The organism is Burkholderia sp. Bp8986, assembly GCF_003854225.1.
Taxonomy (GTDB): Bacteria; Pseudomonadota; Gammaproteobacteria; order Burkholderiales; family Burkholderiaceae; genus Burkholderia.
This window is the reverse complement of the sequence record NZ_QTQM01000019.1, coordinates 1-115,343: the sequence shown is the minus strand read 5'-3', so window position 1 is coordinate 115,343 and position 115,343 is coordinate 1. Positions and strand designations below refer to the sequence as shown.

The 115,343-nt window shown below is 67.0% G+C and carries 97 protein-coding genes, 4 tRNA genes and 1 pseudogene (1 of these 102 running past the window's edge); 71 read left to right on the top strand and 31 right to left on the bottom strand.

The genetic code is table 11. From position 1 onward, the window contains the following. On the bottom strand, positions 1-58 hold the beginning of the coding sequence (gene argA / locus DID99_RS18830; protein ID WP_044847668.1) for an amino-acid N-acetyltransferase. It extends 1,322 nt beyond the left edge of the window; the window shows 58 of its 1,380 coding nt (coding positions 1-58); the start codon lies at positions 56-58; the stop codon falls past the left edge of the window. Between the two features lie 23 nt (positions 59-81). Between argA and hrpA the strand changes: the two genes are divergently transcribed. The 5 genes from hrpA to DID99_RS18805 all read left to right on the top strand — a co-directional run bounded on the left by hrpA (position 82) and on the right by DID99_RS18805 (position 8,198). After that, positions 82-4,287 (top strand): ATP-dependent RNA helicase HrpA, encoded by a 4,206-nt coding sequence (gene hrpA, locus DID99_RS18825; RefSeq protein WP_124667276.1) that lies wholly within the window; start codon positions 82-84, stop codon positions 4,285-4,287. A 179-nt stretch (positions 4,288-4,466) separates the two neighbouring features. Beyond that, entirely contained in the window at positions 4,467-5,456 is a 990-nt protein-coding gene (locus DID99_RS18820; RefSeq protein ID WP_044847670.1) for a beta-propeller fold lactonase family protein, read from the top strand. 16 nt (positions 5,457-5,472) lie between these two features. Beyond that, on the top strand, positions 5,473-6,447 hold the full coding sequence (locus tag DID99_RS18815) for a sterol desaturase family protein (RefSeq protein ID WP_124667275.1): 975 nt from the start codon (positions 5,473-5,475) through the stop codon (positions 6,445-6,447). A 111-nt stretch (positions 6,448-6,558) separates the two neighbouring features. Next, a complete protein-coding gene (locus DID99_RS18810; RefSeq protein ID WP_044849102.1) occupies positions 6,559-7,386 on the top strand; it encodes an EI24 domain-containing protein in 828 nt (275 codons plus the stop codon). Next, positions 7,383-8,198 (top strand): molybdopterin-binding protein, encoded by an 816-nt coding sequence (locus DID99_RS18805; protein ID WP_044849103.1) that lies wholly within the window; start codon positions 7,383-7,385, stop codon positions 8,196-8,198. Before DID99_RS18810 ends, DID99_RS18805 begins: the two co-directional genes overlap by 4 nt. Positions 8,199-8,345: 147 nt before the next feature. On the opposite strand, the gene DID99_RS18800 is transcribed toward DID99_RS18805, so the two are convergent. Continuing rightward, positions 8,346-8,810: a rhodanese-like domain-containing protein gene (locus DID99_RS18800; protein ID WP_044849104.1), complete on the bottom strand. Its 465-nt coding sequence runs from the start codon at positions 8,808-8,810 to the stop codon at positions 8,346-8,348. A gap of 405 nt (positions 8,811-9,215) precedes the next feature. On the opposite strand from DID99_RS18800, the gene glnA reads away from it, so the two are divergent. From glnA to DID99_RS18780, 4 genes are all read left to right on the top strand, one after another. Further along, positions 9,216-10,631, top strand: coding sequence for a type I glutamate--ammonia ligase (gene glnA, locus DID99_RS18795; protein WP_044849105.1), 1,416 nt, complete (start codon positions 9,216-9,218; stop codon positions 10,629-10,631). Between the two features lie 161 nt (positions 10,632-10,792). Beyond that, the gene (gene glnL / locus DID99_RS18790; protein WP_044849106.1) at positions 10,793-11,935 is read left to right on the top strand and encodes a nitrogen regulation protein NR(II); all 1,143 of its coding nucleotides are present in this window, start codon (positions 10,793-10,795) and stop codon (positions 11,933-11,935) included. A 46-nt stretch (positions 11,936-11,981) separates the two neighbouring features. Next, positions 11,982-13,505 (top strand): nitrogen regulation protein NR(I), encoded by a 1,524-nt coding sequence (gene ntrC, locus DID99_RS18785; RefSeq protein WP_124570270.1) that lies wholly within the window; start codon positions 11,982-11,984, stop codon positions 13,503-13,505. Positions 13,506-13,586: 81 nt separating this feature from the next. Beyond that, the gene (locus DID99_RS18780) at positions 13,587-15,704 is read left to right on the top strand and encodes a prolyl oligopeptidase family protein (protein WP_124570269.1); all 2,118 of its coding nucleotides are present in this window, start codon (positions 13,587-13,589) and stop codon (positions 15,702-15,704) included. A gap of 25 nt (positions 15,705-15,729) precedes the next feature. On the opposite strand, the gene xth is transcribed toward DID99_RS18780, so the two are convergent. Beyond that, positions 15,730-16,506, bottom strand: a complete 777-nt coding sequence (xth, locus tag DID99_RS18775; protein WP_221622524.1) for an exodeoxyribonuclease III — start codon at positions 16,504-16,506, stop codon at positions 15,730-15,732. 181 nt (positions 16,507-16,687) lie between these two features. On the opposite strand from xth, the gene DID99_RS18770 reads away from it, so the two are divergent. Then, positions 16,688-16,764, top strand: a tRNA-Met gene (locus DID99_RS18770). Positions 16,765-16,846: 82 nt separating this feature from the next. Here the strand turns inward: DID99_RS18770 and DID99_RS18765 are convergent. Further along, positions 16,847-17,539: an aspartate/glutamate racemase family protein gene (locus DID99_RS18765; protein WP_124488321.1), complete on the bottom strand. Its 693-nt coding sequence runs from the start codon at positions 17,537-17,539 to the stop codon at positions 16,847-16,849. A 209-nt stretch (positions 17,540-17,748) separates the two neighbouring features. Here DID99_RS18765 and dinB point away from each other — a divergent pair, with 209 nt between their 5' ends. Further along, on the top strand, positions 17,749-19,128 hold the full coding sequence (dinB, locus tag DID99_RS18760) for a DNA polymerase IV (RefSeq protein WP_260444609.1): 1,380 nt from the start codon (positions 17,749-17,751) through the stop codon (positions 19,126-19,128). Between the two features lie 60 nt (positions 19,129-19,188). Here the strand turns inward: dinB and DID99_RS18750 are convergent, their stop codons facing one another. The 4 genes from DID99_RS18750 to fixL all read right to left on the bottom strand — a co-directional run bounded on the left by DID99_RS18750 (position 19,189) and on the right by fixL (position 25,806). Then, positions 19,189-21,276 carry a M3 family metallopeptidase gene (locus tag DID99_RS18750; RefSeq protein WP_124522159.1) on the bottom strand — a complete coding sequence of 696 codons (2,088 nt, stop codon included), beginning with the start codon at positions 21,274-21,276 and terminating at the stop codon, positions 19,189-19,191. 284 nt (positions 21,277-21,560) lie between these two features. Then, positions 21,561-22,418, bottom strand: coding sequence for a bifunctional methylenetetrahydrofolate dehydrogenase/methenyltetrahydrofolate cyclohydrolase FolD (gene folD, locus DID99_RS18745; protein WP_124522157.1), 858 nt, complete (start codon positions 22,416-22,418; stop codon positions 21,561-21,563). A gap of 236 nt (positions 22,419-22,654) precedes the next feature. Then, a complete protein-coding gene (gene fixJ, locus DID99_RS18740) occupies positions 22,655-23,293 on the bottom strand; it encodes an oxygen response regulator transcription factor FixJ (protein WP_006493245.1) in 639 nt (212 codons plus the stop codon). Then, a complete protein-coding gene (gene fixL, locus DID99_RS18735; protein ID WP_124488317.1) occupies positions 23,290-25,806 on the bottom strand; it encodes an oxygen sensor histidine kinase FixL in 2,517 nt (838 codons plus the stop codon). The genes fixJ and fixL overlap by 4 nt, the downstream gene beginning before the upstream one ends. A gap of 270 nt (positions 25,807-26,076) precedes the next feature. On the opposite strand from fixL, the gene aceE reads away from it, so the two are divergent. From aceE to lpdA, 3 genes are all read left to right on the top strand, one after another. Further along, on the top strand, positions 26,077-28,773 hold the full coding sequence (gene aceE / locus DID99_RS18730) for a pyruvate dehydrogenase (acetyl-transferring), homodimeric type (protein WP_044849249.1): 2,697 nt from the start codon (positions 26,077-26,079) through the stop codon (positions 28,771-28,773). Positions 28,774-28,843: 70 nt separating this feature from the next. After that, positions 28,844-30,496 (top strand): dihydrolipoyllysine-residue acetyltransferase, encoded by a 1,653-nt coding sequence (gene aceF, locus DID99_RS18725; RefSeq protein ID WP_124488316.1) that lies wholly within the window; start codon positions 28,844-28,846, stop codon positions 30,494-30,496. A gap of 300 nt (positions 30,497-30,796) precedes the next feature. Next, positions 30,797-32,566 (top strand): dihydrolipoyl dehydrogenase, encoded by a 1,770-nt coding sequence (gene lpdA, locus DID99_RS18720; RefSeq protein ID WP_124570266.1) that lies wholly within the window; start codon positions 30,797-30,799, stop codon positions 32,564-32,566. Positions 32,567-32,773: 207 nt separating this feature from the next. Here the strand turns inward: lpdA and DID99_RS18715 are convergent, their stop codons facing one another. After that, entirely contained in the window at positions 32,774-33,340 is a 567-nt protein-coding gene (locus DID99_RS18715; protein ID WP_044848197.1) for a phasin family protein, read from the bottom strand. A gap of 655 nt (positions 33,341-33,995) precedes the next feature. On the opposite strand from DID99_RS18715, the gene pbpG reads away from it, so the two are divergent. Then, a complete protein-coding gene (gene pbpG / locus DID99_RS18710) occupies positions 33,996-35,147 on the top strand; it encodes a D-alanyl-D-alanine endopeptidase (protein ID WP_044848196.1) in 1,152 nt (383 codons plus the stop codon). Positions 35,148-35,246: 99 nt separating this feature from the next. On the opposite strand, the gene DID99_RS18705 is transcribed toward pbpG, so the two are convergent. Continuing rightward, positions 35,247-36,056 carry an IclR family transcriptional regulator gene (locus DID99_RS18705; RefSeq protein ID WP_124488314.1) on the bottom strand — a complete coding sequence of 270 codons (810 nt, stop codon included), beginning with the start codon at positions 36,054-36,056 and terminating at the stop codon, positions 35,247-35,249. 182 nt (positions 36,057-36,238) lie between these two features. Between DID99_RS18705 and DID99_RS18700 the strand changes: the two genes are divergently transcribed. The 12 genes from DID99_RS18700 to iscX all read left to right on the top strand — a co-directional run bounded on the left by DID99_RS18700 (position 36,239) and on the right by iscX (position 45,386). Then, positions 36,239-36,961, top strand: coding sequence for a (Fe-S)-binding protein (locus DID99_RS18700; RefSeq protein WP_124570265.1), 723 nt, complete (start codon positions 36,239-36,241; stop codon positions 36,959-36,961). Between the two features lie 35 nt (positions 36,962-36,996). Continuing rightward, positions 36,997-38,409: a lactate utilization protein B gene (locus tag DID99_RS18695; protein WP_044848194.1), complete on the top strand. Its 1,413-nt coding sequence runs from the start codon at positions 36,997-36,999 to the stop codon at positions 38,407-38,409. Positions 38,410-38,536: 127 nt separating this feature from the next. Continuing rightward, positions 38,537-38,764: a hypothetical protein gene (locus tag DID99_RS18690; protein ID WP_124488312.1), complete on the top strand. Its 228-nt coding sequence runs from the start codon at positions 38,537-38,539 to the stop codon at positions 38,762-38,764. Between the two features lie 101 nt (positions 38,765-38,865). Further along, complete coding sequence (locus tag DID99_RS18685; protein ID WP_124488311.1) at positions 38,866-39,348, top strand: low molecular weight protein-tyrosine-phosphatase; 483 nt, start codon at positions 38,866-38,868, stop codon at positions 39,346-39,348. A 117-nt stretch (positions 39,349-39,465) separates the two neighbouring features. After that, entirely contained in the window at positions 39,466-40,005 is a 540-nt protein-coding gene (iscR, locus tag DID99_RS18680; protein WP_006760276.1) for a Fe-S cluster assembly transcriptional regulator IscR, read from the top strand. A 63-nt stretch (positions 40,006-40,068) separates the two neighbouring features. Continuing rightward, positions 40,069-41,292, top strand: a complete 1,224-nt coding sequence (locus DID99_RS18675; protein ID WP_044848191.1) for an IscS subfamily cysteine desulfurase — start codon at positions 40,069-40,071, stop codon at positions 41,290-41,292. A 68-nt stretch (positions 41,293-41,360) separates the two neighbouring features. Continuing rightward, entirely contained in the window at positions 41,361-41,768 is a 408-nt protein-coding gene (gene iscU / locus DID99_RS18670; protein WP_009691729.1) for a Fe-S cluster assembly scaffold IscU, read from the top strand. A 64-nt stretch (positions 41,769-41,832) separates the two neighbouring features. Further along, positions 41,833-42,156, top strand: a complete 324-nt coding sequence (gene iscA, locus DID99_RS18665; RefSeq protein ID WP_011885413.1) for an iron-sulfur cluster assembly protein IscA — start codon at positions 41,833-41,835, stop codon at positions 42,154-42,156. 95 nt (positions 42,157-42,251) lie between these two features. Beyond that, positions 42,252-42,779, top strand: coding sequence for a Fe-S protein assembly co-chaperone HscB (hscB, locus tag DID99_RS18660; protein WP_044848201.1), 528 nt, complete (start codon positions 42,252-42,254; stop codon positions 42,777-42,779). A gap of 54 nt (positions 42,780-42,833) precedes the next feature. Next, entirely contained in the window at positions 42,834-44,702 is a 1,869-nt protein-coding gene (gene hscA, locus DID99_RS18655; RefSeq protein ID WP_124667274.1) for a Fe-S protein assembly chaperone HscA, read from the top strand. An 88-nt stretch (positions 44,703-44,790) separates the two neighbouring features. Next, positions 44,791-45,132 carry an ISC system 2Fe-2S type ferredoxin gene (fdx, locus tag DID99_RS18650; protein ID WP_124667273.1) on the top strand — a complete coding sequence of 114 codons (342 nt, stop codon included), beginning with the start codon at positions 44,791-44,793 and terminating at the stop codon, positions 45,130-45,132. Positions 45,133-45,176: 44 nt separating this feature from the next. Beyond that, positions 45,177-45,386 (top strand): Fe-S cluster assembly protein IscX, encoded by a 210-nt coding sequence (gene iscX / locus DID99_RS18645; protein ID WP_040144569.1) that lies wholly within the window; start codon positions 45,177-45,179, stop codon positions 45,384-45,386. A gap of 126 nt (positions 45,387-45,512) precedes the next feature. Here the strand turns inward: iscX and DID99_RS18640 are convergent, their stop codons facing one another. The 5 genes from DID99_RS18640 to DID99_RS18620 all read right to left on the bottom strand — a co-directional run bounded on the left by DID99_RS18640 (position 45,513) and on the right by DID99_RS18620 (position 52,286). Next, positions 45,513-46,268 (bottom strand): glycine zipper 2TM domain-containing protein, encoded by a 756-nt coding sequence (locus tag DID99_RS18640; protein WP_124522148.1) that lies wholly within the window; start codon positions 46,266-46,268, stop codon positions 45,513-45,515. A gap of 345 nt (positions 46,269-46,613) precedes the next feature. Then, positions 46,614-48,140, bottom strand: coding sequence for a lysine--tRNA ligase (gene lysS / locus DID99_RS18635; protein WP_124488307.1), 1,527 nt, complete (start codon positions 48,138-48,140; stop codon positions 46,614-46,616). A 75-nt stretch (positions 48,141-48,215) separates the two neighbouring features. Further along, positions 48,216-49,320 (bottom strand): peptide chain release factor 2 gene (gene prfB / locus DID99_RS18630; protein WP_124488306.1). Its coding sequence is split into 2 segments (ribosomal slippage): positions 48,216-49,238 and positions 49,240-49,320, totalling 1,104 coding nucleotides; the frame shifts between segments, so codons are not numbered across the junction. A 181-nt stretch (positions 49,321-49,501) separates the two neighbouring features. Then, positions 49,502-51,199: a single-stranded-DNA-specific exonuclease RecJ gene (recJ, locus tag DID99_RS18625; protein WP_124667272.1), complete on the bottom strand. Its 1,698-nt coding sequence runs from the start codon at positions 51,197-51,199 to the stop codon at positions 49,502-49,504. Between the two features lie 10 nt (positions 51,200-51,209). After that, entirely contained in the window at positions 51,210-52,286 is a 1,077-nt protein-coding gene (locus DID99_RS18620; RefSeq protein ID WP_185733789.1) for a regulator, read from the bottom strand. 146 nt (positions 52,287-52,432) lie between these two features. Here DID99_RS18620 and DID99_RS18615 point away from each other — a divergent pair, with 146 nt between their 5' ends. The 9 genes from DID99_RS18615 (at position 52,433) to ftsB (ending at position 63,517) form a co-directional block, all read left to right on the top strand. Next, positions 52,433-53,686, top strand: a complete 1,254-nt coding sequence (locus tag DID99_RS18615) for a lipoprotein-releasing ABC transporter permease subunit (protein ID WP_044848183.1) — start codon at positions 52,433-52,435, stop codon at positions 53,684-53,686. Continuing rightward, positions 53,679-54,437, top strand: a complete 759-nt coding sequence (gene lolD, locus DID99_RS18610) for a lipoprotein-releasing ABC transporter ATP-binding protein LolD (protein ID WP_081051465.1) — start codon at positions 53,679-53,681, stop codon at positions 54,435-54,437. The genes DID99_RS18615 and lolD overlap by 8 nt, the downstream gene beginning before the upstream one ends. A gap of 64 nt (positions 54,438-54,501) precedes the next feature. Further along, positions 54,502-55,290 carry a TatD family hydrolase gene (locus DID99_RS18605; protein WP_044848181.1) on the top strand — a complete coding sequence of 263 codons (789 nt, stop codon included), beginning with the start codon at positions 54,502-54,504 and terminating at the stop codon, positions 55,288-55,290. A 57-nt stretch (positions 55,291-55,347) separates the two neighbouring features. Continuing rightward, on the top strand, positions 55,348-57,855 hold the full coding sequence (locus DID99_RS18600; protein WP_124667270.1) for a DNA internalization-related competence protein ComEC/Rec2: 2,508 nt from the start codon (positions 55,348-55,350) through the stop codon (positions 57,853-57,855). A 232-nt stretch (positions 57,856-58,087) separates the two neighbouring features. After that, entirely contained in the window at positions 58,088-58,933 is an 846-nt protein-coding gene (locus DID99_RS18595; RefSeq protein WP_044848179.1) for an alpha/beta fold hydrolase, read from the top strand. Between the two features lie 175 nt (positions 58,934-59,108). Next, positions 59,109-60,761 carry a CTP synthase gene (locus DID99_RS18590; RefSeq protein WP_124488302.1) on the top strand — a complete coding sequence of 551 codons (1,653 nt, stop codon included), beginning with the start codon at positions 59,109-59,111 and terminating at the stop codon, positions 60,759-60,761. A gap of 3 nt (positions 60,762-60,764) precedes the next feature. Further along, entirely contained in the window at positions 60,765-61,619 is an 855-nt protein-coding gene (gene kdsA, locus DID99_RS18585) for a 3-deoxy-8-phosphooctulonate synthase (RefSeq protein ID WP_124488301.1), read from the top strand. 106 nt (positions 61,620-61,725) lie between these two features. Continuing rightward, positions 61,726-63,009: a phosphopyruvate hydratase gene (gene eno, locus DID99_RS18580; protein ID WP_011885396.1), complete on the top strand. Its 1,284-nt coding sequence runs from the start codon at positions 61,726-61,728 to the stop codon at positions 63,007-63,009. Between the two features lie 82 nt (positions 63,010-63,091). Continuing rightward, positions 63,092-63,517 (top strand): cell division protein FtsB, encoded by a 426-nt coding sequence (ftsB, locus tag DID99_RS18575; protein WP_044848176.1) that lies wholly within the window; start codon positions 63,092-63,094, stop codon positions 63,515-63,517. Between the two features lie 94 nt (positions 63,518-63,611). Here the strand turns inward: ftsB and DID99_RS18570 are convergent, their stop codons facing one another. The 3 genes from DID99_RS18570 to DID99_RS18560 form a co-directional block, all read right to left on the bottom strand. Beyond that, positions 63,612-63,971 (bottom strand): hypothetical protein, encoded by a 360-nt coding sequence (locus DID99_RS18570; RefSeq protein ID WP_124667269.1) that lies wholly within the window; start codon positions 63,969-63,971, stop codon positions 63,612-63,614. A gap of 137 nt (positions 63,972-64,108) precedes the next feature. Further along, entirely contained in the window at positions 64,109-65,059 is a 951-nt protein-coding gene (gene hslO, locus DID99_RS18565) for an Hsp33 family molecular chaperone HslO (RefSeq protein ID WP_124488299.1), read from the bottom strand. A gap of 25 nt (positions 65,060-65,084) precedes the next feature. Continuing rightward, complete coding sequence (locus DID99_RS18560; protein ID WP_057925213.1) at positions 65,085-65,609, bottom strand: gamma carbonic anhydrase family protein; 525 nt, start codon at positions 65,607-65,609, stop codon at positions 65,085-65,087. Between the two features lie 144 nt (positions 65,610-65,753). Here DID99_RS18560 and DID99_RS18555 point away from each other — a divergent pair, with 144 nt between their 5' ends. The 11 genes from DID99_RS18555 (at position 65,754) to DID99_RS37315 (ending at position 75,160) form a co-directional block, all read left to right on the top strand. Next, a complete protein-coding gene (locus DID99_RS18555; RefSeq protein ID WP_124667268.1) occupies positions 65,754-66,611 on the top strand; it encodes a ferritin-like domain-containing protein in 858 nt (285 codons plus the stop codon). Between the two features lie 208 nt (positions 66,612-66,819). Next, on the top strand, positions 66,820-67,710 hold the full coding sequence (locus tag DID99_RS18550) for an alpha/beta fold hydrolase (protein ID WP_124488297.1): 891 nt from the start codon (positions 66,820-66,822) through the stop codon (positions 67,708-67,710). Between the two features lie 82 nt (positions 67,711-67,792). Further along, complete coding sequence (locus tag DID99_RS18545) at positions 67,793-68,623, top strand: 3',5'-nucleoside bisphosphate phosphatase (protein ID WP_124667267.1); 831 nt, start codon at positions 67,793-67,795, stop codon at positions 68,621-68,623. A 79-nt stretch (positions 68,624-68,702) separates the two neighbouring features. Beyond that, entirely contained in the window at positions 68,703-69,335 is a 633-nt protein-coding gene (locus DID99_RS18540) for an L-threonylcarbamoyladenylate synthase (protein WP_124522131.1), read from the top strand. 45 nt (positions 69,336-69,380) lie between these two features. Next, positions 69,381-70,043 carry a site-2 protease family protein gene (locus tag DID99_RS18535; protein WP_044847994.1) on the top strand — a complete coding sequence of 221 codons (663 nt, stop codon included), beginning with the start codon at positions 69,381-69,383 and terminating at the stop codon, positions 70,041-70,043. An 8-nt stretch (positions 70,044-70,051) separates the two neighbouring features. Next, positions 70,052-71,254 carry a tryptophan--tRNA ligase gene (locus DID99_RS18530; RefSeq protein ID WP_044847993.1) on the top strand — a complete coding sequence of 401 codons (1,203 nt, stop codon included), beginning with the start codon at positions 70,052-70,054 and terminating at the stop codon, positions 71,252-71,254. A gap of 9 nt (positions 71,255-71,263) precedes the next feature. Beyond that, positions 71,264-71,866 (top strand): bifunctional 2-polyprenyl-6-hydroxyphenol methylase/3-demethylubiquinol 3-O-methyltransferase UbiG, encoded by a 603-nt coding sequence (locus tag DID99_RS18525; RefSeq protein ID WP_124667266.1) that lies wholly within the window; start codon positions 71,264-71,266, stop codon positions 71,864-71,866. Between the two features lie 47 nt (positions 71,867-71,913). Beyond that, the gene (gene dapA / locus DID99_RS18520) at positions 71,914-72,819 is read left to right on the top strand and encodes a 4-hydroxy-tetrahydrodipicolinate synthase (RefSeq protein WP_044847991.1); all 906 of its coding nucleotides are present in this window, start codon (positions 71,914-71,916) and stop codon (positions 72,817-72,819) included. Positions 72,820-72,930: 111 nt separating this feature from the next. Then, positions 72,931-74,076, top strand: coding sequence for an outer membrane protein assembly factor BamC (bamC, locus tag DID99_RS18515; protein WP_044847990.1), 1,146 nt, complete (start codon positions 72,931-72,933; stop codon positions 74,074-74,076). 4 nt (positions 74,077-74,080) lie between these two features. After that, positions 74,081-74,857: an MBL fold metallo-hydrolase gene (locus tag DID99_RS18510; protein ID WP_124488293.1), complete on the top strand. Its 777-nt coding sequence runs from the start codon at positions 74,081-74,083 to the stop codon at positions 74,855-74,857. 120 nt (positions 74,858-74,977) lie between these two features. After that, positions 74,978-75,160 (top strand): hypothetical protein, encoded by a 183-nt coding sequence (locus DID99_RS37315; protein WP_185500420.1) that lies wholly within the window; start codon positions 74,978-74,980, stop codon positions 75,158-75,160. A 20-nt stretch (positions 75,161-75,180) separates the two neighbouring features. Here DID99_RS37315 and DID99_RS38485 read toward each other — a convergent pair whose 3' ends face one another. Next, positions 75,181-75,426: a hypothetical protein gene (locus tag DID99_RS38485; RefSeq protein ID WP_011657350.1), complete on the bottom strand. Its 246-nt coding sequence runs from the start codon at positions 75,424-75,426 to the stop codon at positions 75,181-75,183. A gap of 54 nt (positions 75,427-75,480) precedes the next feature. After that, a complete protein-coding gene (locus DID99_RS18495) occupies positions 75,481-76,701 on the bottom strand; it encodes a cupin domain-containing protein (RefSeq protein WP_124667265.1) in 1,221 nt (406 codons plus the stop codon). Between the two features lie 32 nt (positions 76,702-76,733). Here DID99_RS18495 and DID99_RS18490 point away from each other — a divergent pair, with 32 nt between their 5' ends. Beyond that, the gene (locus DID99_RS18490) at positions 76,734-77,276 is read left to right on the top strand and encodes a peptidylprolyl isomerase (protein WP_044847987.1); all 543 of its coding nucleotides are present in this window, start codon (positions 76,734-76,736) and stop codon (positions 77,274-77,276) included. Here DID99_RS18490 and DID99_RS18485 read toward each other — a convergent pair. The 5 genes from DID99_RS18485 to DID99_RS18465 form a co-directional block, all read right to left on the bottom strand. Beyond that, positions 77,256-78,530, bottom strand: coding sequence for a hypothetical protein (locus DID99_RS18485; protein WP_124667264.1), 1,275 nt, complete (start codon positions 78,528-78,530; stop codon positions 77,256-77,258). The two genes, DID99_RS18490 and DID99_RS18485, sit on opposite strands and share 21 nt — an antisense overlap. Continuing rightward, on the bottom strand, positions 78,511-81,168 hold the full coding sequence (gene mutS / locus DID99_RS18480) for a DNA mismatch repair protein MutS (RefSeq protein WP_124667263.1): 2,658 nt from the start codon (positions 81,166-81,168) through the stop codon (positions 78,511-78,513). The genes DID99_RS18485 and mutS overlap by 20 nt, the downstream gene beginning before the upstream one ends. Positions 81,169-81,502: 334 nt before the next feature. Further along, the gene (locus DID99_RS18475) at positions 81,503-82,408 is read right to left on the bottom strand and encodes an AraC family transcriptional regulator (RefSeq protein ID WP_124488286.1); all 906 of its coding nucleotides are present in this window, start codon (positions 82,406-82,408) and stop codon (positions 81,503-81,505) included. 211 nt (positions 82,409-82,619) lie between these two features. Further along, entirely contained in the window at positions 82,620-84,242 is a 1,623-nt protein-coding gene (locus DID99_RS18470) for an NAD(P)/FAD-dependent oxidoreductase (protein ID WP_124667262.1), read from the bottom strand. A 66-nt stretch (positions 84,243-84,308) separates the two neighbouring features. Then, positions 84,309-85,112, bottom strand: coding sequence for an inositol monophosphatase family protein (locus DID99_RS18465; RefSeq protein WP_044847980.1), 804 nt, complete (start codon positions 85,110-85,112; stop codon positions 84,309-84,311). Between the two features lie 280 nt (positions 85,113-85,392). Here DID99_RS18465 and DID99_RS18460 point away from each other — a divergent pair, with 280 nt between their 5' ends. Next, positions 85,393-86,217, top strand: coding sequence for an RNA methyltransferase (locus DID99_RS18460; protein WP_124667261.1), 825 nt, complete (start codon positions 85,393-85,395; stop codon positions 86,215-86,217). Positions 86,218-86,544: 327 nt separating this feature from the next. Further along, a complete protein-coding gene (gene cysE, locus DID99_RS18455; RefSeq protein ID WP_044847978.1) occupies positions 86,545-87,318 on the top strand; it encodes a serine O-acetyltransferase in 774 nt (257 codons plus the stop codon). Between the two features lie 48 nt (positions 87,319-87,366). Here the strand turns inward: cysE and DID99_RS18450 are convergent, their stop codons facing one another. From DID99_RS18450 to DID99_RS18435, 4 genes are all read right to left on the bottom strand, one after another. Further along, entirely contained in the window at positions 87,367-88,167 is an 801-nt protein-coding gene (locus tag DID99_RS18450) for a UDP-2,3-diacylglucosamine diphosphatase (protein ID WP_044847977.1), read from the bottom strand. A 26-nt stretch (positions 88,168-88,193) separates the two neighbouring features. Beyond that, entirely contained in the window at positions 88,194-88,685 is a 492-nt protein-coding gene (locus DID99_RS18445) for a peptidylprolyl isomerase (RefSeq protein ID WP_006483987.1), read from the bottom strand. Between the two features lie 88 nt (positions 88,686-88,773). Next, entirely contained in the window at positions 88,774-89,349 is a 576-nt protein-coding gene (locus DID99_RS18440) for a peptidylprolyl isomerase (protein ID WP_012364186.1), read from the bottom strand. Between the two features lie 39 nt (positions 89,350-89,388). Next, a complete protein-coding gene (locus tag DID99_RS18435) occupies positions 89,389-90,111 on the bottom strand; it encodes a tetratricopeptide repeat protein (protein ID WP_185640822.1) in 723 nt (240 codons plus the stop codon). Positions 90,112-90,345: 234 nt separating this feature from the next. Here DID99_RS18435 and cysS point away from each other — a divergent pair, with 234 nt between their 5' ends. From cysS to tilS, 4 genes are all read left to right on the top strand, one after another. Further along, complete coding sequence (gene cysS, locus DID99_RS18425; RefSeq protein ID WP_124570254.1) at positions 90,346-91,743, top strand: cysteine--tRNA ligase; 1,398 nt, start codon at positions 90,346-90,348, stop codon at positions 91,741-91,743. A gap of 43 nt (positions 91,744-91,786) precedes the next feature. Beyond that, positions 91,787-92,656: a DNA-3-methyladenine glycosylase gene (locus tag DID99_RS18420; RefSeq protein ID WP_124488283.1), complete on the top strand. Its 870-nt coding sequence runs from the start codon at positions 91,787-91,789 to the stop codon at positions 92,654-92,656. Between the two features lie 99 nt (positions 92,657-92,755). Beyond that, complete coding sequence (locus DID99_RS18415; RefSeq protein WP_006478433.1) at positions 92,756-93,727, top strand: acetyl-CoA carboxylase carboxyltransferase subunit alpha; 972 nt, start codon at positions 92,756-92,758, stop codon at positions 93,725-93,727. 43 nt (positions 93,728-93,770) lie between these two features. Further along, positions 93,771-95,177: a tRNA lysidine(34) synthetase TilS gene (tilS, locus tag DID99_RS18410; protein WP_124522113.1), complete on the top strand. Its 1,407-nt coding sequence runs from the start codon at positions 93,771-93,773 to the stop codon at positions 95,175-95,177. A gap of 122 nt (positions 95,178-95,299) precedes the next feature. On the opposite strand, the pseudogene DID99_RS38480 reads toward tilS, so the two are convergent. After that, positions 95,300-95,537 (bottom strand): annotated as a pseudogene (locus DID99_RS38480) (hypothetical protein); the annotation flags it as partial. Here DID99_RS38480 and DID99_RS18405 point away from each other — a divergent pair. From DID99_RS18405 to DID99_RS18340, 14 genes are all read left to right on the top strand, one after another. Further along, positions 95,520-96,773 (top strand): aspartate kinase, encoded by a 1,254-nt coding sequence (locus DID99_RS18405; RefSeq protein ID WP_040144529.1) that lies wholly within the window; start codon positions 95,520-95,522, stop codon positions 96,771-96,773. The pseudogene DID99_RS38480 and the gene DID99_RS18405 sit on opposite strands and share 18 nt — an antisense overlap. A 111-nt stretch (positions 96,774-96,884) precedes the next feature. Beyond that, a tRNA-Ser gene (locus DID99_RS18400) sits at positions 96,885-96,978 on the top strand. A 185-nt stretch (positions 96,979-97,163) separates the two neighbouring features. Beyond that, the gene (locus DID99_RS18395; RefSeq protein WP_124570252.1) at positions 97,164-98,537 is read left to right on the top strand and encodes a hypothetical protein; all 1,374 of its coding nucleotides are present in this window, start codon (positions 97,164-97,166) and stop codon (positions 98,535-98,537) included. Positions 98,538-98,988: 451 nt separating this feature from the next. Further along, positions 98,989-100,518 (top strand): NuoM family protein, encoded by a 1,530-nt coding sequence (locus DID99_RS18390; protein ID WP_124667260.1) that lies wholly within the window; start codon positions 98,989-98,991, stop codon positions 100,516-100,518. A 328-nt stretch (positions 100,519-100,846) separates the two neighbouring features. Next, positions 100,847-101,734 (top strand): ubiquinol oxidase subunit II, encoded by an 888-nt coding sequence (gene cyoA / locus DID99_RS18385; protein WP_044847970.1) that lies wholly within the window; start codon positions 100,847-100,849, stop codon positions 101,732-101,734. 3 nt (positions 101,735-101,737) lie between these two features. Next, complete coding sequence (gene cyoB, locus DID99_RS18380; RefSeq protein WP_044847969.1) at positions 101,738-103,744, top strand: cytochrome o ubiquinol oxidase subunit I; 2,007 nt, start codon at positions 101,738-101,740, stop codon at positions 103,742-103,744. Beyond that, positions 103,744-104,352, top strand: a complete 609-nt coding sequence (cyoC, locus tag DID99_RS18375) for a cytochrome o ubiquinol oxidase subunit III (protein ID WP_044847968.1) — start codon at positions 103,744-103,746, stop codon at positions 104,350-104,352. Before cyoB ends, cyoC begins: the two co-directional genes overlap by 1 nt. Beyond that, on the top strand, positions 104,353-104,685 hold the full coding sequence (cyoD, locus tag DID99_RS18370) for a cytochrome o ubiquinol oxidase subunit IV (protein WP_011352504.1): 333 nt from the start codon (positions 104,353-104,355) through the stop codon (positions 104,683-104,685). 321 nt (positions 104,686-105,006) lie between these two features. Beyond that, a complete protein-coding gene (locus tag DID99_RS18365; RefSeq protein WP_044848002.1) occupies positions 105,007-105,363 on the top strand; it encodes a hypothetical protein in 357 nt (118 codons plus the stop codon). A gap of 215 nt (positions 105,364-105,578) precedes the next feature. Beyond that, positions 105,579-107,462, top strand: a complete 1,884-nt coding sequence (locus DID99_RS18360; protein ID WP_124570250.1) for an extracellular solute-binding protein — start codon at positions 105,579-105,581, stop codon at positions 107,460-107,462. 52 nt (positions 107,463-107,514) lie between these two features. Then, positions 107,515-108,558, top strand: a complete 1,044-nt coding sequence (locus DID99_RS18355) for a microcin C ABC transporter permease YejB (protein WP_124488275.1) — start codon at positions 107,515-107,517, stop codon at positions 108,556-108,558. 75 nt (positions 108,559-108,633) lie between these two features. After that, complete coding sequence (locus DID99_RS18350) at positions 108,634-109,731, top strand: ABC transporter permease (RefSeq protein WP_124667259.1); 1,098 nt, start codon at positions 108,634-108,636, stop codon at positions 109,729-109,731. After that, positions 109,728-111,350, top strand: a complete 1,623-nt coding sequence (locus DID99_RS18345; protein WP_124488273.1) for an ABC transporter ATP-binding protein — start codon at positions 109,728-109,730, stop codon at positions 111,348-111,350. Before DID99_RS18350 ends, DID99_RS18345 begins: the two co-directional genes overlap by 4 nt. Before the next feature lie 128 nt (positions 111,351-111,478). After that, complete coding sequence (locus DID99_RS18340) at positions 111,479-112,153, top strand: C40 family peptidase (protein ID WP_044847963.1); 675 nt, start codon at positions 111,479-111,481, stop codon at positions 112,151-112,153. Between the two features lie 151 nt (positions 112,154-112,304). Here the strand turns inward: DID99_RS18340 and DID99_RS18335 are convergent, their stop codons facing one another. Further along, positions 112,305-113,231, bottom strand: coding sequence for a patatin-like phospholipase family protein (locus DID99_RS18335; RefSeq protein ID WP_044847962.1), 927 nt, complete (start codon positions 113,229-113,231; stop codon positions 112,305-112,307). A gap of 280 nt (positions 113,232-113,511) precedes the next feature. Here DID99_RS18335 and gltX point away from each other — a divergent pair, with 280 nt between their 5' ends. The 3 genes from gltX to DID99_RS18320 all read left to right on the top strand — a co-directional run bounded on the left by gltX (position 113,512) and on the right by DID99_RS18320 (position 115,342). Then, positions 113,512-114,921, top strand: a complete 1,410-nt coding sequence (gltX, locus tag DID99_RS18330) for a glutamate--tRNA ligase (RefSeq protein ID WP_124570249.1) — start codon at positions 113,512-113,514, stop codon at positions 114,919-114,921. Between the two features lie 128 nt (positions 114,922-115,049). Then, positions 115,050-115,125 (top strand) — tRNA-Ala (locus DID99_RS18325). Between the two features lie 141 nt (positions 115,126-115,266). After that, positions 115,267-115,342 (top strand) — tRNA-Glu (locus tag DID99_RS18320). Position 115,343: the final 1 nt, after the last annotated feature.

Below are 115,343 nucleotides of genomic sequence, written 5' to 3'. Positions count from 1 at the left end.
CGGCCGGCGGCGTCGCGGCGCCGGTCTGGGCGGGAGGGAGGTCGGTTTGGGAATTCATGGGCGGGATTATAATGCGCCCCCATGTCGAATGTACCTAAAAGTCCCGCGCCGACGCGGGCCAAAGCGCCGTCGGCGAAGCACCCGGATGGTGCGGCCGACGCGCGTCAGCAGCAGGGCCAGCCGCCGCGCCAGCAGCAGGAAAAGCCGGCGGGCAAGCCGGCCCACGCGCCGCGCGGCGACGAACGGCGTGGCGATGCGCGCCAGCCGTCCGCGAAGGGCGCACCGCAGGCCGCCGGCGAGCGCGCTCCGCGCCGCGAGCGTCCGCCGCGCGCCACCGTCGCGCCGAATCCCGTTCCGCCGATCACTTACCCCGAAAGCCTGCCGGTGTCGGGCAAGCGCGACGAAATCGCGCGCGCGATCGCCGGTCATCAGGTTGTCATCGTCTGCGGCGAGACGGGTTCGGGCAAGACCACGCAGTTGCCGAAGATCTGTCTCGATCTCGGCCGCGGCCTCGGCGCCGGCGGCACGGGCCTGATCGGCCATACGCAGCCGCGGCGCCTGGCCGCATCGTCGACCGGCCGCCGGATCGCCGAGGAACTCGGCACGCCGTTCGGCGAGGTGGTCGGCTACAAGGTGCGCTTCACCGACAATCTCGCGCCGGGCGCGTCCGTCAAGCTGATGACGGACGGCATCCTGCTCGCCGAGACGCAGACCGATCCGCTGCTGAAGGCGTACGACACGCTGATCATCGACGAGGCGCACGAGCGCAGCCTGAACATCGACTTCCTGCTCGGCTACCTGAAGGAGATCCTGCCGCGGCGGCCCGACCTGAAGCTGATCGTCACGTCCGCGACGATCGACGCCGATCGCTTCGCGCGCCATTTCGGCACCGACGAGCGCCCGGCACCCGTGATCGAGGTGAGCGGGCGGCTGTATCCGGTCGAGATGCGCTATCGCCCGGTGGCCGAGGATCGCCCGGCGGTGAAAAACGCCGAAGGCACGGGCGGCCGCGACCGCGTGAAGACCGCGCGCGAGGCCGAGCGCGACCTGATGGACGCGATCGTCGACGCGGTCGACGAACTGTGCCGCGAAGGCCCCGGCGACGTGCTGGTGTTCCTGCCCGGCGAGCGCGAGATCCGCGAGGCGGCCGAGGCGCTGCGCAAGCACCATCCGCCGCACACCGAGATCCTGCCGCTGTTCGCGCGGCTGTCGGCGGCCGACCAGGACAAGGTGTTCAAGGCGTCGAACGCGCGCCGCATCGTGCTCGCGACCAACGTGGCCGAAACCTCGCTGACGGTGCCGGGCATCCGCTACGTCGTGGACACCGGCCTCGCGCGCGTGAAGCGCTATTCGTACCGGAACAAGGTCGAGCAGCTGCAGGTCGAGTCGATCTCGCAGGCCGCCGCGAACCAGCGCGCGGGCCGCTGCGGCCGGGTGGCCGACGGCGTCTGCATCCGCTTGTACGAGGAAAGCGACTACCAGGCGCGCGCGCGCTTCACCGATCCGGAAATCCTGCGCTCGTCGCTCGCGTCGGTGATCCTGCGGATGAAATCGCTGCACCTGACGGCGATCGAATCGTTCCCGTTCCTCGAGCCGCCGCCCGGCCGCGCGATCGCGGATGGCTACCAGCTGCTCAACGAACTCGGCGCGGTCGACGACGACAACGCACTGACGCCGCTGGGCCGCGAACTCGCGCGGCTGCCGCTCGATCCGCGCGTCGGCCGGATGATTCTCGCCGCGCGCGACCAGCAGTCGCTGCGCGAGGTGCTGATCATCGCGAGCGCGCTGTCCGTGCAGGACCCGCGCGACCGGCCGATCGAAGCGCAGGAGCAGGCCGACCAGGCGCACCGCCGGTTCGCCGACGAGCGCTCCGAATTCCTGCAGTGGCTGAAGATCTGGGCGTGGTTCGAAGAGGCCGTCGCGCACAAGAAGTCGAACCGCCAGCTGATCGACGCGTGCCGGCAGAACTTCCTGTCGCACCTGCGGCTGCGCGAATGGCGCGACGTCCATTCGCAGCTGCTGACGGTCGTGCGCGAACACGGCTGGCGCCTCAACGAGGTCGAGGCGACCTACGAGCAGGTGCATCTGGCCCTGTTGACGGGCCTGCTCGGCAACCTCGGCATGAAGGCCGACGACGATCCGCACTACCTCGGCGCGCGCGGGATCAAGTTCTATCTGTGGCCGGGCTCCGCGCTCGCGAAGAAGGCCGGCCGCTGGGTGATGGCGGCCGAACTCGTCGAGACGAGCCGGCTGTACGCGCGCTGCCTCGCGAAGATCGAGCCGGAGTGGGTCGAGAAGATCGGCGCCCACCTGCTGAAGAAATCGCTGTCGGAGCCGCATTGGGAAAAGCGTCCCGCGCAGGTCAGCGCGTTCGAGCGCGCGACGCTGTACGGGCTGCCGATCTACCACCGCCGGCGCGTCGCGTTCGGCAAGCAGGACCCGGTGCGGGCGCGCGAGCTGTTCATCCGCGGCGCGCTGGTCGAAGGCGAATTCGACACGAAGCTGCCGTTTTTCGCGCACAACCGCAAGCTGCTCGCCGACATCGAGCAGCTCGAGCACAAGTCGCGCCGGCAGGACGTGCTGGTCGACGACGAGCTGATCTACGCGTACTACGACCAGGCGATTCCGGAAGGAATTCACACGGGCGTCGCGTTCGAGCGCTGGTATCGGGATGAAGTGAAGAAGGGCGGCCAGGCGGAGGACAAGCAGCGCCTGCTGTACCTGTCGCGCGACGACCTGATGCGCCACGAGGCGGCGGGCGTCACGACCGAGCTGTTTCCGAAGCGCGCGACGATGGCCGGCGTCGAGATGGCGCTGACCTACCACTTCGAACCCGGCACGCCGCGCGACGGCGTGACGCTCGCGGTGCCGCTGTACGCGCTGAACCAGGTCGACGCGCGCCGCTGCGAATGGCTCGTGCCGGGGATGCTGAAGGAAAAGGTGCAGCTGCTGCTGAAGTCGCTGCCGCAGAAGCTGCGCCGGCATTGCGTGCCGCTGCCCGAGTACGCGGCCGGCTTCGTCGAGCGCACGGGCCGCGAGCGCTTCGGCGCGGGCGGGCTTGTCGAGGCGCTGATCGCCGACGTGCGCGGTGAGACGCAGGTCGCGATGAAGACGGCCGACTTCAAGCTCGAGACGCTGCCCGCGCACCTGTTCATGAACTTCAAGGTGATCGACGAGCACGGCCGCCAGCTCGCGATGGGGCGCAATCTCGCGCAACTGCGCCAGGAACTCGGCGCGCAGGCGCAGCAGCAGTTCCAGAAGATCGCGGCGGCGTCGACGATCGCGCCCGGCGGCGAAGCCGGCGCGGACGACGCAGGCGCCACGCCGGCGCCGGCGGCCACGGCGGGTTCCGCGGCTTCGACGGCGAAGGGCGGCAAGCCGGGCAAGGGCGTCGCACCGCACACGGGCGCCCCGGCGGAAGCCGGCGCGACCGCGCTGTACGAGAACCTGACGACGTGGAACTTCGGCAAGCTCCCCGAGCTGCTGGAGATCCGCCGGCGCGGCCAGACGCTGTACGGCTATCCGGCGCTCGTCGATCGCGGCACGCATTGCGACGTCGAGGTGTTCGACTCGCCGGAGGAGGCCGCGCGGATCCACCGGGCCGGCTTGCGGCGGCTGTTCGCGCTGCAGTTGAAGGAGCCGATCAAGTTCCTCGAGAAGAACCTGCCGGGGCTGCGCGAGATGGCGATGCAGTACATGTCGCTCGGCACGCAGGACGAGCTGCGCGACCAGCTGATCGACACGGCGCTCGACCGCGCGTGCCTGCAGGATCCGCTGCCCGACGACGACGCGAGCTTCCACGCGCGTCGCGACGAAGGCCGCAGCCGCCTGAACCTGCTCGCGCAGGAGATCGCGCGGCTCGTCGGGCAGATCCTCGCCGAATACGCGGGGCTCGCGAAGAAGCTCGCGCAGGCCAAGCCGTTCGCGCAGGCCCACGCGGATCTGCAGCAGCAGCTCGCCGCGCTGGTCGGCAAGCGCTTCGTGATCGACACGCCTTACGTGCAGCTTGCACACTTCCCGCGCTACCTGAAAGGCATCGCGCTGCGGATCGACAAGCTGAAGGCCGACCCGGCGCGCGACGCGAAGCAGTCCGGCGAGCTGCTGCCGCTCGTCCAGCAGTACCAGCGCGCGGTGTCGCAGCGCGGCGGCGTCGCCGACCCGCGGCTCGCGGAATTCCGCTGGCTGCTGGAGGAACTGCGAATTTCGCTGTTCGCGCAGGAACTGCGCACGCCGATGCCTGTCTCTGTCAAGCGTCTGCACAAGGTCTGGGAGTCGATGCAGCGCTAGCGCAACGGCGGTTGTCCGGGCCCGCGCCGGCGGCCGGCCCGGCAGGCCGCGCGGCGCCTGCCGCGGCGGGCCGCACGGCGGCCGCGGCGTGCGTCGAAGTGGCGCAGGGCCGACTTCCGTCAACCGGCAGGGCCGGTCGAGCGTTTTACAATCACTGCTGTTCCACGACGTGAGTCTTCATGCGCACTTTCCTTTCCTTCGGCCGCACGCTTGCGCTGGCCGCCGCCGTGCTGGCGCCTGCCGCGCACGCGAATAACGTGATCATCCTCAATTCGGCCGAAGCGACGCTTTCCCTGATCGACCAGCAGACCCGCCAGGTCGTCGGCACGATGCCGACCGGCAAGGAGCCGCACCACCTGATGGCGACGCCGGACAATTCGTCGCTGATCGTCGCGAATTCGGTCTCGAACAGCCTGATGTTCGTCGATCCGAAGACGGGCAAGCTGCAGCGCACGGTCGAAGGCATCGAGGATCCGTACCAGCTCGGCTTCTCGCCCGACAACAAGTGGTTCGTGTCGACCGGGCTGCGCCTCGACCGGCTCGACATCTACAGCTACGACGGCCGCGACCTGCATCTCGTGAAGCGCTTGCCGCTCGCGGTGATGCCGAGTCACATCGCGTTCACGAAGGACAGCAAGACCGTGCTCGTGTCGCTGCAGGTGTCCGGCGAGATCGCGGCGGTCGACCTCGCGACGCAGACGGTCAAGTGGAAGATGCCGGTCGGCAACGTGCCGGCGGGCCTGTGGATGACGCCGGACGACAAGTACCTGCTGGTCGGCATGACGGGCGCCGATTACGTCGCGGTCGTCGACTGGCGCAATCAGAAGGTCGTGAAGACCATCCAGACCGGCAAGGGCGCGCACAACTTCCGCTCGCTCGCGGACGGCACGCACGTCGCGATCACGAACCGGGTCGCGAACACGATCAGCATCATCGACGAGAACACGCTCACCAAGGTCGGCGACATCACCGGCCTGCTGCCGGGCCCGGACGACATGGAGCTGTCCGCCGACAAGAAGACGCTGTGGGTGACGTTCCGCTTCGCGAAGAAGGTCGGGATCATCGACCTGGCCTCGCGCAAGCTGGTGCAGACGATCTCCGTCGGCCGTTCGCCGCACGGCATCTACTTCTACGACCGCGCGCCGTGGAAGGCTGCGAACGGCGCGTGACGGGCGGAGGCGGACGATGCTGCACCTGATCGATGCGTTCGTGTCGGACATCCAGACCTGGCTGTACGTCGACGTCGTGCAGCCGCTCCTCTTCAAGTTCAACCTGATGGACTATGACGAGGACACCTACGACGCGCTGTACTGGGTGATCATCGGCGCGCTCCAGATGGTGCTGATGTTCGCGCTGCTGCGCCCGCTCGAGGCGCTCGCGCCCGTCGAGCGCTGGAAGAGCCGCCGCGCGGTGCGGGTCGACGTGATCTATACCGCGATCTCGAAGCTCGGCATCTACACGCTGTTCTTCTTCTTCGCGCTGCAGCCGGTGTTCGACCGCCTCCAGGCGTGGCTGCGCCTGCACGGCGTTGCGAACGTCAACCTCGATTATCTGTGGCCGGGCGTGACCTCGCGGCCGATCGTCGCGTTCGCGATCTACCTCGTCGTGCTCGACTTCGCCGGCTACTGGTATCACCGCTGGCAGCACAAGTTCGGCATCTGGTGGGAGCTGCACGCGGTGCATCACAGCCAGCGGCAGATGTCGTTGTGGTGCGACGACCGCAACCACCTGCTCGACAACGTGCTGCAATCGTGTTTCTTCGCGGCGATCGCGCTCGTGATCGGCGTGACGCCGTCGCAGTTCGTCGTGCTGACCGCGGTCACGAACTTCGTGCAGAGCATCCAGCATACGAATGCGCGGCTGTCGTTCGGCTGGCTCGGCGAGCGCCTGCTCGTGAGCCCGACCTTCCACCGACGCCACCACGCGGTCGGCTACGGCCACGAAGGCACCAAGTACGGCTGCAACTTCGGCGTGCTGTTCCCGTGGTGGGACATGATGTTCGGCACCGCGTCGTGGAACCGCACGGTCGAGCCGACCGGCATCCGCGAGCAGGTCGAAGGCGTGTCCTACGGCGAAGGCTTCTGGGCGCAGCACGGCCTCGCGTTCGTGCGGATCTTCCGGCGCCTCTTTCCCGCGAAGCGCGGCGCGGCGTCGGCCTGAGCGCGTCACTTTCCCGTTGAACGGCTTTCCCGCACGGCCCGCATGCGCTTTGGCGCCTGCGGGCCGTGTGGTTTATCCTTTTCCCGTTTTTCATCGTCGATACAGGTTCGCATGAACGACTTGCTGCGCTCCTTCGTCCGGGCGTTCGCCAGCGCGCTGCACCCGCGCATGCTGTGGCTCACCCTGATGCCGTTCGTCGTCTCCGCGCTGCTGTGGGGCGTCGTGCTGTGGTTCTCGTGGCAGACGCTGATCGACGCCGCGCGCGGCGCGCTCGACGGCTTCGTGCTGACCGCGGCGCTGTACCGCGCGTTCGACGCGCTCGGGATGTCGCAGCTGCATGCGGTCGTCGCGCCGTTCGTCGTCGTGTCGCTCGCGATTCCGCTGATCGTGCTGACCGTGCTGCTGCTGATCGCGACGATCTCGATGCCGGTCGTGATCAGGCACCTGTCTAACCGGCAGTTCGCCGCGCTGGAGGCGAAGCGGGGCGGCACGTTCTTCGGCAGCGTGTTCAATTCGCTCGGCGCGGCGATCGTGGGCGTCGTGCTGCTCGTCGTCACGATTCCGCTGTGGCTGATCCCGCCGTTCTTCGCGCTGTTGCCGCCGGTGATCTGGGGCTGGCTCACGTACCGCGTGATGACCTACGACGCGCTCGCGCAGCACGCGAGCCGCGACGAACGCCGCGCGCTCGTGCGCCAGCATCGCTGGCCGCTGATCGGCATCGGCGTCGCGACCGGGCTGCTCGGCACCGTGCCGACCTTCGTGTGGGTGTCGTCGGTCTGGATGATGGTGCTGTTTCCGTTCGTGGCGGCGGCCATGATCTGGGTTTACGCTTTCATCCTCGTCTTCTCGGCGCTGTGGTTCGGGCACTATTGCCTGCGCGCGCTGGACGACCTGCGTGCGAGTTCGCGCGCCACCGCAATCGACATGGGGCAGGCATGAGCATCGGCATCATCATCATCGGCGACGAAATCCTTTCGGGCCGCCGGCAGGACAAGCATCTGGCGAAGGTCATCGAACTGCTCGGCGCGCGCGGCCTCGCGCTCGACTGGGCCGAATACGTCGGCGACGATCCGGCGCGGATCACCGCGACGCTCGCGCGCGCGATCGCGTCGGGCGACATCGTGTTCTCCACGGGCGGGATCGGCGCGACGCCGGACGACCACACGCGCCAGTGCGCGGCCGCCGCACTCGGCGTGCCGCTCGTGCTGCATCCGGAAGCGAAGGCGCTGATCTCGGAGCGCATTCGCGAGACGCACACCGATGCGGCCACGCCGGTCGACTTCGAATCGCCGGAAAACCAGCATCGCTTCAACATGGGCGTGTTCCCGGCGGGCGCGACGATCATCCCGAACGGCTATAACCGGATTCCCGGTTTCTCGGTCGGCGATCTCCATTTCGTGCCGGGCTTCCCGGTGATGGCGTGGCCGATGATCGAATGGGTGCTCGACACGAAGTACCGGCATCTCCATCACGCGACGCCGCACGCGGAGCGCTCGCTGTACGTGTTCGAACTGCCGGAGTCGACGCTCACGCCGCTGATGGAGAAGATCGAGCGCGATTTCCCGAGCGTGCGCGTGTTCAGCCTGCCGAGCGTCGGCGATGCCGAGCGCGGCGGGATCTATGCGCGCCGGCATATCGACCTCGGCGTGAAGGGCGAGCCGGAGGCGGTCGCGGCCGCGTTCGTGAAGCTGCGCGAAGGCGTGCACCTGCTCGGCGGCGACGTGGTCGAACCGGAGGCGCCGCGCGCCTGAAGGCCTGAAGGCCGCGCGCGGCGATCGCGCATGCGGGCCGTGGCACGGCCCCGCAAAAACCACGGGCCGCGCAACGCGGCCCGTCATCGGGATGTCATCGCCCGGCTCGACGATGTGGCAGTCGGGCGTGCCTGGGCGGATGCGCCGTCAGGCGCCGATCCACGGCAGTTTCCGGAAGCACCAGCCGTCGACCGTCTTGCGGTGGCCTTCGGCATCCTTGCCGCCCTCGAAGCCTTCGAGCAGGTCGAAGGCCTTCGTGAAGCCGGCCTGCGTCGACGCGACCGCGGCGAGCTTCGAACGCGCGGCGCTGCGGCACAGGAACAGGATCGGCGTATCGGCCGGGAGGGCCGCTTTCAGTTGATCGATGAATTCGGCGTTCGGCACGCCGCCCGGATAGCGCGTCCATTCGAGGTGCAGGTACTGGCCGTCGCCGACGAGCGGGCGGCCGATCCAGTCGAGCTCGGCGCGGGTGCGCACGTCGACGAGGCGTGCCGACGGGTCGAGCTGCAGCAGTTCGAATGCCTCGGCCGGCAGCAGGGCGCCGGCATAGTTGAGCGCGCCTTGGGCGCGGCGTTCTTCGGCCTTCGCGTAAAGCTGGTCGAGCGTACTCATGGCAGGAGGTCTCCGTATCGGTCAAACGAACATTCTAGCGCGGCGCCGCCGCGCGGATGTCCGCGTGCCCGGTGGCGCATGCACCGCCCACGCGCTCACCAAAAGAGTGCAGAATGGCACGAATGCACCAAAAAGATTCGTCGACGCCGTCGCCTCCCCGGGATTGCACCGTTGCGGTGCGGAGGCGCCGCCGCCGGTGCGGCGCCCGGCCCCGGAATCGCGCAGCCGGGCCCCGCTACGGCGCGGGTCGGCGTGATTCGCGTCGGTTTTGCGATGGTTGGCACGGAAGCTGCTATATAGAATTCGGTCGACCCGGGGCACGCTGCGCCAAAGCCAGACTCCGGGCAGCTCGATAAACGAGGCGGTTCCCAGTCCGCCGGAATTGTTCAATCAGGAGAAGAGGTTATGAGTAAAACCGTCGCCGACGTCATGCAGCTCGTGAAGGACGAGGACGTCAAGTTTGTCGATTTCCGCTTCACGGATACGCGCGGCAAGGAACAGCACGTGTCGGTGCCGGTTTCGGCGTTTGACGAAGACAAGTTCGAAAGCGGCCATGCATTCGACGGCTCGTCGATCGCCGGCTGGAAGGGCATCGAGGCGTCGGACATGCTGCTCATGCCGGATCCGAGCGCCGCATTCGTCGACCCGTTCTATGAAGAGTCGACCCTCGTGCTGACCTGCGACGTGGTCGAGCCGGCCGACGGCAAGGGCTACGAGCGCGACCCGCGTTCGCTCGCGAAGCGCGGCGAAGCGTACCTGAAGAGCACGGGCATCGGCGACACCGCCTACTTCGGTCCGGAACCGGAATTCTTCATTTTCGACTCGGTCCAGTGGAACACGGACATGTCGGGCTGCTTCGTGAAGATCAACTCGGAAGAAGCACCGTGGTCTTCGGCCAAGGAATTCGAAGGCGGCAACACGGGCCACCGTCCGGGCACGAAGGGCGGCTACTTCCCGGTCGCGCCGGTCGACACGTTCCAGGACATGCGTTCGGAAATGTGCCTGCTGCTCGAACAGCTCGGCATCCCGGTCGAAGTGCACCACCACGAAGTGGCGGGCCAGGGCCAGAACGAAATCGGCACGAAGTTCTCGACGCTGGTTCAGCGCGCCGACTGGACGCAATGGTCGAAGTACATCATCCACAACGTCGCGCACTCGTACGGCAAGACGGCGACGTTCATGCCGAAGCCGGTCGTCGGCGACAACGGTTCGGGCATGCACGTTCACCAGTCGATCTGGAAGGACGGCCAGAACCTGTTCGCGGGTAACGGCTACGCGGGCCTGTCGGAACTGGCGCTGTTCTACATCGGCGGCATCATCAAGCACGCCCGTGCGCTGAACGCGATCACGAACCCGACGACGAACTCGTACAAGCGTCTGGTCCCGCACTTCGAAGCACCGGTCAAGCTCGCGTACTCGGCGCGCAACCGTTCGGCATCGATCCGCATTCCGCACGTGTCGAACCCGAAGGGTCGCCGTATCGAAACGCGCTTCCCGGATCCGATGGCGAACCCGTACCTGTGCTTCACGGCGCTGATGATGGCCGGCCTCGACGGGATCCAGAACAAGATCCATCCGGGCGAAGCCGCGGACAAGAACCTGTACGACCTGCCGCCGGAAGAGGACGCAAAGATCCCGACCGTCTGCGCAGGCCTCGACCAGGCACTGGAAGCGCTCGACAAGGATCGCGAGTTCCTGACGCGCGGTGGCGTGTTCACCGACGGCATGATCGATGCGTACCTCGCGCTGAAGGAGCAGGAGCTGGCGAAGTTCCGCATGACGACGCATCCGATCGAGTTCGAGATGTACTACTCGCTGTAATCGGCGATGGCGCTTCGATTCAGCGCCGTCATGCCGGTTCGTTCCCGTCGCGTGGCCTGCGGCGGGAACCGCGGAGTCTGAAGGGGGACGGCGTCCAGCCGTCCCTTTTTTGTTCCGAAAATTTCCAATTTCCGACCCGGTAACGCGCGACGACACGCACGATGGCTCTGAAGAATCTCATCAAGGCGAAGACGGGGCAGCCCGAGCGACTGACGGAAGACGAGCGGCTCGCGCGCTCGGGCCTGCTTGCGGGGCTGGAAGCGCTGCCGACGGCCGTGATCGTGCTCGACCGCAAGACGCTGCGGGTCGCGTTCGCGAACCCGTCCGCGGAGGCGATGCTCGACATCTCGCGCCGGCAGCTCGCGCAGCGGCCGTGGGGCGAGATTTTCCCCAATGCGAACGAACTCGCGTCGACGATCACCGCGATCGGCCAGGAGCGCTTTCACGCGACGCATCTCGATACCGTGCTCGACCGGCCCGGCCGCGAGCCGCTGCACGTGCATGCGATCGTCGGCTTCCTCGAGACCGTGCCCGATTTCGTGCTCGTCGAGCTGTTCGAGAACGAACGGCAGTCGCGCACCGATCGCGAGGAGCGCATCCACGACCTGACCGCGGTCAACAAGCAACTGATCCGCAACCTCGCGCACGAGATCAAGAACCCGCTCGGCGGCATTCGCGGCGCAGCCCAGCTGCTCGAATTCGAACTGAGCGGGCGCGAGCGCGGCGAGTTGCGCGAATACACGCAGGTGATCATCAAGGAGTCCGACCGCCTGCAGACGCTCGTCGACCGGTTGCTGGAGCCGCACCGGCATCCGCACATCGTCGGCGACGTGAACATTCATGAAGTATGCGAACGCGTGCGCGCGGTGATGCTCGCGGAATTTCCGCGCGGGCTCACCATCGAGCGCGACTACGACGTGAGCGTGCCGGACCTGCGCGGCGACAAGGAGCAGCTGATCCAGGCGCTGCTGAACATCGTGCGCAACGCGGCGCAGGCGCTGCGCGAGCGGATCGCGCAGGGCGACGCGAAGATCGAGCTGCGCACGCGTATCGCACGCAAGGTGACGATCGCGAAGCGCCTGTACAGGCTGGCACTGGACTTGCACGTGGTCGACAACGGGCCCGGCATTCCGGAGGAGATCCGCGACCGGATCTTCTACCCGCTCGTGTCCGGGCGCGACGACGGCAGCGGCCTCGGCCTCACGCTCGCGCAGACGTTCGTGCAGCAGCACGACGGGATGATCGAGGTCGAGAGCCGGCCCGGTCGTACCGAATTTCAGATCCTGCTGCCGCTCGATCATTGAGCGGCAGCATGGCGATTCACCGGATTCACCCATACCTGACCGACCTATGAAGCCGATCTGGATAGTAGACGACGATCAATCGATCCGCTGGGTGCTCGAAAAGGCACTCGCCCGGGACAGCTTCGCGACGAAGAGCTTCGCGAACGTGCGCGACGCGCTGGCCGCGCTCGACCACGAGACGCCGCAGGTGCTCGTGTCCGACATCCGGATGCCGGGCGGCTCCGGCCTCGAGCTGTTGCAGGCGATGCACGAGCGCCTGCCGGGCCTGCCCGTCATCATCATGACGGCGTTCTCCGATCTCGACAGCGCCGTCGCGGCGTTTCAGGGCGGCGCGTTCGAATATCTCGCGAAGCCGTTCGACGTCGACAAGGCGGTCGAGCTGATCCGCCGCGCGGTCGAGGAGAGCCTGCGCGGCGGCGCGCCGCAGGACGAGCGTGTGGCCGAAGCGCCCGAGATGCTCGGCCAGGCGCCCGCGATGCAGGACATGTTCCGCGCGATCGGCCGCCTGTCGCACTCGGCCGCGACCGTGCTGATCACCGGCGAGTCTGGCACCGGCAAGGAGCTCGTCGCGCGGGCGCTGCACCGTCACAGCCCGCGGGCCAACGGGCCGTTCATCGCACTGAATACCGCGGCGATTCCGAAGGACCTGCTCGAATCCGAACTGTTCGGCCACGAGCGCGGCGCGTTCACCGGCGCGCAGACGACGCGCCAGGGCCGCTTCGAGCAGGCCGAGAACGGCACGCTGTTCCTCGACGAAATCGGCGACATGCCGTTCGACCTGCAGACGCGCCTGTTGCGCGTGCTGTCGGACGGCCAGTTCTATCGGGTCGGCGGCCACAACCCGCTGCGCGCGAACGTGCGCGTGATCGCCGCGACGCACCAGAATCTCGAGTCGCGCGTGCGGCAGGGGCTGTTCCGCGAGGACCTTTACCACCGGCTCAACGTGATCCGGCTGCGGCTGCCGCCGCTGCGCGAACGCAGCGAGGACATCGCGCTGCTCACGCGCCACTTCCTGCAGAAGAGCGCGCGCGATCTCGGCGTCGAGCCGAAGCGCGTGTCCGACGAAGCGCTCGCGTATCTGACGTCGCTCACGTTTCCGGGCAACGTGCGTCAGCTCGAGAATCTCGCGAACTGGCTGACCGTGATGGCGCCCGCGCAGACGGTCGAGATCAAGGACCTGCCGCCCGACCTCGTGCCGGCAGGCGCGCCGGTGACGGCGACGGCCGATGGCGCGGATGCGCACGCCGGCACCGGCATGGGAGGTGGCGACATCGCGCGCGTGCAGCCGGCGGCGGGTGCGCCGTTGACGGCAGCCCCCGTCGCGGCCGCGCCGAACGGCGCGCCGGCCGGCTATCCGATGTGGGAAAGCGGGCTGCGCACGGAAGTCGCGCGGCTGTTGCGCGAGAATTCGGCCGACGTGATGGACGAGCTCGCGCGCCGCTTCGAGGCGGCCGTGATCCGCGAGGCGCTCGATTTCACGCGCGGCCGCAAGGTCGAGGCGGCGGAGCGGCTCGGCATCGGCCGCAACACGATCACGCGCAAGATCCAGGAACTGCATCTGGAGCCGTAAAGCCTCTGTCGCGGCATGCGCGTGCGTCGCGCATGCCGCGATCGGACATAATCGCGGTTTGCCGTTACGTGCGCTCCCGTCATGTCCGATTCCTTCCGCTGGCCCGCCGGCGCCGATCCCTTCCGTTTTCTCGAAGCGCTCGACAGCAAGCGTGCCCGTGCGTGGGTCGACGAGCAGAACGCGCGCACACGGGTCGCGCTGCGCGACGACGATGCGTATCGCGCGCTGACCGCGCGGCTCGCGCAGGCGTATCTGCCGCGCGAACGCCCGGTGATTCCGACCCGCTGGCGCGATTGGGCGTACGACCTGTGGCAGGACGATCTCCATCCGAAGGGTCTGTGGCGCCGCGCGCGCTGGGACGACTGGCGCGCGGGCCGGCCCGAGTGGGAAACGCTGCTCGACGTCGACGCGCTCGGCGCGCAAGAGGGCGAGTCGTGGGTGTTCGAGCAGGACGCGATCCTGTACCCGGACGGCGACCGCGCGCTGCTGTCGTTGTCGCCGGGCGGCGCCGACGCGGTCGTCGTGCGCGAATTCGACCTCGTGCAGCGCCGTTTCGTCGACGGCGGCTTCACGATCGACGTGCCCGGGAATCACACGATAGGCTGGATCGACCGCGATACCGTCTACGTGAGCTGGGATCGCGGCGAGGCGCATGCGACCGCCGCCGGCTATCCGTACGAAGCGCGCCGCTGGGTACGCGGCACGCCGCTCGCCGATGCGCCGGTGGTGTTCCGCGGCGAACCCGACGACATCAGCGCGGGCGCGGGGTTCGATCCGATCGACGGCCGCCACGTCGCGTGGCGCAGCGTCGATTTCTTCGACGCGCATGCATACCGGCTGACCGACGCGGGCGAGTGGGCGCGCTACGACGTGCCGACGCACGTCGAGGTCGGTTTCTGGGAAGGTTGGCTGATGCTGGAGCCGCGGCTCGACTGGGACTGCGGCGGCGTGCGTCACGCGGGCGGCTCGCTGCTCGCGATCCGCGAGCAGGCGTTCCTCGCCGGGTCGCGCGAGCTCACGACGCTGTTCGAGCCGCGGCCGACGACGTCCGCATGCACGTGGACGCACACGCGCACGATGCTGATCGCGAGCTGGCTCGACGACGTGCACAACCGCACGATGCTGTGGCAGCCGCGCCAGGGTGAGGACGGCGCGTGGACGTGGCACGCGCGGCCGTTCGAATGGCCGGGCGACGCGCAGATCGACGTCGAGCCGGTCGAGTCGACGCTGAACGACGACGTGTACGTGGACGTCGACACCTATCTCGATCCGCCCGAATGCTGGCTCGCCGATCTGGCCGACCGCGCGGCCGATGCGCCGTCGCGTCGCGTGCTGCTCGACCGGCCGCCGGTGCGATTCGATGCGGCCGGGCTCGTCGTGCGTCGCGCGAATGCCCGCTCGCGCGACGGCACGGTCGTGCCGTACACGCTGATCGGGCCGCGTGATGCGCTCGATGGCCTGGCGCATCCCGACGGCAGCGCCCGCGTCGCGCGGCCGTGCCTGCTGTCAGGCTATGGCGGCTTCGCGATTCCGAACCTGCCGGGCTACAGCGATGCACTCGGCATCGCATGGCTCGAACGCGGCGGCGTCGCGGCGTTCGCGCACATCCGCGGCGGCGGCGAATTCGGACCGGGCTGGCACGTCGACGCGCAACGCGAGCATCGGCAGCGCTCGTTCGACGACTTCATCGCGGTGGCCGAGGACCTGATCCGCACCGGCGTGACGACGGCTGCGCAACTCGGCATCGAGGGCGGCAGCAACGGCGGGCTGCTGGTCGGCGCATGCATGGTGCAGCGCCCGGAACTGTTCGGCGCGGTGCTGTGCCGCGTACCGTTGCTCGACATGCGGCGCTATCCGAAGCTGCACGCGGGCGCCGCATGGCTCGACGAGTACGGCGATCCGGACGATGCGCGCGAGGGCGCGGCGCTCGCCGCCTACTCGCCGTATCACCGCGTGCGCGAAGGCGTTGCGTATCCGCCGCTGCTGCTGACGACGTCGACCCGCGACGACCGCGTGCATCCCGCGCATGCGCGCAAGATGGCCGCGCGCATGCATGCGCTCGGACACGAACGGGTGTGGTACTGGGAGAACACCGACGGCGGCCACGGCAGCGCCGACGATCTGGAGCGTGCCGAATCCGATGCGGCGGAATTCGGCTTCCTGTGGGCGCATCTCGGGCCCGCGCCCGCGCGCGCTTGAGCGCAGGCGCGAGCGGGCAGGGCGTTCAGCTGACGACCGCGATCACGGGCGTGTGGTCGGACGGCTGTTCCCACGTGCGCGGCACGCGATCGACCTCGCACGACGTGCAGGTTTCGGCGAGCGCCGGCGACAGCAGGATGTGGTCGATGCGCAGCCCCGCGTTGCGGCGGAACGCGAACATCCGATAGTCCCACCACGTGAAGGTCTTCTCGGGCTGCTCGAAGCGGCGGAACGCATCGACGAAGCCGAGTTCGATCAGTTTCGCGAAATGCGCGCGCTCCTGCGGCGACACGAGGTTCTGACCTTCCCATTTCGCCGGGTCGTGCACGTCGCGATCTTCCGGCGCGATGTTGTAGTCGCCGAGCAGCGCGAGCTTCGGGTAGCGCTGCATCTCGGTGCCCAGCCACGCCTGCAGCGCGTCGAGCCACTGCATCTTGTAGACGAACTTGTCGGAGTCGGGTGCCTGGCCGTTCGGGAAATATGCGGACACGATGCGCACGCCTTCGACCGTCACGGCGACCACGCGCTGCTGCGCGTCGTCGAAGCCGGGGATGTTGCGCACGACGTCCGATTCGTCGACGGCGAGCGTGTCGCGCGCGAGGATCGCGACGCCGTTGTAGGTCTTCTGGCCCGCGAACCAGCTGCGGTAGCCGATCGCTTCGAGATCGGCGCGCGGATATTTCTCATCCGGCAGCTTCAGTTCCTGCAGGCACAGCACGTCGGCTCCGCTTTGCGCGAGCCAGTCGAGCACGTGCTGCTTGCGGACGTTGAGCGAGTTGACGTTCCAGGTGGCGATTTTCATGAACGGGAATGCGTGCGGGGTGAATGCGAAGGCCGCCATCTTACCGCGAGCACGGGGCGCGAACGCGCGCGACACACGATGCGAAGCCGGTGCCGTGCGTGTCGATATCGACGGCCTGCGAAGAATTTGTGACAAAAGTATTGACGTGAGTGCTTCATCACCCTATAATTTATTTCTCTGACGCGGGGTGGAGCAGTCTGGCAGCTCGTCGGGCTCATAACCCGAAGGTCGTAGGTTCAAATCCTACCCCCGCAACCAAGCACACCAGGCGATGTGCAGCGCAAGTGACCGATGCGCGCTTCGTCGACAGGAACCCGGCCCCGTGCCGGGTTTTTTGTTTTCAGCCCGCCGCCCACTCGACCGCCGCCTTCGCATGCAGCGCGGTCGTATCGAATACCGGCAGCGGCGCGTCGTCCGCGCCGATCAGCAGCGTGATTTCCGTACAGCCGAGTATCACAGCCTGTGCGCCGCGTTTCGCCAGTTCCCCGATGATCGACACGTAGGTCGCACGCGACCCGGCATCGATCACGCCGTGACACAGCTCGTCGTAGATGATCCGGTGCACGTCGTTGCGTGCGGATTCGTCCGGCACCAGCACGTCGAGGCCGAACTTGTCGCGCAGGCGCTCCGCATAGAACGGCAGCTCCATCGTGTAGCGCGTGCCGAGCAGCGCGACGCGCTCGACGCCGGCGGCGCGCAGCGCGGTGCCGGTCGGATCGGCGATGTGCAGGAACGGCAGCGATACGGCAGCCTCGATCGCGCCGTGCACGCGGTGCATCGTGTTGGTCGTCAGCACGACGAGATCGGCGCCGGCCGCTTCGAGCCGACGCGCGGCATCGGCCATCCGTTCGCCGAGCGCGGCCCAGTCCTGCGCGCGCTGCAGCGCTTCGATCTCCGCGAAATCCACCGTGACCAGCACGCTCTTCGCGTTGTGATGGCCGCCGTGCAGCGCCTTCGAATGGCGATTGATCATCCGGTAGTACTCGGCCGACGATTCCCAGCTCATTCCGCCGATGAGTCCGATCGTTTTCATCCGTCACCTGTGCGTTTCATATGTCGTGGCAGACGAGTATAGGGGGCGGCCCGTGCGCGCGGCGGTACGATCCGCGCGAAGCGGACCGGTACGGCATTGCCGGTCGGGGGTGGCCGGCGAGCGGGTGGAGGCGATCCGAGGCGTTCCGGCTGCGCCGGGCGTCGGCCGTCGGCCGAACGCGGCAGCACGCGACAGTTGAAACGGCCACTGTGTTTTTGTACAGTATCGGCACCGTGAATCCGACCATCATCCCGCCTGCCGATCCGCGCGGGTCGCCGCCCGGCGACGCGCCGTCGCGCGTGCGCAAGATCATCCACTGCGACTGCGACTGCTTTTACGCGTCGGTCGAGATGCGCGACGACCCGTCGCTGCGCAACCGGCCGCTCGCCGTCGGCGGCCGGCCCGACCAGCGCGGCGTGATCGCGACCTGCAACTACGAGGCGCGGCGCTACGGCGTGCATTCCGCGATGTCGTCGGCGCTCGCGATGCGCAAGTGTCCGGACCTGCTGATCCTGCCGTCCGCGATGGACAAGTACCGCGCGGCGTCGCGGCAGATCATGGCGATCTATCGCGACTACACGCACGACGTCGAGCCGCTGTCGCTCGACGAGGCGTACCTCGACGTCAGCGGTTCGCAGCTGTGCCAGGGCAGCGCCACGCTGATTGCGCGGGAGATTCGCCAGCGCGTGTACGACACGGTCGGCGTGACGGTGTCGGCGGGTGTCGCGCCGAACAAGTTCATCGCGAAGATCGCGTCCGACTGGAACAAGCCCGACGGTCTGTTCGTCGTGCGGCCGCACGAGGTCGATGCGTTCGTCGCGGCGCTGCCGGTGCGCAAGCTGCACGGCGTCGGCCAGGTGACGGCCGCGCGGCTCGACCGGCTGGGCATCCAGACCTGCGCGCAGTTGCGCGGCTGGTCGCTGATCGACCTGCATCGCGAGTTCGGTGCGTTCGGCCGGCGGCTGTACCAGCTGGCGCGCGGCATCGACGAGCGGCCGGTGCGGGCCGACCAGGAGCGCAAGTCGGTCAGCGTCGAGACGACCTACGTGACCGACCTGACGACGCTCGAGCAATGCGCGGACGAGATCCGCCGCCTCGTCGTGCAGCTCGACGCGCGGATCGCGCGCGCGGGCGCGGCCCGCACGATCCGCAAGCTGTACGTGAAGATCCGCTTCGCCGATTTCCAGCGTACGACGGTCGAGTGCGTGGCCGACGCGACGAACGCGCAGACGGCCGTCACGCTGCTCGCGAAGGGGCTGCAACGGCGCGCGCAGGCCGTGCGGTTGCTCGGCGTGGGCGTGCGCATCGACGAGGACACGGCCGAACGTCACGGGCAGTTTTCGCTGTTCGATGACAATGCGGACGAGGGGGCTGATACTGACGCCGCTGCCGCTGCCGCTGCCGCTGCCGCTGCCGCTGCCGCTGCCGCTGCCGCTGCCGCTGCCAACGCCAACGCCAACGCCAACGCCAACGCCAACGCGGAAACCGACGCAATCGACCCGAACGACCCGAACGACCCGAACGACCCGAACGACCCGAACGAGGCGAACGCCGACAACGCCGCCAACGACAAAACCCCCGCGCCATGAAAAAAGGCACCGCCGCAGCGATGCCTTTCGACGCAGCCGGACAAGCCGGACAGCGCGCGCTCAGTGCGCGGGCGAGGCCATCCCGTTGTGACGCAGCAGCGCGTCGATTTCCGGCTCGCGGCCGCGGAACGCCTTGAACGAATCCATCGCCGGCCGGCTGCCGCCGACTTCGAGGATTTCGCGGCGATAGCGCGTGCCGGTCGCCGCGTCGAGCACGCTGCCGCTGGCGGCCGCCGCTTCCTCGAACGCCGCGTACGCGTCTGCCGACAGCACCTCGGCCCACTTGTAGCTGTAGTAGCCGGCCGCATAGCCGCCCGCGAAGATGTGGCTGAACGTGTTCGGCCAGCGCGAGAACGCGGCCTGCGGGATCACGTGGTAGCGCTCGTTGATCTCGCGTGCGAACGCATTCACACCGGTCGTGCCGGACGGGTCGAAGTCGACGTGCAGCAGCATGTCGAACATCGAGAACACGATCTGGCGCAGCGTGCCGAGGCCGCTCTGGAAGTTCTTCGCGGCGATCATCTTGTCGAACAGCTCGCGCGGCAGCGCGGCGCCCGTATCGACGTGCGACGACATCGACGACAGCACGTCCCATTCCCAGCAGAAGTTTTCCATGAACTGCGACGGCAGCTCGACCGCATCCCATTCGACGCCGTTGATGCCCGACACGCCGAGCTCGTCGACGCGCGTGAGCATGTGATGCAGCCCGTGGCCGAATTCATGGAACAGCGTGATGACCTCGTCGTGCGTGAAGCAGGCGGGCTTGCCGCCGACGGGTGCCGAGAAGTTGCAGGTCAGGTACGCGACCGGCGTCTGCACGGTGTCGCCGCGCTTGGCGCGCGCACGCGCATCGTCCATCCACGCGCCGCCGCGCTTGCCTTCACGTGCGTACAGGTCGAGATAGAACTGCGCGACGAGCGAGCCGTCGCGGTTCTCCACGCGGAAGAAGCGCACGTCCTTGTGCCACACCGGTGCGTCGTCCGGCTTGATCCGCACGCCGAACAGCGTTTCGGTGACGTTGAACAGGCCCTTCAGCACGGCCGGTTCCGGGAAGTACTGCTTGACCTCGTTTTCCGAGAACGCGTAGCGCTGCTGACGCAGCCGCTCGGCCGCGAACGCGACGTCCCACGGGGCGAGCTCGGTCAGGCCGAGCTCCTTCGCGGCGAACGCGCGCAGTTCGTCCCAGTCCTTGTCCGCGTGCGGACGCGCGCGCGTCGCGAGATCCTCGAGGAACGCGATCACCTGTTGCGGCGATTCGGCCATCTTCGGCGCGAGCGACACTTCGGCGAAGTTGCGGTAGCCGAGCATCTGCGCCTCTTCGCGGCGCAGCTTAAGCTCGTCCGCGACGATCGCCGTGTTGTCCCACTCGGCCTTGCCGCCGCCGTATTGCGGCCCGAGTTCGGACGCGCGCGTCGCATACGCGCGGTACAGCGTCTCGCGCATCGCACGGTTCTCGGCGTACTGCAGCACCGGGAAGTAGGACGGAAAGTGCAGCGTGAACTTCCAGCCTTCCTTGCCTTCCTTCTGCGCGGCCTCGCGGGCCGCTTCGATCGCGTCGCCCGGCAGGCCGGCCAGCTCGGCCTCGTCCTGCGCGAAATACGCATACGCGTTGGTCGCGTCGAGCACGTGGTCGGAGAACGCCTTCGACAGCGCGGCCTGCTGCTCCTGCAGTTCCGCGAAGCGCGGCTTCTGATCCTCGGGCAGCTCGGCGCCCGACAGGCGGAAATCGCGCAGGGCGTTGTCGAGGATCTTCTTGCGCTCGGCGGACAGCGTCGCGTATTCGGCGCTCGCGGCGATCGCCTTGTACTTCTCGTACAGGGCGAGGTTCTGGCCGACGCTCGACCAGAATTCGGTCACGCGCGGCAGGTTTTCGCCGTACGCGGCGCGCAGCTCCGGCGTATCGGCGACCGCGTTCAGGTGGCCGACGACGCCCCATGCGCGCCCGAGCGGCTCCGTCGCCTGCTCGACCGTCTCGACGATCGCGGCCCAGGTCGCCGGCGTCGCGGGTGCGCTCGCCGTGTCGACCGCGCGGTTGGCGGCATCGAGCAGCGTGTCGAGCGCGGGCGTCACGTGCTCCGGACGAATCTCGCCGAAGCGGGGCAGGCCGGAGAAATCGAGGAGCGGATTGGTATTGGCGCTGGCGGACATTAAGACTCCCTGTCTGTTGCCGGATGAACCGGGGTGAAAAGGGTGAGGCGCGATGCGGCGGCGCCCGATATCGACATTATTGGGGCGCATCGCGCGCTTTCCAATCGTTAGTTTCTAACGAGGCGATTGGCGGTGCGCAACGCGGAGCCGGAAAGGGTCGAAAGGGGCGGAATGAAGCGGAGCGCGGCAGTGTGGCAGGGCGCTGACGCGGCCGCGGCGGGCGGCCGGCGGGACGCCGGCGCACGCGTGCGCGCCGGCTGGACGGGCGAGAGGGTCGAAGGCGCTCAGGCGGCCGCGGCGGCGCGCTCGGCGGCTTCGATCGTGTTGATCAGCAGCATCGTGATGGTCATCGGGCCGACGCCGCCCGGCACCGGCGTGATGTGGCCGGCGACTTCCTTCACGCCGGCGAAGTCGACGTCGCCGCACAGCTTGCCCGCATCGTCGCGGTTCATGCCGACGTCGATCACGGTCGCACCGGGCTTGACCATGTCTGCCGTCAGGATGTTGCGCTTGCCGACCGCGGCGACCACGACGTCGGCCTGGCGCGTGTGCGCGGCGAGGTCGCGCGTCTTGCTGTGGCAGATCGTCACGGTCGCGCCGGCTTCGAGCAGCAGCATCGCCATCGGCTTGCCGACGATGTTCGAGCGGCCGATCACGACGGCGTTGGCGCCTTGCAGCGGGATGCCGTGCGCTTCGAACATCTTCATCACGCCGTACGGCGTGCACGGGCGGAACAGCGGCTTGCCCGTCATCAGTGCGCCGGCGTTCGCGACGTGGAAACCGTCGACGTCCTTCTCCGGCGCGATCGCCTCGATCACCTTGTGGCTATCGATGTGCGCGGGCAGCGGCAGCTGGACCAGGATGCCGTGGATCTTCGGGTCGCGGTTCAGTTCGTCGATGCGCGCGAGCAGGTCGGCTTCCGACAGCGTGTCGGGGTACGCATCCTTCAGCGAGAAGAAGCCGTTGTCCTCGCACGCCTTGATCTTGTTGCGCACGTAGACTTCGCTCGCCGGGTTGGCGCCGACGAGGATCACCGCGAGGCCGGGCTGGTGGCCGCGTGCGGTCAGGGCGGCGGCGCGTTCGGCGGCCTGCGCGCGCAAGGTCTTCGAGAGGGCGTTGCCGTCGATGAGGAGGGCTGTCATGGTGGTGGTCCTGCCGGGAAGTTGAAATGCGGGCGTGCGGCGCGCGAAGCGCCGCAGCAAAACACGGAATTATACCGGTCGCCTGCCGTCGTCCGACAGCGAATACAAGGAAAGCGTCATGGCGGCGGTGCCGGCGCCCCGGGAGGCGGCGCCGTGCCGTGCCGCGCGAGTGGGCCGCATCGCGCGGCGCGGCGGTGCGGCCGGCCGGGCAGGCGCCCGGCGGCCGCCCGCAACGTTCAGGCCTGCTTCTTCGACAGCGCGAGGCGCAGCAGATCGGCGACCGTGTTGACGTTGAGCTTTTCCATGATGTTCGCGCGGTGCGCTTCGACCGTCTTGATGCTGATCCCGAGATCGTCGGCGATCTGCTTGTTCAGGCGGCCGGCGATGATCCGCTCGAGCACCTGCTGCTCGCGCGCGGTCAGCTTCGACAGGCGCTCGCTCGCGGCGCGCTGTTCCTGGACGCTCTTGCTTTCGCTTCGGGCCTTGTCGAGCATCCGCTCGACGAGCTTGCGCAGCTCGGCCTCGTCGAACGGTTTCTCGATAAAGTCCATCGCACCCTTTTTCATCGTCGACACGGCCATCGGCACGTCACCGTGGCCCGTGACGAAGATGATCGGCAGCGCGGCGTTGTCGGCGATCAGGCGCTCCTGCAGCTCGAGGCCGCTCATGCCTGACATCCGCACGTCGAGGATCAGGCAGGCGATCTGGCCGGCCTGCTGCGCCGGCTGGTACGCATCGAGGAACTGCTCGGCGCTCGAGAAACATTGCACGCGATAGCCGTTCGCCTCCAGCAGCCAGCGCAGCGAGTCCCGTACGGCCTCGTCGTCGTCGACGACGAAGACAGTTTCCTGAGTGGTGGTGACAGGGCTATTCATAGTTCTCCCGTAACGGTATGTGATGCCGATGCCTCGCGCCCCCCTTGGCCGAGATCAGCGGGTTCCCCAATGGGCAGGCTGCAGTGGAATGTCGCGCCGGAAATGCGGCCGTCCGGTTCGACATTGTTGACCACCCACAGACGCCCCCGATGCGATTCGATGATCGAACGGCAGATGTTCAGCCCCATGCCCATGCCGTCGGACTTGGTGCTGTAAAACGGTTCGAACAGGCGTTCGGCGGTCGCTTCGTCGACGCCCGGACCCTGGTCGATCACGCGGATGTCGACGAAACCCGCGTCGATGTCGGCGACGACGCGGATCACGCCGTCCGCCGACGCCGGCTTCACGTCGGCCATCGCCTCGGCCGCGTTCTTCATCAGGTTCACGAGCACCTGCTCGATCAGCACGGGGTCGACATAAATAATAGGCATTCTTGCGAGGATTTCCGTGACGATCCGGATCCTGCGCTTCCTGGCCTCGATTTCGGCGAGCCCGACTGCGTCGGCGACGATGTCCGCGACCCGCGCCGGCTGGCGCTTCGGCTCGCTGCGCTTCACGAATTCGCGGATCCGCTTGACGATCATCCCCGCGCGCAGCGCCTGCTGCGCGGTCTTTTCCAGCGCGGGCTGCAGCGTCTCGGGCGTGCCGCGGCCGCTTTTCACGAGCGCGAGCGTGCCCGAGCAATAGTTGTTGATCGCGGCGAGCGGCTGATTCAATTCGTGCGCAATCGACGACGCCATTTCACCCATCGTCATCAATCGGCTCGTGAACTGCAGCTTCTCTTCCTGCTGGTGCGCGAGTTCCTGCGCCTTCTTGCGGGTCGTGATGTCGGTCGCGATCTGCATCTGCGCGAGGTGGCCGTCCACCCACTGGATGTACTGGCGGCGCACCTCGAACCACTTCTGGATGCTCTCGACGTACACCTCCTGCGCGTCTGCCGTGCTGCTCGTCAGCGCGGCGGCCGGCAGGCCGGCGAACGCATCGACCATGTCGATCGAGTCGGACGACGCCTGCGCGCGGTCGAAGCCGCCGCCCGACAGCTCGAGGTGGCCGTCCGGGCGGATCCCGAACAGGTGGCGGTAGTAGCGGTTCGCGAACAGCAGCTCGGCTTCGTCGGCGGCCAGCACCGATACCGCGGCGTCGAGGCTTTCGAGCACCGTCGTGAAGCGCTCGTGCGCGGCCGCGAGTTCCTCGCGCGCGCGCTTCGGCTCGGTGATGTCGGTCATCGACGACATCCAGCCGGTCTGGCGGCCCGAGCTGTCGATCAGCGGCGAAACGTAGAGGCGCGCATGGAACAGCGTGCCGTTCTTGCGCCGCACGCGCAGTTCGAAGCCCGAGCTCGGTGCCTTGCCGCGCAGCGTCATGTCGAGCTGGCGCTGCATTTCGGGATACGAGTCGCGCGGCCAGTAGGGGAACGGTGCGACCTTGCCGACGAGGTCGGTTTCGTCCCAGCCCGTCATCCGGCAGAACGCGGGGTTCACGTGCGTGATGCGGCCGTGCATGTCGAGCACGCGCATGCCGATCAGCACCGAATTCTCCATCGCGCGGCGGAAGAACGCCTCAGCGTACAGCGCCTGCTGTGCCTCGAAGCGTTGGCGCGTGTGCTTCCACAGGCTCCAGAGGCTCCACAGCACGAAGCACGACAGGCCGGCCACGAGCCACACGAGCGTGTTGTTGGTCAGGTTCGTGAGCTGCGGGAACGCGTACACGCGCACGGTCAGCCCCTGGCCGGGCGGGTCGAGCGGCAGGTCGTAGTGGGAGTCGCGCGGCAGGCGCGGGCGCGTCGACGTGGACGACAGCTCGCGGTTGTTCGAGTCGGTGATCGAGATCTTGTACTTCGACGACAGCTCCTGCGGGATGTCGTGCTTCAGGATCCCTTCGACCGAGAACACCGCGGCGAGCGAGCCGAGATATTCGCGGTCGCCGCGCATCACGGGCGTCTGCAGCGTGATGAAGCCGTTGCCGAAGTCGTCGTAGATCAGCGGCGAATAGGCCTGGCGGCGCGTGCTGCGCGCTTCGTCGTACGCGCCGCGCACGGCGTCCTGCATCTGCGCGTCGCCGGGTTTCGCGAGCCGCTGGCCGAGCAGTGGAGGATGCACGGTCGGCCAGCGCTGCACGCCGGGCGCGGTGTACCAGTTCAGATAGAGGATTTCCGGATGCGTCTGCATCACGTCCGCGACGGCCATCTGGAATGCGTTCTGGTCGAGGCGGCCGGACGCGAGATCGCGCGACAGCGCCTGCAGTTGCTCCTGCGCGCCCGTCATCGACAGGCGGATCTGCTGCTGCGCCCACGCGACGTTACGGAACAGGGTGTCTTCCTGCTGCTGCTGTTCGCGGCGATTGAGGCTCCATAGAATGAGGCTCATCACCACGAGGAACACGAGGATCGACAGCAGCGGCGTCAGCAAATAGGAATTGGACCACCACGGTCCGTGGTGCCAGCGGGACGGCTGCGACTCCGCCGGCGGGCCCGACGGTCGCGCCGAGCGTGCGAAAAGCCGATCGGTCAACATGGCAGGATTGTAGCGCAGCGCAATACATGGAAAACCTATACCGGATATGTTGAACGGAAACGGATTTATGCCCGCGGCGCGTGCCGCAGAGGCCCGCCGCAAGGGTGCAGCGCAGCAATATTCCGCATTACGAGAAAAGATCTCATAATTCGAAAATTCTGTTGCGCGGGGCCGGCGACGCTCATTACAATCCGTCGGAGCTTGCCCGCAGGCCGCGCCGCGTCGTCTGCACGAGAGCGATCCTCACATTCCAGGACCCAGGAGACGAGAATGTCCGCTGTACCGAACGAAGTGATGAAATATGTCGCCGCCGAACGTGACGACGACCCGCAAGAAACCGTTGAATGGCTCGAGTCGCTCGACGGCGTGATCTCCTCGGTGGGCACCGGCCGCGCGCATTACCTGATCGAAAAGCAGATCGAGTTCGCCCGCATGCACGGCGAACACCTGCCGTTCTCCGCCAACACCCCGTACATCAACACGATCCCGGTCGAAGCCCAGGCGAAGATTCCGGGCGACCAGGACCTCGAGCACCGCATCCGTTCGTACACGCGCTGGAACGCGCTGGCGATGGTGCTGCGCGCCGGCAAGGACACGAACGTCGGCGGCCACATCGCGTCGTTCGCATCGGCCGCGACGCTCTATGACGTCGGCTACAACCACTTCTGGCACGCGGCGTCCGACCAGCACGGCGGCGATCTCGTGTTCGTGCAGGGCCACTCGTCGCCGGGCGTGTACTCGCGCGCGTTCCTGCTCGGCCGCCTGTCGGAAGAGCAGCTCGACAACTTCCGCCAGGAAGTCGACGGCAAGGGCATCTCGTCGTACCCGCACCCGTGGCTGATGCCGGACTTCTGGCAGTTCCCGACGGTGTCGATGGGTCTCGGCCCGATCATGGCGATCTACCAGGCACGCTTCATGAAGTACCTGGAATCGCGCGGCATCGCGAAGACCGCCGGCCGCAAGGTCTGGGCGTTCCTCGGCGACGGCGAGACGGACGAGCCGGAATCGCTCGGCGCGATCGGCATGGCGAGCCGCGAGAAGCTCGACAACCTCGTGTTCGTGATCAACTGCAACCTGCAGCGTCTCGACGGCCCGGTGCGCGGCAACGGCAAGATCATCCAGGAACTGGAATCGGAATTCCGCGGCGCCGGCTGGAACGTGATCAAGGTCATCTGGGGCAGCCGCTGGGATGCGCTGTTCGCCCGCGACAAGACGGGCGCGCTGATGCGCCGCATGATGGAAGTCGTCGACGGCGAATACCAGACGTACAAGTCGGAGTCGGGCGCGTTCGTACGCGAACACTTCTTCAACACGCCTGAACTGAAGGCGCTCGTCGCCGACTGGTCGGACGACGACATCTGGGCGCTGAACCGCGGCGGCCACGATCCGCACAAGATCTACGCGGCGTTCCACGAAGCGACCAACACGAAGGGCGCGCCGACCGTCATCCTCGCGAAGACCATCAAGGGCTACGGGATGGGCGAGTCGGGCCAGGCGATGAACATCACGCACCAGCAGAAGAAGCTGCCGGTCGAGCAACTGAAGAAGTTCCGTGACCAGTTCCGCCTGCCGATCACCGACGAGCAGATCGCCGACGTGCCGTACCTGAAGTTCGAGGAAGGCTCGAAGGAGCTCGAATACATGCGCCAGAAGCGCATGGACCTCGGCGGCTACCTGCCGCATCGCCGCGAGAAGGCGACGTCGCTGCCGGTGCCGGCGCTCGACGCATTCGAGCCGCTGCTGAAGGGCACGGGCGAAGGCCGCGAGATCTCGACGACGATGGCGTTCGTGCGGATCCTGAACATCCTGCTGAAGGACAAGGCGCTCGGCAAGCGCGTCGTGCCGATCGTCCCGGACGAATCGCGTACGTTCGGCATGGAAGGCCTGTTCCGCCAGATCGGTATCTGGAACCAGGAAGGCCAGAAGTACGTGCCGGAAGATTCCGACCAGCTGATGTTCTACAAGGAATCGGAAACCGGCCAGATCCTGCAGGAAGGCATCAACGAAGCGGGCGGCATGTGCGACTGGATCGCGGCGGCGACGTCGTATTCGACGCACGGCGAGATCATGGTGCCGTTCTACATCTTCTATTCGATGTTCGGCTTCCAGCGGATCGGCGACCTGGCATGGGCGGCGGGCGACATGCGCTCGCGCGGCTTCCTGCTCGGCGGTACCGCGGGCCGCACGACGCTGAACGGCGAAGGCCTGCAGCACGAAGACGGTCACTCGCTCCTGTGGGCCGCATCGGTGCCGAACTGCATCAGCTACGACCCGACGTTCGGCTACGAACTCGCGGTGATCGTCCAGGACGGCCTGCGCCGCATGGTGCAGGAGCAGGAAGACGTGTACTACTACATCACGGTGATGAACGAGAACTACGAGCACCCGGCGATTCCGCAGGGCGAGCACGTAGCGGCCGACATCATCAAGGGCATGTACGCGTTCAAGAAGGCCGACGCGGACGCGAAGGCGCCGCGCGTGCAATTGCTCGGCGCGGGCACGATCTTCAACGAAGTGATCGCTGCCGCCGACCTGCTGAAGAACGACTGGGGCGTCGCGGCCGACCTGTGGAGCGTGCCGAGCTTCACCGAACTCGCGCGTGAAGGCCACGAGATCGAGCGCTGGAACCTGCTCCATCCGACCGAGGAGCGTCGCCTGTCGCACGTGCAGAAGTGCCTGAAGGACACGCAGGGTCCGGTCATCGCATCGACCGACTACGTGCGCGCGCTGGTCGACCAGATCCGCGGCCAGATCGACCGCCGCTTCGTCGTGCTGGGCACGGACGGCTTCGGTCGTTCGGACACCCGCGAGAAGCTGCGTCACTTCTTCGAAGTCGACCGTCACTGGGTCACCGTCGCCGCGCTGAACGCGCTGGCCGACGAAGGCACGATCGAGCGCAAGGTGGTCGCGGACGCGATTGCCAAGTACAACCTCGATCCGTCCAAGCCCAACCCGATGACCGTTTAACGCACACGCGCCGTGTGATGCCGCGCGCCGCTTCCGGGAGGGGCGCGCGCGGCCATGGAGACACAAAAAGATGAGTCAAGCGATCGAAGTGAAGGTGCCGGATATCGGCGATTACAAGGACGTGCCCGTCATCGAGGTGCTCGTGAAGGTGGGCGACACGGTCGAGCCCGAGCAGTCGCTCGTCACGCTCGAGTCGGACAAGGCGACGATGGACGTCCCGAGCCCGGCAGCCGGCACGGTCAAGGAAGTGAAGATCAAGGTGGGCGATTCCGTGTCGGAAGGCTCGCTGATCGTCCTGCTCGAAGGCGGCGCCGCGGCGCAGGTGAACGGTGCGGCCGCGCCGGCAGCCGCACCGGCTCCGGCGGCAGCGCCCGCACCCGCGCCGGCTGCGGCAGCGCCGGCTGCCGCGCCGGCCACGTCGGGCGGCACGCTCGAGGTGAAGGTGCCGGACATCGGCGACTACAAGGACGTCCCGGTGATCGAGATCGGCGTGAAGGTCGGCGACACGGTCGAGAAGGAGCAATCGCTCGTCACGCTCGAGTCCGACAAGGCGACGATGGACGTGCCGAGCCCGGCCGCAGGCGTCGTGAAGGAAATCAAGGTCAAGGTGGGCGATTCGGTGTCCGAAGGCACGCTGATCGTGCTGCTCGACGCCGCTGGCGGCGCGCCTGCCGCCGCGCCGCAGGCGAGCGCGCCGGCTCCGGCCGCTGCCGCGCCGGCACCCGCCGCCGCACCGGCACCCGCGAAGGCTGCACCGGCTCCGGCTGCTGCCGCGCCGGCCGCCGCAACGTCGGGCGAGTACCGCGCGAGCCACGCATCGCCGTCCGTGCGCAAGTTCGCGCGCGAGCTCGGCGTGGAAGTCGCACGCGTTCAGGGTACCGGTCCGAAGGGCCGCATCACTAAGGACGACATCACCGGCTTCGTGAAGGGCGTGATGACGGGCCAGCGCGCGGCACCGGCCGCGGCAGCCGCGCCGGCAGGCGGCGGCGAGCTGAACCTGCTGCCGTGGCCGAAGGTCGACTTCTCGAAGTTCGGCCCGTTCGAGGCGAAGCCGCTGTCGCGCATCAAGAAGATCTCGGGCGCGAACCTGCATCGCAACTGGGTGATGATCCCGCACGTCACGAACAACGACGAAGCGGACATCACCGAGCTCGAAGCGCTGCGCGTGCAGCTGAACAAGGAGCACGAGAAGGCGGGCGTGAAGTTCACGATGCTCGCGTTCGTGATCAAGGCGGTCGTCGCCGCGCTGAAGAAGTTCCCGACCTTCAACGCGAGCCTCGACGGCGACAACCTGGTGTTCAAGCAGTACTACCACGTCGGTTTTGCCGCGGACACGCCGAACGGCCTCGTCGTGCCGGTGATCCGCGACGCGGACAAGAAGGGCCTCGTCGACATCGCGAAGGAAATGGCCGAGCTGTCGAAGGCCGCGCGCGACGGCAAGCTGAAGCCGGACCAGATGCAGGGCGGCTGCTTCTCGATCTCGTCGCTCGGCGGGATCGGCGGCACCAACTTCACGCCGATCATCAACGCGCCGGAAGTCGCGATCCTCGGGTTGTCGCGCGGGCAGATGAAGCCGGTGTGGGACGGCAAGCAGTTCGTGCCTCGGCTCACGCTGCCGCTGTCGCTGTCGTATGACCATCGCGTCATCGATGGCGCGGAAGCCGCGCGGTTCAATGCGTATCTCGGCGCGTTGCTGGCCGATTTCCGTCGCATCATTCTTTGATGAGCGTGGGAGTGGCTCGCGGGGGCGTGGGGTTGATGTCTGTGATCCTCGCCCTGTCGTTGAACCTGTTTCGCTAATGGTCTGCTAGCGTCGCCCCTGCGCGGGGCGGCGGTCACTTTTCTTTGTCCCACAGGGACTACCTTCGGGTCGTCTTCCAAAGAAAAGTAACCAAAAGAAAGGCGCGTCCTTGGGCGGACGGCAAAGGTGGTCCTGCCCAGGTTCGCGTTCTTTTGTCAGGCCGTAGTCGGTTCTTGCGGGTTTCTCCCCCTCTGTCTGCAGCTAATCAAGAAGGGGACAGTAATGAGTCTCATCGAAGTCAAGGTTCCGGATATCGGCGATTTCAGCGGCGTCGATGTCATCGAAGTCAACGTGAAGCCGGGCGACGTGATCGAAAAAGAGCAGACGCTCATCACGCTCGAATCGGACAAAGCCTCCATGGAAGTGCCCAGCGACGTCGCCGGCACGGTCAAGGAAGTCAAGGTCAAGGCCGGCGAGAAAGTCTCGCAAGGCACCGTGATCGCCATCGTCGAAGCAGCGGCAGGCGCAGCCGCGCCCGCGAAAGCAGCCGAACCCGCAAAGGCCGCAGCACCGGCTCCGGCCGCCGCGCCCGCCGCCGCCCCGGCCGTCGCTCCGCAAGCAGGCAGCTACAGCGGCTCCGCCGACATCGAATGCGACATGCTCGTGCTCGGCGCCGGCCCCGGCGGCTACTCGGCCGCATTCCGCGCAGCCGACCTCGGCATGAAGACGGTGCTCGTCGAACGTTACTCGACGCTCGGCGGCGTCTGTCTGAACGTGGGCTGCATCCCGTCGAAGGCGCTGCTGCACACGGCGCTCGTCATCGACGAAGCCGCGGCGCTCGCGTCGCACGGCATCTCGTTCGGCAAGCCGGAAGTCGATCTCGACAAGCTGCGCGACTTCAAGGGCGGCGTCGTCAAGAAGCTGACGACGGGCCTCGCCGGCATGGCGAAGGCGCGCAAGGTCGAAGTGGTCACCGGCGTCGGCGCGTTCGTCGATCCGTATCACATGGAAGTGCAGGGCGAGAACGGCAAGAAGGTCGTCAAGTTCAAGCAGGCAATCATCGCCGCCGGCTCGCAGGCGGTGAAGCTGCCGTTCATGCCGGAAGACCCGCGCGTCGTCGATTCGACGGGCGCGCTCGAACTGCGCCAGCTGCCCAAGCGCATGCTCGTGATCGGCGGCGGCATCATCGGCCTCGAAATGGCGACTGTGTACGCGACGCTCGGCGCCGAGATCGACGTCGTCGAAATGATGGACGGCCTGATGATGGGCGCGGACCGCGATCTCGTAAAGGTCTGGGAAAAGTACAACGCGAAGCGCTTCGGCAACGTGATGCTGAAGACCAAGACGGTCGGCGCGGAAGCGAAGGAAGACGGCATCTACGTGAAGTTCGAGGGCGAGAAGGCGCCGGCAGAAGCGCAGCGCTACGACCTCGTGCTGGTGGCGGTGGGCCGCAGCCCGAACGGCAAGAAGATCGGTGCCGACAAGGCAGGCGTCGCGGTCACCGACCGCGGCTTCATCGACGTCGACAAGCAGATGCGCACGAACGTCCCGCACATCTTCGCGATCGGCGACATCGTCGGCCAGCCGATGCTCGCGCACAAGGCCGTGCATGAAGGCCACGTCGCAGCGGAAGCCGCGCACGGCGAAAAGGCGTACTTCGACGCGCTGCAGATCCCGTCGGTGGCGTACACCGATCCCGAAGTGGCGTGGGCCGGCAAGACCGAAGACCAGTGCAAGGCCGAAGGCATCAAGTACGGCAAGGCCGTGTTCCCGTGGGCCGCATCGGGCCGCGCGATCGCGAACGGCCGCGACGAAGGCTTCACGAAACTGATCTTCGACGAGGAAACCCATCGCGTGATCGGCGGCGGGATCGTCGGCCTGAACGCGGGCGACCTGATCAGCGAAGTGTGTCTCGCCGTCGAGATGGGCGCGGACGCGGAAGACATCGGCAAGACGATCCATCCGCACCCGACGCTCGGCGAATCGATCGGCATGGCCGCGGAACTGTACGAAGGCGTCTGTACGGACCTGCCGCCGCAACGCAAGAAGTAACGCGATCGGCTCGGCCGGCCTCGCGCCGGCCACGAAAAACGCCGCCGCCCGGGTACCCGGACGGCGGCGTTTTCTTTTGCCCGCGGCCGACGGCAGTGCCCGGTCCGTGCCGCGCCACCGCACCGGCGCCGCCCGGATGCCCGGATGTTCCGTCGCCGGAAACAAAAAAGCCGCGCAGTGCGCGGCTTTTTCAGGAGCAGGGGACGCTTACGCGGCCGGCTTGCTCGAACGGCGCGATGCAGCAGCGCTCGCAGCCTTCGTCGCGACAGCGGCAGCCGCGTTGAAGTTCGTTTCGGCGATCTCGACGGCTTGCTTGGCAGCCTTCTGGACCGTTTCGTACGTCGTGTTCGCAGCGTTCAGTGCCGACTTCAGTGCGGCGACAGCCGTTTCCGAACCGGCCGGAGCGTTCTTCGCGACGTTGTCGACGAGTGCCTGGACCTTCTTGTTCTGCTCTTCGAATTGCGCTTCGGCAACCTTCGCGAACTCGGCTTGCGTCGACGACGCGATTTCATACAGGTGACGGCTGTACGACAGCACCTTTTCCGCGACCGGCTGCGACAGGCTCGCTTGCAGCGCGATCAGTTCCTGTGCGTCCTTCACCGACAGCAGGCGCTGCGCGTTTTCCTGGCTTTCGGTCAGCGTTGACTTCACGACCTGCAGGTTGAGTTCGATCAGCTTTTCGACGCCTTCGAACGCCTTGGTCGTCAGACCGAACAGGCTTTCGAGGTTGGCTTTCTGTGCGGCGGCGATTTGCTCGGGGGTCAGCAAGGACATGTCAAGCTCCTGAAAAGCGATCACGTCGATCGCAGGGATAAAGGGCACTACGATGGGGAACCTCGGCGCCACGTGCTTTGTGCAACGCAGCAATGAGTCATATTTTAGGGCAGAGAAAAGTCTTGTCAAGCACTTTTTGTGCATTGCACAATCACGACAAATTATCGATAAAACAACGGGTTATCGCGGCCGGTTCGGAATCGGTTTCAGACGTGTTCCCACATGGTGCGCACTTGGCCGGGGCAGGCGCGCCGCACCGTGATCATGCACAGGTAAACCTGACAGGCATGTGGAACGTTATGCTTCTGTTCCTGTCGAAAAGTGCGCCGTTTCGCGATGCGCATGCCGTGGCGATGTGCCGCCGCCGCGGTCAAGACCGGTGCCTGGTACACCGAACGCCGGATACGTACTTTCCCCGCTTTAATTCGTCGCCAAAGTGACGTTATCTCAATTAACCGCGTGGTAATTCGGGAGACGGGTACTGTCGGGCGGCGCATCCCATGAATTTTTTCGATGGGAGCGCGAGGGTTGATCGAGTCATCGTTGGTCGACCCTTACATTCCGGTTTAACGACGATCGGTAAGTGCCTAATATTGCTCTTTTTTTCAGCTTTAACTACACTTGCGGAAACCCCGCCCGCTTTGTCCAGACCCCAATGAAAGCCGAATCGTTTTCACCGCGCAGATTGTTGCAGAGCATGACGCTCGGCACGGCTGTGTCGGTCGCCGTCGCCTTGCTGGCGACCGCCGCGTCCGTCGCGCCCGCTGACGCCTTTGCCGCCACTGCGAAGACCCACCAGGCCGCCAAGAAAGCCGCTTCCACTTCTTCGGAAAAGAAGCGGACGGTGAAGGCCGCCTCCGCGAAATCCGCCAACGTCGCGTCGGCCGATGCGCCGAAGGCATCGCGCAAGCGCGCGACGCTCGCGTCGAACGTGCACGGCCATCGCGGCGCGGTGCGCAAGGTCGCGTTCCAGCCGCGTCGCCCGACGGTCGGCCAGGCATTCGGCCTGCACGACACGCCGGACGCGCTCGCGCTGCGCTCGAGCGTCGCGTACGTCGTCGACCAGAACACCGGCGAGCCGCTGTTCGACAAGAATTCGCTCGCCGTCGTGCCGATCGCATCGATCTCGAAGCTGATGACGGCGATGGTCGTGCTCGACTCGAAGTCACCGATGACCGACCAGATCGAAGTCACCGACGAAGACCGCGACTACGAGAAGGGCACGGGTTCGCGCCTGTCGGTCGGCTCGGTGCTGTCGCGCGAGGACATGCTGCACATCGCGCTGATGGCGTCGGAAAACCGCGCGGCCGCCGCGCTGTCGCGCTATTACCCGGGCGGCCGTCCGGCGTTCATCGCCGCGATGAACGCGAAGGCGAAGTCGCTGGGCATGAACGACACCCACTTCGAGAATTCGACAGGCCTGTCGAGCTCGAATGTGTCGAGCGCACGCGACCTCGTGAAGATGGTCAACGCGGCGTACCAGTACCCGATGATCCGGCAGTTCTCGACCGACCGCACGTACGACGTCAATACGGGCAAGCGCAACCTGGTCTACAACAGCACGAACGCGCTGATCCGCGGCAACGGCTCGTGGGACATCGGTCTGCAGAAGACGGGCTTCATCAACGAGGCGGGCGAATGCCTCGTGATGCAGGCGACGATCCATGGCCGGCCGATGGTGATGGTGCTGCTGGATTCGTTCGGCAAGTATTCGCGCTTCGCCGACGCGGCACGCCTGCGCAACTGGCTCGACGCCGGCGGCGGCGAGCGCCTGACGGCCGCCAATACGGCGAACGGCGGCACCTGAGCGTGTCACGGCGGTTCGCGCCGTGCCGATCGCCGCAAAGAAAAAGCCCCGCGATGCGGGGCTTTTTTTCATCTGGCGCCGTGCGGCGGGCGGCGCGGCTCACGCGTGCCGTTGCAGCCCTTCGGCGTCCTTCGTGGGCGCGGGCCGGTAGCCGAGCGATTCCGAGATGGTCAGCGCGGTGCGGCTCAGCTGGCCGAGCCACGCGTCCTGCAGGCGGTCCGCCGGGGCCGACAGCGACAGGCCCGCGACGAGCTTGCCCGAGTCGTCGTAGATGCCGGCCGCGATGCAGCGCACGCCCAGCTCCAGTTCCTCGTTGTCCCGCGCGCACGATTGCTGGCGCACGAGTGTCAGCTCGCGCTCGAGCTTCGCGATGTCGGTGATGCTGTTCTGCGTATGGCCGGACAGCCCGGTGCGCGTCGCATAGGCGCGCACGCGCGAGGTTTCGTCGACCGCGAGAAACAGCTTGCCGACCGACGTCAGATGCAGCGGCGCGCGGCCGCCGATTGCGCGGACGACCTGCATCCCCGAGCGCTCGGAATACGCGCGCTCGATATAGACGATTTCGTCGCCCTGACGCACCGACAGGTTCACGGTCTGGCCGGTCAGGCGATGCAATTCGCGCATCGGCATCAGCGCAGCGTCGCGTACCGACAGGCGCGCCTTCACGAGGTTGCCGAGTTCGAGCAGCCGCATGCCGAGCCGGTAGGTGCCGGGATCGGAGCGGTCGACGAGGCGGCAGGTCACCATGTCGTTGAGGATGCGGTGTGCGGTCGACGGATGCAGCTCCGTGCGCTGCGCAAGCTCTTTCAGGCTGACGGGGTCGCTGTGCGCGGCGAGCGCGTCCAGCAGCCGCATCATGCGTTCGATCACCTGGATCGACGTTTTGGAATCCGGGGTGGGTTGGCTCATGTCGGGGGAGAATCGGTTGACGCGTCAAGCGGTGTTGCGTCGATTGTATCTCGTATCGTGAAAAAAGCGAACGCCGTTCGAGGAAGTCCTCGTTTCCGGCATCGCGCACTTGCGCGCGTGCCGGCGTTGGTCTTGCCGGCCAAACGGCGGATAATGAGAGCCGTTTTCTCGAAGGAGCGCGTATGCGAGTCGGTTTGTTCGTGACCTGCCTGGTCGACCTGATGCGTCCGGAAATCGGCTTTTCCGCGCTGAAACTGATTCGCGAAGCCGGCTACGAAGTGTTCGTGCCGCCCGCGCAAACCTGCTGCGGCCAGCCGGCCTACAACTCGGGCGACCGCGCGCTCGCACGGGATCTCGCCGAAAAGACGCTGCGCGAGTTCGAGCAGTTCGACTACGTCGTCGCGCCGTCGGGCTCGTGTGGCGGCATGATCCGCGCGCACTACGGCGACCTGTTCCGCGACGACCCCGAACTGATGGGGCGCTATGCGCGACTCCAGCAGAAAGTCTACGAACTGACCGATTTCCTCGCGAACGTCGCGAAGGTGACGCTCGCCCCCGGCGAATTCACGGGGCCCGTCACCTATCACGACTCATGCTCGGGCCTGCGCGAGCTCGGCGTGAAGGCGCAGCCGCGCGCGCTGCTCGCGCAGCGCGGCGTGGCCGTCACCGAGATGAAGGACTGCGAGCACTGCTGCGGCTTCGGCGGCACGTTCGCGGTCAAGTACGGCGACATTTCGGCGGCCATCGCGGACGAAAAGTGCGCGAACGTGCGCGCGTCCGGTGCGGGCGCCGTCGTGCTCGGCGATCTCGGCTGCATGCTGAACATCGAAGGGCGGTTGCGCCGCACGGGCGACCGCGACACCCGCGTGCTGCACGTCGCGCAGGTGCTGGCGGGCGACGTCTGACGCCCGGTTCCCGCTTACTTTTCCTCGATACCGCGATGCAAGTTCAATCGATGCATTTCAAGGCGCGCGCCGGCCAGAAGCTGGCCGACCAGCGCCTGCAGCAGAACCTGAAGAAGCTGTCGACGAAGTTCGTGTCCGCGCGCGCCGATGCGATGACCGCGATCGACTTCCAGGCGACGCGCGCCGCGCTGAAGGCGCGCCGCAACCGTGCGCTGGAGAACCTCGACGTGTGGCTCGAGGCGTTCGAGCGCGAAGCGACGCGGCGCGGCACGACGGTGCTGTTCGCGGAAACGACCGCGGACGCCGCGCGGCTCGTCGCCGACATCGCGCGGCGCCACGACGTGAAGAAGGTCATCAAGACGAAGTCGATGGTGTCCGAGGAAATGCGCCTGAACGCGGTGCTTGCCGAGATGGGCGTGCAGTCGATCGAGACGGACCTCGGTGAATACATCCTGCAGATCAACGACAACGAGCCGCCGAGCCACATCATCGCGCCCGTCGTGCACAAGGACAAGGACGAGATCGCCGACCTGTTCGCGCGCACGCACCACCGCGAGCGGCTGACCGAGATTCCGGACATGACGCGCGAGGCGCGCGAGGTGCTGCGCCCGCATTTCCTGTCGGCCGACATGGGCGTGACGGGCGGCAACTTCGTGATCGCCGAGACGGGGTCGGTTGCGCTCGTCACGAACGAAGGCAACGAAGGGATGTGCACGGTGATGCCGCGCGTGCATGTCGCGGTGACGGGCATCGAGAAGGTGCTGCCGACGCTCGAGGATCTCGCGACCGCGATGCGTCTGCTGCCGCGTTCGGCGACCGGCCAGAAGACCTCGAACTACTTCTCGGTGCTGACCGGGCCGCGCGGCCCCGGCGACGAGGACGGCCCGGAACACAACTACGTGGTGCTCGTCGACGGCGGCCGCACGGGCCTGATCGGCGGCGAATTCCAGGAGATGCTGCGCTGCATCCGCTGCGGCGCGTGCATGAACCATTGCCCGGTGTACCAGAAGGTCGGCGGGCACGCGTACGGATGGGTCTATCCGGGCCCGATGGGGTCGGTATTGACGCCGAGCTACGTCGGGATCGACCGTGCGCTCGACCTGCCGCAGGCCGCGACGCTGTGCGGCGAATGCGACAGCGTGTGCCCGGCCGGAATCCCGCTGTCGCACCTGCTGCGCACGCTGCGCGAGAAACAGGTCGAGCGGCACCTGCGGCCGTGGCGCGAGCGCGCCGCGCTCGCCGCGTGGGGCTTTGTCGCGCGCCGGCCGCTCCTTTACGCGCTGACGACCAAGCTCGCGGTACGGATCCTCGAGCGGCTGGGCGGCAACGGCGGCACGCTGCGGCGCCTGCCGATGATGGGTGGCTGGATGGACACGCGCGACATGCCGACGCCGACCGGCCGGACGTTCCGCGAACTGTACGCGGCCTCGCAAAGCCACCTGGGCTGACGACTGTTCATCGGGTGGCAACAGTGCGTTCGCTATTCATGTATTTATCTTGATAGGTGCGGTCTATAGAATCCTGCCTGTAGTCCCTGGAATCGGGTTTCGGGGCATGAGGTCAAGGAGCCGCATCATGAAAAAGACAATATCGATGTACTGGCCGCTGGCAATCGTCGTTCCGCTCGCCGCGGCCGCTTATCTGCACGCGATGGCCGACGCGCCGGCGAGTGGACCGATCGCCGTTCATCAGGCATCGGCGGAACTCGCGCGCGCGGTGTCGTTCGGGCTGGTCGACGACGCGGCGACACCGTTGCCGGCCGCATCCGGCGACGTCGTGCTCGCCGCACCCAAGGCGCTGTAAGGCACGCCGCCGTCGCTTTGCGCGGCGGCGCGATTCCGGGCGCCTTTGTATAATGGCGCGTTGTTCTCCCGCGCGGCTCGCCGCGGCTTTCCGATAGTGCGATGACCCGCGTTGCGATCTGTTTCGTCTGTCTCGGCAATATCTGCCGTTCGCCCACTGCAGAAGGCGTGATGCGCCACCAGGTGGACGCGGCCGGGCTGGCCGACCGGATCGAGGTCGATTCGGCCGGTACCGGCGACTGGCACGTCGGCGAGCCGCCCGACACACGCGCGCAGGCGGCGGCCCGCACCCGCGGCTACGACCTGTCGGCGCTGCGGGCGCGGCAGGTGAGCGCGGCGGATTTCGAGCGGTTCGACCTGCTGCTGGCGATGGACGAAGCCAATCTCGCGGAATTGCGGCGGCGCTGCCCGCCCGGGCATCGCGACAAGGTGCGCCTCCTGATGGAATTCGCGCCGGGGGCGGCCGGGACCGAAGTGGCCGATCCTTATTTCGGCGGCGCGCAGGGCTTCGAACAGGTGCTCGACCAGGTCGAGCGCGCGTGCGCGGGCCTGCTGGACACCCTCCGGAGCGGTACCGCACGCTGATCGTGGCGGGGTATTCAGCGGTCTGCGAATACCCTGTCGAAGACATGGATACTTGACTAAAAACGTCAAATATTTATACTTGACCAAAATCGTCAAGATTGCAGTCCCCTAGACACCATGAGACTCACCACCAAAGGCCGTTTCGCCGTCACGGCGATGATTGACTTGGCACTGCGCCAGGAGCAGGGCCCGGTGACGCTTGCAGGCATCAGCCAGCGCCAGCGGATTTCGCTCTCGTATCTCGAACAGCTGTTCGGCAAGCTGCGCAGGCATGAAATCGTCGAATCCGTGCGCGGCCCGGGCGGCGGCTACAACCTCGCGCGCCGCGCGCAGGACGTCACCGTCGCCGACATCATCATCGCGGTCGATGAACCGCTCGACGCCACGCAGTGCGGCGGCAAAGGCACGTGCGACGGCTCGAAGCAGCCCGACGGCCATTGCATGACGCACGAGCTGTGGTCGACCCTGAACCAGAAAATGGTCGAATACCTCGATTCGGTATCGCTGCAGGATCTCGTCGATCAGCAGCGCGCACGCGAGGGCGCGCCCGCGGTGCTGCGCGACCGGCGCGCGCCGGAGCCCGCCGCGGCGCCGGCCGAACCGGTGCGCACGATGCCGCTCGGTCCCAATTCGGTGTTCAACATCGCGAGTTCGTGAGCGCGAACGCGCCGCACACCCCATAACGCACATAGTCCCTGCACAGAATACCCGGAGCGACAGATGACCCAAGAGACTCTCCACCTGCCCATCTACATGGATTACAGCGCGACGACGCCGGTCGACCCGCGCGTGGTCGACAAGATGGTGCCGTACCTGCGCGAGCAGTTCGGCAACCCGGCATCGCGTAGCCACGCGTACGGCTGGGATGCCGAGCGCGCGGTCGAGGAAGCGCGCGAACAGGTGGCTGCGCTCGTGAACGCGGATCCGCGCGAGATCATCTGGACGTCCGGCGCAACGGAATCGGACAACCTTGCGATCAAGGGTGCCGCGAACTTCTACAAGGGCAAGGGCAAGCACATCGTCACGGTGAAGACCGAGCACAAGGCCGTGCTCGACACCTGCCGCGAGCTCGAGCGCGACGGCTTCGAAGTCACCTATCTCGACGTGAAGGAAGACGGCCTGATCGACCTCGACGTGTTCAAGGCCGCGCTGCGCCCGGACACGATCCTCGTATCCGTGATGCACGTGAACAACGAGATCGGCGTGATTCAGGACATCGAGACGATCGGTGAGATCTGCCGCGAGAAGGGCATCGTGTTCCACGTGGACGCCGCACAGTCGACCGGCAAGGTCGAGATCGACCTCGCGAAGCTGAAGGTCGACCTGATGTCGTTCTCGGCGCACAAGACCTACGGCCCGAAGGGCATCGGCGCGCTGTACGTGCGTCGCAAGCCGCGCGTGCGCATCGAAGCGCAGATGCACGGCGGCGGCCACGAGCGCGGCATGCGTTCTGGCACGCTGGCGACGCACCAGATCGTCGGCATGGGCGAAGCGTTCCGCATCGCGCGTGAAGAAATGGCGACCGAGAACGAGCGCATCCGCATGCTGCGCGACAAGCTGCTGCGCGGCCTGTCGCAGATCGAGGAAACGTACGTGAACGGCGACATGGAGCACCGTGTCCCGCACAACCTGAACATCAGCTTCAACTTCGTCGAAGGCGAGTCGCTGATCATGGCGATCAAGGACGTCGCGGTGTCGTCGGGCTCGGCTTGCACGTCGGCGTCGCTGGAGCCGTCGTACGTGCTGCGTGCACTCGGCCGCAACGACGAACTCGCGCACAGCTCGATCCGCTTCACGGTCGGCCGCTTCACGACGGAGCAGGACGTCGACTTCGTGATCAACCTGCTGAACAGCAAGATCGCGAAGCTGCGCGAACTGTCGCCGCTCTGGGAAATGCACCAGGAAGGCATCGATCTGTCGACGATCGAATGGGCCGCACACTGAACACCGCATTGAATACATTCGCGGGCGGATTTGCGCACGCAGACGTAACGAGTCAAGGAGTTTGAGTCATGTCATACAGCAACAAGGTTCTGGATCACTACGAAAACCCGCGTAACGTCGGTTCGTTCGCGAAAGACGACGACGCGGTCGGCACGGGCATGGTCGGCGCGCCGGCCTGCGGCGACGTGATGAAGCTGCAGATCCGCGTCGGCGCGGACGGCGTGATCGAAGACGCGAAGTTCAAGACGTACGGTTGCGGCTCGGCCATCGCGTCGAGCTCGCTCGTGACCGAGTGGGTGAAGGGCAAGACCCTCGACGAGGCACTGTCGATCAAGAACACGCAGATCGCCGAAGAGCTGGCCCTGCCGCCGGTGAAGATTCACTGCTCGATTCTCGCGGAAGACGCGATCAAGGCAGCCGTGGCCGACTACAAGAAGCGCCACGACACCAAGGAAGGCGATCAGGCAGCAGCCTGAGCGGCATCGAGCGGCTTGTGAAGGATCGCGGCGGGCCCGGGTGGCGCGCCGCGGCAAGGACATCATGGCAATTACACTGACCGAAAAAGCAGCACAGCACGTCCAGAAATACCTCGTCCGTCGCGGCAAGGGTGTGGGCCTGCGGCTTGGCGTTCGCACGACCGGGTGCTCGGGGCTCGCGTACAAGCTCGAGTATGTCGACGAGCTGGCTCCCGAGGATCAGGTGTTCGAGAGCCATGGCGTGAAGGTCGTCGTCGACCCGAAGAGCCTCGCGTACATCGACGGCACCGAGCTCGACTTCGCACGCGAAGGCCTGAACGAGGGGTTCAAGTTCAACAACCCGAACGTGAAGGACGAGTGCGGCTGCGGCGAATCGTTCCGCGTGTGACGCGGGGTTTCCGCGCGATGCGGGCAAGAGGCGGCACGGGCCGCCTTTTTAATGTGCGGCGTTTGCCGCGCGACGAACCGGAATTGAACGCGACGATGGTTTCGCTGAAAGACAGCCACTTCGATCTGTTTCACCTGCCGGCGCAATTCGCGCTCGACGAGACGGCGCTCGACAGCGCCTATCGCACGGTGCAGACGCAGGTGCACCCGGACCGCTTCGCGGCGGCCGGCGACGCGCAAAAGCGCATCGCGATGCAATGGGCGACCCGTGCGAACGAAGCCTACCGCACGCTGCGCGATCCGCTGAAGCGCGCGACCTATCTGCTGTCGCTGCGCGGCGTCGACATCGGTGCCGAAAACAACACCGCGATGGAGCCCGCGTTCCTGATGCAGCAGATGGAGTGGCGCGAAGGCATCGAGGATGCCGCGGCTGCCCGCAACGTCGACGCGCTCGATGCGCTGCTCGCCGAGCTGCGCGACGAAAAGCGCGTGCGCCTCGAGCGCCTCGGCACGCTGCTCGACAGCGCGGCCGACCAGGCCGCCGCCGAGGCCGTGCGCCAGCTGATGTTCATCGAACGGGTCGCGTCGGAAGTGGGCGCGCAGATCGAGCGCCTCGAAACTTAACCGCGTGCCTCGCGGCACGCGCAGCAAACGGGCCGAGCGCCCGAACGAACCAAGATGGCTTTACTGCAAATTTCCGAACCGGGCATGGCGCCGGCGCCGCACCAGCGGCGACTCGCTGTCGGGATCGATCTCGGCACGACGAACTCGCTCGTCGCGGCCGTGCGCAACAGCGTGCCCGAAGTGCTGCCGGACGAAGCGGGCCGCGCGCTGCTGCCGTCGGTGGTCCGTTATCTGGAGAAGGGCGGCCGCCGCATCGGTCACGAAGCGAAGGAGCAGGCCGCGACCGATCCGCGCAACACGATCGTGTCGGTCAAGCGCTTCATGGGCCGCGGCAAGGCCGAGGTCGAAGGCGCGGCGAACGCGCCGTACGAATTCGTCGATGCACCCGGCATGGTGCAGATCCGCACGATCGACGGCGTGAAGAGCCCGGTCGAAGTGTCGGCCGAGATTCTCGCGACGCTGCGTTACCGTGCGGAAGACACGCTCGGCGACGACCTGGTCGGCGCGGTGATCACGGTGCCCGCGTACTTCGACGACGCGCAGCGCCAGGCGACGAAGGACGCCGCGCGCCTCGCGGGCCTCAACGTGCTGCGCCTGTTGAACGAACCGACTGCGGCCGCGATCGCCTATGGTCTCGACAACGCGGCCGAAGGCCTCTACGCGGTGTACGACCTCGGCGGCGGCACGTTCGACCTGTCGATCCTGAAGCTGACGAAGGGCGTATTCGAAGTGCTGGCCGCGGGCGGCGATTCCGCACTCGGCGGCGACGATTTCGACCACGCGCTGTTCGGTCACGTACTTGCGCAGTCCGGCATCGACGCGAAGGCGCTCGCGCCCGAGGACGTGCGCCTGCTGCTCGATCGCGTGCGCGTGCTGAAGGAAGCGCTGTCGTCCGCGCCGCAGGCGTCGCTCGACGTGACGCTGTCGACCGGTGCACACCTCGTGCAGACGATCTCGCACGACACGTTCGCCGCGCTCGTCGAGCCGCTCGTGCAGCGTACGCTGACGCCGACCCGCAAGGCCCTGCGCGATGCGCAGGTGAGCCCGGCCGACATCAAGGGCGTCGTGCTGGTCGGCGGCGCGACGCGCATGCCGGTGATCCGCGAGGCGGTCGCGAAGTATTTCGGTCAGCCGCCGCTCGTCAACCTCGATCCGGACCAGGTCGTCGCGCTCGGTGCGGCGATCCAGGCCGACCTGCTCGCCGGCAATCGCGGCAGCGGCGACGACTGGCTGCTGCTCGACGTGATCCCGCTGTCGCTCGGCGTCGAGACGATGGGTGGTCTCGTCGAGAAGATCATTCCGCGCAATTCGACTATTCCGATCGCGCGTGCGCAGGAATTCACGACCTTCAAGGACGGCCAGACCGCGATGGCGATCCACGTCGTGCAGGGCGAGCGCGAGCTCGTCGCCGACTGCCGCTCGCTCGCGCGCTTCGAGCTGCGCGGCATCCCGCCGATGACGGCCGGTGCGGCGCGCATCCGCGTGACCTACCAGGTCGATGCGGACGGGCTGCTGTCGGTGTTCGCGCGCGAGCAGCATTCGGGCGTCGAGGCGTCGGTCGTCGTGAAGCCGTCGTACGGCCTCGCCGACGACGACATCGCGAAGATGCTCGAGGACAGCTTCAAGACCGCCGAGATCGACATGCGGGCACGCGCGCTGCGCGAAGCGCAGGTCGAGGCCGAGCGGATGATCGAGGCGACGCAGGCGGCGCTGGCGGCCGACGGCGAATTGCTCGACGACGCCGAACGCACGCAGGTCGACGCGCTCGTCGCGGCGCTGCGCATGATCGCGCAGGGCGACGACACGGACGCGATCGAGACCGCGACCAAGACGCTGGCCGACGGCACCGACGAATTCGCGGCGCGCCGGATGGACAAGAGCATCAAGCGCGCACTGTCGGGCCGCCGCCTCGACGAGATCTGAACGAACGAACTGCACGCGGGCCGGCGACGGCCCGCGCGATATTGAACCGTGCGGCGCCAGCCGCCGCACCCTGACTGACGGAACGGACATGCCTCAACTGGTGGTGCTGCCTCACGTCGAACTGTGCCCGGACGGCGCAGTGATCGACGCGACGCCCGGCAAGAGTATTTGCGACAACCTGCTCGACCACGGGATCGAGATCGAGCATGCGTGCGAGAAGTCGTGCGCGTGCACGACCTGCCACGTGGTGATCCGCGAGGGCTTCAACGATCTCGAGCCGTCCGAGGAGGACGAAGACGACCTGCTCGACAAGGCATGGGGCCTCGAGCCGACATCACGCCTGTCGTGCCAGGCGATCGTGAAGGAAGATTCGGACCTGGTGGTCGAGATCCCGAAGTACTCGATCAACCACGCGAAGGATAATCACTGACGAATCGGCGGGGCGGACTCGCCACGTATACGGGAGAGCAGGCCATGAAATGGACCGATTCGCGCGAAATTGCCATCGCGCTGGCAGACAAGCATCCGGACGTCGATCCGCAGCGGATCAATTTCGTCGACCTGCGCCAATGGGTCATCGAGCTGGACGGCTTCACCGACGACCCGGCGCACTCGGGCGAGAAGATCCTCGAAGCGATCCAGGCTCACTGGATCGACGAATCGGACTTCGACGACGAAGACTGAGGTTCGCGCCGACGCCCGCACCGCGTGGCGCCGGCAACGCTCCCGCAAAAGGAAAAGGCTCGCGACGCGTCACGAGCCTTTTTCATTTCCGCTCGGCGCAAGAGCCGCGCGGCGATTCGTCATGCATTACGAGCCGACCAGCGTGCCGTTCTCGATCCGCACGCGCTGGCCCTGGCCGAACGGCGGCGGGTTGTGGTACGTGAACGTGCGCGTCGCGCCGCTTTCCATCTGGACCTGCACCTGGTAGTCGGTTTCCGCGCGCACCTGCTTCTCGACCTGGTTGCCGGCGAGACCGCCGCCGAGCGCGCCGATGATCGTCATCGCGGTGCGGCCGTTGCCGTGACCGAACTGGTTGCCGAGCAGGCCGCCGGCCGCTGCGCCGCCGACCGCGCCGATCCCCGAGCTCTGGCCCGGCGTGCGCGTCTGCGTGATCGCTACGACCGTGCCGCAGGTCTGGCAATAGGCCGGCTGCGCGGGTGCGGACGGCTGTTGCGCGTATTGCGGCGGTTGCGGTGCCGGCGTATGGCGGTGGTGCGTGGCTGCCGGACGCGGCGCGGGCCGCGGCTCGGCTTGTGCCGCAGCCGCCTTCTCAGCAGCGGCTTTCTCGGCCGCAGCCTTCTGCGCGGCCTGTTCGGCTGCCTGCTGCTGCGCTTGCGCGGCGAGCGCGGCGCTGGCTGCCGCGGCCGTATCGACGGCCGGCTGCGACGCGATCAGCGCGGCCTGGGTCTGGCCGTTCTGCGCGTTGTTGCTGCTGGCCTTCGGGAAGATGCCCGTGATCGCGGCAGTGGCGGCGAGGCTGGCGACGATGACGGCGCCTGCGGCGGTCGCGATGAGCGGGTGCAGGCGTTGCTTTTGCGGCGTGGTTTGATTCTGGTTGTCCATTTTCTTCTCCGGTGTCGACCCGGTTTCGCACGTTGGCGCTGGCCGGATCCCACGCTCGGGAGCGAGCAGACTTGGCGTTCCGGCGCCTCGTTCTGGTCCCGTGGTCATGCGTGGTGACGCAACAGGAGTGTCGTCCACGAGCGAGCGGCGCACCGTATCAAGGTGTAACGAATTGCAGCGCGGGATCGGCGTTTGCTACAGGGAAAACCCGGAGAAGGCCGTCGCGACGAGGGAATAAAACGGGGGAGGATCGAAAACCGGTGAACGCCGGCAGGCGGGATTTACGCGTGGTTACAAAGCTGACGCGTGCGCGCCGCAGGGCGCGGCGCACACGCTGGCACGCCGTCAGTCTTCGCGGCGCAGGTGCGGGAACAGCAGCACGTCGCGGATCGTCGGGCTGTCGGTCAGCAGCATCACGAGACGGTCGATGCCGATCCCGCAACCGCCCGTCGGCGGCATCCCGTGTTCGAGCGCGCGGATGTAGTCGGCGTCGAAGAACATCGCTTCCTCGTCGCCGGCATCCTTCTGCTCGACCTGCTTCTTGAAGCGCGCGGCCTGGTCTTCCGGATCGTTCAGCTCCGAGAAGCCGTTCGCGATCTCGCGGCCGGTCATGAACAGCTCGAAACGCTCGGTGATGCCCGGCACCGTGTCCGACGCGCGTGCGAGCGGCGACACTTCGACCGGGTAGTCGATGATGTAGGTCGGCTCCCACAGCTGCGATTCGGCGGTTTCCTCGAACAGCGCGAGCTGCAGCGCGCCGATGCCGGCGTTCAGGAAGGCCGGCTGCGACACGTCGACGCCGAGGCGCTTCAGTTCGGAACGCAGGAACGCGTCGTCCGACAGCTGGCCGTCGGTGTACTGCGGCGCGTACTTCTGGATTGCCTGCGTGATCGTCAGGCGGTGGAACGGCTTCGCGAGATCGAGCTCGCGGCCCTGGTACTGGATCGTCGCGGTGCCGAGCGCATCGATCGCCGCCTGGCGGATCAGCTGCTCGGTGAAGTCCATCAGCCAGCGGTAGTCGGTGTACGCGGCGTAGAACTCCATCATCGTGAATTCCGGGTTGTGGCGCGGCGACACGCCTTCATTCCGGAAGTTGCGGTTGATCTCGAACACGCGTTCGAAACCGCCGACGATCAGGCGCTTCAGGTACAGCTCCGGCGCGATGCGCAGGAACATCTGCATGTCGAGCGCGTTGTGGTGCGTGACGAACGGCTTGGCCGCGGCGCCGCCCGGGATCGGGTGCAGCATCGGCGTCTCGACTTCCATGAAGTCGGCGTTGTCCATGAACTTGCGGATCGACGCGATGGTCTTGGTGCGCGCGCGGAACGTGTCGCGCGTTTCCGGCGTGACGATCAGGTCGACATAGCGCTGGCGATAGCGCATTTCCTGGTCGGCGAGGCCGTGGAACTTGTCCGGCAGCGGACGCAGCGCCTTCGACAGCAGGCGCAGTTCCTTGCACTGGACCGACAGCTCGCCCTTGTTGGTGCGGAACAGCACGCCGCGTGCGGCGACGATGTCGCCCAGGTCCCACTTCTTGAATGCGTCGTAGGTTTCCGCGCCGACGTCGTTCGGCGTCACGAAGAACTGGATCTGGCCCGAACCGTCCTGCACCGTCGCGAAGCTCGCCTTGCCCATCACGCGCTTGAGCATCATGCGGCCGGCGACCGACACCTCGACCGGGTTCGCTTCGAGCGCGGCCTTGTCCGAGTCGGCGAATTTCACCTGGAGATCGGCGGCGTGATGCGTCGGCCGGAAATCGTTCGGATAGGCGACGCCTTGCTCGCGCAGTGCGCGCAGCTTCTCGCGGCGCTCGGCGATGATCTGGTTTTCGTCCGCCGCGACGGCGGGCTGCGTTTGGGTCGGTTCGGTCATGATGGTCGGAATTCGGAGTGGGTGCGGCAACGCAACGGGAAGGGCGGCGCGACCGGAGGGGCCGCGCCGCGGCGCTTACACGCCCTGTTTGAGGCTCGCGCTGATGAAGTCGTCGAGATCGCCGTCGAGGACGGCTCTCGTGTTGCTCATTTCGACGTTCGTGCGCAGGTCCTTCACGCGGCTCTGGTCGAGCACGTACGAACGGATCTGGTGGCCCCAGCCCACATCGGTCTTGCTCGATTCGAGCTTGTCCTGTTCGGCCTGGCGCTTGCGCATTTCGACTTCGTACAGGCGCGATTTCAGCATCGCCATTGCTTCGGCGCGGTTGCGGTGCTGCGAGCGGTCGTTCTGGCACTGCACGACGATACCGGTCGGCATGTGCGTGATCCGCACCGCGGAGTCGGTCTTGTTGATGTGCTGGCCGCCCGCGCCCGATGCGCGGTACGTGTCGATGCGCAGGTCGGCCGGGTTGATCTCGACTTCGATCGAATCGTCGATTTCCGGATAGACGAACACCGACGAGAACGACGTGTGACGGCCGCCCGACGAGTCGAACGGCGACTTGCGCACGAGGCGATGGATGCCCGTTTCGGTGCGCAGGAAGCCGTATGCGTATTCGCCCGTGACCTTGACCGTCGCGTTCTTGATGCCGGCGACGTCGCCGTCGGACTCTTCGAGCACCTCGGCCTTGAAGCCCTTGCGTTCGCAGTAGCGCAGGTACTGGCGCAGCAGCATCGATGCCCAGTCGCACGCCTCGGTGCCGCCGGCGCCGGCCTGGATGTCGATGAAGCAGTTGTTCGGGTCGGCCGGGTTCGAGAACATCCGGCGGAACTCGATGTCGCCGACGCGTGCTTCGAGCTTCTTCGCGTCGTCTTCCGATGCGACGAGGGTGTCTTCGTCGCCTTCCTCGCGTGCGAGCTCGAACAGGTCGAGCGCATCGCGCAGGTCGCTATCGAGCGCCGTCAGCGTCGTGACGACGCCTTCGAGCAGCTTTTTCTCGCGGCCGAGCGCCTGGGCGTTCTTCGAATCGTTCCAGACGTTCGGGTCCTCGAGTTCCTTGTTGACTTCGGTCAGACGCGCAGCTTTGGCGTCGTAGTCAAAGATACCCCCGAAGCTCGCCCGCGCGGTTGCGCAGGTCGAGCAGGGAGCTTTCGATCGCGTTGAGACGTTCCGCTTCCATGATCGTTCGCTGTTCTTGCTTCGTAAAAAAGCGGAATTATAGCCGATCGGCAGGGTTTCCCGGTGACGCGGAGTGTGCTTGCGCGCGCGCCGCGGCCCCGTCCGGCGCGGCGCGCATGTGGTCCGCATGGTTCGCACATGGCCCGCGGGCGCCGCGGGCCGGGTGGCCGGCCGGTCGGCGCTCAGCCGGCCGCGTGTTCGACGATCAGCTGGACGCGCGTCACGCCGTTCCACGTGTCGGCCACGAGGCGGTACGCGATCAGCGCGCTCGCCGGCAGCGGCTCGGTGTGGTTGAACCAGATCGCGTTGAAGCGCTGGCGGCCGCGCGCCAGTTGCAGCTTGAGGTGCTTTTCCTTCACGAGCGACTGCGACACGACGTCGAATTCGCCGGAGAAAAGCGGGGCCGGAAAGCCCTGGCCCCAGACGGCTTCGTCGAGCAACCCGACGAACTGCGGCGTGAAATACGCTTCCTCGAGTTCGCCGTCGGTCTCGATCACGCGCGCCAGCGCGTCGTCGGACAGCCATTCGCGCGCGACGGCCTCGAACGCGGCCGCGAAGCGCGGCACGTTGTCGGTGTCGAGCGTGAGACCGGCCGCCATCGCGTGGCCGCCGAACGCGACGATCAGGTCGGGCTCGCGCTTCGACACGAGGTCGAGCGCATCGCGCAGGTGGAAGCCGGGAATCGAGCGGCCCGAACCCTTGACCCGCGTGCCGGCCTCGTCCGCATGCGCGAACGTGAACGACGGGCGGTGGAATTTCTCCTTGAGCCGTCCGGCGACGATGCCGATCACGCCCTGGTGCCACTCGGGATTGAACAGCGTGATCGTGCACGCGTCGGCCGGATCGACGTCGGCGAGATCGGCGAGCGCCTGCTGCTGCATGCCGGCCTCGATCTCGCGGCGCTCGCGGTTCATCACGTCGAGCTGCTGCGCGAGGTCCCACGCGCGGCCGATGTCGTCGGTGATCAGGCACTCGATGCCGAGCGACATGTCCGAGAGCCGCCCGGCGGCGTTCAGGCGCGGGCCGAGGCCGAAGCCGAGGTCGAAGCCCGATGCGGTGCGCGCCTCGCGGCCGGCGGCGCGGAACAGCGCGGCGATACCCGGCTGCATGCGGCCGTTGCGGATGCGCTGCAGCCCCTGTGCGACGAGCACGCGATTGTTGCCGTCGAGCCGCACCACGTCGGCGACGGTGCCAAGCGCGACGAGGTCGAGCAGCCCGTCGAGACGCGGTTCGGCCTCCTTGCTCGCGAATGCGCCGCGGTGGCGCAGCTCGGCGCGCAGCGCGAGCAGCACGTAGAACATCACGCCGACGCCGGCGATATGCTTGCTCGGGAACGCGCAGCCGGGCTGGTTCGGGTTGACGATCGCGCGCGCGGCGGGCAGCGCGTCGCCGGGCAGGTGGTGGTCGGTCACGAGCACGTCGATGCCGCGTGCGTTCGCGGCCTCGACGCCCGCGACGCTCGCGATCCCGTTGTCGACGGTGATCAGTAGGTCGGGCTTGCGCGCGGCCGCGAGTTCGACGATCTCTGGCGTGAGCCCGTAGCCGTATTCGAAGCGGTTCGGCACCAGGTAGTCGATTTGCGCGCCGAACATCCGCAGGCCGCGCACCGCGACCGCGCAGGCGGTCGCGCCGTCGCAGTCGTAGTCGGCGACGACCAGCAGGCGCCGCTGGTCGGCGATCGCGTCGGCGAGCAGCGCCGCGGCGTCCGCGCAGCCTTTCAGTTCGGTGGGCGGCACGAGGCGCGCGAGCGCCGTCTCGATGTCGGTCGGGGACTGCACGCCGCGCGACGCATACAGGCGCGCGAGGACGGGATGCAGGCCGTGGCGCGCGAGCGCTTCGGCGTCGGCGGGCGCGACGGGGCGGGTAACGATCCGGGTCATACAGGTCGGGTTATTCGAACAGGGATGCCAGCGCGCGGCGGCGCCAGAACTTGCGCAGGTCGCCGCGCGTCGCGTGCAGCGTCACGGAGCTGGTGTCGCCGCACAGCGTGAAGTCGACGCCGGCCAGCTCGCCGTTCTGCAGCGCGGCGAGGGCGGGCGCGAACCAGTCGCGCTCGAGCGCGGCGAGCGCGTCGTGCCAGCGTGCCCAGTCCTGTTCGATGAACGGGGCGGACAGCGTGGGCAGCTCGACGAGCGTCGCGCCGGCGGCGGCGGGTAGTGCGCCGAATGCGGCCGGCACGGCGCCGGCCTCGGCCTGCGCCGCGCGCGCGAGGCCGAGCGCGGCGGGCGACACGGACAGCACGCGCGCGAACGGCTTGCCGACCGGCTTCAGCGTGCCCTGCGCGTGGAACCAGATCGAATTGACGGCGGGCAACCCGCGCGCTTCGCGCGCTTCGTTGACCGGATGCTGGAACCACGCCATCTGCACTTCGTTCTGCAGCTTCATCCACATCCGCGAGCGTTCGCCGGTGTGCGCCTCGTGCGGCAACCAGATCTCGATGTTGCGGCCGCTGGCGCGCAGCGGCGCGGCACCGGCGAGGCGGGCGAGCTGCTCGCTGGACAGGTACCAGCGCGCCGGATGCGGCGCTTCCAGTCGCACGCCGAGCTCCTCGATCAGCGGGCGCGCGACCGCCAGCAACGCGGCGGCGTCGCCGTCGGCGAGCGCGAGGCTCGCCGGGTCGACGAGCACGAGGTGATCGTGCGCGATTTCGACATGGACGGGCTCGACGCACGCCCAGGCCTGGGTGCCCGGGTCGCCGCCGTCCGCCAGCAGCATGTAGGGCGCGAGCGGCGCCTCGTCCGCGGCGTTGCCCTGGGTCGCGCCGAACCGGCGGGCCAGCCAGCGCTCGTGCGGCAGCGTGCGCTGGAAGTCCTCGCCGGCCACGCGCTCGACGAGGCTCGCGCGGGCGAGCAACTTTTCGAGCGCGGGGCTGTCCAGCGTGTGCAGGGACGAGGCCGCATCGGCCGCCGACGGCAGCGCGAACGGAACGAGAAAATGGAGGCGTCGGTCGTGCATGATGGTGCGCATTGTATGGCAAACTGCGCGCGTGATCGGGCCGGCTGACGGTCCGATTGGGCCCGATTGCGTCCGGCGACCGCTTTTTTCGACCGCGCCCCGGGCGGCGCTCCGGCCTCGGGCCGCCATCCCCGCCGTAACCAGCACAAAGGATTCGCTTGAAACTTCCGTACGAATGGCAGATCGGCTGGCGCTACACGCGCGCCGGCAAACGCACGACCGGCAACGGCTTCATTTCCTTCATCGCGCTCGTGTCGATGCTCGGGATCGCGCTCGGCGTCGCGGCGCTGATCGTCGTGCTGTCCGTGATGAACGGCTTCCAGAAGGAAGTGCGCGACCGCATGCTGTCGGTGCTCGCGCACGTCGAGGTGTTTTCGCCGACCGGCTCGATGCCCGACTGGCAACTGACCGCGCAGGAAGCGCGCCGCAATCCGTCGGTGACGGGCGCGGCGCCGTACGTCGACGCGCAGGCGCTGCTCACGCGCCAGGACGCGGTGAGCGGCGTGATGCTGCGCGGCGTCGAGCCGTCGCTCGAACCGCAGGTGTCGGACATCGGCAAGGACATGAAGGCAGGCCAGCTCGCCGCGCTCGTGCCCGGCCAGTTCGGCATCGTGCTCGGCGACGCGCTCGCCGGCAACCTCGGCGTGACGGTCGGCGACAAGGTCACGCTCGTCGCCCCCGAAGGCACGATCACGCCGGCCGGGATGATGCCGCGGCTCAAGCAGTTCACGGTCGTCGGCGTGTTCGAGTCGGGCCACTACGAATACGACAGCACGCTCGCGATGATCAACATCCGCGACGCGGAGGCGCTGTTCCGGATGGCCGCGCCGACCGGCGTGCGGCTGCGGCTCACCGACATGCAGAAGGCGCCGCAGGTCGCGGTCGAGCTGTCGCATACGCTGTCGGGCAGCCTGTACATCCGCGACTGGACCCAGCAGAACAAGACCTGGTTCTCGGCCGTGCAGATCGAGAAGCGGATGATGTTCATCATCCTCACGCTGATCATCGCGGTGGCCGCGTTCAACCTCGTGTCGTCGCTCGTGATGACGGTGACCAACAAGCAGGCCGACATCGCGATCCTGCGCACGCTCGGCGCGCAGCCGGGCTCGATCATGAAGATCTTCGTCGTGCAGGGCGTGACGATCGGCTTCGTCGGCACCGCATCGGGCGTCGCGCTCGGCTGCCTGATCGCGTGGAGCATTCCGTGGCTGATCCCGATGATCGAGCATCTGTTCGGCGTGCAGTTCCTGCCGCCGTCGGTGTACTTCATCAGCGAGCTGCCGTCCGAGCTCGTCGCGGGCGACGTCATCAAGATCGGCCTGATCGCGTTCGTGCTGTCGGCCGTCGCGACGCTCTATCCGAGCTGGCGCGGCGCGAAGGTGAAGCCGGCGGAGGCGCTGCGCTATGAATGATCGCGCGACCGCATTCGCGGATTCACGACAACCCATCAGACAGGACTCGGCAGGTATGCAGGAATACGTGCTTCAGGCGCGCGGGATCACGAAGGCGTTCGTGCAGGGCGGCTTCAACGTGCAGGTGCTCAACAACACCGAGCTGACGGTGCGGCGCGGCGAGAAGCTGGCGGTCGTCGGCGCGTCGGGCTCCGGCAAGAGCACGCTGCTGCACGTGCTGGGCGGCCTCGACGAACCGAGCGCGGGCGAAGTGTCGCTGCTCGGCAAGCCGTTTACGCAGCTCGCCGAGCGCGAGCGCAACGAGCTGCGCAACCGCGCGCTCGGCTTCGTCTACCAGTTCCATCACCTGCTGCCGGAATTCACCGCGCTCGACAACGTCGCGATGCCGCTGCGCATCCGCCGGATGACGACCGAGGACGCGCGCGCGCAGGCACAGGCGATGCTCGAACGTGTCGGTCTCGGCCCGCGTGCGAAGCACCGGCCGGGCGAGCTGTCGGGCGGCGAGCGGCAGCGCGTCGCGATCGCGCGCGCGCTGGTGACGAAGCCGGCCTGCGTGCTCGCCGACGAGCCGACCGGCAACCTCGACGGCACGACGGCCGATACCGTGTTCAACCTGATGCTCGAGTTGTCCGAGACGCTCGAAACGAGCTTCGTGATCGTCACGCACGATCCCGAGCTCGCCGCGCGCTGCGACCGCATCATGCGCCTGCGCGACGGCGTGCTGCACGAGGAGCCGGCGCTGCCGGTGTGAACGAACGCCTCCGCCGTGCCGCCGGACGAGTCCCGGCGTTGCGGCGGGGCGCAGGAAAGCCGCCATGTGGATCGATACGCATTGCCATCTCGATGCCGCCGAATTCGACGCCGACCGCGACGCGGTCACGCAGGCGGCGCGTGCGGCCGGCGTGTCTCGCATCGTGATTCCGAGCATCGGGCGCGACAACTTCACGACCGTGCGCGAACTGGCGCAGCGCACACCGGGCGCGGTCTATGCGCTCGGCATCCACCCGATGTATACGCCGCACGCACGCGACGAGGATCTCGACCGGCTGCGCATGGAGATCGAGGCGAGCCTCGACGATCCGCGCTTCGTCGCGATCGGCGAGATCGGGCTCGACTACTTCGTGCCGGGGCTCGACGAAGCGCGGCAGCAATTCTTCTATCAAGGGCAGCTCAAGCTCGCGCGGGAATTCGACCTGCCGGTGCTGTGCCACGTGCGCAAGTCGCAGGACCGCGTGCTCGCCGGGCTGCGCCGCTTCGGCGTGCGGCGCGGCATCGCGCATGCGTTCAACGGCAGTTTCCAGCAGGCCGACGCGTATCTCGCACAGGGGCTGCATCTCGGTTTCGGCGGCAACGTGACGTTCGGACGCGCGTTGCAGATCCGCCGGCTCGCCGCGCAGTTGCCGCTCGACGCGATCGTCGTCGAGACCGACGCGCCCGACATCGCGCCCGAATGGGCGTACAAGTCCCGCAATGCGCCCGACCAGGTGCCGCGCATCGGTGCCGTGCTCGCCGAGCTGCGCGGGATCGACGCGCACGCGCTGTCCCTATCCACAACGGCTAACGCGCTCGCCGCGCTGCCGCGACTCGCCCTTTCGTCCGCATAATCGTTGCCGGAAGGCGCCGTCTCGACAGCGGCGGCGCCAGGTCGACGAGGAGGCGCGATGCGCGTGTGGTGGATCGCGTTCGCGCTCGGCGTCGTCGTGCTGCAGCGGCAGGCGGCGTTGCCGGGCGCGGGCGGCTGGGCAGGCGGGGCGGCGGTGCTGGCCGGTTGCGGCGCGCTGCTCGCATGGTGTGCGCGGCGCCGTCGAACCCGCGCGATCGTCGCGCTCCGGTGGGTGCTGTGCGGGTGCGCCGCCGGTGCGATCGGATTCGGCTATGCGGCCGCGCGCGCCGAATGGCGGCTGCGTGACAGCCTGCCCGTCGAGCGGGAAGGGCGCAACATCGTCGTCACGGGCGTGATCCGCGGGTTGCCGGTGATCGACGACACCGGTGCGCGACTGCTGTTTGCCGTCGAATCGAACGATGCGGCGCTGGCCCGGTTTCCTCCCGTGATCCGGTTGTCGTGGCGCACGTACGGCGCGCCCGGAGCACGCGACGCGACGCCCGATTTGCGCGCCGCGCAGCGCTGGCGCCTCGTCGTGCGCCTGAAGCGTCCGCATGCCGAGGCGAATCCCGGCGTGCGAGACAGCGAGGCGGCATGGCTCGCCGCGGGCATTCGCGCGATCGGCTATGTGGTCGCGCCCGAGCGGGCGGAACTGCTCGACGCGCGTGCGTCGGGATGGCGCGCGTCGATCGATCGGCTGCGCGACGCGCTGCGTGCCGGTATCGGCGATGCGCTCGGCAGCGGCGCGCGCCATCACGGCATCGTGACCGCGCTCGCGGTCGGCGATCAATCCGGCATCGGCGACGACGCGTGGCGCGTGCTGCGCAATACGGGCACGAGTCATCTGGTCGCGATCTCCGGGCTGCACGTCGGGCTCGTCGGCGCGCTCGCCGGCGGGATCGCATCGATCGTCTGGCGGCGTCTGCGCTGGCGAGGACGTGCGGCGGCGCTGATGATTCCCGCGCCTTACGTGGCTTCGGTTGCCGCGCTGACGGCAGCCGCCGGCTATGCAGCGCTCGCCGGCTTCAACGTGCCGGCGCAGCGCGCATGGTGGATGATCGCGGCCGGTGCGGCCGCCTATCTGGCCGGACGCAGCGTGCCGACGTCCACGGTGCTGTGCGCGGCGCTCGGCGGCGTGCTGCTCGCCGATCCGTGGGCCGTGTTGTCCGCCGGGTTCTGGCTGTCGTTCGGCGCGGTCGCGGTGATCCTGATGGCGGTCGCGGGCTGGCGTGCGGTGCGCGAATTCGACGGGGGCGACAGGCACGACAGCGGCGACGGTGCGGGGGATGGCACCATCGCGGTCGACCGCTGGAGGTGGCTGCGAGCAGGGTGCGCGCGTGCCGGGCGCCGAATCGCGGAGGCCACGCGCGTGCAGTACGCGGTGACGATCGGCCTCGCGCCGCTGACGGCAGCGTGGTTCGCGCAGATCTCGGTATCCGGCCCGTTCGGCAATGCGTTCGCGATCCCGTGGGTCAGCGCCGTCGTGACGCCGGTCGTGCTCGCCGGTATCGGGTTGCCCGCGCCGTTGGACGGCTATGCGTTCCGGCTCGCGCATGCGGCGCTCGAACCGATGATGGCGCTGCTGGGGCATCTCGCCGACTGGCCGGCCGGCGTATTCTGGCTGCGCATGCCCGACTGGCCGGTGTTGATGCTGGCGTGCATCGGCGTCGCATGGGTGTTGATGCCGCGCGGCTGGCCGCTGCGCTGGGCCGCGCCGATCACGTGGCTGCCGCTGCTTGTGCCGGCGCCGGATAAACCGCCGCCGGGCGGCTTCCGGCTGACCGTGCTCGACGTCGGGCAGGGCGCGTCGGTGCTGGTCGAGACCGCGCGCCGGACCTTGCTGTTCGATGCGGGGCCGGGGCCGGAGTCGACCCATGCCGGCCAGCGGATCGTTGCGCCGTCGTTGCGCTCGCGCGGAATCCGGACCGTCGATACGCTCGTGCTCAGTCATGCGGACGCCGATCACGCGGGCGGCGCGGCGGCCGTCTATGCGGCGGTCGAGGTGCGTCAGCTGCTTGCCGGCATCGCGCCGCGGCACCGGCTGTGGCGCGACGCGCAGGCGGCCGGCGTGACCGATCGGTTGCCTTGCGCGGCCGGGCAGCGGTGGAGCTGGGACGGTGTCGTGTTCACGATGCTGTGGCCGCCGCGCATGGCGGGGGCCGGTCCGTCGAACGAACAATCGTGCGTGCTGCGCATCGACGCGGTGGGCACGTCGGCCCTGCTGACGGGCGACATCGAGGCGCGCGCCGAGCGCCGCCTGGTGGCCGATGCGCGCGACGCGCTGGCCGCGCAGATCCTCGTCGTGCCGCACCATGGCAGCCGCACGTCGTCGGTCGAGCCTTTCCTCGATTCGGTCGGGCCGCGCGTCGCGGTATTTCCTGTAGGCTATCGCAATCGCTTCGGGCATCCGCACCCGACGGTCCTCGCGCGCTACGAGGCGCGCGGGATTCCGCTGCCACGCACCGATCGCGACGGGGCCGTGCGGTTCGACGTCGCGCCGGCGGACGGCGGTTTTGCGTTCGAGCGTTATCGCGATGCGCAGCGACGGTACTGGATGGACCGGTGAGTTGGTGTGATGGCGCGCAGCAGGAACGAAGAGACCGGACACGTGCTGGAGCAGCGGAGCCCGCCGATCGCGAAGCATGGGGCGGGAGTAAGTGCTAAAGCACCAACTCCGGTCGACCGCGAAGCATGGGACGGGAGTAAGCGCTAAAGCGCCAACTCCCGTCGACCGCGAAGCATGGGACGGGAGTAAGCGCTAAAGCGCCAACTCCCGTCGACAAAGGAGACATTGGCGTTTGAAGGACATCCTCCACTTCTCGCATGCGAACGGTTTTCCGGCCTCGACGTACCGGACGATCTTCGCCGAGCTGGCAGACGACTACGACCTGCGTTACATCGAGCGCATCGGTCACGACCGCCGCTACCCGGTGACGCGCGACTGGCCGCATCTCGTCGAGCAGCTGCTCGACGACATCGGCAGCCGCTACGAGCGCCCGGTCTGGCTCGTCGGCCATTCGCTCGGCGGCTATCTGTCGCTGATGGCCGCGCTGAAAAAACCGCACTGGGTGCGCGGCGTGGTGATGATCGATTCACCGATCATCGCGGGATGGCGCGCCGGCGCGCTGCGCGCGAGCCAGTGGGCCGGGCTCGACGAGCGGCTGTCGCCGGCGGCCGCGACGCGCAACCGGCGCACGCGCTGGGCGAGCCGCGACGAAGCCTGGCGGCACTTTCACGAGAAACCCGCGTTCGCGCGCTGGGACGAGCGGATGCTGTCGGACTACATCGACCACGGCATCCCGCAGGCGGGCGCCGACGGCGAACGCGCGCTCGCATTCGACCGGCAGGTCGAATACCTGATCTACCGGACGCTGCCGCACACGCTCGGCCCGCGGCTCGCGCACGGCGCGCCGGTGCCGCTCGGCTTTCTCGCCGGCACGCGCTCGCGCGAGGTGCGGCAGGTCGGGCTCGAGGCGACGCGCCGCGCCGCGCGCGGGCGCATCGAATGGATCGAGGGCAGCCACCTGTTCCCGATGGAGCGGCCGATCGAGACGGCCCGCGCATTGCAGCGGATGCTGAATTCGCTGAAAACGGCGGAGGGCGGCGTGCCGCGCGACAGCGCGGCGCTCGCGAACAGCGCCTGACGCCTTGGTCCGGTGCTCCGCGTCCGGCGTGCGCGGTTGCACCGTCCGGCCGGCCGGTTCGCCCCGGCGCGCACGGCTGGCGCGGCACAACGCGAAAGGGCGGGATCATCGCGTCAATTGCTGAGAGAAGGGCGGGCTTTACGGTATAATCCGTTTTTCCCGCGAGCATCCAGCGATGACCAAATATGTTTTCGTCACCGGCGGCGTAGTTTCTTCCCTCGGCAAGGGTATTGCCGCCGCCTCTCTCGCCGCGATCCTCGAATCGCGCGGTCTGAAAGTCACCCTCCTCAAACTCGATCCCTACATCAACGTCGACCCCGGCACGATGAGCCCGTTCCAGCACGGCGAAGTGTTCGTGACGGAAGACGGAGCGGAGACCGACCTCGACCTCGGCCACTACGAGCGCTTCATCAGCACGAAGATGCGCAAGGCCAACAACTTCACGACCGGCCAGATCTACGAATCGGTGATCCGCAAGGAACGCCGCGGCGACTATCTCGGCAAGACCGTGCAGGTGATTCCGCACATCACGAACGAAATCCAGGCGTTCATCGAGCGCGGGGCGGCATCGGCCACCTGCGGCGAACCGGACGTCGCGATCGTCGAGATCGGCGGCACGGTCGGTGACATCGAGTCGCTGCCGTTCCTCGAGGCCGCGCGCCAGATGAGCCTGCGCCTCGGCCGCAACAGCGCGTGCTTCGTGCACCTGACGCTCGTGCCGTACGTCGCGACGGCCGGCGAGCTGAAGACGAAGCCGACCCAGCACAGCGTGCAGAAGCTGCGCGAGATCGGCATCCTGCCGCACGTGCTGCTGTGCCGTGCGGACCGCCGCATCCCGGACGACGAATCGAAGAAGATCTCGATGTTCTCGAACGTGCCGGAAGACGCCGTGATCTCGGTGTGGGACGCCGACAGCATCTACAAGATTCCGCAGATGCTGCACGACCAGGGCCTCGACCGGATCATCTGCGAAGAGCTGAAGCTGTCGCCGAAGGACGCCGACCTGAGCATGTGGTCGGAGCTCGTCGAGAAGCTGGAAAACCCGAAACACGAAGTGACGATCGGCATGGTCGGCAAGTACGTCGATCTGACCGAGTCGTACAAGTCGCTGATCGAGGCGCTGCGCCACGCATCGCTGCACACGTCGACCAAGGTCAACATCGAGTACATCGACTCGGAAGAGATCGAGACGAACGGTGTCGACAGCCTGAAGCATCTCGACGCCGTGCTGGTGCCGGGCGGTTTCGGCCGTCGCGGCACGGAAGGCAAGATCGCGGCGATCCGCTATGCGCGCGAGGCAAAGGTGCCGTACCTCGGCATCTGTCTCGGCATGCAGCTCGCGGTGATCGAATTCGCGCGCGACGTCGTCGGCCTGAAGCAGGCGAACAGCACGGAATTCGATCCGGAAACGCCGGAACGCGTGGTCGCGCTGATCACCGAGTGGCACGACCGCGAAGGCAAGGTCGAGACGCGCACCGAGGAATCCGATCTCGGCGGCACGATGCGCCTCGGCTCGCAACGCTGCCCGATCAAGCCCGGCACGATGGCCGAAGAGATCTATGGCAAGGACGTGAACGAGCGCCATCGCCACCGTTATGAAGTCAATAACCGCTTCGTGCCCCAGCTCGAAGCCGGCGGCCTTATCATCAGCGCCCGTACCCCGAGCGAGGATCTGCCGGAAATGATGGAGCTGCCGCGCTCGATGCACCCGTGGTTCGTCGGCGTCCAGTTCCACCCGGAATTCACGTCCACGCCGCGTGACGGTCATCCCCTCTTCAAGTCGTTCGTCGAAGCCGCGCTCGCCAACAAGCAAGCGCGCGGAGTGTAAAGCATGAAGCTGTGCGATTTCGAGGTCGGTCTCGACCAGCCTTTCTTCCTGATCGCGGGTACCTGCGTCGTCGAATCGGAGCAGATGACGATCGACACGGCGGGCCGCCTGAAGGAGATCTGCGAGAAGCTGAACGTCCCGTTCATCTACAAGTCGTCCTACGACAAGGCGAATCGCAGCTCGGGCAAGTCGTTTCGCGGCCTCGGAATGGACGAGGGCCTGCGGATCCTCGGCGAGGTGAAGCGCCAGCTCGGCCTGCCGGTGCTGACCGACGTGCATTCGATCGAGGAGATCGAGCAGGTCGCGTCGGTCGTCGACGTGCTGCAGACGCCCGCGTTCCTGTGCCGCCAGACCGACTTCATCCACGCGTGCGCACGCTCGGGCAAGCCCGTCAACATCAAGAAGGGCCAGTTCCTCGCGCCGCACGACATGAAGAACGTGATCGACAAGGCGCGCGACGCGGCGCGTGACGCGGGGCTGTCGGAAGACCGCTTCATGGCGTGCGAGCGCGGCGTCTCGTTCGGCTACAACAACCTCGTGTCCGACATGCGCTCGCTCGCGATCATGCGCGAGACGCACGCGCCGGTCGTGTTCGATGCGACCCACTCGGTGCAGCTGCCGGGCGGGCAGGGCACGAGCTCGGGCGGCCAGCGCGAATTCGTGCCGGTGCTCGCGCGTGCGGCGGTCGCGACGGGTGTCGCGGGCCTCTTCATGGAAACGCATCCGAATCCGGCCGAAGCGAAGTCGGACGGCCCGAACGCGGTGCCGCTGAACCGGATGGGCGCGCTGCTGGAGACCCTCGTCACGCTCGACCAGGCGGTGAAGCGCAATCCGTTCCTGGAAAACGATTTCAACTAAAGATCGAATGAACCATGCGACGGCTTCGCGCGTCAGTAGCGTAAGCAACGTCGGCGCGCATGCCGTCGCAGTTTGAAGAATCCATCGTCATTCTCAGAGGAAACCCATGAGTGCAATCGTAGATATCATCGGCCGCGAGATTCTGGATTCGCGCGGCAACCCCACCGTCGAATGCGACGTGCTGCTCGAATCGGGCACGATGGGCCGCGCGGCGGTGCCGTCGGGCGCGTCCACCGGCTCGCGTGAAGCGATCGAACTGCGTGACGGCGAAGCCGGCCGCTACAACGGCAAGGGCGTGCTGAAAGCGGTCGAGCACATCAACACCGAAATCTCCGAAGCCATCATGGGCCTCGACGCGTCGGAACAGGCGTTCCTCGACAAGACGCTGCTCGAGCTGGACGGCACCGACAACAAGTCGCGCCTCGGCGCGAACGCGATGCTGGCCGTGTCGATGGCCGTCGCGAAGGCAGCGGCTGAAGAAGCCGGCCTGCCGCTGTACCGCTACTTCGGCGGCTCGGGCGCGATGCAGCTGCCGGTCCCGATGATGAACATCGTCAACGGCGGCGCGCACGCGAACAACAGCCTCGACATCCAGGAATTCATGATCGTCCCGGTGAGCCAGCCGACGTTCCGTGAAGCCCTGCGTTGCGGCGCGGAAGTGTTCCACGCACTGAAGAAGATCCTGAGCGACCGCGGCATGAGCACGGCAGTCGGCGACGAAGGCGGCTTCGCGCCGAACTTCGGCAGCAACGACGAGTGCCTGTCGACGATCCTGCAGGCGATCGAGAAGGCCGGCTACCGTGCGGGCGAAGACGTGCTGCTCGCGCTCGACTGCGCGGCCTCCGAGTTCTACCACGACGGCAAGTACCAGCTCGCGGGCGAAGGCCTGCAACTGTCGTCGGCCGAATTCACCGACTACCTCGCGACGCTCGCCGACAAGTTCCCGATCGTGTCGATCGAAGACGGCATGCACGAAGGCGACTGGGACGGCTGGAAGCTGCTGACCGAGCGCCTCGGCAAGAAGGTGCAGCTCGTCGGCGACGACCTGTTCGTCACGAACACGCGCATCCTGAAGGAAGGCATCGAGAAGGGCATCGCGAACTCGATCCTCATCAAGATCAACCAGATCGGTACGCTGACCGAAACGTTCGCGGCAATCGAAATGGCGAAGCGCGCGGGCTACACGGCCGTGATCTCGCACCGCTCGGGCGAAACGGAAGATTCGACGATCGCGGACATCGCGGTCGGCCTGAACGCCGGTCAGATCAAGACGGGTTCGCTGTCGCGCAGCGACCGCATCTCGAAGTACAACCAGCTGCTGCGCATCGAGGAAGATCTCGGCGACATCGCGAGCTACCCGGGCAAATCGGCTTTCTATAACCTGCGCTAACGCGCTACTATCGGGTTCGTCATCTCGACGCCGCTCTGTGCATGTCGCGCGGAGCGGCGCTTCTTATATCTGCGTCTCTTACATGCGGCTTGTCACTGTCGTCCTGATTGCCTTGCTGGCGCTCATTCAGTACCCCCTATGGTGGGGACACGGCGGCTGGTTGCGGGTGCACGAATTGCGCCAGCAGCTCGGCGATCAGCTGCAGAAGAACGCGGACGAGAAGCTGCGCAATGAACGGATCGCGGGCGAAGTGCAGGATCTGCAGGGCGGTACCGCGGCCATCGAGGAGCGCGCGCGCTACGAGATGGGCATGGTGAAGGATGGCGAAGTGTTCGTGCAGTTCGTATCGCCGAACGCGCCGGCCAGCCCGCTGAACAACACGCCGTCGAGCACGTCGACGCGCGGTACCGTGTCCGCGGCACCCGTGCGTGTCGTGCCGAACCCGCAGTCGATCGCGAAACCGTCGCGGCATCACGGCGGCGAGAAGGGCAAGGCCGCGCATCACTGAGCGCGGGAGTCCGAACCATTGAAAAAGCGCGGGAAATGCCGCGCTTTTTTATTTCCTGTCAGTCGTCAATCGGGTCGGTCGACGCGATGTCGCGTCACCACCACCAGCCCGGGTAACCGTAGCCATAGCCGATGCCGGTGCCCCACCGGTTGCCCCAACCGCCGCCGTAATAGCCGCCGTAGACGGTCACGGGTGGCGGCGAGTAATAGGACCACGCGCGCGCGGCGGCCTCGGCCGCCATCGCGTCGTTCTGCTCGCGCAGCACCTGCCGGTCGATCTCGTCGTAGCGTTTGCGCTCCGCGCTCGACAGGGCGGGCGGCCGGCCGCCCGACGCGCCTGGCTCGGGCAGGCGGCTCAGGATCGTCGACGTAGGCGGCTGCACCGCGCAGCCGGCGAGGGCCAGCGTGCCGGCTGCGACGCCGGCCAGGACGAGGGTGCGGAACGGGCGATTCATGTGTTTCTCCAGCAGCGCGCCGCAGTGGAAAGCGGTTTGCGCCGAAGGCGGGACCTGCGGCGCGTGAGCCGTACGGGCGACGCTCGTGCGTCATTATGCGCCCGCGCCCGCATCGCGGGCACGGACGCGCGGCGCGCTCAGTGACGCTGGTCGGTCGCGGGCGTGATGCCGGTCGCGAGTTCCGGCGCGGCGAACAACTGCGCGACGTCGACGGGATCGAATTCGTAGCGCTGGTTGCAGAACTCGCAGTGGATCTCGACGTGACCGCGCTCGACGATCACGCTGTCGACTTCGTCGCGGCCGAGCATGCGCAGCATCGCGCCGACCTTCTCGCGCGAGCACGAGCACTGGAAACGCGTCCCGGCCGGGTCGAAGTGCTGCACGTTTTCCTGCCAGAACAGCCGGCGGAACACGACTTCCGGTTCGACCTCGAGCAACTCCTTGGCGGACAGCGTGCCGCCGAGCGTGCAGACGCGCTCCCAGGTGTCGGCGTCGGTCTCGGCGTTGCGCGGCACGATGCCGCCGTCGCCCGGCAGCTTCTGCAGCAGCATGCCGACCGCGCGGTCGCGATCGGCCGCGAGCCACAGCCGCGTGTCGAGCTGCTCCGAGTGGTGCATGTAGTGCTCGAGCACCTGCGACACCGATTCGAGCGGGCCGTCGACGCCGTTCAGCGGCACGATGCCCTGGTACGGCTGCTGGCCCGGCAGTTTCTCGGCCGGGTCGAGCGTGATCACGCAGCGGCCGTGACCGCTCGCGTTGACGAGCGACGCGAAGTGCATGTCGTCGCCGATCGTCTGCGCCGCGTCGCCGGCGAACTTGGCCGTGGCGCGCATCGACAGGTCCGAGCCGCACTGGACGACCAGCATCTGGACCGGTCCGTCGCCGAAGATCTGCATGATCAGGGTGCCGTGAAATTTCAGGTTCGCCGACAGCAGCGCACACGCGGCCATCATCTCGCCGAGCACCGTGCGCACCGGGGCAGGGTAGTCACGGCGGGAAAGCACCTCTTGCCACGTGTTGCGCAGCGACACGATCTCGCCGCGCACGGGTGCCGAATTGAACATGAATTTCTGTAACTGGTCGCTCACTCTTCTTCCTTGAAATCCGCGCGAATCAGCCGATCCGCACGAGTTGCTCCTTGAAATGCGCACGCCGCTCGACGTACGTCTTCGCATTTGCGCGCAGCCGCGCGATGTCGTCTGCCGACAGCTCGCGCACGACTTTCGCCGGGGCGCCGAGAATCAGCGAATTGTCCGGGAACGTCTTGCCTTCCGTCACGACCGCGCCGGCACCGACCAGACAGTTGCGGCCGATCACCGCTCCATTCAAGACCACCGCCTGAATCCCGATCAGCGAACCCTCGCCGATCGTGCACCCGTGCAGCATCGCCTGGTGCCCGATCGTCACGTTTTCGGCAATCGTCAGCGGAAAGCCGGGGTCCGTATGCAGGACCGCGCCTTCCTGGACATTGCTGCCGGTGCCGACCGTGATCGTCTCGTTGTCGCCGCGAATCGTCGCGCCGAACCAGACGCTCGCGTTTTCCTCCAGCACGACCTTGCCGATGATGGCCGCCGTATCGGCGACGAATACGCTTTCGTGGATCGTCGGGGCCGTCTCGCCCAGTTTGTAGATCGTCACGGAGTCTCCTGGTCTCTTCGATGATGGGCGCCGGTAGAATGGCGCGTCTGGCGTGCCGGGCGCGTTGCGTGACGGCACAAACGCTTATTGTAAACCGTCGCGTGCCTGCGCTCCCGCGATGCGCGCGGATGGTGCCCCCGTTTGATGAGCATGCAGCCTTCTTCCCTTACCGCGGCGCCGCGTTGCGTGCGCCGCGCCGCACTCGACGCGCTGCGGATCTCCGAGCCGGCCGCGAAGGCCTCGCAGGTCCGTGCGCTGTATGACGCGCTGCTGGCCGGACGGGCCGCGATCGCGCCGGCGCTCGGCCTGGACGAGCCGGCCGACCTGCCCGGCCGTCCGGCGCGCCCGCCGCTCGTCGAGCCGCGCCAGCTCGAGCGCCGCAGCATGCGCTCGCCCGCGGGGCGCGCGGTGTTGCTGCACGCGCTCGCGCATATCGAATTCAACGCGATCAACCTCGCACTCGACGCCGTGTGGCGCTTCGCCGGCATGCCCGACGCGTTCTACGCGGACTGGCTGAAGGTCGCGGCCGAGGAGGCCTATCACTTCACGCTGCTGTCCGACCGGCTGGCCGGGTTCGGGCATGCGTACGGCGATTTCCCCGCGCACAACGGGCTGTGGGAGATGTGCGAGCGGACCAAGGCCGATGTGCTCGCGCGGATGGCGCTCGTGCCGCGCACCCTCGAGGCGCGCGGGCTCGACGCGTCGCCGCCGATCCGTGCGCGGCTCATGCAGGCGGGCGACGACGCGTCCGCGGCGATCCTCGACGTGATCCTGCGCGACGAAATCGGCCATGTCGCGATCGGGAACCGCTGGTTCCGGCACTTGTGCGACGCCGCCGGCCGCGATCCGGTTCCCACCTACCGCGAGCTTGCCGAGCAGTACCATGCGCCGCGGCTGCGCGGCCCGTTCAATTTCGACGCGCGCCGCACCGCGGGATTCGAGCAGGCGGAGCTGGACGAACTCGCCGCGCAGGACGTGCCGGACGGCCCGGCGGCGGGTTAGGGCGAGCGGGCGCCGCCGGCTCCAGACGGGCGGGCGAACGCTGCCGCCGGCTGGCCACACGGGCCGCTCGGCGGCATTTCCGTGGCAGCCGATGCGCCGGACACGTACCGTCGGCTCACCGTCGCTAGAGCGCAGCCTCGACTGCCGGGCGCCGGAACGGAAGTGCCATCGCTATAATCGAACGACCATTCTTTTTTTGGCGGCTGCAATGAATGCCTCGAGTTCTGTTTCCGATTTCGTCACCGTCCGCGGCGTCAAGCTGCATGTCCGGCGCTGGGGCCGGCCCGATGCGCCGACGCTGTTCATGCTGCACGGCTGGATGGACGTCGCGGCATCGTTCCAGTTCGTCGTCGACGCGCTCGCGGGCGACTGGCAGGTGATCGCGCCGGATGCGCGCGGCTTCGGCCTGTCCGACTGGCCGGTCGCGCGGCAGGGCGGCGGTCATTACTGGTTCCACGAGTACCTGGGCGATCTCGACGCGCTGGTCGATCACTATGCGCCGACCGGCGAAGTCAACCTGGTCGGGCACAGCATGGGGGCGAACGTCGTGTGCCTGTACGCGGGCGCGCGGCCGGAGCGCGTGCGGCGCGTGGTCGACCTCGAAGGGTTCGGGCTCGCCCCCGCGCGGGCCGAGCAGGCGCCGCGCCGGCTGCGCGGCTGGCTCGACGAGCTGCGCGCGCCGCCGGTGCTGCGCCCGTACGCGTCGCTCGACGACGTGGCGGCCCGGCTGACCAAGACCAATCCGCGGCTCGATCCGCGCCGCGCGGCGTTCCTCGCCGCGCACTGGTCGAAGCGCGGCGACGACGGCCTGTATCACCTGCTGGCGGACCCCGCGCACAAGATGGCGGGCCCGCAGCTGTACCGGCTCGACGAAGTGATGGCCGTCTGGAAGCAGGTGCGCGCGAAGGTGCTGCACGTCGAGGCCGTCAATTCGCCGACGCTCGCCTACATCGCGGGCGACATCCCGCTGGCCGAGTTCAAGGCGCGCTTCGGCGCGTTCCCCGACTGGCGCGAAAAGCTCGTCGAGGATGCCGGCCACATGGTCCATCACGACCAGCCGGAGCAGGTCGCGGCGCTGATCGAGGCGTTCTGCGCATAGGCCGGCGGCGGCAGCGGCGGGGCAGGCGGGCGGCGCATTTGCCGCATTGCAGTAGAATGAAGCTTCACCTGCCATACCGACAATGAACGCTGATCTCCACTGCCATTCGAATGTTTCCGACGGGTTGCTGTCGCCTGCCGACGTCGCGCGCCGCGCCCATGCCGGCGGCGTGACCCTGTGGGCGCTGACCGACCACGACGAGATCGGCGGCCAGGCGGCGGCGCGCAGCGAGGCGGAAGCGCTCGGTATGTGCTACCTGAGCGGCGTCGAGATTTCGGTCACGTGGGCGTCGCGCACCGTGCACATCGTCGGGCTGCACATCGATCCGTCGAACCCGGCGCTCGTCGACGGCCTGTACCGCACGCGCCACGGCCGTGCGGCCCGTGCGCGGGCGATCGCCGCGCAGCTCGAGACGCTCGGCATCCCCGGCGCGTACGAAGGCGCGCTGAAGTACGTGTCGAATCCCGACCTGATCTCGCGCACCCACTTCGCGCGTTTCCTGGTCGAGAACGGCCATGCCGCATCGACGTCCGACGTGTTCGACCGCCTGCTCGGCGACGGCAAGCCGGGGTTCGTTCCGCACCGCTGGGCGACGCTGTCCGACGCCGTCGCATGGATTCGCGCGGCGGGCGGGGAGGCCGTGGTCGCACACCCGGGCCGCTACCGCTATACGCCGGTCGAATTCGACGCATTCTTCGGCGAATTCATCGATCTCGGCGGCCGGGCGATCGAGGTCATCACGGGCAGCCACACGCCCGACCAATACCGCGAATACGCGGACGTCGCGCGCCGCTTCGGCTTCGAGGTGTCGCGCGGTTCGGATTTCCATGCGCCGGGCGAGGGCCGCGTCGAACTCGGCAGCCTGCCGCCGTTGCCGCCCGACCTGAAACCGGTCTGGGAGCGCTGGCTCTGACGCGTCGCGGCCGCTTGCCGTTCGCCGTTCGCGCTGCCGGCGAGGCGCGCATCCGACTTCTCCCTCTTTACGTGTCCCCATGTCCCAGTTCTTCAGGATTCATCCGGATAATCCGCAGCCGCGTCTGATCAAGCAGGCCGCGGACATCGTCAGCAAGGGCGGCGTGATCGCAATGCCGACCGATTCGAGCTACGCGCTCGCGTGCCACCTCGACGACAAGGACGCGGTCGAGCGCGTGCGCCGCATCCGCGGCCTCGACGAGAAGCAGCACCTGTCGCTGCTCGTGCGCGACCTGTCGGAACTGGCCAACTTCGCGATGGTGGACAACCGTCAGTACCGGCAGATCAAGTCAGTGACGCCGGGCCCGTACGTGTTCATCCTGCAGGCAACCAAGGAAGTGCCGCGCCGGCTGTCGCATCCGTCGCGCAAGACGATCGGGCTGCGCGTGCCCGATCACGCGATCACGCTCGCGCTGCTCGAGTCGCTGGGCCAGCCGCTGCTCGGCACGACGCTGATCCTGCCGCCGGACGACGAGCCGCTGAACGATCCCGACGACATCCGCGCGCGGCTCGAGAAGCAGGTCGATCTCGTGATCGACGGCGGCGCGTGTCCGCGCGAGCCGTCGACGGTGATCGACCTGACGGGCGACGCGCCGCAGCTCGTGCGCGCGGGGCGCGGCGCGCTCGAACCGTTCGGGCTGTCGGCCGCGTAAGCGCCATTCATTTTTGCGCGAGTGCGCTTGTTACAATAACGCGATATGGACGCTTCCCTGATTCAGACCATCGCCGTCTACGCGCTGCCCGTGATCTTCGCGATCACGCTGCACGAGGCTGCGCACGGCTATGCCGCGCGCCTGCTCGGCGACAACACCGCCTACATGATGGGGCGCGTGTCGTTCAACCCGATGCGCCACATCGATCCGCTCGGCACGATCGCGATTCCGCTCGTGATGTATTTCCTGACCGGCGGCGCTTTCCTGTTCGGCTATGCGAAGCCGGTGCCGGTATCGTTCGGCAACCTGCGCGATCCGCGCTGGGGCAGCCTGTGGGTGGCGCTCGCGGGTCCGGCCTGCAACTTCGTGCAGGCGCTGGTCTGGGGCGTGCTGACCATCGTGCTGCCCGCGGCCGGCATCGACGAGCCGTTCTTTACGCGGATGGCCTATGCGGGCGTCAGCGCGAACCTGGTGCTCGGCGTGCTGAACCTGTTTCCGCTGCCGCCGCTCGACGGCGGCCGTATCCTCGCGGCACTGCTGCCGCCGAAGCAATCGATCGCGCTGTCGCGCATCGAGCCGTACGGTTTCATCATCGTCCTCGTGCTGGTCACGACGGGCGTGCTGACGAATTTCTGGCTGCGCCCGCTCGTGAACGCCGCGGCCGGCGTGCTGAGCGCCATCCTGTCTCCCTTCGCCTCGCTTTTCTAACGACAATCATGTTCCCAGATCGTATTTTCTCCGGCATGCGACCCACCGGGTCGCTGCACCTCGGCCACTACCACGGCGTGCTGAAAAACTGGGTGAAGCTGCAGTCCGAGTACCCGTGCTTCTTCTGCGTGGTCGACTGGCATGCGCTGACGACGCACTACGAAACGCCCGAGGTCATCGAGAAGAACGTGTGGGACGTGCTGATCGACTGGCTCGCGTCCGGCATCGATCCGGCGCAGGCGACGCTGTTCATCCAGAGCAAGGTGCCCGAGCATGCGGAGCTCGCGCTGCTGCTCGGCATGAGTACGCCGCTCGGCTGGCTCGAACGCGTGCCGACCTACAAGGAGCAGATGGAGAAGCTGAAGGACAAGGACCTGTCGACCTACGGCTTCCTCGGCTACCCGGTGCTGATGGCGGCCGATATCCTGCTGTATCGCGGCTCGCTCGTGCCGGTCGGTGAAGACCAGGTGCCGCACGTCGAGATGACGCGCGAGATCGCGCGCCGCTTCAACTACCTGTACGGCCGCGAGCCGGGCTTCGAGGAGAAGGCGCTCGAGGCCGCGAAGAAGCTCGGCGGCAAGCGCGCGAAGCTCTATCACGAACTGCGCAACGCGTACCAGCAGGAGGGCGACGACGAGGCGCTCGAACAGGCGCGCGCGATGCTGCAGGAGTCGCAAAGCCTGTCGATGAGCGACCGCGAGCGCCTGTTCGGCTATCTCGAAGGCGCGCGCAAGATCATCCTGGTCGAGCCGCAGGCGCTTTTGACCGAAGCGTCGCGGATGCCGGGCCTCGACGGCCAGAAGATGTCGAAGTCGTACGGCAACACGATCGGCCTGCGCGAGGACGCGGAGACGATCACGAAGAAGGTCCGCACGATGCCGACCGATCCGGCGCGCGTGCGCCGCACCGATCCGGGCGATCCCGACAAGTGCCCGGTGTGGCAGCTGCATCAGGTCTATACGGACGAAGCGACGCACCAGTGGGTGCAGAGCGGCTGCCGCTCGGCGGGTATCGGCTGCCTCGACTGCAAGCAGCCGGTCGTCGAAGGGATCCTGCGCGAACAGCAGCCGATGCTCGAGCGCGCACAGAAGTACATGGACGATCCGTCGCTGCTGCGCGCGATCGTCGCGGACGGATGCGACAAGGCGCGCAAGCACGCGGTCGAGACGATGCGCGACGTGCGCGAGGCGATGGGCCTGTCGTACACCTGACCTGACGGCATGCGCGAACCCGTCATTGCCGCCGCGGGCGGCCACGTCGCCCAGACCGAGCCGTCGCGCTGGGTCAGCTGGTGGTCGCGGCTCGTCCCGGCGGGCGGCGCGGTGCTCGATGTCGCCGCGGGCGGCGGCCGCCATGCGCGCTGGTTTGCGTCGCACGGGCATCCGGTCGTCGCGCTCGACCGCGATCCGGCCGCGCTGGCCGCATTGCGCGCGATTCCCGGCGTCGACGCGCGCGACGCCGATCTCGAGGGCGCGCCCTGGCCGCTGCCGGCCGGCGCGTCGTTCGCGGCGGTGATCGTCACCCATTATTTGCATCGTCCGCTCTGGCCCCATCTGCTTGATGCGGTGGCGCCGGGCGGCGTGCTGATCTACGAAACCTTCGCGCAAGGAAACGAAACGGTCGGCAAACCGTCCAATCCCGCGTTCCTGCTCGCCCCGGGCGAGCTGCTGGACGCGGTGCGCGGCCGCCTGCGGGTGGTCGCGTACGAGGACGGATTCGTCGCCGCGCCGCGCGAGGCGTTCGTGCAGCGCATCTGCGCGGTACGCGAGGGCGCGACCCCGACGGCGGGGGCGGGAATTCCACGTTACGAACTGCCCGGCTAATCCGCTACAATCTCAACGTTTACCGGTACATCAATCAATCGCGTTTCATGGCTAACGGCACCCAAGACGGCATTCAAATCCGCGGCAGCATCCCCGCGATCGTCACCCCGATGCTCGAAGACGGCAGTCTCGACCTGCCGGCGTTTCGCAAACTGATCGACTGGCACATCGCGGAAGGCACCGATGCACTCGTCGTGGTCGGCACGAGCGGCGAGTCGGCAACGCTCAACGTCGAAGAGCACATCCTGATGATCCGCACGGCGGTCGAGCATGCGGCGAAGCGCATCCCGATCATCGCGGGCGCAGGCGGCAATTCGACCGCCGAGGCGATCGAACTGACGAAGCACGCGAAGGCCGTCGGCGCCGACGCGACGCTGCAGGTCGTGCCGTACTACAACAAGCCCACGCAGGAAGGGATGTACCGGCACTTCAAGGCGATCGCCGAAGCGGTCGACCTGCCGGTGATCCTGTACAACGTGCCGGGCCGCACCGTCGCGGACATGGCGCACGAGACGACGCTGCGCCTCGCGCAGGTGCCGGGCATCATCGGCGTGAAGGAAGCGACCGGCAACATCGATCGCGCCGCGCACCTGATCAAGGCCGCGCCGAAGCATTTCGCGATCTACAGCGGCGACGATCCGACCGCGATCGCGCTGATGCTGCTCGGCGGCCACGGCAACATCTCGGTGACGGCGAACGTCGCGCCGCGCGCGATGAGCGACCTGTGCCGTGCGGCGCTGGCTGGCGACGTCGCAACGGCGCGCGAGCTGCACATGAAGCTGCTGTCGCTGCACAAGAACCTGTTCATCGAGGCAAACCCGATTCCGGTGAAGTGGGCGCTGCAGGCGATGGGCAAGATGCAGGGCGGCATCCGCCTGCCGCTTACGCCGCTCGACGAGCGCTGCCACGATGTCGTACGTTCGGCCCTCGTCGAGGCCGGCGTCCTCGCCTGAGGCTCAGGCGGCCGCGTCCTGCGGCCGCCGGCTCGACCCCTCATCAACCCGCACCGGCCGGCTCCGTCCGGCGCCGCTCCTGACGAGCGTTCTAGCAAGACGAAGGATTTCATGAAACGTTTCGCCTTTTCCTCTCGCGCCATCCAGGTTTCGGTGGTGGCGCTGGCGCTGGGCGCGCTCGCCGGCTGCGATACGCTGAACGATTATCTGGCACCTGACCGGGTCAACTACAAGAACACGGGTTCGGCGCCGCCGCTCGCGGTGCCGAGCGACCTGAAGCCGGTGCCGACGACCCAGCAGTTCGTCGCGCCGCCGAGCAACGCCGGTCTCGGCACGCTGCCGCCGCGGGCGACCACGGCCTCCGGCAACGCGACCGACGGCGTCCCGAGCGCGCAGGATCCGCTCGGCATGCATATCGAGCGCGACGGCGATCGCCGCTGGCTCGTCGTGGACGGGCGCACGCCCGAGCAGCTGTGGCCGATCCTGAAGGAGTTCTGGCAGGAAAACGGCTTCTCGCTGAAGACCGACGCACCGTCGACCGGCATCATGGCCACCGACTGGGCCGAGAACCGCGCGAACATTCCTGACGACTGGTTCCGCCGCACGATCGGCAAGGTCATCGACTTCGCATACTCGTCGGGCACGCGCGACCGTTTCCGCACGCTCGTGAACCGCACGCCGGACGGCAACACCGACATCTCGATCACGCACAGCGCGATGGAAGAAATGATGGTCGGTCCGCAGGGCGGCACGTCGTCGCGCTGGGAAGAGCGTCCGCGCAACCCGGTGCTCGAGGCCGTGTTCCTGTCGAAGCTGATGCAGAAGTTCGGCCTGAGCGACGCGCAGGCGAAGCAGCTGCTGACCGATGCACGTCCCGCGACGGCGCCGGCGAAGGTCGCTGACACGAGCGGCGGCGCCGCGACGCTGCAGCTGGCGGAATCGTTCGACCGCGCGTGGCTGCGCGTCGGTCTCGCGCTCGACCGTACCAACTTCGCGGTCGACAATCGCGACCGCGAGAAGGGCCTGTACACCGTCCGCTACGCGAACACGATGGAAGAGCTGAAGCGCGACGGGCTGTTCGGCAAGCTGTTCTACGGCGGCCCGTCGGCGGCCAAGCCGGGCAAGGAATACCTGGTCAACGTGCGCGCGCAGGGCAATGGCGGCACGCAGGTCGCGGTGGTCGACGCGAACGGCCAGGTCGACAACTCGTCGGATGCGCAGCGGCTCATTTCGCTGCTGCAGGCCCAGCTGAACTGACCGCGTGCGCTTCGCCAGCCTTGGTAGCGGCAGCGAAGGCAACGCGCTGGTCGTCGAGGTGTCGAGCGGCACGACGACCACCCGCGTGCTGCTCGACTGCGGTTTTTCTGCGAAGGAGGTCGAGCGCCGCCTCGGCCGCCTGAATCTCGGCATCGACGATCTCGATGCGATCCTCATCACCCACGAACACAGCGACCACGTCGGCAGCGCGCTGACGCTCGCGCGGCGCGGGTCGCTGCCGCTCTACATGAGCTGGGGCACGGCGCGCGCAGTAGGCGCGGACGAGGCCGATGTCGATCTCCACGTGTTGTGGGGCGACGAGACGGCCGCGATACGCGATCTGGCCGTGATGCCCTATACGGTGCCCCACGACGCGCGGGAACCGCTCCAGTTCGTCTTCATGGATGGCTGTCGCCGGCTCGGCGTGCTGACCGACGTCGGCATGGCCACGCCGCACATCACGACCGTCCTGAGCGGCTGTGACGCGCTGGTGCTCGAATCCAACCACGATACCGCGATGCTCGCCGGGAGCCGCTATCCGCAGTCGCTGAAGGCGCGGATCGGCGGCAATCATGGTCACCTGAGCAACGATGCCGCCGCCGGCATCCTCGCATCGCTCGAACGCAGTCGCCTCCAGCATCTGGTCGCGGCGCACCTGAGCCAGCAGAACAACCGGCCCGAGCTGGCCCGCCAGGCGTTTGCCGGCGTGCTGGGAACGGACGGGGAGGACGTGGTCGTGGCCACGCAGGACGCGGGCTTCGACTGGCTGACGCTCGGTTGAGCGGGCGCAGAGCGGCGCGGGAAGGGGGGCGACGGCTTGGCCTGCTTGCCTGCCGGGTGCGATGCGCGGAACCGACAGACGTAAAAAAACCGGCCCGAAGGGCCGGTTTTTTTTCAGCTGATGCTGAGGCTTACTGGCTTGCGCCCGAAGCCGGAGCAGCCGTCGCTGCCGAAGCAGCCGACGCCACAGCAGCAGCTGCGTCGCTCGCAGCAGCCGTTGCCGACGAAGCAGCAGCCGAAGCGTCGCTCGCAGCACCAGCAACTGCCGAAGCAGCCGACGAAGCAGCAGCCGATGCGTCGCTAGCAGCCGACGAAGCAGCTTGATCAGCGCTCTTGTTGCAAGCAGCCAGTGCAACAGCAGCCAACAGGGAAGCTACGAGGAGGGATTTCTTCATGATCACGTCCTTTTATGGTTAAAGGTAAGCAACAGCGCGAAACAATACCGGTAATGTGCTCCAACACCGACCTGGGCCGCTGGTGGAGACGCACTTCTAGAGCGTGAATCTTCCCTACGGCTTGGGCGGAAATTATATGCACTTTCCTATCGACCGTCGACAAATGCGGGGTCAATACGTTGTCTTTCCCATACAGAATTTGATCTGCACGGGCATACGGGGCGGCCCACTAAATCCGGTATCCGACCCGCAGCCAGCCCGCACAATACCATTCGTGCAGCAAGGCTGTCATCGAGGGAGCCCGGGATAGTGTTACAAACCGTTTCGCCTCCATGTGGCGGAGATTGGCCAGTTCGGGCAGCCATTCGCCGGCTTGCTCGAGCGGTTGTTCCTCGCCATTAATGAAGTACGATCGCGCGTTATACATCAATGCGGCGCGTCTGTCGAGATGCACGCCCCGGCGCGATGCCTGCGCGACGAACGCGGCCTCGGACAGCGGCCGCGCCGGCGGCTCGAATACGACGTTCGATTTGGGCTCGCTCAGGTAGCAGCCGAGGAATTCGGCGACGTCGCGCTTGCGCCAGCGGATCGCCTCGACGATCTCAGCAACGCGCTCGATCATCGCCGGCGGCAGTTGCGCGGGGGTGTCGACGGCCGGCTGCTTGGGGTCGCGGTAGAGCGCGTCGCCGCGCTCGTCGCGCAGGCCGCCGCGTTCCGCGAGGTAGTACAGGAATTGCGCGCCCAGCTCCCCGGCGGACGGCGCCCGAAAGCCGATCGAGCAGGTCATGCATTCGCCCTCCGCTACGCCGTCGTGCGCGATGTGCGGCGGCAGGTACAGCATGTCGCCCGGCTCGAGCACCCATTCGTCGCTCGGCTCGAAATGCTCGAGGATCTTCAGCGGCACGTCCGGCTGCAGCGACAGGTCCTTCTGCGCACCGATGCGCCAGCGGCGCCGGCCTTCGACCTGCAGCAGGAATACGTCGTACGAGTCGAAGTGCGGGCCGACGCCACCGCCGTCCGTCGCGTACGAAATCATCAGGTCGTCGAGACGCGCGTCCGGGATGAAGCGGAAGCGGTCGAGCAGCGCGCGCGCCGCGTCGACGTGCAGGTCGAGCCCCTGCACGAGCAGGGACCAGGATTTGCGCGAGATGGCCGGCAGCGCGCCCGGCTCGAACGGGCCGTGTGCAAGTTGCCACTTGTTACGAAAATGGGTGATCAGCCGCGATTCGGCGTCATAGTCGGCTGCCAGCTCGAACAATGCGTCGCGCGTGACCGGCGGCTTCACGCCGGGGATCGCCTGGCGGATCAGCAGCGGCTTTTTCTGCCAGTAGCGGCGCATGAATTGCGCCGGCGAGAGGCCGCCGAGCAGCGGCGTGGGAAGATCGGAAGGCGGCGCGCCGAGCGGGGCGTCAGCGGCATCCCGCGGTTCGGCTTGAGACCGGTTGCGCATCGTATAATGAGACTTGTATTTGGGAGAATTGGATGAAAATCGCAAAAAACACCGTCGTGTCGGTCGCTTACAAGCTGTCGGATGCGCAAGGCAATCTGATCGAGGAAAGCGACGAGCCGATGGTTTATCTGCACGGCGGCTATGATGGCACGTTCCCCAAGATCGAGGAACAGCTCGACGGCCAGGAGCCCGGTTACCAGGCGCAGGTTCAGCTCGAGCCGCAGGACGCGTTCGGCGACTACGATCCCGAACTCGTGAAGATCGAGCCGCGCGATCGTTTTCCCGAGCCGATCGAAGTGGGCATGCAGTTCGAAGGCACGCCGGAAGACGGCGACGAGGAAGTGGATTCGCTGATCTACACGGTCACCGACATCGCCGAAGACAAGGTCGTGCTCGACGGCAACCACCCGCTCGCGGGCATGGCGCTGCGTTTCGCGCTCACGGTCAAGGACGTTCGCGAAGCGACCGAGGACGAGATCGAGCATGAGCACGCGCACGGCGCGGAAGGCCTCGAAATCGTCGACGAGGACGAAGACGAGGACGGCGACGCACCGTCAGGGCGCACCCTGCACTGAACTGGCGGGCAGGCCGGGCGCCGGCCCCGAGGCAGGGGGCGGCGCGGGCCACGAGGCGCCGCCCGGCGTCGTGCCGTCGCCCTGCAGCGGCGGCGCGACCGACGACGAGTCGGGCAGGGCCGGCAAGGCCGGGATCTCCGGCATCTGCGGCAGCGGGACCTCGTCGCGCGGCACGACCGGCAGCGCGGGCGGGGTTGGCAGATTCTTCGGCACGTCCTGCAGGCTCACGTTGAAGATCGTCTGCCGTGCCGGCGACACGTTGACCTTCACCCACTGATTCGCCGGCTGACGCGGTCCGATCGCGACACGCGTCACATTTCCCACCAGCACACCGTCGTCCGCATGCAGCGGGCGATCGATCAGGAAACCATTCGCAAGCGGCTCGCTGCTCGCGTGCATCACCAGAATCGGGCCGCGGAATGTCGCCGCCGCCTTCACCAGCGTTCGTTTCAGTTCACGGAAGCCGTCGCGCACGCGAGGCCGGTTGAAACGCAACCACGCAAAGCGTTCGGTCCGCTCGTAGCGATCGAACTGCGGATCGCCTTCGAACATCACCACCATGGCGCGCGCTTCGCGCCGCTTCGCGTATTCGGCGGCGTGGTCGATCCAGAAGCCGTTCGCGACGATGCGGTCCTCGAATTCGCCGTTGCGGCCGCCGGCCGTCAGATAGTGATTGTTCGGCGCCGGTGCGTTCAGCGCGACGTAGACGACGTCGTCATGCATCCAGCGCGCGTTTTCGCGATACGGCCGGAACCGCGCGACTTCACTTTCGCGGGTGATCTGCAGCGCGCCGGCGTCGGGCAGCGCGGCGTCCGCCAGCAGCGTCTGGCGCAGGAAGTCCAGGCGTTCGACCGGATCGTAGCTGCCGCCGGCCGCCGTGTTGCACGTTGCCCAGTCGTCGTGGCCGGGAATGAACACGAGCGGCACGCGCGATGCGCCCAGGATCGCGCCGCGCTGCGTGTACAGTGGGTCGCGGCACGCTTCCTTCGCACCCTTGAGGTCGCCCGCATAGACGACGAAGGCCAGATTGCGCTCGCGCGCGATCGATTCGAACAGCCGCTGCGCGGCCGGCTCGTCGGCCGGCGCGTTGATGACGCCCGACACGATCGCGAACGAGTAGGGGGCGGCGGCACGCTTGGGCGGTGCCGCGAGCGTGCTCACCTGCACGAGCGCGAGCGTCGCCGCGACCAGTGCGGCTGCGGCGGCGCGGGCCGGCCGGCCCGACGGGAGGCGTTTACGCGTGCCCGTCGACATCGTGCGAGCGGACGAGCGTGCGCAGTTCGTACAGCAGGTCGAGCGCCTCGCGCGGCTTGAGGTCGTCGGGATCGATGTCGCGCAGCTTTTCGAGTGCCGGATGCGGGACGTCGGCCGGCGCCGGCGCATCCGCGCACGCGAGTTCGTCGGCCACGGCGGGCGGCGCGCTGAACAGGTCGAGCTGCGGCGTGTGCTGCGCGGCCGACTGCTGTTCGAGATACGCGAGATGCTTGCGCGCGGCGCGGATCACCGGCGCCGGCACGCCCGCGAGTTGCGCGACCTGCAGCCCGTAGCTCTGGTTCGCCGGGCCTTCGTTGACCGCGTGCAGGAACACGATGCCGTGGCCGTGCTCGACGGCCGACAGATGGACGTTGGCCGCTTGCGGGAATTCGGCCGGCAGCTGCGTCAGCTCGAAGTAGTGCGTCGCGAACAGCGTGTAGCAGCCGTTTTGCGCGAGCAGGTGACGCGCGATGGCCCATGCGAGCGCGAGGCCGTCGAACGTCGACGTGCCGCGGCCGATTTCGTCCATCAGCACGAGGCTCTGCGGTGTCGCGTCGTTCAGGATCGCCGCGGCTTCGGTCATCTCGACCATGAAGGTGGAGCGTCCGCCGGCGAGATCGTCGGCCGCGCCGATGCGCGTGAAGATCCGGTCGATCGGGCCGAAGCAGGCCGATTTCGCGGGCACGTAGCTGCCGACGTACGCCATCAGCGCAATCAGCGCCGTCTGCCGCATGAAGGTCGACTTACCGCCCATGTTCGGGCCGGTGATCAGCAGCAGCTTGCGCTCGGCGCCGAACCGGCAGTCGTTCGCGATGAACTGCTCGACCTGCGCTTCCACGACCGGGTGGCGACCCTGTTCGATCTCGATGCCGATTTCGTCGGTGAAGGCGGGCGCGACCCAGTCGAGCGTGCGGGCGCGCTCGGCGAACGCGGCGAGCACGTCGAGCTCCGCGAGCGCCGACGCGACGCGCTGGCACTCCGGAATGAACGGCAGCAGCGCCTGCAGCACGCCGTCGTACAGCGCGCGCTCGCGGGCCAGCGCGCGTTCCTGCGCGGACAGCGCCTTGTCCTCGAAGGTCTTCAGTTCGGGTGTGATGTAGCGCTCGGCGTTCTTCAGCGTCTGGCGGCGGCGATAGTCGTCGGGCACCTTGTCAGTCTGGCCGCGCGTGACCTCGATGTAGAAGCCGTGCACCTTGTTGTATTCGACGCGAAGGTTCGCGATGCCCGTGCGGGTGCGCTCGCGCGCCTCGAGATCGATCAGGAACTGCCCGCAGTTCTCGGAGATGTCGCGCAGTTCGTCGAGCTCCGCGTCGTAGCCGCGCGCGATCACGCCGCCGTCGCGCACCATCGCGGCCGGCTCGGGGGCGATCGCGCTGGTCAGCAGGTCGAGGCATTCGGCGGGCGGCGCGAGCGCCGCGTCGACGCGGGCAAGCGCATCCGCGTTCGCGACGATCGCGCTGATGCGCTCGCGCAGCGCGGGCAGCGCGGCGAACGTGTCGCGCAGGCTCGACAGGTCGCGCGGCCGCGCGGACAGCAGCGCGAGCCGCCCGGTGATCCGTTCGACGTCGGCGATCTGGCGCAGCGCGCTGCGCAGTGCGTCGAGGCTCGCGTTCGCCGGCGCGTCGAGCAGTGCGCCGATCGCTTGCTGGCGCGATTGCGCGGCGACCGACGCGCGCGGCGGATGATGCAGCCAGTGACGCAGCAGGCGGCTGCCCATCGTCGTGCAGCAGGTGTCCAGCAGCGAGTACAGCGTCGGCGATTCGGTGCCGCGCAGCGTTTCGGTCAACTCGAGGTTGCGGCGCGTCGCCGGATCGAGCCCGATGTATTCGGTTTCGTTCTCGACCTTCAGGCTGCGCACGTGACGCAATTGCTGACCCTGTGTGGCGGCCGCGTACAGCAGCAGTGCGCCGGCGGCTCCGCATGCGCTCGTCAGCGAATGCGCGCCGAAGCCGTCGAGGCCCGCGACGTCGAGCTGGTCGCACAGGCGCTGCGTGCCCGATGCGATATCGAAGTGCCATGCCGGCACGCGTTTGATCGCGCCGGCGCCCGCGGGCACGGCGTCGGTCGCGCCGTCCGCCGTCAGGATTTCGGCTGGCCGGATGCGTTCGAGCGCGGCGCCGAGCTGGTCGGGTTCGATCTCGGCGAGCCGCAGCGCGCCGCTCGCGAGGTTCAGCCACGCGAGGCCGATGTTGACCGCGACGCCGCGCTTGTTGTGGCCCGTGCACATCGCGAGCAGGTAGACGTCGTTCTTGTCGGACAGCAGTGCCGCGTCGGTCAGCGTGCCGGGCGTGACGACGCGCACGACCTTGCGCTCGACTGGCCCCTTCGACGTGGCGGGGTCGCCGATCTGCTCGCAGATTGCGACCGATTCGCCCATCTTCACGAGCTTCGCCAGATACTGTTCGACCGCGTGATGCGGGACGCCGGCCATCTTGATCGGCGTCCCGGCCGAGGCGCCGCGTTGCGTGAGGGTCAGGTCGAGCAGGCGCGCGGCTTTCTCCGCATCCTCGAAGAACAGCTCGTAGAAGTCGCCCATCCGGTAGAAGACGAGCGTGTCGGGGTGATCGGCCTTGATGCGCAGGTACTGCTGCATCATCGGAGTATGGCCGGCGAAGGCTTCGGGCGACAGCGTGGTCATAGGTCAGGCAGGAAGTTGTTGCTTTGGTTGCCCGAGTTTACCAGTCGCTTCCATGTGCACGCGCGAAGCTCGCCGTTCGGCTAGTTGCCGGCGACGAGGGGGGTAGTTCCGCGCAGGCAATTTCCGCTTCTCGGCGTCGGCATCGAGATTGTGGATCATCTCAATACGGGGCCGTTGACCGTAAGCGGGACGTCGGTCGTCCATGCACCGACCGGATTGATGGCCGATATCGATCATTCGATCTCGTGCGGTGCAGCTGACTGCCGTCACTTTGCAGGTGCGGCCGTCGGTCGGATGCTCATGTGACTCGCAAGAGCCGCGTCGGCCACGCTCCTCAAACGTTGTCCATGCGCCAACGACGCGGCGTAACACCGGTCACGCGCGTGAATGTTCTCGTGAAGTGGCTCTGGTCGGCGAAGCCGCATGCATCCGAGATCATTTGCAGCGGCATCGACGATGTGCGCATGTACATCATTGCGCGTTCGATGCGCTGATTGATCAGCCAGCGATGGGGCGGTAACCCGGTGGTCTGATGAAAGGCCTTGACGAAGTGGCCACGAGACAGGCCGCACGCTTTCGCCACATCGGCGATCGAGATGTTGCCGGTAAGGTGTTCGAGCAGAAAGCCTTTCGCCACGCGCTCCTGCCACGCCGTGAGTTTGCCGGTCGACTTCTCCCGCCGCTCGCCGATGCCGCCGTACAGACGCGCGACATGCGTCTGGAAGGCGAGCGCGACGTGGTCGACGAACAGCTGGGATGCGTGCTCGGGCCGCGCCAGGGCGGGGAGCAGGGCTTGGCCCAGGCGATGGATGACCGGATCCGTCGCACTCAAATGCGGCGGCAAGTAAAGCTGGGGCCGCTGCCTGCCACCGATTTCATCGACTGTCTCCTCGAGCGTTCGGCGCGGGAGGTGAAAATGGATGCAGTCGAACGCCCCCTTCAGGTCGGAAACCCAGCTGCGATCGAGGTCGTGAATCGTGACGGTCCCTGCGTCATAGGGGACGAAACGAGCAACACGTCCGTCAAGCCACAATTCCTGTTCGCCGAACGCGCGCAATTGCAACACGATGAGATCGGCGTCTTCAAGTTCGTATGGCGCGGTTCGGCCAATATTTCTACGAGATGTCTGCAGTCGGCTGATGCCGACCTGGGCGTGCGGCAGCGTCTGCGTGACCACGCTTTGCCTGAGGTCGGCCGGCATGAAATCAGATGACGCGTTGTCCGACTGTGCGGCGGTCATGGATTCGTGGAAACGTGGAGAATTCGGCCGCGGAGTATACCAAAGCGAAATTTGGCCTGGCATCGGCCGTGTTCGGCACATTGACCACTAATGGCCGCGGCGCATCGCAAAGAGGGGGTAGCTTCGCGTGGCGAACGTTGTCAGGCAGGGCGCAGATACTGCTGGATCACCCGGCGCACGGACCTTCGTGCGCCGGGCCTGACGGGCAATATCAGGACGCGTGCGCCGACATCAGATCGAGCGCCACCGCCTGCGCGACCTCGATACCGTCGATGGCTGCCGAATAGATGCCGCCGGCATACCCGGCGCCTTCACCGGCCGGATACAACCCTTCGACGTTCACGCTCTGGTAATTGTCCTTGCGCCGGATCCGGATCGGCGACGACGTGCGCGTTTCCACGCCGGTGAGCACCGCGTCGTGCATCGCGAAGCCGGCGATCTTCTTGTCGATCTGCGGCAGCGCTTCACGAATGGCTTCGATCACGTAGTCGGGCAGCGCGGTGCTGAGGTCGGTCGGGCGCACGCCCGGCTTGTACGACGGCACCACGGAACCGAGCGACGTCGACGGCCGTCCTGCGATGAAATCGCCGACCAGCTGGCCCGGCGCGCTGTAATCGCCGCCGCCGAGTTCGAACGCGCGTTCTTCCCACTTGCGCTGGAACGCGATGCCCGCGAGCGGGCCGCCCGGATAGTCCTCCGGCGTGATGCCGACGACGATGCCCGCGTTCGCGTTGCGCTCGGCGCGCGAATACTGGCTCATGCCGTTGGTGACCACGCGGCCCGGCTCGGAGGTCGCGGCGACCACCGTGCCGCCGGGGCACATGCAGAAGCTGTAGACCGCGCGTCCGTTGCTGCAGTGATGAACCACCTTGTAGTCGGCCGCGCCGAGCTGCTTGTGGCCCGCGAACTTGCCGAAGCGGCTGCGATCGATCAGCCCCTGCGGATGTTCGATCCGGAAACCCAGCGAGAACGGCTTCGCTTCGACATACACACCGCGAACGTGCAGCATCTGGAACGTGTCGCGTGCGCTGTGGCCCACGGCCAGCACCACGTGATCGCACCGGAGCGTTTCGCCGTTCGACAGCGTCAGCGAGCGCACCTTGCCCTGATCGATCTCGATGTCCTCGACCCGGGTTTCGAAGCGCACTTCACCGCCCAGTTCGTGGATGGTCGCGCGCATCTTTTCCACCATGCTGACGAGGCGGAACGTGCCGATGTGCGGCCGGCTCAGATAGAGGATGTCCTCCGGCGCGCCGGCCTTGACGAATTCGTCGAGCACCTTGCGGCCGTAGTGATGGGGATCCTTGATCTGGCTGTACAGCTTGCCGTCGGAAAACGTCCCGGCCCCGCCTTCGCCGAACTGCACGTTGGACTCGGGATTGAGGACGCTCTTGCGCCACAGGCCGAAAGTGTCCTTGGTGCGCTCGCGCACGGCCTTGCCGCGTTCGAGGATGATGGGGCGGAAACCCATCTGCGCGAGGATCAACCCCGCAAACAGGCCGCACGGCCCCATGCCGATGACGACTGGGCGCAGGAAGTTGCCGTGCTCGGGCGCCTTCGTGACGAAGTGGTACGCCATGTCGGGCGTCACGCCGCAATGCGGCGTGCCGGCGAGTCGCGGAAGCACGGCCGCTTCGTCCTTGACCTCGACATCGACGATGTACGTGAGCTTGATGTCGGAGCGCTTGCGCGCATCGTGCGCACGGCGGAACACCGTGTAACGGAGGAGCCCGTCTGCCGCCACGCCAAGCTCCGCGAGGCGCGCGCGAATCGCGGCTTCGAGGGCGCTCTCGGGGTGGTCGAGCGGGAGTTTAAGTTCGCTTAGCCGTAACATGAATATTCGGATACGGTCGCCACGAAGTCGTGGCGGTGTTGAGACGGGCGCGGGCGCGGCGCGGATTTACTCCGCTGCCGGATGCATGTAGCTGTAGCGGTTCAGGATCGGGATCATCTGCGCGTAGATCTTCGGATTCGCCGCGACGATCTCGTGACGATGCAGGAAATCGGCGTCGCCCGTGTAGTTGCCGACGAGGCCGCCGGCTTCGGTGATCAGCAGGCTGCCCGCCGCCATGTCCCACACGTTGATGCCTTGCTCGAAGAACGCGTCGAGACGGCCGGCCGCGACGTTCGCGAGGTCGAGTGCGGCCGCGCCCGGACGGCGCAGCCCCGTGCAGGCCTGCGTCATTTCGGTGAACAGGCGCGCGTAGGCGTCGAGGCCGTCCTTCTCGCGGAACGGGAAGCCCGTGCCGACCAGCGCGTCCGCCAGGCGGTCGCGGCGGCCGACGCGGATGCGGCGGTCGTTCAGGTACGCGCCGCGGCCGCGGGTGGCCGTGAACAGGTCGTTCTTGTTCGGATCGTAGACGACGGCCTGCGTGACGACGCCCTTGTGCTCGAGCGCAATCGATACGCAGTAATAAGGGAAGCCGTGGATGAAGTTGGTCGTGCCGTCGAGCGGATCGATGATCCACTTGAATTCGGATTCGTTCTCCGATTCGCCCGATTCTTCCGCGAGGATCGCGTGGTCGGGGTAGGCGGTCTTCAGCGTCTCGATGATCGCCTCTTCGGCGGCCTTGTCCACTTCGGTGACGAAGTCGTTCTGCTGCTTCTTGCGGATCTCGATCAGGTCGAGGTCGAGGGAGGCACGGTTGATGATCTGTCCGGCGCGGCGCGCAGCCTTGACAGCGATGTTGAGCATGGGATGCATGAGCCTGGATCCTGTAGCCGGCGGCACGGGCCGCCACGAAGTGGAACACACCGCCCGGAACGGCGCAAAACGTGCCGGGCGAGATGAGACGCGAATTGACAAAGAGCAGGGTACGACCCGCGCCGCACGGGGTGCGGCGCGTAAACGCATGATTTTACCCGATTTTCGGGAGTTTCAGGTGACCGGGATGCGGGGAAACCCCACTGGCCGTCCGGACGAGTGGGTTTGCCGGGGCGATGGCGATACCATACTGCCATTCTGACGAACCGAGTCGTATGTAGTGGAAACCCCGCAGAACCCCGCCGTGCCGTCCGAATCGGGCGCGGCTTCGTCCCCGCCGCTGTCCGGCGGCTTCACTTCCACCCGTTTCGTGCTCGTCGAGCCGAGCCATCCCGGCAATGTCGGGGCGGCCGCCCGCGCGCTGAAAACGATGGGTTTCTCCAGGCTCGTCCTGGTCGCGCCGCGCGTGCCGCACGTGCAGAGCGACCCCGAGGCGATCGCGATGGCGAGCGGTGCGGACGACGTCCTCGCGTCCGCGCACGTCGTGCCCACGCTCGGCGACGCGCTGTCCGGCGTCCACTGGTCGATCGCGCTGACCGCGCGCACGCGCGAATACGGACCGCCGCGCCTTGCGCCGCGCGCGGCCGCCGAACAGGCGCACACGCAGGTCGGCACCGGCGACATCGCGCTCGTGTTCGGCAACGAACGCACGGGCCTCGCGAACGAGCACGTCGAGCAGTGCAGCGCGCTCGCGCATATCCCGGCGAATCCGGCCTACAGTTCGCTGAACCTCGCGCAGGCCGTGCAGGTGCTCGCGTATGAACTGCGTGTCGCGTTCCTGGAGCAGGGAAGCGAGTCGCCGCGCGACGCGCAGCCCGAGGTCGGCACGCTCGCGCAGAGCGACGAGATCGAGCGGATGTACGCGCACCTCGAGAATGCGCTGGTCGCGCTCGATTTTCTCGACCCGCGCAACCCGAAGAAGCTGATGCCGCGGCTGCGGCGCCTGTTCGCGCGCACCGGCCTCGAGCGCGAGGAGGTCAACATCCTGCGCGGCATCGCGAAGCACATCTTGCTGAAGGCCGGTACGCCCGAAGGCGACGCGTAAGCGGCCGAAGTACGCCGCGGCGGGGCGCTCATGCGTTCGACGGATGCGCTCCGCCTGCAGCCGGCGTGTCGCATCGGCCGCCGCGACGGGGGTGCCCGGTCCGTGCCCGGCCGCCGGACGACCGCATAACCGCATAACCGCGTTACCTGGCCACGACCGGCGTCCCGCGCGAATACCCGCGCCGCCGACGGGGGGAACGCGCGACGCTGTGCGGCCGCGGGCGAGTGGCCCTACAATCGCCGAACATCATAAGCAAATTACCCGGCGCGATAACGACCGGCCGTTGCCGGCGGGCGTGCCGGCCTTTTCCCCAGCCCAGACCCGATCATGTTCACCAGACTGCGCGAAGACGTTGCGACGATTCGCGAGCGGGATCCCGCCGCTCGCAGTGCCTGGGAAGTGCTGACCTGTTATCCGGGGCTGCACGCGCTCGTGCTGCATCGCTTCGCGCATGCGTGCTGGCGCGCGAAGCGCTACTGGCTCGCACGCTTCGCGTCGCAGGCCGGGCGCTTCCTGACGGGTATCGAGATCCACCCGGGCGCGACGATCGGCCGGCGCGTGTTCATCGATCACGGGATGGGTGTCGTGATCGGCGAAACCGCGATCGTCGGCGACGACTGCACGATCTATCAGGGCGTGACGCTCGGCGGCACGTCGCTCACGCGCGGCGCGAAGCGCCATCCGACGCTCGAGGCCGGCGTGATCGTCGGTGCGGGCGCGAAGGTGCTCGGCGGTTTCACGGTCGGCGCGGGCGCGAAGATCGGTTCGAACGCGGTCGTCGTGAAGCCGGTGCCGGCAGGCGGCACCGCGGTCGGCAATCCGGCGCGCATCGTGATGCCGGCGCAACCGAAGCCGCAGCCCGAGCGCGCCGCGTTCTGCGCGTACGGGATCACGCCGAACGCGGACGACCCGATGTCGCTCGCGATTCACGGCCTGATCGACCACGCGGCGAAGGAAAGCCGGCGCGTCGACGAGATCGTCGCGGCGCTCGAGCAGCTCGGCACGCATCTGGAAACGCTGCAGGGCGCGGACGCGGCGCGTCTCGATCTGCGCAGGCTGTCGGCGGTGCTGGAAGGCAAGGCGGTCGAGCGCCAGGCGTAATGCGGCGCATGCCGGCGGCCGCCGGCAGCTGCGGCCGTGTCGCTCGCGTCAGTCGAGCGGCATCGCGTGGATGCCTTCGGCGTCGACGCGCAGATAGCCGCCGCGCGGCATGCCGTGGTCGAGATCCCAGTCGGGCAGTACCCAGCGAATCCCGCCCGGTTCGAGGTGGCGCGCGGGGCGATGCGTGTGGCCGTGAATGATCACGCTCGCACGGCTCTTCCGGAACAGCGCGGCGATGCCTTCACGCGTGACATCGTAGATCGCCGAAGCGGGGCGCATCCGGCCCGCTTCGCTGTTCGAGCGCATCCGTTGCGCGAGCGCGCGGCGCCAGCGGAACGGCCACGCGAGAAACAGCGCCTGCGCGACGCCATTGCGGGCAAACCGCCGAAATATCTGATAGCCGCGATCGGCCGTGCATTGCGCGTCGCCGTGGGTGAGCACGATGCGCTGGCCGAACGACGTGATCAGCGCCGGGTCGCGCAGCAACATCGCGCCGGCCGCCTTCATGAAGCGCCGGCCGAGCAGGAAATCGCGATTGCCGTGCATCACGTAAAGCGCGATCCCGCGCTCCGAGAACGTATGCATCAGCGCGGCCATGCGTGCCGCGAACGGATCGTGGTCGAGCACGTCGTCGCCGATCCAGTATTCGAACAGGTCGCCGAGGATGAACACCGAGTCGGCGCTGTCGGCCGTGTATTTCACGAAATGCTCGAACGCGGCGACCGTCTTCGGAATCGCCTCGCTCAGGTGCAGATCGGAGAGAAACAGGAACGGGCGTGCGGCTTGCGCGTATTCGCGCTCGCCCGGCACGCCCGCGGAGACGCTTCGCGGCGGACTCTCCTGCAACATCGAAGTGCCTCCGTAACGGCTGTGGGTCAGACCACCACGGCCTTTTCGATCACGACGTCGTCGGTCGGGACGTCCTGGTGGAAGCCCGCGTTGCCCGTCTTGACGCCCTTGATCTTGTCGACCACATCCTGGCCTTCGACAACCTTGCCGAACACAGCGTAACCCCAGCCCTGCGGCGTCGGCGACGAGTGGTTCAGGAAATCGTTGTCGTTCACGTTGATGAAGAACTGGGCGGTCGCCGAGTGCGGATCGTTCGTGCGCGCCATCGCGATCGTGTAGTTGTCGTTCTTCAGGCCGTTGTTCGCTTCGTTGTCGATCGGCGCGTCGGTCGGCTTCTGCTTCAGGCCCGGCTCGAAGCCGCCGCCTTGAATCATGAAGCCGTTGATCACACGGTGGAACACCGTGCCGTCATAGTGGCCCTTCTTCACGTAGTTGAGGAAGTTCTCGACCGTCTTCGGTGCCTTCGCGGCGTCCAGCTCGAGCTTGATCACGCCGTGGTTCGTGTGCAGTTCAACCATGATGAATTCCTTCGGTGAGGCGGTTTAAATGGCACGCGGCCGGTCGTGCGACGCGGCCGCGTGTGGCGCCGGACGTGCCGGCAGGTGCTTATTTCGAAACGATGCTGGCCGATTCGATCAGGACCGGCTGGGCCGGCACGTCCTGCATCGGGCCGCGCGAGGTCGTCGCCACGCCTTCGATCTTCTTCACGACGTCGAGGCCCGACACGACCTTGCCGAACACCGCATAGCCGTTGCCGTCCGGGTTCGGGTAGTCGAGGCCGCTGTTGTCGACCGTGTTGATGAAGAACTGCGCGGTGGCCGAGTTCGGATCGCTGGTACGCGCCATCGCGATCGTGCCCGTCAGGTTCTTCAGACCATTGCGGCTTTCCAGCGGGATCGGCGCGCGGGTCGGCTTCTCCTCGAAGTTGGTCTTGTAGCCGCCGCCCTGGATCATGAAGCCCTTGATCACGCGATGGAAGATCGTGCCGTTGTACTGGCCGGCCTTCACGTAGTCGAGGAAGTTGGCGACCGTCTTCGGCGCCTTCTCCGGGTAGAGCTCGACACGGATGTCGCCCTGGGAGGTCTTCAGCTGCACGACGGGGTGCGCGGTGGCCGATTGCGCGAACGCGGGCGCGGTCGCGAGAAGGGCGGCGCCGCCAAGCGCCAGCAACAGACGTTTCATTGCGATCCTCAGGTTGGGAGGGAGGGAAGGTTGCGCCGCTTACTGCGACGGCGCGACGTACGGCGCTGCCAGCGCACCGGACGGACCGTTGAACTGGAACGTCGGCGATATCGGCAGCGTGGTGGTGCTCACGTTTGCGGCGGCGCGATCGGTGTATGCGCGCGTGGCCGGCGTGACGCCGCGCGCGTTGGCGGCCGGCTTCGGCGGCGACACGATCTTCTGCAGGTCGGCGAGGCGCTGTGCGGTCGCGCCGCTCGTGCGGCCGAGCGCTTGCGCGCGCTTGTACGATTCGGCCGCGAGGCGCAGATAGAGGTCGCCGAGGTTCTCGTATGCGAGCGAGTAGCTCGGGTTCGATTGCGTCGCGGTGACGAGCGCGCTGCGCGCTTCGTCGTAGCGGCCGTGCTTCGCGTAGAGCGCCGCGAGGTTGTTGTACGGTTCGGGCAGTTCGGGGTAGGCCTGCGTGATCGCGATGAACTGCTGGATCGCGTCGTCGTCGCGGTTCAGGCGGGCGAGCACGGTGCCGCGCTTGAACTGCGCCTGCACGTCGTGCGGATTCGCCGCGATGCGCGCGTCGAGTTGCGCGAGCGCCTGTTTCCATTGCTTGCCGGAGATCGACGCGTCGATTTCGGGCGTGCCGTCGGCGGTGGCCGGGGCCTTCTGCGCATGCGCCGCGGGGGCTGCGAACAGCGTCAGTGCGACGCCCATGACGGCGGTCGCAACGAGGGTCGCAGCGCTCGGCGCGCGGCCGCGATGAGGTTTCATAGGCGTAAATCGGAATGTTATACTCCGAGCCATTCTAACAAAACGTCTGCGCGTTCCGGCGAGCGGCAGACAGTCTTTCTTTGCCTCTCGTGGCCGTCACCGCTGTGCTTGCAGCCTGACCGCCCCATGTGATAACGAGGACGCGCGGCGGCGAGCCGCAGCAGGTGGTCCGTGCGTTTCGCATGCTGGGCGAGCTTCGCCAGGGCGGTTTCCTTCGGCTCACGGTTCATCTCTATGGAATCACTGCGCATCTACAACACGCTCGCGCGTGACAAGCAAGTTTTCGTGCCGCGCCAGTCAGGCGAAGTGCGGATGTACGTATGCGGGATTACCGTCTACGACTATTGTCACGTGGGCCACGCGCGCATGCTGGTCGTGTTCGACCTCGTCCAGCGCTGGCTGCGTGCGATCGGCTATCGGGTCACGTACGTGCGCAACATCACCGACATCGAGGACAAGATCATCCGCCGCGCGGTCGAGAACGGCGAGACGATCAAGTCGCTGACCGACCGGTTCATCGGCGCGATGCACGAGGATGAGGCGGCGCTCGGCATCCAGCGTCCGGACATCGAGCCGCGCGCGACGCAGTTCATTCCGCAGATGCTCGGGATGATCGAGAAGCTCGAGGCGAACGGCTACGCGTACCAGGCGAGCGACGGCGACGTCAACTATTCGGTGCGCAAGTTCGCGAACTACGGGAAGCTGTCGGGCAGGTCGCTCGACGACCTGCGCGCGGGCGAGCGCGTTGCCGCAAACGATGCGAAGCAGGATCCGCTCGACTTCGTGCTGTGGAAGCGCGCGAAGGAGGACGAGCCCGACGGTGCGTCGTGGGCATCGAAGTACGGGATGGGCCGGCCGGGCTGGCACATCGAGTGCTCGGCGATGGGCTGCACGCTGCTCGGCGAGCATTTCGACATCCACGGCGGCGGGCAGGATCTGCAATTCCCGCACCACGAGAACGAGATCGCGCAGAGCGAAGGCGCGACCGGCCAGACGTTCGTCAACTACTGGATGCACAACGGCTTCGTGCAGGTCGACAACGAGAAGATGTCGAAATCGCTCGGCAACTTCTTCACGATCCGCGAAGTGCTCGAGCGGTACGACGCCGAGGTCATGCGCTTCTTCATCGTGCGCACGCACTACCGGTCGCCGCTCAACTACAGCGACGTGCATCTCGACGACGCGCGCGCGTCGCTCACGCGCCTGTACACGGCGCTGAAGGATGTCGAGCCCGACACGCTCGCGCTCGACTGGAACGAGCCGCACGCGCAGCGTTTCGCGGCCGCGATGAACGACGACATCAACACGCCGGTCGCGGTGGCGACGCTGTTCGAACTGGCGGGTGAAGTCAATCGCACGCGCGATGCATCGCTCGCGCGGCAACTGAAACAACTGGCGGGCCTCCTGGGCCTGCTCGGCCGCGAACCGCGCGCGTTCCTGCAGCAGGGCACCGGTGCCGCGCAGGCGGGCGGGCTCGCAGCCGACGAAATCGAAGCGAAGATCGCCGCGCGTGTCGCGGCGAAGCAAGCGAAGGACTATGCCGAAGCGGACCGGATTCGGGCGGAACTGCTCGACGCCGGTATCGCACTTGAAGACAAACCGGGCGGATCGACCGAATGGCGTCGCGTATGAGCGCGATGCGTTCCACTGACCGATCCGTCAGGTAGGAGGCAGGATGGCAACGGCCAGAAAAGCGCCGGTCAGGCGTGCGACTCCGCTCGCCGCGCGTCCGGCAGCCAAGCGCGCGCCAGCGGCGAAGGCGGACGCGACGCGCGCCGTGCCGAACGGCGCGCTCAACGGTCATGCAAAGCCCGCGCGCGCGAAGGGCGTGGACGCGGCGCAGCCGGAGGTCGCGATGGCGGCCGCCGACGCGGCCCGCAAGGTGCGGGCAGCCGATGCGGCAGTCGACGGCGCCGATGGCGTCGTGCGTCCCGCGTACTGGGATAAAGCGAGCGCCGATCTCGTCAAGCGCGACCGCATCCTGAAGAAGCTGATCCCGAAGTTCGGCCCCGCGCATCTCGTGAAGCGCGGCGACCCGTTCGTCACGCTCGCGCGTTCGGTCGTCGGCCAGCAGATCTCGGTGCCGTCCGCGCAGGCGCTGTGGGCGCGCATCGAGGATGCGTGTCCGAAACTCGCACCGCAGCCGGTCATCCGGCTCGGCGCGGACAAGCTGATCGCGTGCGGGCTGTCGAAGCGCAAGACGGAATATATTCTCGATCTCGCGCAACACTTCGTGTCGGGCGCGCTGCACGTCGACAAATGGACGTCGATGGACGACGAGGACGTGATCGCGGAACTCACGCAGATCCGCGGCATCAGCCGCTGGACGGCCGAGATGTTCCTGATCTTCAACCTGTCGCGGCCGGACGTGCTGCCGCTCGACGATCCGGGCCTGATCCGCGCGATCAGCGTCAATTACTTCAGCGGGGAGCCCGTAACGCGCAGCGAGGCGCGTGAAGTGGCCGCCAACTGGGAGCCGTGGCGTACCGTCGCGACCTGGTACATGTGGCGCAGCCTCGACGCACCGGACGCCGACGCCGATTGACGGCTATCGGGTTTTAAACATCAATAGTTGAGAGCCGGTTTTGCACGTCGCCCGCGCGGGTAGAATACGCGCTGCCGCAAGACCCAAGGATTCGAACACATGAAGACCACGTTTCTGGATTTCGAACAGCCGATCGCCGAACTCGAGGCCAAGATCGAAGAGCTGCGATTCGTGCAGGACGACTCGGCTGTCGATATTTCGGAAGAAATCGAGCGGCTGTCGAAGAAAAGCCAGCAACTGACGAAGGACCTCTACGCGAACCTGTCGCCGTGGCAGGTCTCGCAGATCGCGCGGCATCCGCAGCGTCCGTACACGCTCGATTACGTTGCGGAACTGTTTACCGATTTTCACGAACTGCATGGCGACCGCGCGTTCGCGGACGACCTGTCGATCGTCGGCGGCCTCGCGCGCTTCGGCGGCCATCCGTGCATGGTGATCGGCCATCAGAAGGGCCGCGACACGAAGGAGCGCGCCGCGCGCAACTTCGGGATGCCGCGTCCGGAAGGCTATCGCAAGGCCGAACGGCTGATGCGTCTCGCCGAGAAATTCGGGCTGCCGATCTTCACGTTCGTCGACACGCCGGGCGCATACCCGGGCATCGGCGCGGAAGAGCGCGGCCAGTCGGAGGCGATCGGCCGCAACCTGTACGTGATGGCCGAACTGAAGACGCCGATCATCACGACCGTGATCGGCGAGGGCGGTTCGGGCGGTGCGCTCGCGATCGCCGTGGCCGACACCGTGATGATGCTGCAGTTCTCGACCTACTCGGTGATCTCGCCGGAAGGCTGCGCGTCGATCCTGTGGAAGAGCGCCGCGAAGGCGCCCGAGGCCGCGGAAGCGCTGGGCCTGACCGCGCATCGCCTGAAGGCGCTGGGCCTGATCGACAAGATCATCAACGAGCCGCTCGGCGGCGCGCACCGCGATCCGAAGGGCATGGCAGCGTTGCTGCGCCGTGCGCTCGCCGATTCGCTGCGCCAGTTCCAGGGCATGAGCATCGATGCGCTGCGCGAGCGCCGCTTCGAGCGCCTGATGGCCTACGGCAAGTTCAAGGAAACCACGCCCGGCGCATGACCGGCGTGTTCGCATCGCGCGCCGTCCGGGGCGCGTCTCGCTCGTGATCCCCCCGACCGAATTCTCCGCCGACCGTGTCGTCCTCGACGCGGTCGGCGTTGCGCTTGCCGATCTGCCGGCCGATGCGCGCATCGCGATCGCGTACAGCGGCGGCCTCGACTCGACGGTGCTGCTCGACGCGGCCGTGCGTGTGGCGGGCGCCGCGCGTTGCGTCGCGCTGCACGTGCACCACGGCCTTAGCGCGAACGCTGACGCATGGGTCGCGCATGCGCAGGCGACGGCCGGGCAACTTGGCGTCGCGTTCGAGTCGGAGCGTGTCGATGTGCCGCGCGACAGCGGCCTCGGCATCGAGGCGACCGCGCGCGAGCGCCGTTATGCGGCGCTCGACGCGATGTGCGAGCGCCACGGCGTGGCCGCGCTCTGGGTCGCGCAGCATGCGGACGACCAGGCGGAGACCGTGCTGCTTCAGCTGTTGCGCGGCGCGGGGATCGCGGGCCTGGCCGCGATGGCACCGCGTTATCGGCCTGACGGCGCAAGCGTCGAGCGCGTGCGGCCGCTGTTGCGATTGTTGCGCGCGCAACTGGAGCGCTATGCGGCGCAGCGCGCGCTGACGTGGATCGACGACGAATCGAACGGCGACACGCGCTACGCGCGCAATGCGCTGCGCATCGACGTGCTGCCGGCGCTCGCCGTGCATTTCCCGGGTTTTCGCGATGCGCTGGGCCGCGCGGCCCAGCATGCGGCCGCCGCGCAGCGGCTGCTCGACGATCTCGCCGAACTGGATTTCGCCGGCGCCGCGCGCGACGACGGCCGCGCGCTGTCGCGCGATGCGCTGGTCGCGTTCGACGATACGCGCGGCGCCAACCTGCTGCGTTTCTGGATGCGCCGGCTCGGGCTGCCCGGTGCGTCGGCGGGGCGGCTGGCGAACATGATGCGGCAGCTGCGCGCCGCGCACGACGCGCATGCGCTGCGGGTCGATCACGCGGGGCAGTGCCTGCGGCTCTATCGCGACACCGTGTACTGGGAGGCGGGCGACAGCGCCGAGCCGGCCGACGACGGCACCGGAACGCCGCATCCCGAATCCTCGCTCGCGTGGGACGGCCAGGAAGTCTGGCGCGTGCCGGCATGGCGCGGCACGTTCGTGTTCGCGCCGGCCGAGGCCGGCAGCGACGGCGCGGTGCCGGAGGCGCTGCTGCGCGGCGCGACGCTCGCCGCGCGCGCCCGCGCGGGCGGCGAGCGGCTGCGTACGTCGCCCGGCGGCCCGGGCCGCACGCTGAAGAACCTGTTCCAGGAGCGCGGCGTGCCGGCCTGGCAGCGCGACGTGCCGCTGTTGTTTGCGGGCGAGCGGCTCGTCTACGTGCCGCGGCTCGGCGTGAATCACGGCGACGGGCTGGCCGATGCCGGCGCGTGGCGCCGGATCGAATGGCGTCCCGACCTGCTGATCGCATAGCGGCGACACGCTTGCCGCCGCGCGATCGCGCGCCGGTTTTCACCATTTGGTAAACAGCGCCGGAACGCTTGCCGAACCGGTGAGCGGCTTGTCAAGCGGGCCTCTATCGGGTACGCTCGGTCGTTTGCTCGGCTCGATTTTTGAGCGATTTGTGCAGGTTTTCCGCGTGACGTACCCGGTTTGCGCGGCCTGATCGGCCTTCCGGGCAAAATCCGTCACGCTTGCGTGTTGCGTCCCAGCCGTCCCCCTCGTCGTCCGTCCACAGCCACAAGCCGCGTGACCGAACGGCAACGCGGCCTGCCCAGCGCGCCCGTGCGGCTTCTCCTCCAGTTCAGAACGACAATGGCACTCATCGTACACAAATACGGCGGCACTTCGATGGGCTCGGTCGAGCGCATCAAGAACGTCGCGAAACGCGTCGCAAAATGGCATCAGGCCGGGCACCAGATGGTGGTCGTGCCGTCCGCGATGTCCGGCGAAACCAACCGTCTGCTCGGTCTCGCGAAAGAGATTTCGAGCCAGCCGAGCCCGCGTGAGCTCGACATGATCGCGTCGACCGGCGAGCAGGTCAGCGTCGGCCTGCTGTCGATCGCGCTGCAGGAAATCGGCGTCGAGGCCGTGAGCTATGCCGGCTGGCAAGTGCCGATCAAGACGGACAGCGCGTTCACGAAGGCGCGCATCCACTCGATCGACGACGAGCGCGTGAAGGCCGATCTGAACGCCGGCAAGGTCGTGATCATCACGGGCTTCCAGGGCGTCGATCCGGACGGCCACATCACGACGCTGGGCCGCGGCGGCTCGGACACGTCGGCGGTGGCGGTCGCGGCCGCGCTGGATGCCGAAGAGTGCCTGATCTATACGGACGTCGACGGCGTCTACACGACCGACCCGCGCGTGGTCGAAGAGGCGCGACGCCTCGATCGCGTGACGTTCGAGGAAATGCTGGAAATGGCCAGCCTCGGCTCGAAGGTCCTGCAGATCCGCTCGGTCGAATTCGCCGGCAAATACCAGGTGAAGACGCGCGTGCTGTCGAGCCTGACCGATCCGCTGATTGCGCTCGACGAAGAAATGCGCTCGGGCACCCTGATTACTTTTGAAGAAGACGAGACCATGGAAAAGGCAGTCATTTCCGGCATCGCGTTCCAGCGCGACGAAGCACGCATTGCGGTGATGGGCGTGCCCGACAAGCCGGGCATCGCGTATCAGATCCTCGGCCCGGTCGCCGACGCGAACGTCGACGTCGACATGATCATCCAGAACCAGAGCGTCGAAGGGAAGACGGACTTCACGTTCACGGTCGGCCGCGGCGACTACCAGAAGGCGATGGACATCCTCACCAACCAGGTGCAGGGCCATGTGAGCGCCGAGCGCGTGCAGGGCGACCCGAAGGTGTCGAAGGTGTCGGTCGTCGGCGTCGGCATGCGTTCGCACGTGGGCGTCGCGAGCAAGATGTTCCGCACGCTGTCGGAAGAGGGCATCAACATCCAGATGATCTCGACGTCCGAAATCAAGATTTCGGTGCTGATCGACGAGAAATACATGGAGCTGGCCGTCCGCGCGCTGCACAAGGCATTCGAACTCGACCAGGCCGCGTGAATTTTTTCGTGATGTATTGAAGAAAATGCATCACGGAAATTGACGCACGGTTCGAAACCCTATATTATCTCGTTCTCGTCGCACTGCCTCCCTGGTGCGAGCGAAAGTTTGGGAGACGTGGCCGAGAGGTCGAAGGCACTCCCCTGCTAAGGGAGCATCTGGGCCAAAACCTGGATCGAGGGTTCGAATCCCTCCGTCTCCGCCAAAAGCGGTGACAAAGCCCCGCAAGTTCTCGGACTTGCGGGGCTTTTTCTTTTCCGGCGTCGTTTCCGCACGCACCGCCCGGCGCCACGCTTCGTCCGGACAGCCAATCAATGCTCGACTCGGGCGGCGCTCATGCGCTAAATAGGCGTATCGCCTCGCGCGGCTCAATCGGGAGTTCCGGCACGCATGCATTCCGTACTGACCATCCTTTCGCACCGTCCCGTCGACGGGCTCGTCGACAATCACGAACGTTACGCGCGGGCCCACGGCTACCGGCACGCGATCGTCGACGGCACGCACGTGTACGGCGAGCGCCAGCAGGTGCTGCACAAGTACCACGCGATCATCGCGCAGCTCGTCGCGATGGAGCAGGGCGCGTTGCTGCTCGTGCTCGATCCGTTCTCGGTCGTGTTCGGCCAGCATGCGTTGCCGGCCGTCGCGGACGGTTATGACGCGATCGTCACGACGCAGACCTCGAAGTCGTCGTTGCCCGCCGCGAGCGGCATGATCTTTCGCAACGTGCCCGACGTGCGCGAGTGCTTGCGCAAGCTGGTGGTCGAGCTCGGCAAGTGGGCGATGCGCCTGCCCGAGCGGCAACACGCATGCGAGGCGACGCTGCTTGCCGAGCACTTCCCGCCGCTGCCGTTCGACCAGCCGCTCGCGACCGGCCATTTCGCGTCGGCCCAGACGGTATGGCGCGACGGGCTAGCGATCGACGCGGTCGTCGGCGCGCATCCGCTCGTGGCGCACCAGGCGCCCGAATGGCAGCAGATCGATGGCGTATGGGTGCCGACGCCCGACTACGACTTTCGCTACGTGCTCGCGCTCGTCGACGACGCGGCGCGTGTCCAGCGGGGCGAGCAGCCGAGCGCGATGGACGACTGGCGCACCGCGCAGCAACGCCCGCGCGAACCGGCGCGACACCTGAACCCGCATGCAAGCATTGCGTTCGTGAGCCTGCACACGTCGCACATCGCCGGTTACGGCGATCTTCACGAAGAGAACTTCGTTCGCTACTGCACGCGACACGGCTATGCGTACCACGCGTATCGCGAACCGCCCGCGCTCCTGCCGGCCGGCGTCGATGCGAACTGGGCGAAGCTGCACCTGATTCGCGAACATCTGCCGGATCACGCGTTCGTGTTCTGGGTCGACGCCGACATCCTCGCGATCGACCAGCGCCAGACGGTCGACGGCGTGATCGACGGCCGCGATTTCGTGATCGGCACCGACCACACGGCCTGGGCGATCAACTCGTGCATGATCGGCGTGCGTAACGTCGCGCCGATGCGCGAACTGGTCGAGCGCATATGTGCGCGCATCGAGCGCATCGGCGATCGGTCGTCGGTCTATGCGAGCGGCGGCGACCAGCAGGCGCTCTATGTCGAACTGCTGGAGGCGGGCATGATCGACGCGCGCTACATCGTCGATGCGATGTCGCTCGCGTCATCGCCGGTCTATGCGACGCGCGACAGCCGCTTCGTCCATTTCCCCGCGCAACACAACCACTATCGCGCGGTGACGATGCGCGTATGGGACAGGCTGAGCCATCAACGCTGACGGAATGCGCCGCGATTTCCGGTGTTCCGGATCGCGGCGATCGGCGGCCGGTGAAATAAAAATGAAAGTATCCGTGTAAGGATTGAATCGCTCTCATTCATCCTTCCCCGCATTCTACGCTTGCGCCCCGAAGAATCGGTCTTCCGGCCAAAAATGCGGCATCGCACCGATTCGTGCGATCGGCGTCGCATCACAATACGAAAAATTACGCATAAAAATCAGCGATCTATCCGGGCGTCGTGAAAAGCTCCTCTGCTGCGATGCAAAAAATAATCATTCGCCTTATGCTGGTTAACCCGATTGCGCTTGAGCGGCGTCAAGCTTTGCCCTGATTCCGCTTTACATTTTGCCAACATTGGCGGTCCGCGAAATCTATCTGTCGATTTGATTTCGTTTCCTTCGTCACGCCTGTTTCCGATGCAGCGCGCGACCCTCTCAAGGCCTGTTTGACATGCATGATTTCCCCTTTCTGAGCCTGGCGATCTGGGTTCCGATCCTGTTCGGCGCGTGCCTGCTGCGCGCCGGTTCCGACCGTCATCCGCGTCGCACGAGGCTGATCGCGCTGGTCGGCGCACTCGCGGGGCTGGCCGCCGTCGTGCCGCTCGTCACCGGTTTCGATTCGCACTCGGCCGCGATGCAGTTCGCCGAAACCCGCAACTGGCTGGCGGCTTTCAACGCCGGCTGGCGTGTCGGGATCGACGGCGCGTCGCTGTGGCTCGTCGTGCTGACCGCCTTCACGACGCTCGTCGTCGTGATCGCGTCGTGGGAAGCGGTGACGGTGCGGGTGGCGCAGTACTACGCGTCGTTCCTGATCCTGTCGGGGCTGATGGTCGGCGTGTTCGTCGCGCAGGACGGGCTGCTGTTCTTCATCTTCTTCGAGGCGACGCTGATTCCGCTGTACCTGCTGATCGGCACGTGGGGCAGGGAGCATCGCGTCTACGCGGCCGTGAAGTTCTTCTTCATCTCGTTCGCGGGTTCGCTGCTGCTGTTGATGGCGATGCTGTACCTGTACGCGAAGTCGCATACGTTCGACATGAACGCATGGCGCACGCTGCAGCTCGGCTTCGCGCCGCAGCTGCTGGTGTTCCTCGGTTTCTTCGCCGCGTTCGCGGTCAAGGTGCCGATGTGGCCGGTTCATACGTGGCTGCGCGACGTCTACACCGACGGCCCGACGGGTGCCGCGCTGATGCTCGCGATGCTCAAGCTCGGCGGCTACGGCTTCCTGCGCTTCGCGCTGCCGATCACGCCGGACGCGAGCCACTTCTTCGCGCCGGCCGTGATCGCGCTGTCGCTGTTCGCGATCGTCTACGCGAGCCTGATCGCGCTCGCCCAGACCGATCTCGGCAAGCTGCTCGCGTATTCGACGGTCGCGCACATGGGGATCGTCACGCTCGGGCTGTTCCTGTTCAACCAGATCGGCGTCGAAGGCGCGATCGTGCAGCTCGTGTCGTACGGCTTCGTCGCGGGCGCAATGCTGCTGTGCGTGAGCGTGCTGGTCGATCGCACGAAGCAGCGCGAGATCGCCGCGTACGGCGGCGTGGCGGGCGTGATGCCGCGCTTCGCGACGTTCGCGCTGCTGTTCGCGATGGCCAACGTCGGCCTGCCGGGCACGTCGGGCTTCGTCGGCGAGTTCATGGTCATCATGGGCGCGATCCGCGTCAACTTCTGGATCGGCGCGATCGCGGCGCTCACGCTGATCCTCAGCGCGTCGTACACGCTGTGGATGGTCAAGCGCGTCGTGTTCGGCAAGATCGCGGGTCCGCGCATCGCGAAGCTCGCCGACCTGAGCCGTCGCGAGATCGTGATGTTCGCGTCGCTCGCGCTGATCGTGTTGATGGTGGGCGTCGATCCGAAGCCGTTCACCGACGCGATCGATCCGACCGTCGCACGGCTGATCGAGGAAGCGAGCCGTTCGAAGCTGCCGGCCGGGGACGGCGGCGCACCGGCGCAGCCGGCGTACATGGCCGCGGCGCACGGCTGAGCGCGTGACGCCGCGCACGAGGTCCGCATCGCGTGCCGATGCGGACCTCGTTGCGCGCGCATTCATCGGGGCAGGGCGGACACGAGCCCGCGGCTTCCGCCGATTTCGGCCGTCTCAAGGCCCTCGGCGTGAGACCCGAGGCCCGCGGCCGCCTCCCGGCTGCGTGAAATTGCCCCGCGACAATCTGTCTCACTGCGGATTCTGCAATGATGATTTGTCGCACCCACCGGTTTTTCGCCGCGCCCGCGCGACGTATGATTCGGCCACTTTCGTGGATCGAATGCGCATCGGGCAAACGCAACGGATTCAATGACCCTCGGGCTGTGTGATGAAAAGAAGAGCTTCAAAAGGCTGGACGGCGCTGATATCGATCGGCGCGGCGCTGAGCCTGTCAGGCTGTAATTTAGATGTACTAAATCCGAAAGGAAGCGTCGGGGCCGCCGAAAAGGCGCTGATCGCGACCTCGACATGGGCGATGCTGATCGTCGTCGTGCCGGTGATCCTGCTCACGCTGTGGTTCGCGTGGCGTTACCGCGCATCGAACCGCAACGCCGCCTATGCGCCGAACTGGTCGCACTCGACCGCGATCGAGGTCGTGATCTGGACGGTGCCGACGCTGATCATCCTGTTCCTCGGCGTGCTCACGTGGAAAACCACGCACGAGCTCGATCCGTACAAGCCGCTCGAGTCGTCGGTGAAGCCGATCGACGTCGAGGTCGTCGCGCTCGACTGGAAGTGGCTGTTCATCTATCCGGAACTCGGCATCGCGTCGGTGAACCAGCTCGCGATTCCGGTCGGCACGCCGGTGAATTTCCGCATCACGTCGGATTCGGTGATGAACTCGTTCTTCATTCCGCAGCTCGGCGGCCAGGTCTATGCGATGGCCGGCATGCAGACGCGCCTGCACCTGATCGCCGACGAAGCCGGCGACTACGCGGGCACGTCCGCCAACTTCAGCGGCCGCGGCTTCTCCGACATGAAGTTCCGCACGCTCGCCGAGCCGCGCGAACAGTTCGACGCATGGGTGCAGAAGGTCAAGGCCTCGCCCGACCGGCTCGACGCGACCGTGTACGGCACCGTCGCGCAGCCGAGCGAGAAGGCGCCCGTGCGCTACTTCTCGTCGGTCGATCCGCGGCTCTTCCACAACATCATCGCGAAATACAACGATGGCCACGTCCTCGATCTGAAGGACGCCGCCTGCGGCACGAAGGGGTAACGCATGTTCGGCAAACTCACACTAGCGGCGATCCCGTTCGATCAGCCCATCATCATGGTGGCCGGCGCCTTCATGGGGCTGGTCGTGCTGGGCATTCTCGCCGCACTGACGATCACCGGCCGCTGGAAGTGGCTGTGGACGGAATGGCTGACGACGGTCGACCACAAGAAACTCGGCGTGATGTACATCATCGTCGCGCTGATCATGCTGCTGCGCGGCTTCGCCGACGCGATCATGATGCGCATGCAGCTTGCGCTCGCGTACAACGCGCCCGGCTACCTGCCGCCGCACCACTATGACCAGATCTTCACGGCACACGGCGTGATCATGATCTTCTTCATGGCGATGGTGTTCATGGTCGGCCTGATGAACCTCGTCGTGCCGCTGCAGATCGGCGCGCGCGACGTCGCGTTCCCGTTCATCAACTCGCTCTCGTTCTGGATGACGGCGGTCAGCGCGATCCTGATCAACATCTCGCTCGTGATCGGCGAGTTCGCGCAGACCGGCTGGCTCGCGTATCCGCCGCTGTCGGAGCTGCAGTTCAGCCCGGGGGTAGGGGTCGACTATTACCTGTGGGCGCTGCAGATTTCGGGTGTCGGCACGCTGCTGACCGGCGTGAACTTCTTCGTGACGATCATCAAGATGCGCGCGCCGGGCATGACGCTGATGAAGATGCCGGTGTTCACGTGGACGGCCCTTTGCACGAACGTGCTGATCATGGCGTCGTTCCCGATCCTGACCGCGACGCTCGCGCTGCTCGGCCTCGACCGCTACCTCGGCATGCACTTCTTCACGAACGAAGCCGGCGGCAACGCGATGCTGTACCTGAACCTGATCTGGGCGTGGGGCCATCCGGAGGTGTACATCCTGATCCTGCCGGCGTTCGGCATCTTCTCGGAAGTCATCGCGACGTTCTCGAAGAAGCCGCTGTTCGGCTACAAGACGATGGTGTATGCGACCTGCGCGATCATGGTGCTGTCGTTCCTCGTGTGGCTGCATCACTTCTTCACGATGGGCTCCGGTGCGAACGTGAACGCGTTCTTCGGCATCATGACGATGATCATCGCGATCCCGACCGGCGTGAAGGTGTTCAACTGGCTGTTTACGATGTACCGCGGCCGGATCGAATTCACGACGCCGGTGCTGTGGACGATCGGCTTCATGGTCACGTTCACGCTCGGCGGCATGACCGGCGTGATGATGGCGATCCCGGGCGCGGACTTCGTGCTGCACAACAGCCTGTTCCTGATCGCGCACTTCCACAACGTGATCATCGGCGGCGTGCTGTTCGGCTATCTCGCGGGCTTCAACTACTGGTTCCCGAAGGCGTTCGGCTTCAAGCTGAACGAGAAGCTCGGCAAGGCTGCGTTCTGGTTCTGGCAGGTCGGCTTCTACGTCGCGTTCGTGCCGCTGTACGTGCTCGGCTTCATGGGCATGACGCGGCGCCTGAACCACTACGACAATCCGGCGTGGCATCCGTGGCTGCTGGTCGCCGCGTTCGGCGCCGTGCTGATCGCGATCGGCATCGCGTGCCAGCTGCTGCAACTGGTGGTCAGCATCCGCAACCGCAACCTGCCGGCATATCGCGACACCACGGGCGACCCGTGGGGCGGCCGCACGCTGGAATGGGCGACCTCGTCGCCGCCGGCCGAGTACAACTTCGCGGTGATCCCGCAAGTGCGCACGCTCGACGCGTACGCCGACATGAAGGCACGCGGCGACGGCCGGCCGAACCCGGCGGCGATCCGCGACATCCACATGCCGTCGAATACCTGCGCGGGTCTCGTGGTCGCGGTCTTCAGCCTGGTGCTCGGCTTCGCGCTGGTGTGGCACATCTGGTGGATGGCGATCGGCGGCCTGGTCGGCATCGTCGCGACGCTCGTGGTCTACAGCTCGCGTGACAACGACGGCTACTACATCCCGGCGTCGAAGGTGCGCAGGATCGAAGAGAAGCAACCGGCGGCGCGCGTGGCCACGCGTGTCGACGACGTGGAACTGGAGGCCAACTGATGTTGCAGAAAACCCTGAGCGCAACCCTGCTCGAGCACGACGACCATCCGCCGTCGCACTCGGTGTTCGGCTTCTGGCTGTACCTGATGACCGACTGCGTGATCTTCGCGGCGCTGTTCGCGACGTTCGCGGTGCTCGGCAACCAGTACGCGGGCGGTCCGACCGCGAAGGACCTGTTCGACATTCCGGGCGTCGCGGTGGAAACCGCCGCGCTGCTGCTGTCGAGCATCACCTACGGCTTCGCGATGCTGGCCGCGTACAAGCAGCGGCGCGGCGCGCTGCTCGCGTGGCTCGCGGTGACATTCGTGCTCGGCGCGGCGTTCCTCGCGATGGAGCTGCGCGAGTTCTCGCACCTGATCGCGGAAGGCGCGGGCCCGCAGCGCAGCGCGTTCCTGTCGGCGTTCTTCACGCTGGTCGGCACGCACGGGCTGCACGTGACGGCCGGCCTCGTGTGGATGATCGTGCTCGCCGGGCAGATCGTGCTGCGCGGCGGCGACCTGACCGATCGCGACCTGCGGCGTCTGACGTGCCTGAGCCTCTTCTGGCACTTCCTCGACATCGTGTGGATCTGCGTGTTTTCCTTTGTCTATCTCGCGAGCGTGATCTAAATGGCCCATTCGCATTCGTCGCAACTCGAAGAAGGGCACGGCAGCGTCGGCGGCTATGTCGCCGGTTTCATCCTGTCGGTGCTGCTCACGGCCGCGTCGTTCGGCCTCGTGATGGGCGGCGTGCTGTCGCCGCACGCATCGCTGATCGCGCTCGCCGTGCTCGCATTCGTGCAGATCGTCGTGCACCTCGTGTACTTCCTGCACATGAACGGTTCGTCCGGCCAACGCTGGAACGTGATGGCGTTCAGCTACACCGTGCTGACGGCGGCGATCCTGATCGTCGGCACGCTGTGGGTGATGCACAACGTCAGCATGAACATGATGTCGCGCTGAGCCCAGAGCGGCTGAGCGGCATCGCGGCGCAGCGGACGATCTCCATGCGCATTCATGCATCAAAGGCGGCACGCGAGTGCCGCCTTTGTCATTGTGGCCGCGCGGTGTGCGTGGCGTCGCTCGGCGCGGACGCGGGCCAGGATGAAAGATGTTTCAGGAAACGGCGGAACGGACATCGCGGCAGCGCGTCAATTGTTACAAGACGTTAGCGGACGCTTCCACGTGCGATGCAGCGCATCAGTTCTTACAAACTTGAAATATGCGGAGACTGTGCGTGCCGTTATAGTCGAATCACACACGAAACAACTCGAAGAGGAATCCATGAAGACTTTGCGTATTGCCTCGCTCTTGACCGGTATGACGGCCTTGCTCGTGTCGGGCGCAGCAATGGCGGGAGTCAATGTCGGGATCAACGTCGGCGTGCCGGCCCCGGTCTACGTCGCCCCCGCGCCCGTGTATGCGCCGCCGCCTCCGCCGGTCGTCTACCAGCCGGCGCCCGTGTATGCGCCGGCGCCCGTCTACGCGCCGGCCCCGGCGATCGTGATCGGCTGGCACGGCGATCGCTACTGGGACGGCCGCCGCTACTGGGGCCGCGACGAGTGGTATCGCCATCATGGCCGCGGCTGGCACGGCGATCGCGGTCACTGGGACAACGGCCGTCACAACGGCTGGCGCTGATCGATCTGCGGCGCACGCGCGATGCGTGCGCGCCCTCGAAGGAAAACCGCCCGTGTGAACTGAACACCGGGCGGTTTTTCTTTGCCTGTGCGAGTCGCACGCGGCAGCCGCAACGTGCCGGTGCCATGCGCGAAAACCCGCAAGTTGGCTCGACGTCGAATTGAATGGGTAGAATCGACCCACGTTCCATCCCTCAATCGACCGACAGGGCCTCTATGACGAAGGGTTCGCCCCGGACCGCCGCCACCCGCATCCGCTTCAGCGCCGCGCATGCGGTACGGGCCGCCGGCCGCACGGCGGCAGCATGGGCACTACAGGCGGTACTGGCTGCAACCGCCGCGCACGCGGCCTATGCGATCGCGCAGTACGGCGAGCCGAAATATCCGCCGGGCTTCAGGCATTTCGACTACGTGAACCCCGACGCGCCGAAGGGCGGCACGCTCGTGCTCGCGAACCCGAGCCGGCTCACGTCGTTCGACAAGTTCAATCCGTTCACGATGCGCGGCAACCCCGCACCGGGCATCGACCTGCTGTTCGAGAGCCTCGCGACCGGCAGCATGGACGAACCGGCATCCGCCTACGGGCTGCTCGCCGACGACATCGCGATCGCGCCGGACCGCCGCTCGGTCACGTTTCACCTGAACCCGCGCGCGCGCTTTTCGAACGGCGATCCGGTCACGGCCGACGACGTCAGGTTTTCGTTCGACACGCTGAAGAGCAAGCAGGCCGCACCGCAGTTCGGCGCGTATTTCGCCGAGATCGCGAAGGCGGTGGTGGTCGATCCCGCGACCGTGCGTTTCGAGTTCCGCAGCACGAACCGCGAACTGCCGCTGATCGCCGGCGGCGTGCCGGTGTTCTCGCGCAAGTGGGGGCTGCGCGCGGACGGTTCGCGGATTCCGTTCGACCAGCTCGCGTTCGAGCAGCCGATCGGCAGCGGCCCGTACCTGATCGAGCGCTACGACAACGGCCGCACGATTACCTATCGGCGCAATCCCGCGTACTGGGGCGCCGACCTGCCGGTGCGGGTCGGGACCGACAACTTCGAGCGGATCGTCTACAAGCTCTATGGCGACGGCGTCGCGCGGCTCGAGGCGTTCAAGGCCGGCGAGTACGACGTGCTGGTCGAATACATCGCGCGCAACTGGACGCGGCGCGACGTCGGCAAGCGCTTCGACAGCGGCGAGCTCGTCAAGCGCGAGTTCCGCCAGCACAACGGCGCGGGCATGCAGGGCTTCTTCATGAACCTGCGCCGGCCGCTGTTTCGCGACGTGCGCGTGCGCCAGGCGCTCGATCTCGCGTTCGACTTCGAATGGCTGAACCGCCAGTTGTTCTATAGCGCATACACGCGCCTCGACAGCTATTTCGCCGATACCGACCTGCAGGCGACCGGTACGCCGGGCCCGGGCGAACTGAAGCTGCTGGAGCCGTTGCGCACGCAACTCGACCCGGCCGTGTTCGGCCCGATGGTCACGCAGCCGAACACGAACCCGCCGGGCTCGCTGCGCGCGAACCTGCTGAAGGCGCGCGCGCTGCTCGCGCAGGCCGGCTGGACCTACCGCGACGGCGCGTTGCGCAACGCGCAGGGCGAGCCGTTCACGTTCGAGATCCTCGACGATTCGGGCGCGGCGATGGAAGGCGTCGTGACCGCCTACCAGCGCAATCTCGCGAAGCTCGGCATCGACGCGCGTTTTCGCACGGCCGATTACGCGCTGCTGCAGAAGCGCCTCGACGCGTTCGACTACGACATGACGACGGTTCGCCTGCCGGGTGTGCAGGTACCGGGCGCCGAGCAGTTCTCGCGTTACGGCAGCAAGTTCGCGGACGAGCCGGGCTCCGACAACATCATCGGCCTGAAGTCGCCGGCCGTCGACGCGCTGCTGCATGCGCTCGGCGCCGCGCAGACGCGCGAGGACCTGCTCGACGCGACGCATGCGCTCGACCGCGTGCTGATGCACGGCTATTACGCCGTTCCGCAGTGGTACAGCACCACGCACCGGATCGCATACAAGCGCACGCTCGGCTATCCGCAAACGCTGCCGCTGTACTATTCGGCCGAGGGCTGGGTCGTATCGACCTGGTGGGCCAAGCCCGATCACTGAAGCCTGCCGGCCCTTCGTTCAACCCAGCCTATCGATCGCGAGTCGACGCCCTATGTGGAGCTACATCCTCAAACGCCTGCTGCTGATGATCCCGACGCTCGTCGGCGTGCTCACGCTCACGTTCGCGGTGATCCAGTTCGTGCCGGGCGGCCCGGTCGAACAGGCCGTGCAGGAACTGCGCAAGGGCGCGACGGAGCAGGGCGCGGCGCCGTTCGGAATGCGCGCGCACACCGGCGTCGACGCACAGCAGCTCGCACAGCTCAAGGCGCTGTACGGCTTCGACAAGCCGCCGCTCGAGCGTTACTGGCTGATGCTGAAGCGTTTCGCGCGCTTCGATCTCGGCGACAGCTACTTCCGCCACCAGAGCGTGTGGTCGCTGGTCGTGCAGAAGCTGCCGGTGTCGATCAGCATCGGGCTGTGGACGTTCTTCGTCACCTACCTGATCTCCGTGCCGCTCGGCATCGCGAAGGCCGTGCGCAACGGCTCGCCGTTCGATGTCGCGACGAGCCTCGTCGTGCTGGTCGGCTATGCGATTCCGGGCTTCGTGCTCGGCGTGCTGCTGCTCGTGCTGTTCGGCGGCGGCTCGTTCTGGCAGCTGTTCCCGCTGCGCGGGCTCACGTCGGACAACTTTTCCCAGCTGTCGCTCGCCGGCAAGGTGCTCGATTATCTGTGGCACATCGCGCTGCCGATCACGGCGTCGGTCGTCGGCAGCTTCGCGGTCATCACGATGCTCACGAAGAACGCGTTCCTCGACGAAATCCGCAAGCAATACGTGCTGACCGCGCGCGCGAAAGGGCTCGCCGAGCGCACCGTGCTGTGGAAGCACGTGTTCCGCAACGCGATGCTGCCGCTGATCGTCGGGTTTCCGGCCGCGTTCATCGGCGCGTTCTTCACGGGCAGCCTGCTGATCGAGACGCTGTTCTCGCTCGACGGCCTCGGGCTCTTGTCGTACGAGTCGGTCGTGCGGCGCGACTATCCGGTCGTGCTCGGCACGCTGTACCTGTTCACGCTGATCGGGCTCGCGACCAAGCTGATCTCGGACCTCTGCTATGTGTGGGTCGACCCGCGCATTCAATTCGACAACCTGGAGCGCTGACATGAAACCGTCCGCCAGCACGCCGCTCGCCGGCGCGCCCGTCCGCCTGCCCGCGCTCGCCGGGCGAGGTGCGCGATGAACTGGGCCGTCGTGTCGTCCCGCATCGACGCGGCCCGTGCGCGCGTGTCGCCGTCGCCCGCGCGCCGCGTCTGGCAGCGCTTTCGCCAGCAGCGCCTCGGCTACTGGAGCTTCGTGATCTTCGTCGTCGCGTTCGCCGCGAGCCTCGCGGCGCCGCTGTGGTCGAACGACAAGCCGCTCGTCGTGCGCTACGACGGCCAGACCTATTTCCCGATGTTCCATGCGTATCCGGAGACGACCTTCGGCGGCGACTTCCCGACGCCGGCCGACTATCTCGATCCGTACGTCCGCAAGCGGCTCGAGGCGCCGGGCAACTTCGTCGTGTATCCGCCGAACCGCTATTACTACGACACGCTGAACTATTTCTCGAGCGTGCCGAACCCGGCGCCGCCGTCGCGTGCGAACTGGCTCGGCACCGACGCGCAGGGGCGCGACCTGCTCGCGCGGCTCGTGTACGGGTTCCGCGTGTCGGTCGAGTTCGGGCTGGTCCTGACCGCGATCGGCACGCTGCTCGGGATCGCCGCGGGCGCCGTGCAGGGCTTCTTCGGCGGGCGCATCGACATCGTCGGGCAGCGGCTGATCGAGATCTGGAGTTCGCTGCCCGAGCTGTACCTGCTGATCATCTTCGCGTCGATCTTCGAGCCGAGCTTCCTGCTGCTGATCGTGCTGCTGTCGCTGTTCGGCTGGATCGGCCTGGCCGACTACGTGCGTGCCGAATTCCTGCGCAACCGCACGCAGGACTACGTGCGCGCGGCCCGCGCGATGGGGCTCACGAACTGGCAGATCATCTGGCGCCACGTGCTGCCGAACAGCATGACGCCCGTGATCACGTTCCTGCCGTTCCGGATGAGCGGCGCGATCCTCGCGCTCACGAGCCTCGACTTCCTCGGGCTCGGCGTGCCGCCGCCGACGCCGAGCCTCGGCGAGCTGCTCGCGCAGGGCAAGGGCAACCTCGACGCATGGTGGATCTCGCTGTCGACGTTCGGCGTGCTGGTCGCGACGCTGCTGCTGCTGACCTTCATGGGCGACGCGCTGCGCAACGCGCTCGACACGCGGATCGCCGACTCGGTGCGCGCGGCAGGAGGCCAGCGATGAGCAGCACGGTCGTATCGAACGCGGGCGAGCCGCTGCTGTCGCTCGAACATCTGCAGGTGCGCTTCGGCGACACGGTGGCCGTCGACGACGTGACGCTCGCGATCGGCCGCGGCGAGCGCGTCGCGCTCGTCGGGGAGTCGGGATCGGGCAAGAGCGTGACCGCGCTGTCGATCCTGCGGCTGCTGCGCGACGCCGACGTGAGCGGCACGATCCGCTTCGCCGGGCATGACCTCGCCGGCAAGAGCGAACGCGAGATGCGCGGGCTGCGCGGCTCGGACATCGCGATGATCTTCCAGGAGCCGATGACGGCGCTCAACCCGCTGTACACGATCGGCACGCAGATCGGCGAGACGATCGTGCTGCACGACGGCGTGACGGCGGTGGAGGCGCGCAAGCGCGCGATCGCGCTGCTTGCGCGTACCGGCATCGCGGAGCCGGAGCGGCGCGTCGACAGTTACCCGCACCAGTTGTCGGGCGGCCAGCGGCAGCGCGCGATGATCGCGATGGCGCTCGCCTGCCGGCCGCGCCTCCTGCTCGCGGACGAACCGACCACGGCGCTCGACGTGACGATCCGCGCGCAGATCGTCGACCTGCTGCTCGAGCTGCAGCGCGAGGAGGCGGAAAAGCGCGGGATGGCGATCCTGCTGATCACGCACGACCTGAACCTCGTACGGCACTTCGCCGAGCGGGTCGCGGTGATGGAGCGCGGCAAGCTGGTCGAAAGCGGGCCGGTCGAGCGGATCTTCGCGGAGCCGGAGCATCCGTATACGCAGCGGCTGCTGAACAGCCGGCCGCAGCGCGCGGTCGCGCCGGTGATGCCGATCGCGCCCGTCGTGCTCGATGCGCGCCACGTCAGCGTGCAGTTCGCGCGCAAGCGGCCGGGCTTCGCAGGCTGGTTCGGCACGACGCCCGTGACGGCGGTCGCGGACGTGTCCGTGTCGGTGCGGCAGGGCGAGACGCTCGGGATCGTCGGCGAATCCGGCTCCGGGAAGTCGACCCTCGCGATGGCGCTGCTCGGGCTGCAAAGGACGGCCCACGGCGAGATCGAATTCCAGGGGCGTGCGCTCTCGACCTATCGCGGCCGCGAACAGACCGCGCTGCGCTCGAACATGCAGGTCGTCTTTCAGGATCCCTTCAGTTCACTGTCGCCGCGTCACACGATCGAGCGGATCGTCGGCGAGGGGCTCGAACTGCATCGCCCGGAACTCACGCCGGACGCGCGGCGCGCGAAGTCGCTGGCCGTGCTGCGCGAAGTCGGCCTCGACCGCACGGTGCTGCATCGCTATCCGCACGAATTCTCGGGCGGGCAGCGCCAGCGGATCGCGATCGCGCGTGCGCTCGTGCTGGAGCCGCGCATCCTGATCCTCGACGAACCGACGTCCGCGCTCGACGTGTCGATCCAGCAGCAGGTGCTGAAGCTGCTCGCGAATCTGCAACAGAAATACAACCTCGGCTATGTATTCATCAGCCACGACCTGGAGGTGATCGGCGCGATGGCGCACCGGGTCGCGGTGATGCAGGACGGGGCGATCGTCGAGTCCGGCGACGTGGCCGATATCTTCACGAAACCGTCACATCCTTACACACAAAAGCTGTTGAAAGCGGTCTGGAAAGCGTGATAGGCGTCCAATGGTCTGACTATCTCGATTGTATTTTTTAATTTGTTTTGACAAACGATTACGCGCTGGCTAGTATCGACCGAAATTTTCCGCCAATCAGCTGATTTTTAAGCACATTCCATCGACCAATGCAGCATCGATCCCTGACCCAGGCATGCGCGCGCACCCTCGCCGGGCTGTTCATCGGCGCCCTGTTCGCAGCAGCTCCCGGCGCGTTCGCCGACGAAGTCAGCAGTTTTAACCAGAATGTCACGAATTCGACTCAAATCGGGTCGAGCTCCTCCCCCCAGCAGACCAATGCCCAGTCGTCGAGCGGCGGCGCGAAGTCGTTTCTTGCCGGCATGGCGGGCAAGGCAGGCGACGTCGTCGTCGGTGCGCTGAACATGATCGGCGTGCGTTACCGCTGGGGCGGCAACTCGCCGGATTCCGGCCTCGACTGCAGCGGGTTCGTGCGCTACGTGTTCCAGGACACGCTCGGCATGTCGCTGCCGCGTCGCGCCGAAGAGATGAGCCGCGTCGGCGAGAAGGTCAGCATGAGCAACCTGAAGCCGGGCGACCTCGTGTTCTTCAACACGATGCGCCGTACGTTCTCGCACGTCGGCATCTATATCGGCGACAACAAGTTCGTGCATTCGCCGTCGACGGGCAGCACGATTCGCGTCGACGATCTCGATAGCGGCTACTGGGAAAAGCGTTTCACCGGTGCGCGCCGGCTCGAGTCGGAGTTCCCGATGAAGGCCGACGACCTGCGCCAGCGCGTGCGTGCCACGATCGGCGACGACGCGGCGAACGGCAGCAACTGACCGACGCTCGCCGGCGAACCGCCGGATCCAAAAAACCCTGTCACTGGAAGGCGGCAGGGTTTTTTGTTTTGGGGCGTGCGCAAGCGGCTGGTGGCGGTGCCATCGTCGGTGGCGCGCTCGCTGTCGTGCGCCGCGCGCCGCGATGCGCTGCTTATGCCGCCGCGACGCCGCGGGCCGCCGCGAGCTTGCGCTGCAGCTCGGGCATGACGCGCGCGACGGCTTCCTCGCCCGCGAGGATCGCCGCGTTGCGCTGGTTGAAGTCGCTGCCGCCCATCGCTGCGAGGTTCGGGCGGATCACGACATCCGCGTATTTGTCGAGCTCGTAGGTCTTGATCGTCTGGCCCATGATCGTGAAGGTCTGCAGCAGCATCTCGATCGGGTTGTTGGTCGCCGCGCCGTCCGGCCGCGACGAGATGTCGACCGCGATCACGAAGCTCGCGCCCATCTTGCGCGCGAACGACGCGGGCACCGGGCTCACGAGGCCGCCGTCGACATATTCGCGGTTGCCGATCTTCACGGGCTCGAACACCGACGGCACGCTGCACGACGCGCGCACCGCGAGCCCCGTATTGCCCTGCTGGAACAGGATCGGCTGGCCGTTCTGCAGGTCCGTCGCGACGATGCCGAGCGGCTTCGCCATCTTTTCGATCGGCCGGTTGTTGAGCGTCTTGTTCAGGAAGTTCTGCAGCGCCACGCCCTGCAGCAGCCCGCGCGAGCGGAACGGCAGCGCCCAGTCGCTGATCGCCGCCTGATCCATGTCGAGTGCGATCTTGTTGATCTGCAGCCCGCTCATCCCGGCGGCATAGAGCGCCCCGACCACCGAGCCCGCGCTCGTGCCCGCGACGATCTCGACCGGGATGCCGCGCGCCTCGAGCGCCTTCAGCACGCCGATGTGCGAAAAGCCGCGGGCGGCGCCGCCGCCGAGCGCGATGCCGATCTTCACGGGTTTCTCGCGCGACTGCGCGGGATTCGCGGCGTTGTCGGGGCGGGACTTGTCGCCGAACGACGTGCAGGCGGCGAGGCTGGCGGATGCGCAAGCGATCGTGAAGTGACGGCGCGACAGGCGAGGGGACGACATCGAATGGTTCTCCGGCGGCTTGGCGGCGGGCCGTGCGGCCCGCGGCGGCGATAGGTTCCGAGCGGCCGCGCGGCACAAACCGCGCGGCCGGCGCGGCGCCGGCTGGCGGCCGCGGCGCGCACATCATAAAGCAAGCGGCGCGCTTGGCGCGAAGGGCGGCGCGAGTATAATTCCGGCTTCTTTCCCGTTCCGGGCGCGGCCGGCCCCAGTGCTGTCCGGGCTGTCGCCGTCGATCCCGCGTCGAATCATTCATGCGCCCCAGGCGTTCGAGTTACCGTTTATGACCCGTCCTGTCCGTACCCGCTTCGCGCCGAGTCCCACCGGCTTCATCCACCTCGGCAACATCCGCTCCGCGCTCTATCCGTGGGCGTTCGCGCGCAAGATGAAAGGCACGTTCGTGCTGCGTATCGAGGATACCGACGTCGAGCGTTCGTCGCAGGAAGCCGTCGACGCGATCCTCGAGGGGATGCAGTGGCTCGGCCTGGATTTCGACGAAGGCCCGATCTACCAGATGCAGCGGATGGACCGCTACCGCGCGGTGCTCGCGCAGATGCTCGAGCAGGGCCTCGCGTACCCGTGCTACATGTCGGCCGAGGAGCTCGACGCGCTGCGCGAACGCCAGCGCGAGGCCGGCCTCAAGCCGCGCTACGACGGCACGTGGCGTCCGGAGCCGGGCAAGGTGCTGCCCGAGCCGCCGGCCGGCGTGAAGCCGGTGCTGCGGTTCCGCAACCCGCTGACCGGCACGGTCGTGTGGGACGACGCGGTGAAGGGCCGGGTCGAGATCTCGAACGAGGAGCTCGACGACCTCGTGATCGCGCGTCCGGACGGCACGCCGATCTACAACTTCTGCGTGGTCGTGGACGACATGGACATGAACATCACGCACGTGATCCGTGGCGACGACCACGTGAACAACACGCCGCGCCAGATCAACATCCTGCGCGCGCTCGGCGGCGAGCCGCCCGTCTACGCGCACCTGCCGACCGTGCTGAACGAGCAGGGCGAGAAGATGAGCAAGCGGCATGGCGCGATGAGCGTGATGGCGTACCGCGACGCCGGCTTCCTGCCGGAGGCCGTCGTCAACTACCTGGCGCGCCTCGGCTGGTCGCACGGCGACGCGGAGATCTTCTCGCGCGAGCAGTTCGTCGAATGGTTCGACCTCGAGCATCTCGGCAAGTCGCCCGCGCAGTACGACCACAGCAAGCTGAGCTGGCTGAACGCCCATTACATCAAGGAAGCGGACAACGCGCGCCTCGCCGCGCTGGCGAAGCCGTTCCTCGACGCGCTCGGGATCGAAGACGCGGCGATCGCGACGGGCCCCGCGCTCGACGCGGTGGTCGGCCTGATGAAGGATCGCGCGACGACGGTCAAGGAGATCGCCGAAGGCGCCGCGATGTTCTACCGCGTGCCGGCGCCGGATACCGACGCGCTCGCGCAGCACGTGACCGATGCGGTGCGCCCGGCACTGGCCGACCTCGTCGCCGCGCTGAAGGCGGCCGACTGGACGAAGGAAGCGGTGTCCGCCGCGCTGAAGGCGACGCTCGGCGCGCACAAGCTGAAGATGCCGCAGCTCGCGATGCCGGTGCGCCTGCTGGTGGCGGGCACGACGCATACGCCGTCGATCGACGCGGTGCTCGTGCTGTTCGGTCGTGACGTCGTGGTGTCGCGTATCGAGGCCGCGCTGGCCTGAGGTTGGAGCGGGTGCGAAGCCGCTCGCGCAGGGTGTCACGGCGGCTTCGCAAAAAAATTCGCTCGAATCGCAAAAAGGGTATTTACAAGTTCAAATTCGGTCCATATAATCTCATTTCTGTTCTGCAAGGGGGTATAGCTCAGCTGGGAGAGCGCTTGCATGGCATGCAAGAGGTCAGCGGTTCGATCCCGCTTACCTCCACCATCAGAGCAGAACGAATTGATTTGCGAAGCAGCGGTAGTAAGTAATAAATGCTTCACAAAATGATTTAAAGCAGTTAGAATTTCGGCCTTCGCTGTTGATGATGAGTGAATAGCGAAAGTCAGACAGATCTGAAAAGATCATGTCCCCTTCGTCTAGAGGCCTAGGACATCACCCTTTCACGGTGAGTACAGGGGTTCGAATCCCCTAGGGGACGCCAG

Coding starts and splice junctions, on each gene's coding strand:
- hrpA (WP_124667276.1), top strand. CDS start 82: ATGTCGAATGTACCTAAAAGTCCCGCGCCGACGCGGGCCAAAGCGCCG.
- DID99_RS18820 (WP_044847670.1), top strand. CDS start 4,467: ATGCGCACTTTCCTTTCCTTCGGCCGCACGCTTGCGCTGGCCGCCGCC.
- DID99_RS18815 (WP_124667275.1), top strand. CDS start 5,473: ATGCTGCACCTGATCGATGCGTTCGTGTCGGACATCCAGACCTGGCTG.
- DID99_RS18810 (WP_044849102.1), top strand. CDS start 6,559: ATGAACGACTTGCTGCGCTCCTTCGTCCGGGCGTTCGCCAGCGCGCTG.
- DID99_RS18805 (WP_044849103.1), top strand. CDS start 7,383: ATGAGCATCGGCATCATCATCATCGGCGACGAAATCCTTTCGGGCCGC.
- DID99_RS18800 (WP_044849104.1), bottom strand. CDS start 8,810: ATGAGTACGCTCGACCAGCTTTACGCGAAGGCCGAAGAACGCCGCGCC.
- glnA (WP_044849105.1), top strand. CDS start 9,216: ATGAGTAAAACCGTCGCCGACGTCATGCAGCTCGTGAAGGACGAGGAC.
- glnL (WP_044849106.1), top strand. CDS start 10,793: ATGGCTCTGAAGAATCTCATCAAGGCGAAGACGGGGCAGCCCGAGCGA.
- ntrC (WP_124570270.1), top strand. CDS start 11,982: ATGAAGCCGATCTGGATAGTAGACGACGATCAATCGATCCGCTGGGTG.
- DID99_RS18780 (WP_124570269.1), top strand. CDS start 13,587: ATGTCCGATTCCTTCCGCTGGCCCGCCGGCGCCGATCCCTTCCGTTTT.
- xth (WP_221622524.1), bottom strand. CDS start 16,506: ATGAAAATCGCCACCTGGAACGTCAACTCGCTCAACGTCCGCAAGCAG.
- DID99_RS18765 (WP_124488321.1), bottom strand. CDS start 17,539: ATGAAAACGATCGGACTCATCGGCGGAATGAGCTGGGAATCGTCGGCC.
- DID99_RS18750 (WP_124522159.1), bottom strand. CDS start 21,276: ATGTCCGCCAGCGCCAATACCAATCCGCTCCTCGATTTCTCCGGCCTG.
- folD (WP_124522157.1), bottom strand. CDS start 22,418: ATGACAGCCCTCCTCATCGACGGCAACGCCCTCTCGAAGACCTTGCGC.
- fixJ (WP_006493245.1), bottom strand. CDS start 23,293: ATGAATAGCCCTGTCACCACCACTCAGGAAACTGTCTTCGTCGTCGAC.
- fixL (WP_124488317.1), bottom strand. CDS start 25,806: ATGTTGACCGATCGGCTTTTCGCACGCTCGGCGCGACCGTCGGGCCCG.
- aceE (WP_044849249.1), top strand. CDS start 26,077: ATGTCCGCTGTACCGAACGAAGTGATGAAATATGTCGCCGCCGAACGT.
- aceF (WP_124488316.1), top strand. CDS start 28,844: ATGAGTCAAGCGATCGAAGTGAAGGTGCCGGATATCGGCGATTACAAG.
- lpdA (WP_124570266.1), top strand. CDS start 30,797: ATGAGTCTCATCGAAGTCAAGGTTCCGGATATCGGCGATTTCAGCGGC.
- DID99_RS18715 (WP_044848197.1), bottom strand. CDS start 33,340: ATGTCCTTGCTGACCCCCGAGCAAATCGCCGCCGCACAGAAAGCCAAC.
- pbpG (WP_044848196.1), top strand. CDS start 33,996: ATGAAAGCCGAATCGTTTTCACCGCGCAGATTGTTGCAGAGCATGACG.
- DID99_RS18705 (WP_124488314.1), bottom strand. CDS start 36,056: ATGAGCCAACCCACCCCGGATTCCAAAACGTCGATCCAGGTGATCGAA.
- DID99_RS18700 (WP_124570265.1), top strand. CDS start 36,239: ATGCGAGTCGGTTTGTTCGTGACCTGCCTGGTCGACCTGATGCGTCCG.
- DID99_RS18695 (WP_044848194.1), top strand. CDS start 36,997: ATGCAAGTTCAATCGATGCATTTCAAGGCGCGCGCCGGCCAGAAGCTG.
- DID99_RS18690 (WP_124488312.1), top strand. CDS start 38,537: ATGAAAAAGACAATATCGATGTACTGGCCGCTGGCAATCGTCGTTCCG.
- DID99_RS18685 (WP_124488311.1), top strand. CDS start 38,866: ATGACCCGCGTTGCGATCTGTTTCGTCTGTCTCGGCAATATCTGCCGT.
- iscR (WP_006760276.1), top strand. CDS start 39,466: ATGAGACTCACCACCAAAGGCCGTTTCGCCGTCACGGCGATGATTGAC.
- DID99_RS18675 (WP_044848191.1), top strand. CDS start 40,069: ATGACCCAAGAGACTCTCCACCTGCCCATCTACATGGATTACAGCGCG.
- iscU (WP_009691729.1), top strand. CDS start 41,361: ATGTCATACAGCAACAAGGTTCTGGATCACTACGAAAACCCGCGTAAC.
- iscA (WP_011885413.1), top strand. CDS start 41,833: ATGGCAATTACACTGACCGAAAAAGCAGCACAGCACGTCCAGAAATAC.
- hscB (WP_044848201.1), top strand. CDS start 42,252: ATGGTTTCGCTGAAAGACAGCCACTTCGATCTGTTTCACCTGCCGGCG.
- hscA (WP_124667274.1), top strand. CDS start 42,834: ATGGCTTTACTGCAAATTTCCGAACCGGGCATGGCGCCGGCGCCGCAC.
- fdx (WP_124667273.1), top strand. CDS start 44,791: ATGCCTCAACTGGTGGTGCTGCCTCACGTCGAACTGTGCCCGGACGGC.
- iscX (WP_040144569.1), top strand. CDS start 45,177: ATGAAATGGACCGATTCGCGCGAAATTGCCATCGCGCTGGCAGACAAG.
- DID99_RS18640 (WP_124522148.1), bottom strand. CDS start 46,268: ATGGACAACCAGAATCAAACCACGCCGCAAAAGCAACGCCTGCACCCG.
- lysS (WP_124488307.1), bottom strand. CDS start 48,140: ATGACCGAACCGACCCAAACGCAGCCCGCCGTCGCGGCGGACGAAAAC.
- recJ (WP_124667272.1), bottom strand. CDS start 51,199: ATGACCCGGATCGTTACCCGCCCCGTCGCGCCCGCCGACGCCGAAGCG.
- DID99_RS18620 (WP_185733789.1), bottom strand. CDS start 52,286: ATGCGCACCATCATGCACGACCGACGCCTCCATTTTCTCGTTCCGTTC.
- lolD (WP_081051465.1), top strand. CDS start 53,679: ATGAATGATCGCGCGACCGCATTCGCGGATTCACGACAACCCATCAGA.
- DID99_RS18605 (WP_044848181.1), top strand. CDS start 54,502: ATGTGGATCGATACGCATTGCCATCTCGATGCCGCCGAATTCGACGCC.
- DID99_RS18600 (WP_124667270.1), top strand. CDS start 55,348: ATGCGCGTGTGGTGGATCGCGTTCGCGCTCGGCGTCGTCGTGCTGCAG.
- DID99_RS18590 (WP_124488302.1), top strand. CDS start 59,109: ATGACCAAATATGTTTTCGTCACCGGCGGCGTAGTTTCTTCCCTCGGC.
- kdsA (WP_124488301.1), top strand. CDS start 60,765: ATGAAGCTGTGCGATTTCGAGGTCGGTCTCGACCAGCCTTTCTTCCTG.
- eno (WP_011885396.1), top strand. CDS start 61,726: ATGAGTGCAATCGTAGATATCATCGGCCGCGAGATTCTGGATTCGCGC.
- ftsB (WP_044848176.1), top strand. CDS start 63,092: ATGCGGCTTGTCACTGTCGTCCTGATTGCCTTGCTGGCGCTCATTCAG.
- DID99_RS18570 (WP_124667269.1), bottom strand. CDS start 63,971: ATGAATCGCCCGTTCCGCACCCTCGTCCTGGCCGGCGTCGCAGCCGGC.
- DID99_RS18555 (WP_124667268.1), top strand. CDS start 65,754: ATGAGCATGCAGCCTTCTTCCCTTACCGCGGCGCCGCGTTGCGTGCGC.
- DID99_RS18550 (WP_124488297.1), top strand. CDS start 66,820: ATGAATGCCTCGAGTTCTGTTTCCGATTTCGTCACCGTCCGCGGCGTC.
- DID99_RS18545 (WP_124667267.1), top strand. CDS start 67,793: ATGAACGCTGATCTCCACTGCCATTCGAATGTTTCCGACGGGTTGCTG.
- DID99_RS18540 (WP_124522131.1), top strand. CDS start 68,703: ATGTCCCAGTTCTTCAGGATTCATCCGGATAATCCGCAGCCGCGTCTG.
- DID99_RS18535 (WP_044847994.1), top strand. CDS start 69,381: ATGGACGCTTCCCTGATTCAGACCATCGCCGTCTACGCGCTGCCCGTG.
- DID99_RS18530 (WP_044847993.1), top strand. CDS start 70,052: ATGTTCCCAGATCGTATTTTCTCCGGCATGCGACCCACCGGGTCGCTG.
- DID99_RS18525 (WP_124667266.1), top strand. CDS start 71,264: ATGCGCGAACCCGTCATTGCCGCCGCGGGCGGCCACGTCGCCCAGACC.
- dapA (WP_044847991.1), top strand. CDS start 71,914: ATGGCTAACGGCACCCAAGACGGCATTCAAATCCGCGGCAGCATCCCC.
- bamC (WP_044847990.1), top strand. CDS start 72,931: ATGAAACGTTTCGCCTTTTCCTCTCGCGCCATCCAGGTTTCGGTGGTG.
- DID99_RS37315 (WP_185500420.1), top strand. CDS start 74,978: ATGCTGAGGCTTACTGGCTTGCGCCCGAAGCCGGAGCAGCCGTCGCTG.
- DID99_RS18495 (WP_124667265.1), bottom strand. CDS start 76,701: ATGCGCAACCGGTCTCAAGCCGAACCGCGGGATGCCGCTGACGCCCCG.
- DID99_RS18490 (WP_044847987.1), top strand. CDS start 76,734: ATGAAAATCGCAAAAAACACCGTCGTGTCGGTCGCTTACAAGCTGTCG.
- DID99_RS18485 (WP_124667264.1), bottom strand. CDS start 78,530: ATGTCGACGGGCACGCGTAAACGCCTCCCGTCGGGCCGGCCGGCCCGC.
- mutS (WP_124667263.1), bottom strand. CDS start 81,168: ATGACCACGCTGTCGCCCGAAGCCTTCGCCGGCCATACTCCGATGATG.
- DID99_RS18475 (WP_124488286.1), bottom strand. CDS start 82,408: ATGACCGCCGCACAGTCGGACAACGCGTCATCTGATTTCATGCCGGCC.
- DID99_RS18470 (WP_124667262.1), bottom strand. CDS start 84,242: ATGTTACGGCTAAGCGAACTTAAACTCCCGCTCGACCACCCCGAGAGC.
- DID99_RS18465 (WP_044847980.1), bottom strand. CDS start 85,112: ATGCATCCCATGCTCAACATCGCTGTCAAGGCTGCGCGCCGCGCCGGA.
- cysE (WP_044847978.1), top strand. CDS start 86,545: ATGTTCACCAGACTGCGCGAAGACGTTGCGACGATTCGCGAGCGGGAT.
- DID99_RS18450 (WP_044847977.1), bottom strand. CDS start 88,167: ATGTTGCAGGAGAGTCCGCCGCGAAGCGTCTCCGCGGGCGTGCCGGGC.
- DID99_RS18445 (WP_006483987.1), bottom strand. CDS start 88,685: ATGGTTGAACTGCACACGAACCACGGCGTGATCAAGCTCGAGCTGGAC.
- DID99_RS18440 (WP_012364186.1), bottom strand. CDS start 89,349: ATGAAACGTCTGTTGCTGGCGCTTGGCGGCGCCGCCCTTCTCGCGACC.
- DID99_RS18435 (WP_185640822.1), bottom strand. CDS start 90,111: ATGAAACCTCATCGCGGCCGCGCGCCGAGCGCTGCGACCCTCGTTGCG.
- cysS (WP_124570254.1), top strand. CDS start 90,346: ATGGAATCACTGCGCATCTACAACACGCTCGCGCGTGACAAGCAAGTT.
- DID99_RS18420 (WP_124488283.1), top strand. CDS start 91,787: ATGGCAACGGCCAGAAAAGCGCCGGTCAGGCGTGCGACTCCGCTCGCC.
- DID99_RS18415 (WP_006478433.1), top strand. CDS start 92,756: ATGAAGACCACGTTTCTGGATTTCGAACAGCCGATCGCCGAACTCGAG.
- DID99_RS18405 (WP_040144529.1), top strand. CDS start 95,520: ATGGCACTCATCGTACACAAATACGGCGGCACTTCGATGGGCTCGGTC.
- DID99_RS18395 (WP_124570252.1), top strand. CDS start 97,164: ATGCATTCCGTACTGACCATCCTTTCGCACCGTCCCGTCGACGGGCTC.
- DID99_RS18390 (WP_124667260.1), top strand. CDS start 98,989: ATGCATGATTTCCCCTTTCTGAGCCTGGCGATCTGGGTTCCGATCCTG.
- cyoA (WP_044847970.1), top strand. CDS start 100,847: ATGAAAAGAAGAGCTTCAAAAGGCTGGACGGCGCTGATATCGATCGGC.
- cyoB (WP_044847969.1), top strand. CDS start 101,738: ATGTTCGGCAAACTCACACTAGCGGCGATCCCGTTCGATCAGCCCATC.
- cyoC (WP_044847968.1), top strand. CDS start 103,744: ATGTTGCAGAAAACCCTGAGCGCAACCCTGCTCGAGCACGACGACCAT.
- cyoD (WP_011352504.1), top strand. CDS start 104,353: ATGGCCCATTCGCATTCGTCGCAACTCGAAGAAGGGCACGGCAGCGTC.
- DID99_RS18365 (WP_044848002.1), top strand. CDS start 105,007: ATGAAGACTTTGCGTATTGCCTCGCTCTTGACCGGTATGACGGCCTTG.
- DID99_RS18360 (WP_124570250.1), top strand. CDS start 105,579: ATGACGAAGGGTTCGCCCCGGACCGCCGCCACCCGCATCCGCTTCAGC.
- DID99_RS18355 (WP_124488275.1), top strand. CDS start 107,515: ATGTGGAGCTACATCCTCAAACGCCTGCTGCTGATGATCCCGACGCTC.
- DID99_RS18350 (WP_124667259.1), top strand. CDS start 108,634: ATGAACTGGGCCGTCGTGTCGTCCCGCATCGACGCGGCCCGTGCGCGC.
- DID99_RS18345 (WP_124488273.1), top strand. CDS start 109,728: ATGAGCAGCACGGTCGTATCGAACGCGGGCGAGCCGCTGCTGTCGCTC.
- DID99_RS18340 (WP_044847963.1), top strand. CDS start 111,479: ATGCAGCATCGATCCCTGACCCAGGCATGCGCGCGCACCCTCGCCGGG.
- DID99_RS18335 (WP_044847962.1), bottom strand. CDS start 113,231: ATGTCGTCCCCTCGCCTGTCGCGCCGTCACTTCACGATCGCTTGCGCA.
- gltX (WP_124570249.1), top strand. CDS start 113,512: ATGACCCGTCCTGTCCGTACCCGCTTCGCGCCGAGTCCCACCGGCTTC.